At 51.5% G+C, this 115343-nt stretch carries 122 protein-coding genes and 1 tRNA gene (1 of these 123 running past the window's edge); 59 read left to right on the top strand and 64 right to left on the bottom strand.

Translation table 11 applies throughout. From position 1 onward, the window contains the following. From BT142_RS09390 to BT142_RS09370, 5 genes are all read left to right on the top strand, one after another. A protein-coding gene (locus BT142_RS09390; protein ID WP_072417937.1) for a TIGR03936 family radical SAM-associated protein crosses the window boundary here: on the top strand, positions 1-705 show its 3' portion. It extends 9 nt beyond the left edge of the window; the window shows 705 of its 714 coding nt (coding positions 10-714); the start codon falls outside the window, past its left edge; it ends in the stop codon at positions 703-705. A gap of 221 nt (positions 706-926) precedes the next feature. Beyond that, a complete protein-coding gene (gene rplS / locus BT142_RS09385; protein WP_072417936.1) occupies positions 927-1274 on the top strand; it encodes a 50S ribosomal protein L19 in 348 nt (115 codons plus the stop codon). A gap of 180 nt (positions 1275-1454) precedes the next feature. Next, entirely contained in the window at positions 1455-1973 is a 519-nt protein-coding gene (locus BT142_RS09380; RefSeq protein ID WP_072417935.1) for a GNAT family N-acetyltransferase, read from the top strand. 2 nt (positions 1974-1975) lie between these two features. Next, on the top strand, positions 1976-2371 hold the full coding sequence (locus BT142_RS09375; protein WP_072417934.1) for a cytidine deaminase family protein: 396 nt from the start codon (positions 1976-1978) through the stop codon (positions 2369-2371). A 39-nt stretch (positions 2372-2410) separates the two neighbouring features. Beyond that, the gene (locus BT142_RS09370; protein WP_072417933.1) at positions 2411-3076 is read left to right on the top strand and encodes a metallophosphoesterase; all 666 of its coding nucleotides are present in this window, start codon (positions 2411-2413) and stop codon (positions 3074-3076) included. Between the two features lie 74 nt (positions 3077-3150). Here BT142_RS09370 and BT142_RS09365 read toward each other — a convergent pair whose 3' ends face one another. From BT142_RS09365 to rplM, 8 genes are all read right to left on the bottom strand, one after another. After that, complete coding sequence (locus BT142_RS09365; RefSeq protein ID WP_072417932.1) at positions 3151-3753, bottom strand: hypothetical protein; 603 nt, start codon at positions 3751-3753, stop codon at positions 3151-3153. A 99-nt stretch (positions 3754-3852) separates the two neighbouring features. Further along, on the bottom strand, positions 3853-4152 hold the full coding sequence (locus BT142_RS09360; protein WP_072417931.1) for an AzlD domain-containing protein: 300 nt from the start codon (positions 4150-4152) through the stop codon (positions 3853-3855). Beyond that, a complete protein-coding gene (locus BT142_RS09355) occupies positions 4153-4845 on the bottom strand; it encodes an AzlC family ABC transporter permease (protein ID WP_072417930.1) in 693 nt (230 codons plus the stop codon). Between the two features lie 23 nt (positions 4846-4868). Continuing rightward, complete coding sequence (locus tag BT142_RS09350) at positions 4869-5648, bottom strand: TatD family hydrolase (protein WP_072417993.1); 780 nt, start codon at positions 5646-5648, stop codon at positions 4869-4871. 102 nt (positions 5649-5750) lie between these two features. Continuing rightward, the gene (locus tag BT142_RS09345) at positions 5751-6521 is read right to left on the bottom strand and encodes an ABC transporter ATP-binding protein (RefSeq protein WP_072417929.1); all 771 of its coding nucleotides are present in this window, start codon (positions 6519-6521) and stop codon (positions 5751-5753) included. A 12-nt stretch (positions 6522-6533) separates the two neighbouring features. Further along, positions 6534-8882: an ABC transporter permease gene (locus BT142_RS09340; protein ID WP_072417928.1), complete on the bottom strand. Its 2349-nt coding sequence runs from the start codon at positions 8880-8882 to the stop codon at positions 6534-6536. A gap of 399 nt (positions 8883-9281) precedes the next feature. Beyond that, positions 9282-9683 (bottom strand): 30S ribosomal protein S9, encoded by a 402-nt coding sequence (rpsI, locus tag BT142_RS09335; RefSeq protein WP_072417927.1) that lies wholly within the window; start codon positions 9681-9683, stop codon positions 9282-9284. A gap of 20 nt (positions 9684-9703) precedes the next feature. Beyond that, the gene (gene rplM, locus BT142_RS09330; protein WP_072417926.1) at positions 9704-10132 is read right to left on the bottom strand and encodes a 50S ribosomal protein L13; all 429 of its coding nucleotides are present in this window, start codon (positions 10130-10132) and stop codon (positions 9704-9706) included. 274 nt (positions 10133-10406) lie between these two features. Here rplM and BT142_RS09325 point away from each other — a divergent pair, with 274 nt between their 5' ends. The 32 genes from BT142_RS09325 (at position 10407) to BT142_RS09170 (ending at position 39709) form a co-directional block, all read left to right on the top strand. After that, a complete protein-coding gene (locus BT142_RS09325; RefSeq protein ID WP_072417925.1) occupies positions 10407-11549 on the top strand; it encodes a D-alanyl-D-alanine carboxypeptidase family protein in 1143 nt (380 codons plus the stop codon). Between the two features lie 143 nt (positions 11550-11692). Continuing rightward, positions 11693-13024 carry a glucose-6-phosphate isomerase gene (locus tag BT142_RS09320; protein WP_072417924.1) on the top strand — a complete coding sequence of 444 codons (1332 nt, stop codon included), beginning with the start codon at positions 11693-11695 and terminating at the stop codon, positions 13022-13024. 63 nt (positions 13025-13087) lie between these two features. Then, complete coding sequence (locus BT142_RS09315) at positions 13088-13492, top strand: hypothetical protein (RefSeq protein WP_072417923.1); 405 nt, start codon at positions 13088-13090, stop codon at positions 13490-13492. A gap of 150 nt (positions 13493-13642) precedes the next feature. After that, positions 13643-14116 carry a YceD family protein gene (locus BT142_RS09310; RefSeq protein WP_072417922.1) on the top strand — a complete coding sequence of 158 codons (474 nt, stop codon included), beginning with the start codon at positions 13643-13645 and terminating at the stop codon, positions 14114-14116. A gap of 23 nt (positions 14117-14139) precedes the next feature. Continuing rightward, entirely contained in the window at positions 14140-14322 is a 183-nt protein-coding gene (gene rpmF, locus BT142_RS09305; protein WP_072417921.1) for a 50S ribosomal protein L32, read from the top strand. 110 nt (positions 14323-14432) lie between these two features. Next, a complete protein-coding gene (locus BT142_RS09300; protein ID WP_072417920.1) occupies positions 14433-15737 on the top strand; it encodes a DUF512 domain-containing protein in 1305 nt (434 codons plus the stop codon). After that, entirely contained in the window at positions 15721-16191 is a 471-nt protein-coding gene (locus BT142_RS09295) for a hypothetical protein (protein ID WP_139182209.1), read from the top strand. Before BT142_RS09300 ends, BT142_RS09295 begins: the two co-directional genes overlap by 17 nt. Before the next feature lie 81 nt (positions 16192-16272). Continuing rightward, the gene (gene der, locus BT142_RS09290; protein ID WP_072417918.1) at positions 16273-17607 is read left to right on the top strand and encodes a ribosome biogenesis GTPase Der; all 1335 of its coding nucleotides are present in this window, start codon (positions 16273-16275) and stop codon (positions 17605-17607) included. Between the two features lie 61 nt (positions 17608-17668). Beyond that, positions 17669-18385 (top strand): glycerol-3-phosphate 1-O-acyltransferase PlsY, encoded by a 717-nt coding sequence (gene plsY, locus BT142_RS09285; protein WP_347497650.1) that lies wholly within the window; start codon positions 17669-17671, stop codon positions 18383-18385. Between the two features lie 12 nt (positions 18386-18397). Next, positions 18398-18850, top strand: coding sequence for a hypothetical protein (locus BT142_RS09280; RefSeq protein ID WP_139182210.1), 453 nt, complete (start codon positions 18398-18400; stop codon positions 18848-18850). Between the two features lie 391 nt (positions 18851-19241). Continuing rightward, entirely contained in the window at positions 19242-20246 is a 1005-nt protein-coding gene (locus BT142_RS09275; protein WP_072417915.1) for an NAD(P)H-dependent glycerol-3-phosphate dehydrogenase, read from the top strand. A 157-nt stretch (positions 20247-20403) separates the two neighbouring features. Then, positions 20404-21108: a UMP kinase gene (gene pyrH / locus BT142_RS09270; RefSeq protein WP_072417914.1), complete on the top strand. Its 705-nt coding sequence runs from the start codon at positions 20404-20406 to the stop codon at positions 21106-21108. Between the two features lie 40 nt (positions 21109-21148). Continuing rightward, positions 21149-21703: a ribosome recycling factor gene (frr, locus tag BT142_RS09265; protein ID WP_072417913.1), complete on the top strand. Its 555-nt coding sequence runs from the start codon at positions 21149-21151 to the stop codon at positions 21701-21703. A gap of 21 nt (positions 21704-21724) precedes the next feature. Continuing rightward, positions 21725-22474 carry an isoprenyl transferase gene (locus BT142_RS09260; RefSeq protein ID WP_072417912.1) on the top strand — a complete coding sequence of 250 codons (750 nt, stop codon included), beginning with the start codon at positions 21725-21727 and terminating at the stop codon, positions 22472-22474. 26 nt (positions 22475-22500) lie between these two features. Further along, complete coding sequence (locus BT142_RS09255) at positions 22501-23340, top strand: phosphatidate cytidylyltransferase (RefSeq protein WP_072417911.1); 840 nt, start codon at positions 22501-22503, stop codon at positions 23338-23340. 63 nt (positions 23341-23403) lie between these two features. Continuing rightward, the gene (locus BT142_RS09250; protein ID WP_072417910.1) at positions 23404-23718 is read left to right on the top strand and encodes a TfoX/Sxy family protein; all 315 of its coding nucleotides are present in this window, start codon (positions 23404-23406) and stop codon (positions 23716-23718) included. Positions 23719-23734: 16 nt separating this feature from the next. Further along, a complete protein-coding gene (locus BT142_RS09245) occupies positions 23735-24880 on the top strand; it encodes a 1-deoxy-D-xylulose-5-phosphate reductoisomerase (RefSeq protein ID WP_092983143.1) in 1146 nt (381 codons plus the stop codon). A gap of 26 nt (positions 24881-24906) precedes the next feature. Beyond that, positions 24907-25980: a M50 family metallopeptidase gene (locus BT142_RS09240; RefSeq protein WP_072417909.1), complete on the top strand. Its 1074-nt coding sequence runs from the start codon at positions 24907-24909 to the stop codon at positions 25978-25980. 32 nt (positions 25981-26012) lie between these two features. Beyond that, positions 26013-27059 (top strand): flavodoxin-dependent (E)-4-hydroxy-3-methylbut-2-enyl-diphosphate synthase, encoded by a 1047-nt coding sequence (gene ispG / locus BT142_RS09235; protein ID WP_072417991.1) that lies wholly within the window; start codon positions 26013-26015, stop codon positions 27057-27059. A 12-nt stretch (positions 27060-27071) separates the two neighbouring features. Then, entirely contained in the window at positions 27072-31550 is a 4479-nt protein-coding gene (locus tag BT142_RS09230; protein WP_072417908.1) for a PolC-type DNA polymerase III, read from the top strand. 9 nt (positions 31551-31559) lie between these two features. Beyond that, positions 31560-31976 carry a hypothetical protein gene (locus tag BT142_RS09225; RefSeq protein WP_072417907.1) on the top strand — a complete coding sequence of 139 codons (417 nt, stop codon included), beginning with the start codon at positions 31560-31562 and terminating at the stop codon, positions 31974-31976. A 207-nt stretch (positions 31977-32183) separates the two neighbouring features. Next, a complete protein-coding gene (gene hisZ / locus BT142_RS09220) occupies positions 32184-33380 on the top strand; it encodes an ATP phosphoribosyltransferase regulatory subunit (protein WP_072417906.1) in 1197 nt (398 codons plus the stop codon). An 11-nt stretch (positions 33381-33391) separates the two neighbouring features. Beyond that, the gene (hisG, locus tag BT142_RS09215; RefSeq protein WP_072417905.1) at positions 33392-34024 is read left to right on the top strand and encodes an ATP phosphoribosyltransferase; all 633 of its coding nucleotides are present in this window, start codon (positions 33392-33394) and stop codon (positions 34022-34024) included. A 20-nt stretch (positions 34025-34044) separates the two neighbouring features. Next, positions 34045-35343, top strand: a complete 1299-nt coding sequence (gene hisD, locus BT142_RS09210; RefSeq protein WP_175444921.1) for a histidinol dehydrogenase — start codon at positions 34045-34047, stop codon at positions 35341-35343. Positions 35344-35357: 14 nt separating this feature from the next. Continuing rightward, positions 35358-35936 carry an imidazoleglycerol-phosphate dehydratase HisB gene (gene hisB / locus BT142_RS09205; RefSeq protein ID WP_072417904.1) on the top strand — a complete coding sequence of 193 codons (579 nt, stop codon included), beginning with the start codon at positions 35358-35360 and terminating at the stop codon, positions 35934-35936. Beyond that, positions 35937-36551 (top strand): imidazole glycerol phosphate synthase subunit HisH, encoded by a 615-nt coding sequence (hisH, locus tag BT142_RS09200; protein WP_072417903.1) that lies wholly within the window; start codon positions 35937-35939, stop codon positions 36549-36551. Beyond that, entirely contained in the window at positions 36552-37307 is a 756-nt protein-coding gene (hisF, locus tag BT142_RS09195) for an imidazole glycerol phosphate synthase subunit HisF (protein ID WP_072417902.1), read from the top strand. It begins immediately after the preceding gene. A 3-nt stretch (positions 37308-37310) separates the two neighbouring features. After that, positions 37311-37715 carry a GNAT family N-acetyltransferase gene (locus BT142_RS09190; protein ID WP_072417901.1) on the top strand — a complete coding sequence of 135 codons (405 nt, stop codon included), beginning with the start codon at positions 37311-37313 and terminating at the stop codon, positions 37713-37715. Positions 37716-37780: 65 nt separating this feature from the next. Next, positions 37781-38092, top strand: a complete 312-nt coding sequence (locus BT142_RS19570) for a glycine zipper domain-containing protein (RefSeq protein ID WP_092983146.1) — start codon at positions 37781-37783, stop codon at positions 38090-38092. 2 nt (positions 38093-38094) lie between these two features. Further along, on the top strand, positions 38095-38448 hold the full coding sequence (gene hisI / locus BT142_RS09180; RefSeq protein WP_072417900.1) for a phosphoribosyl-AMP cyclohydrolase: 354 nt from the start codon (positions 38095-38097) through the stop codon (positions 38446-38448). 2 nt (positions 38449-38450) lie between these two features. Next, positions 38451-38789, top strand: coding sequence for a phosphoribosyl-ATP diphosphatase (hisE, locus tag BT142_RS09175; protein WP_072417899.1), 339 nt, complete (start codon positions 38451-38453; stop codon positions 38787-38789). Between the two features lie 122 nt (positions 38790-38911). Beyond that, positions 38912-39709 carry a hypothetical protein gene (locus tag BT142_RS09170; protein WP_175444922.1) on the top strand — a complete coding sequence of 266 codons (798 nt, stop codon included), beginning with the start codon at positions 38912-38914 and terminating at the stop codon, positions 39707-39709. Between the two features lie 49 nt (positions 39710-39758). On the opposite strand, the gene BT142_RS09165 is transcribed toward BT142_RS09170, so the two are convergent. The 4 genes from BT142_RS09165 to BT142_RS09145 all read right to left on the bottom strand — a co-directional run bounded on the left by BT142_RS09165 (position 39759) and on the right by BT142_RS09145 (position 45874). After that, entirely contained in the window at positions 39759-43463 is a 3705-nt protein-coding gene (locus BT142_RS09165) for a non-ribosomal peptide synthetase (RefSeq protein WP_072417897.1), read from the bottom strand. Between the two features lie 566 nt (positions 43464-44029). Beyond that, entirely contained in the window at positions 44030-44281 is a 252-nt protein-coding gene (locus BT142_RS09155; RefSeq protein ID WP_072417895.1) for a hypothetical protein, read from the bottom strand. Then, a complete protein-coding gene (locus tag BT142_RS09150; RefSeq protein ID WP_139182211.1) occupies positions 44278-44499 on the bottom strand; it encodes a hypothetical protein in 222 nt (73 codons plus the stop codon). The genes BT142_RS09155 and BT142_RS09150 overlap by 4 nt, the downstream gene beginning before the upstream one ends. 553 nt (positions 44500-45052) lie before the next feature. After that, complete coding sequence (locus tag BT142_RS09145) at positions 45053-45874, bottom strand: rolling circle replication-associated protein (protein ID WP_072417893.1); 822 nt, start codon at positions 45872-45874, stop codon at positions 45053-45055. 165 nt (positions 45875-46039) lie between these two features. On the opposite strand from BT142_RS09145, the gene BT142_RS09140 reads away from it, so the two are divergent. After that, a complete protein-coding gene (locus BT142_RS09140; protein WP_072417892.1) occupies positions 46040-46435 on the top strand; it encodes a helix-turn-helix domain-containing protein in 396 nt (131 codons plus the stop codon). A 1032-nt stretch (positions 46436-47467) separates the two neighbouring features. On the opposite strand, the gene BT142_RS09130 is transcribed toward BT142_RS09140, so the two are convergent. Both BT142_RS09130 and BT142_RS18445 read right to left on the bottom strand, forming a co-directional pair. Continuing rightward, the gene (locus BT142_RS09130) at positions 47468-49540 is read right to left on the bottom strand and encodes an EAL domain-containing protein (RefSeq protein WP_072417890.1); all 2073 of its coding nucleotides are present in this window, start codon (positions 49538-49540) and stop codon (positions 47468-47470) included. 36 nt (positions 49541-49576) lie between these two features. Then, positions 49577-53026, bottom strand: coding sequence for an EAL domain-containing protein (locus BT142_RS18445; protein ID WP_084659409.1), 3450 nt, complete (start codon positions 53024-53026; stop codon positions 49577-49579). A gap of 380 nt (positions 53027-53406) precedes the next feature. On the opposite strand from BT142_RS18445, the gene BT142_RS09115 reads away from it, so the two are divergent. From BT142_RS09115 to BT142_RS09105, 3 genes are all read left to right on the top strand, one after another. Continuing rightward, entirely contained in the window at positions 53407-54195 is a 789-nt protein-coding gene (locus BT142_RS09115; RefSeq protein ID WP_072417889.1) for an alpha/beta fold hydrolase, read from the top strand. Between the two features lie 86 nt (positions 54196-54281). After that, entirely contained in the window at positions 54282-54740 is a 459-nt protein-coding gene (locus BT142_RS09110) for a flavodoxin (protein ID WP_072417888.1), read from the top strand. A 12-nt stretch (positions 54741-54752) separates the two neighbouring features. Then, a complete protein-coding gene (locus BT142_RS09105; RefSeq protein WP_072417887.1) occupies positions 54753-55232 on the top strand; it encodes a flavodoxin in 480 nt (159 codons plus the stop codon). Here the strand turns inward: BT142_RS09105 and BT142_RS09100 are convergent. From BT142_RS09100 to BT142_RS08950, 31 genes are all read right to left on the bottom strand, one after another. Continuing rightward, positions 55224-55769 carry a site-2 protease family protein gene (locus tag BT142_RS09100; RefSeq protein WP_072417987.1) on the bottom strand — a complete coding sequence of 182 codons (546 nt, stop codon included), beginning with the start codon at positions 55767-55769 and terminating at the stop codon, positions 55224-55226. The two genes, BT142_RS09105 and BT142_RS09100, sit on opposite strands and share 9 nt — an antisense overlap. 215 nt (positions 55770-55984) lie before the next feature. Next, entirely contained in the window at positions 55985-56605 is a 621-nt protein-coding gene (locus BT142_RS09095; protein ID WP_084659407.1) for a thiamine diphosphokinase, read from the bottom strand. Positions 56606-56614: 9 nt separating this feature from the next. Next, on the bottom strand, positions 56615-57502 hold the full coding sequence (gene rsgA / locus BT142_RS09090; protein WP_072417885.1) for a ribosome small subunit-dependent GTPase A: 888 nt from the start codon (positions 57500-57502) through the stop codon (positions 56615-56617). Positions 57503-57505: 3 nt separating this feature from the next. Next, the gene (pknB, locus tag BT142_RS09085; protein WP_072417884.1) at positions 57506-59710 is read right to left on the bottom strand and encodes a Stk1 family PASTA domain-containing Ser/Thr kinase; all 2205 of its coding nucleotides are present in this window, start codon (positions 59708-59710) and stop codon (positions 57506-57508) included. A 45-nt stretch (positions 59711-59755) separates the two neighbouring features. Further along, positions 59756-60460: a Stp1/IreP family PP2C-type Ser/Thr phosphatase gene (locus tag BT142_RS09080; protein ID WP_242940027.1), complete on the bottom strand. Its 705-nt coding sequence runs from the start codon at positions 60458-60460 to the stop codon at positions 59756-59758. 31 nt (positions 60461-60491) lie between these two features. Continuing rightward, complete coding sequence (gene rlmN / locus BT142_RS09075; RefSeq protein WP_175444923.1) at positions 60492-61565, bottom strand: dual-specificity RNA methyltransferase RlmN; 1074 nt, start codon at positions 61563-61565, stop codon at positions 60492-60494. Between the two features lie 25 nt (positions 61566-61590). Continuing rightward, entirely contained in the window at positions 61591-62289 is a 699-nt protein-coding gene (locus BT142_RS09070; RefSeq protein ID WP_072417882.1) for a rhomboid family intramembrane serine protease, read from the bottom strand. 6 nt (positions 62290-62295) lie between these two features. Further along, complete coding sequence (rsmB, locus tag BT142_RS09065) at positions 62296-63621, bottom strand: 16S rRNA (cytosine(967)-C(5))-methyltransferase RsmB (RefSeq protein WP_072417881.1); 1326 nt, start codon at positions 63619-63621, stop codon at positions 62296-62298. A gap of 134 nt (positions 63622-63755) precedes the next feature. Next, the gene (gene fmt, locus BT142_RS09060) at positions 63756-64703 is read right to left on the bottom strand and encodes a methionyl-tRNA formyltransferase (protein WP_175444924.1); all 948 of its coding nucleotides are present in this window, start codon (positions 64701-64703) and stop codon (positions 63756-63758) included. Then, positions 64703-65188 carry a peptide deformylase gene (def, locus tag BT142_RS09055; protein ID WP_072417880.1) on the bottom strand — a complete coding sequence of 162 codons (486 nt, stop codon included), beginning with the start codon at positions 65186-65188 and terminating at the stop codon, positions 64703-64705. The genes fmt and def overlap by 1 nt, the downstream gene beginning before the upstream one ends. Positions 65189-65205: 17 nt before the next feature. Next, complete coding sequence (priA, locus tag BT142_RS09050; protein WP_242871959.1) at positions 65206-67677, bottom strand: replication restart helicase PriA; 2472 nt, start codon at positions 67675-67677, stop codon at positions 65206-65208. Positions 67678-67688: 11 nt separating this feature from the next. Next, positions 67689-67895 (bottom strand): DNA-directed RNA polymerase subunit omega, encoded by a 207-nt coding sequence (locus BT142_RS09045; protein WP_072417878.1) that lies wholly within the window; start codon positions 67893-67895, stop codon positions 67689-67691. Beyond that, positions 67888-68529: a guanylate kinase gene (gmk, locus tag BT142_RS09040; RefSeq protein ID WP_072417877.1), complete on the bottom strand. Its 642-nt coding sequence runs from the start codon at positions 68527-68529 to the stop codon at positions 67888-67890. The genes BT142_RS09045 and gmk overlap by 8 nt, the downstream gene beginning before the upstream one ends. Next, positions 68519-68788: a DUF370 domain-containing protein gene (locus BT142_RS09035; protein WP_072417876.1), complete on the bottom strand. Its 270-nt coding sequence runs from the start codon at positions 68786-68788 to the stop codon at positions 68519-68521. The genes gmk and BT142_RS09035 overlap by 11 nt, the downstream gene beginning before the upstream one ends. A 12-nt stretch (positions 68789-68800) precedes the next feature. Then, positions 68801-69679, bottom strand: a complete 879-nt coding sequence (locus tag BT142_RS09030) for a YicC/YloC family endoribonuclease (protein ID WP_072417875.1) — start codon at positions 69677-69679, stop codon at positions 68801-68803. Between the two features lie 94 nt (positions 69680-69773). Next, complete coding sequence (locus tag BT142_RS09025) at positions 69774-70430, bottom strand: HAD family hydrolase (protein WP_072417874.1); 657 nt, start codon at positions 70428-70430, stop codon at positions 69774-69776. A gap of 141 nt (positions 70431-70571) precedes the next feature. Next, positions 70572-70787 (bottom strand): hypothetical protein, encoded by a 216-nt coding sequence (locus BT142_RS09020; RefSeq protein WP_072417873.1) that lies wholly within the window; start codon positions 70785-70787, stop codon positions 70572-70574. 76 nt (positions 70788-70863) lie between these two features. Beyond that, positions 70864-71907 (bottom strand): hypothetical protein, encoded by a 1044-nt coding sequence (locus BT142_RS09015; protein ID WP_072417872.1) that lies wholly within the window; start codon positions 71905-71907, stop codon positions 70864-70866. After that, positions 71904-72680 (bottom strand): SigB/SigF/SigG family RNA polymerase sigma factor, encoded by a 777-nt coding sequence (locus BT142_RS09010; protein WP_072417871.1) that lies wholly within the window; start codon positions 72678-72680, stop codon positions 71904-71906. The genes BT142_RS09015 and BT142_RS09010 overlap by 4 nt, the downstream gene beginning before the upstream one ends. A 212-nt stretch (positions 72681-72892) precedes the next feature. Continuing rightward, positions 72893-74284, bottom strand: coding sequence for a S1C family serine protease (locus BT142_RS09005; protein WP_072417870.1), 1392 nt, complete (start codon positions 74282-74284; stop codon positions 72893-72895). A 239-nt stretch (positions 74285-74523) separates the two neighbouring features. Further along, positions 74524-75519 (bottom strand): tyrosine-type recombinase/integrase, encoded by a 996-nt coding sequence (locus BT142_RS09000; RefSeq protein WP_072417869.1) that lies wholly within the window; start codon positions 75517-75519, stop codon positions 74524-74526. Between the two features lie 48 nt (positions 75520-75567). Continuing rightward, positions 75568-76818, bottom strand: a complete 1251-nt coding sequence (locus tag BT142_RS08995; RefSeq protein ID WP_072417868.1) for a peptidase U32 family protein — start codon at positions 76816-76818, stop codon at positions 75568-75570. Further along, positions 76818-78257 carry an endolytic transglycosylase MltG gene (gene mltG, locus BT142_RS08990; RefSeq protein ID WP_072417867.1) on the bottom strand — a complete coding sequence of 480 codons (1440 nt, stop codon included), beginning with the start codon at positions 78255-78257 and terminating at the stop codon, positions 76818-76820. The genes BT142_RS08995 and mltG overlap by 1 nt, the downstream gene beginning before the upstream one ends. Positions 78258-78273: 16 nt before the next feature. After that, entirely contained in the window at positions 78274-78852 is a 579-nt protein-coding gene (locus BT142_RS08985; protein WP_072417866.1) for a 5-formyltetrahydrofolate cyclo-ligase, read from the bottom strand. 10 nt (positions 78853-78862) lie between these two features. Then, positions 78863-79405 (bottom strand): DJ-1 family glyoxalase III, encoded by a 543-nt coding sequence (locus tag BT142_RS08980; protein ID WP_072417865.1) that lies wholly within the window; start codon positions 79403-79405, stop codon positions 78863-78865. 15 nt (positions 79406-79420) lie between these two features. Further along, on the bottom strand, positions 79421-80191 hold the full coding sequence (gene thyX, locus BT142_RS08975) for an FAD-dependent thymidylate synthase (RefSeq protein ID WP_072417864.1): 771 nt from the start codon (positions 80189-80191) through the stop codon (positions 79421-79423). A gap of 208 nt (positions 80192-80399) precedes the next feature. After that, positions 80400-81818, bottom strand: coding sequence for an ABC transporter substrate-binding protein (locus BT142_RS08970; protein WP_072417863.1), 1419 nt, complete (start codon positions 81816-81818; stop codon positions 80400-80402). 410 nt (positions 81819-82228) lie between these two features. After that, the gene (locus tag BT142_RS08965; RefSeq protein WP_072417862.1) at positions 82229-83239 is read right to left on the bottom strand and encodes a LacI family DNA-binding transcriptional regulator; all 1011 of its coding nucleotides are present in this window, start codon (positions 83237-83239) and stop codon (positions 82229-82231) included. Between the two features lie 152 nt (positions 83240-83391). Next, complete coding sequence (locus tag BT142_RS08960) at positions 83392-83832, bottom strand: hypothetical protein (RefSeq protein WP_072417861.1); 441 nt, start codon at positions 83830-83832, stop codon at positions 83392-83394. 53 nt (positions 83833-83885) lie between these two features. Further along, entirely contained in the window at positions 83886-84353 is a 468-nt protein-coding gene (gene ispF / locus BT142_RS08955; protein WP_072417860.1) for a 2-C-methyl-D-erythritol 2,4-cyclodiphosphate synthase, read from the bottom strand. Continuing rightward, entirely contained in the window at positions 84353-85468 is a 1116-nt protein-coding gene (locus BT142_RS08950) for a bifunctional chorismate mutase/prephenate dehydratase (protein ID WP_072417859.1), read from the bottom strand. Before BT142_RS08950 ends, ispF begins: the two co-directional genes overlap by 1 nt. A 185-nt stretch (positions 85469-85653) precedes the next feature. On the opposite strand from BT142_RS08950, the gene ruvX reads away from it, so the two are divergent. After that, positions 85654-86106, top strand: coding sequence for a Holliday junction resolvase RuvX (ruvX, locus tag BT142_RS08945; protein WP_072417858.1), 453 nt, complete (start codon positions 85654-85656; stop codon positions 86104-86106). Here the strand turns inward: ruvX and BT142_RS08940 are convergent. From BT142_RS08940 to ylxM, 7 genes are all read right to left on the bottom strand, one after another. Continuing rightward, a complete protein-coding gene (locus BT142_RS08940) occupies positions 86030-86446 on the bottom strand; it encodes a sulfite exporter TauE/SafE family protein (RefSeq protein WP_072417857.1) in 417 nt (138 codons plus the stop codon). The two genes, ruvX and BT142_RS08940, sit on opposite strands and share 77 nt — an antisense overlap. A gap of 14 nt (positions 86447-86460) precedes the next feature. Beyond that, on the bottom strand, positions 86461-86820 hold the full coding sequence (locus BT142_RS08935) for a sulfite exporter TauE/SafE family protein (protein WP_072417856.1): 360 nt from the start codon (positions 86818-86820) through the stop codon (positions 86461-86463). Between the two features lie 59 nt (positions 86821-86879). Further along, positions 86880-87113, bottom strand: coding sequence for a KH domain-containing protein (locus BT142_RS08930; protein WP_072417855.1), 234 nt, complete (start codon positions 87111-87113; stop codon positions 86880-86882). Between the two features lie 62 nt (positions 87114-87175). Beyond that, positions 87176-87418, bottom strand: coding sequence for a 30S ribosomal protein S16 (gene rpsP, locus BT142_RS08925; RefSeq protein ID WP_072417854.1), 243 nt, complete (start codon positions 87416-87418; stop codon positions 87176-87178). Between the two features lie 52 nt (positions 87419-87470). Continuing rightward, on the bottom strand, positions 87471-87656 hold the full coding sequence (locus BT142_RS08920) for an Imm17 family immunity protein (protein ID WP_072417853.1): 186 nt from the start codon (positions 87654-87656) through the stop codon (positions 87471-87473). A gap of 6 nt (positions 87657-87662) precedes the next feature. Further along, a complete protein-coding gene (gene ffh / locus BT142_RS08915) occupies positions 87663-89066 on the bottom strand; it encodes a signal recognition particle protein (RefSeq protein WP_072417852.1) in 1404 nt (467 codons plus the stop codon). 18 nt (positions 89067-89084) lie between these two features. Further along, positions 89085-89483: a YlxM family DNA-binding protein gene (ylxM, locus tag BT142_RS08910; RefSeq protein ID WP_072417851.1), complete on the bottom strand. Its 399-nt coding sequence runs from the start codon at positions 89481-89483 to the stop codon at positions 89085-89087. Positions 89484-89694: 211 nt separating this feature from the next. On the opposite strand from ylxM, the gene BT142_RS08905 reads away from it, so the two are divergent. After that, the gene (locus BT142_RS08905) at positions 89695-90663 is read left to right on the top strand and encodes an aldo/keto reductase (protein WP_072417850.1); all 969 of its coding nucleotides are present in this window, start codon (positions 89695-89697) and stop codon (positions 90661-90663) included. A gap of 14 nt (positions 90664-90677) precedes the next feature. Next, positions 90678-91310, top strand: coding sequence for a GyrI-like domain-containing protein (locus BT142_RS08900; protein ID WP_072417849.1), 633 nt, complete (start codon positions 90678-90680; stop codon positions 91308-91310). 41 nt (positions 91311-91351) lie between these two features. Here BT142_RS08900 and BT142_RS08895 read toward each other — a convergent pair whose 3' ends face one another. The 7 genes from BT142_RS08895 to BT142_RS08865 all read right to left on the bottom strand — a co-directional run bounded on the left by BT142_RS08895 (position 91352) and on the right by BT142_RS08865 (position 98547). Then, positions 91352-92200 carry a M15 family metallopeptidase gene (locus BT142_RS08895; protein WP_072417848.1) on the bottom strand — a complete coding sequence of 283 codons (849 nt, stop codon included), beginning with the start codon at positions 92198-92200 and terminating at the stop codon, positions 91352-91354. Positions 92201-92231: 31 nt separating this feature from the next. Beyond that, on the bottom strand, positions 92232-94841 hold the full coding sequence (locus BT142_RS08890) for a sensor histidine kinase (protein WP_072417847.1): 2610 nt from the start codon (positions 94839-94841) through the stop codon (positions 92232-92234). A gap of 25 nt (positions 94842-94866) precedes the next feature. Further along, the gene (locus BT142_RS08885; RefSeq protein ID WP_072417846.1) at positions 94867-95571 is read right to left on the bottom strand and encodes a response regulator transcription factor; all 705 of its coding nucleotides are present in this window, start codon (positions 95569-95571) and stop codon (positions 94867-94869) included. Positions 95572-95641: 70 nt separating this feature from the next. Continuing rightward, positions 95642-96712: an FkbM family methyltransferase gene (locus tag BT142_RS08880; protein ID WP_072417845.1), complete on the bottom strand. Its 1071-nt coding sequence runs from the start codon at positions 96710-96712 to the stop codon at positions 95642-95644. Between the two features lie 83 nt (positions 96713-96795). Beyond that, positions 96796-97197, bottom strand: coding sequence for a PH domain-containing protein (locus tag BT142_RS08875; RefSeq protein WP_072417844.1), 402 nt, complete (start codon positions 97195-97197; stop codon positions 96796-96798). Between the two features lie 76 nt (positions 97198-97273). Then, the gene (locus tag BT142_RS08870) at positions 97274-98146 is read right to left on the bottom strand and encodes a DMT family transporter (protein ID WP_072417843.1); all 873 of its coding nucleotides are present in this window, start codon (positions 98144-98146) and stop codon (positions 97274-97276) included. Then, positions 98143-98547, bottom strand: coding sequence for a DUF3783 domain-containing protein (locus tag BT142_RS08865; RefSeq protein ID WP_072417842.1), 405 nt, complete (start codon positions 98545-98547; stop codon positions 98143-98145). Before BT142_RS08865 ends, BT142_RS08870 begins: the two co-directional genes overlap by 4 nt. Positions 98548-98781: 234 nt before the next feature. Here BT142_RS08865 and BT142_RS08860 point away from each other — a divergent pair, with 234 nt between their 5' ends. Further along, positions 98782-99162, top strand: coding sequence for a response regulator (locus tag BT142_RS08860; protein ID WP_072417841.1), 381 nt, complete (start codon positions 98782-98784; stop codon positions 99160-99162). Between the two features lie 2 nt (positions 99163-99164). Next, a complete protein-coding gene (locus BT142_RS08855) occupies positions 99165-100046 on the top strand; it encodes a cyclic di-GMP-binding domain-containing protein, MshE-related (protein ID WP_072417840.1) in 882 nt (293 codons plus the stop codon). Positions 100047-100103: 57 nt separating this feature from the next. On the opposite strand, the gene BT142_RS08850 is transcribed toward BT142_RS08855, so the two are convergent. Beyond that, positions 100104-101234: a zinc dependent phospholipase C family protein gene (locus BT142_RS08850; protein ID WP_072417839.1), complete on the bottom strand. Its 1131-nt coding sequence runs from the start codon at positions 101232-101234 to the stop codon at positions 100104-100106. 161 nt (positions 101235-101395) lie between these two features. Here BT142_RS08850 and BT142_RS08845 point away from each other — a divergent pair, with 161 nt between their 5' ends. The 4 genes from BT142_RS08845 (at position 101396) to nagA (ending at position 104500) form a co-directional block, all read left to right on the top strand. After that, a complete protein-coding gene (locus BT142_RS08845; RefSeq protein WP_072417838.1) occupies positions 101396-102589 on the top strand; it encodes an ATP-binding protein in 1194 nt (397 codons plus the stop codon). Between the two features lie 7 nt (positions 102590-102596). After that, positions 102597-103115, top strand: coding sequence for a GNAT family N-acetyltransferase (locus tag BT142_RS08840; RefSeq protein ID WP_072417837.1), 519 nt, complete (start codon positions 102597-102599; stop codon positions 103113-103115). 112 nt (positions 103116-103227) lie between these two features. Continuing rightward, positions 103228-103303, top strand: a tRNA-Lys gene (locus BT142_RS08835). 69 nt (positions 103304-103372) lie between these two features. Further along, positions 103373-104500, top strand: a complete 1128-nt coding sequence (nagA, locus tag BT142_RS08830; RefSeq protein ID WP_072417836.1) for an N-acetylglucosamine-6-phosphate deacetylase — start codon at positions 103373-103375, stop codon at positions 104498-104500. A 36-nt stretch (positions 104501-104536) separates the two neighbouring features. Here nagA and BT142_RS08825 read toward each other — a convergent pair whose 3' ends face one another. Continuing rightward, complete coding sequence (locus BT142_RS08825; RefSeq protein ID WP_072417835.1) at positions 104537-105742, bottom strand: RtcB family protein; 1206 nt, start codon at positions 105740-105742, stop codon at positions 104537-104539. 201 nt (positions 105743-105943) lie between these two features. Further along, positions 105944-106999, bottom strand: coding sequence for a hypothetical protein (locus BT142_RS08820; protein ID WP_072417834.1), 1056 nt, complete (start codon positions 106997-106999; stop codon positions 105944-105946). Between the two features lie 257 nt (positions 107000-107256). Between BT142_RS08820 and queD the strand changes: the two genes are divergently transcribed. Genes queD through queF form a run of 5 tightly spaced genes read left to right on the top strand, consistent with a single transcriptional unit; the run spans position 107257 to position 110092 of the window. After that, positions 107257-107676 (top strand): 6-carboxytetrahydropterin synthase QueD, encoded by a 420-nt coding sequence (gene queD / locus BT142_RS08815; RefSeq protein WP_072417833.1) that lies wholly within the window; start codon positions 107257-107259, stop codon positions 107674-107676. 1 nt (position 107677) lies between these two features. After that, entirely contained in the window at positions 107678-108343 is a 666-nt protein-coding gene (gene queE / locus BT142_RS08810) for a putative 7-carboxy-7-deazaguanine synthase QueE (protein WP_072417832.1), read from the top strand. A 1-nt stretch (position 108344) separates the two neighbouring features. Further along, positions 108345-108914: a GTP cyclohydrolase I gene (gene folE, locus BT142_RS08805; RefSeq protein ID WP_207645643.1), complete on the top strand. Its 570-nt coding sequence runs from the start codon at positions 108345-108347 to the stop codon at positions 108912-108914. Further along, positions 108911-109588 carry a 7-cyano-7-deazaguanine synthase QueC gene (queC, locus tag BT142_RS08800; protein WP_072417830.1) on the top strand — a complete coding sequence of 226 codons (678 nt, stop codon included), beginning with the start codon at positions 108911-108913 and terminating at the stop codon, positions 109586-109588. Before folE ends, queC begins: the two co-directional genes overlap by 4 nt. Positions 109589-109597: 9 nt before the next feature. Next, positions 109598-110092: a preQ(1) synthase gene (gene queF / locus BT142_RS08795; RefSeq protein ID WP_072417829.1), complete on the top strand. Its 495-nt coding sequence runs from the start codon at positions 109598-109600 to the stop codon at positions 110090-110092. 62 nt (positions 110093-110154) lie between these two features. On the opposite strand, the gene BT142_RS08790 is transcribed toward queF, so the two are convergent. Next, on the bottom strand, positions 110155-111303 hold the full coding sequence (locus tag BT142_RS08790; RefSeq protein ID WP_072417828.1) for an alanyl-tRNA editing protein: 1149 nt from the start codon (positions 111301-111303) through the stop codon (positions 110155-110157). Between the two features lie 337 nt (positions 111304-111640). Between BT142_RS08790 and BT142_RS08785 the strand changes: the two genes are divergently transcribed. From BT142_RS08785 to BT142_RS08770, 4 genes are read left to right on the top strand one after another with little or no spacing between them, the layout of a single operon-like run. Next, complete coding sequence (locus BT142_RS08785; protein ID WP_072417827.1) at positions 111641-112780, top strand: ribose-phosphate pyrophosphokinase; 1140 nt, start codon at positions 111641-111643, stop codon at positions 112778-112780. A gap of 49 nt (positions 112781-112829) precedes the next feature. Beyond that, the gene (locus BT142_RS08780; RefSeq protein WP_072417826.1) at positions 112830-113558 is read left to right on the top strand and encodes an IspD/TarI family cytidylyltransferase; all 729 of its coding nucleotides are present in this window, start codon (positions 112830-112832) and stop codon (positions 113556-113558) included. Next, entirely contained in the window at positions 113534-114169 is a 636-nt protein-coding gene (locus BT142_RS08775) for a polysaccharide deacetylase family protein (protein ID WP_072417825.1), read from the top strand. The genes BT142_RS08780 and BT142_RS08775 overlap by 25 nt, the downstream gene beginning before the upstream one ends. 10 nt (positions 114170-114179) lie before the next feature. After that, positions 114180-115022, top strand: coding sequence for a DUF3737 family protein (locus BT142_RS08770; protein WP_072417824.1), 843 nt, complete (start codon positions 114180-114182; stop codon positions 115020-115022). Between the two features lie 149 nt (positions 115023-115171). On the opposite strand, the gene BT142_RS08765 is transcribed toward BT142_RS08770, so the two are convergent. Beyond that, positions 115172-115343: transposase (locus BT142_RS08765; RefSeq protein ID WP_175444925.1), on the bottom strand; the 172-nt coding region annotated here is incomplete at its 5' end.

The raw sequence follows: 115343 nt of genomic DNA, 5'->3' as shown, positions 1-115343 counted from the left end.
CCAAAAAATCAGAATCTAATAGTCGAGCGGTGGGATTACCGCCTGACCTTCGCTAAAGAGGGCAGAGCGCGGTATATTTCGCACCTCGATCTCATGCGCACGATGCAGCGTGCCATCAAGCGAGCGAAAGTGCCGATATGGTATACGCAGGGCTTCAATCCCCACGCGTACCTTATGTTTCCGCTCGCGCTGCCCCTCGGCACAGACAGCAGGATCGAAATACTCGACGTAGCGCTGACCGAGGACATCCCATTCGACAAGGTCGTGGAGATGCTGAATTCCTCGATGCCCGAGGGTCTGTACTTTGTTAACGCGGCACGTCCGGTGATGAAGCATACCGAGATAGCCGCCGCCGAGTATGATATTGCAGCGGAGCTGTCTTCTTCTGCCGATGAAATGCTTGCGAAGTGGGAGGGTTTCATCTCGCAGGATGAGATACTCATCGAGAAGCGCACCAAGCCGAAAAAGGGCAGAAAACAGCCCGGTGTGAAGCTTATCGACATAAAGCCGCATATCACCGTTGTTTCCGCCGAAGCTGACGGGAATATTCTGCATCTGAAACTGCGTCTTCCCGCGGGCGGGGAGTTCAACCTCAACACTTCGGTAGTTACTGACGCGTTTTTTGCTTACGCGGAATGTGAGCCCGAACAGATATATACAACACGCACAAAAATTCTTGCGGTTAATGGCGCTGATTTTGTATAAGTGCCTATTGAAATGCGCTGGATAATATGGTATAATAGTTAAGCATTTGAAGTGCCGTGAAAACGGCATCCGTCTGTACTTTCTCAGACGGGAGTTAATGCCAAGCTGCGGCAAAAGGTGCGCAGCACGACATTAAAGCGGACAGTCCTCTGACCTTGCTCGTTCGGGTGAATGAGCCGTAAGGCGTATGAATGTCTGAAAATCATCAGGAGGTTTTAGTAATGGACGCATTAAAGCTCATCGCACAGGACAGCTTAAAGAAGGAGCTGCCCGTACTCAACGTCGGCGACCTTGTTAAGGTACACGTAAGGATCAAGGAGGGCGACAAGCCCAGCCGTATCCAGATCTTCGAGGGTACTATCATCGCAAAGAAGCACGGCGGCATCAGCGAGACCTTTACAGTAAGAAGAGTAGCACACGGCTGCGGTATCGAGAGAGTTTTCCCTGTACATTCTCCGTCTGTTGAGAAGGTAGAGATCGTAAGACCCGGTAAGGTACGCCGCGCTAAGCTGTACTACCTGCGTGACAGAGTGGGTAAGGCTGCTAAGGTAAAGGAAGCTATCAAGTAATTCCAGCTTGATGATGTGAGCCGATGCTTTTTTAGGCATCGGCTCATTTTTTTTGTTATTGAATCGTACTTGCGGGGTGTATTGATAATTACAGAACAGATGTGTGCTGTTTTGAGAAGGAATCTGAAAAAATATTTGCTGATCTCCGCACAACAGCCGCGCATCGGAACAGGAGACATTATGAAATTAACATTGGAAACAGAACGTCTGCTGCTGAGACCCTTCGAGACTTCGGATGCGCAGGCGGTATATGACAACTGGGCAAGCGACCCCGAGGTCTCAAAGTACCTGACATGGGACACCCACACGAGCGTTGATGTGTCAGCATCGATCGTGGATATGTGGGTGAAGGAATACGAAAAGCCCGAACGTCTGAATTTTGCTGTTGAGCTGAAAAGCGAACATAAGCTGATCGGCGGCATAGACGTGGTCGGGTATCTCGATGGCGAACCTGTTATCGGTTACGCTCTTTCAAGGGCATACTGGGGCAGGGGCATCATGACCGAAGCCTGCAAAAAGGTGGTCGGGTATCTTTTTGAGCAGGGATACGAGCGGATACATATCGACGCGGTTCGTGAGAATATCGGTTCAAACCGTGTTATCGAAAAATGCGGCGGTGAACTTGTCCGCACCGATGAGGAGCTTTTTCCGCTGAAAAACACAACATTCACAGTAAACAGATATATCATAAGGAGATAATGATGGATAAGATCTGGAATGAGATGTACGAAGCCGCTGCCGCAGTCAAGGGCTTCAGACAGATCTCGGACTACGTTTCGGGCGGCGAGGTATCGGCGGCTGTGCTGTCGAAGTCGGGGAAGATATACACGGGTGTCTGCATAGACACCGCTTCAACACTCGGCATTTGTGCCGAAAGAAACGCCATTTTCAACATGATAACGAACGGTGAGTATGAGATCGACAAGGTGCTCGCTATTCTTCCCGACGGCAGTTCGGGAGCCCCCTGCGGCGCCTGCCGAGAGCTGATGGTCCAGCTGATGCCGGGAAGATATCAGGATATCGAGATCATGATGGATATGGAAACAGGCAGGATAATGACCCTCGGCGAGCTTACTCCCGAGTGGTGGATAAAATAATATTCGATTTAAAATTTTTCAGAAGGAGGTCGATCATTTATGATCTACGTAACAGGAGATACCCACGGCTATTATGACGAAATGCTTTACAGGCTTCGTGACATCAAGATCGGTGAGGGCGACACCCTCATTATCTGCGGAGACTTCGGATTCGTATGGGATGATGTCAGCAGCAGGATAAGGCTCAAGCACTTGCAGGACGAAAAATTCACCATCGCGTTTGTTGACGGAAATCATGAAAACTTCGACCTGCTCGGACAGTATCCTGTCATCGACTGGAACGGCGGCAAAGCCCATCAGGTCGGCAGAAACATCTTCCACATGATGAGAGGGGAGTGCTTCACTATCGAGGGCAGGAGCTTCTTCGCCTTCGGAGGAGCTTACTCTGTTGATAAGCCTATGCGCACCGAGCATTTCAGCTGGTGGAAGGAGGAAAAGCCGTCGAAGGAAGACTACGACAACGCCTCAAAGACCCTTGAGCGCATCGGTAAGAAGGTCGATTATGTGCTGACCCACAACATCCCCGAAAGCACCATCATCCGTCTCGGCAAAGTGCCCGACGTCCACGATGCGGAGCTCACTGGGTACTTTGAGTGGCTTCTCCGCGAGCTGGATTTCAAGCGCTGGTATGCAGGCCATTTCCACGTTGACAAGGACATCGACAAGGTGAGCGTTCTCTATGACAGAGTCCTTCCTATCGAATAACGGAATAAAGGAAAGCAAAATGAAGATCGGTATCGCCTGTTCGGGCAATACCGATCATTTTGCTTATATGCGTTTCAGCTTGTCCGTGAAATGAACATCTCGTACATTGACTTTCCCTGATCCGCAGGGTCGAAATCTACGTCCTTAGCGCGGCTTTTCCACCTGTGACCGTCGGGAAGCATCTCATAGGCGAGGTTGTGCTGCACCCATTCGTCAGCCATGTCCTCGGCAGTCCTGTAGCTTTTGAAGTCGTTGCCGTGGATGGGCTGTATGTCGATGAGCGCCTGACATATCACCACCATGTCGTTTCTGTTGGTGATGAGGTACGAATCGACTATCTGCCAGTTGTCGGGCTGACAGTTCGCCGTGAAGCTTATGCCGCCGTACTCAAACGAGTAGCAGCTGCCGTCACCGCTGATGTCAGAAAGCGCGATGTCGTCTGCGGAAGACAGCAGACCTGTCTGAACAGCGCTCGTTTCTGTCTCTTCCGCAGCCGATGAAACGGGTTCGGTCAGTTCGGTAGTAGTCTCGGTGACCGTTTCCGTTTCGATGACAGTGGTCACTGACGCGGCAGAAGCAGGTGCCGTTTCGGTCTGAACGGGCTCGGAGCTGTCCGAAGCACACCCCGAAAGCATCAAAAAAGCTATCGCCGTAATAATCTCCGTTTTCTTTCTCATACGCCGCTCCTTCTTACCGTTATTATACCTGTTTCAAGTCGAAATGCTATTGGCGGAGGTTCTCCCTAAAGAAAAACCACAGAAAGCACAAACAAAGCGTTATAGAAAAAGCCCCGTAACGAAAGCCGTTCCCGACGCCGCGACTGCGACGGCTATCAGCGGAAGATCGAGGAATGCGAGTATCAGCGCGGCTGCCGTGCCGACTGCCGAGGAAACTGTGTTGCCCGTAGCGTAGAATATCGCAGGAAAGGTCATGGCGCTGAGCACGGCGTATGGCACGTAGTAAAGAAAACTGCGCAGGAATCTCGATTCTATCTTCTTCGTGAAGAAGGTGAAGGGCAGCATCCTTATCAGGTAAGTCACCCCTGCCATCACGAGAATGTATATGGCAATGCTCATTTACGCGTCCTCCTCTCTCGGAAAGAGCAGCGCTCCGAATACCGAAGCCGCCGCCGCACAGATGATGATGGAGAATCCGCTGGTCAGCATCGGCAGAAGATACTTGCACAGTACGCTGAGCAGAGCCGCGAGTATCACGACTGCCAGCACGCTGCGCTGCTTTTTCGCAGGCGGTATTATGATCGCGATGAACATTCCGTACAGCATCAGCCCGAGGGCGGCTGTAACCGATGCGGGCAGTATTTCGCCGAGGAGCGCCCCGAGAAATGTTCCGAGCACCCATCCGACAGTCGCCACCGAGATAACGCCGTACATATACTTCGGCGTGACGGGTTCTTCCTGTCCGACACAGACTGCGAAAATCTCATCGGTGATGCCGTAGGAAGCTATCAGCCGATGCAGAAATCCGAAGCTGTTGTCGAGTTTCTGAGAAAGCGACAGCGCCATCAGCGCGTATCTCAGGTTTATCAGCAGCTGGACGAGTGCCATTTCGGCAAGTGTGCCCTGCGCTGCGATGATGTCAATGCCTGCCGCCTGTCCTGCCGAGGTCAGGTTTGTCAGGGAAATGATGGACGCATCCGCGACCGAGATGCCGCATCTGACAGCCTGTATCCCGAATCCGAATGATACCGACAGATACCCCACGCCTATCGGAAGTCCGTGTAGCAGACCCTTTTTAAAAGTCAAACTCATTTTTTCTCACTCCGCCGTCATGCTTATCCGATACCGAACACACGCTCGGTATTGCGCTTTGCAGCCGCTTCGAGCTCGTCGGTGTCCACGCCCATGTGCTTTGCCAGCTCCTGTGCTACGTAAACGATATTCTGCGGAACGTTCGTGCGGTCGAGCCCTTTGATGTTGCGCGGCGTGAGGTAAGGCGCATCTGTTTCGAGCAGAACGCGGTCGAGAGGCAGGCTCTTTACCGCTTCGCGAAGGTCGCCTGCACGTCTGTCATCGCATATCCAGCCCGTGATGCCGATATGGAATCCCATCTCAAGGTATTTTTCTATCGTCTCGCGTCTGCCCGTAAAACAATGAACCACCGACCTTGAGCATATCTCGGGGAACGGCTCGAAACAGTCGATAAGGTCGTCGGCAGCGTCACGTTCGTGCAGGAACATCGGCTTGCCTGTCTCGGCTGATATCTCGATGTGACGTCTGAGGCACGCTATTTGATTCTCGCGTGTCGAGAACATCCTGTCGTAATCGAGCCCGCATTCGCCCACAGCCACGATGCGCTCATTCTCCGTGACGTATTTTCTGATAGCCGTAAAATCGCTCTCATCGGCATGGTCGGCGTTGTGGGGGTGAATGCCTGCCGTACCGTACAGGCCGTGTCCGCCGACGTAACCTGCCACAAGGCGGTTCTCATCGGTATCGCTGCCCGTGAGGATGCACTTTACCCCTGCTTTTTCGGCGGCTGCGATTATGCCGTCAGGGTCTTTGAACTGTCGGCAGAACAGGTTCAGCCCTATATCATAATATTTTATATTCATGTTTTTCTCCCGTAACATTAAAGTGACTCTCCGTGTTATCGAAGAGCCACTTTATATTATAGCATATACTATAAACTTTGTCTATAGCTAATTGTTAAAAAATTACCAACCCTGTTCCATCAGCCAGTTGTTGAGCTCTCTTTCCCTGTCGCGGAGCTCCTTGTCGCCGCCCTCGAAGTGTCCCAGCTCTTTCTCCCCGACGATGCCGCCGTCAACGAGATAGAGCACTCTGCTGCACTTTGCCGCGACCTTCGGGTCATGGGTCACGCACATGACGGTCGTTCCCTCGCGGTTGAGGGAGAGCAGTTCGTTCATGACCTCATCTGAGCTGGAGCGGTTGAGAGCGCCTGTAGGTTCATCCGCGAATATCATCTTCGGGTCGTTTATCATGCTTCGGCAGATGCAGGCACGCTGTAGCTGACCGCCCGAGACCTCGTTGATGTCATTCTCGCCGATGTCGTCGATACCGAGCTTTCGCATCAGTGCGCGTCCGCGTTCGGCAGTTTCCCTGCGGCTCTCGGTATTCTTCTTTGAACGGACAGCAGGAAGGATGATGTTGTCAAGCACGCTCAGATTCTTCATCATGTACATCTGCTGAAAGATGAAGCCCATCTCGTCGAGCCTGAGTTCGGCAAGTTCCTTGTCCTTGAGTTTTGAAGTGTCCCTGCCGTTGAAGATGACCTCACCCGCGGTAACTCTGTCCATTCCCGACACGCAGTAGAGCAGTGTGGATTTGCCCGAACCCGAAGGTCCCATGACAGCCACCATTTCGCCTTCAGAAATGGTAAGGTCGATATTTTTCAGAACGTTGTTCTGGTGCTTGTTCACTATATAAGTCTTGCAGAGACCCTTGGTCTGTAGTACAGTATTCACGGTGTTACCTCCTTATTCGATGCTTGCGGTGTCGCTCGGCTTGACGGTGTTGGTGTAAAGCGCTGTCAGGAAAGTGCCCGCGGCAGTTATACCGATGAGAAGAAGCGGAGCGCAAACGAATACTTCCAAAATGTTATAGTCGCACTTTATGCCCGAAACGTCGCCGATCAGCAGACAGATCTTATTCAGTCCGAAATTGCTCAGAGGTATCAGCACGATCGAATCTATGATGCAGGCAGCGACAGCCGCGATCGTGAATCTTAGGGTATGCTGACATATTATGCTGAAACTGTCGATGCCGATCGCCTTCATCAGTGCGATCTCGCTCTTTTCCTTCGAGATGAAGGAACGCTCCATCAGGATAACGATGAGTAACGTTACGATAACAGTTATTATTATCATCATGTGCTTGAAGGTGTTGAGCGTATCGCTGATCCCTGTGAATTTCTTTATAAACTCGGCAGATGTGTACACCTTGTTGGTGTCGCAGAGCTCCTTTACCTTTTCGATGTTCTTGTTTATCGTTTCGGTATCGGGGTCGCCCTCAAAGTGTATCTGCAATCCCATACAGCCGTTTGACGGTATATTCCTGAGATCGAAATCCCTGTACAGGAAGGCTGAATTTGAAGAGAATGAGGAGTATCTTCCCGTGATGATGAAATCATACTTTTTGTCGTTGATCTCTGCGGTTATTGTGTCGCCTATCTCGGCATCAAGGCTTTTCAGAGCGCTCACCGTCATGGCTATCTCGTCGGGCTTTTGCGGAGCACTTCCTTCGTCCACTCGAAGAACGTCGTCTGTATGCCCCTTCGTTATCGAGAAGGTGATGGATCCCGATCTGTCGCCCTTGGTCACTTTATACGAGCTTGAGCAGGTTATCGTACACTTTGCGGGTATTCCGTTATCCGCAAGCTTTTTTTCGGTCTCGTTTATTATCTTTTCGCAGTTGACCTGATCTAATAACGTATCGACAAGGTAATCCGAATCGAGGATATGCGCTTCGCTGGTCGGTACATCGAACAGCCAGAGTATATTTTCGCTCTTTAGCGTCAGAGCGAAATTGGATAGCAAGGTTATCATAAGCAGGCAGAGGGAGAATATCACCGTGATGATGGCAAACTGTTTCGGCGAGCTGAAAATGTCGTTGAGCGCAAGGAAGCCTGTCGATGGCAGCTTCGAGCGGCCGAGATGCAGTACGCTCTTTTTCCCGAAGCGTTCGCCTGTCTGGCCGTTTCTTACCGCATCTATCGGCGAGAGATCCTTGACATTGCGCGTGCAGAGGTAGCAGAACATCAGTATGATAATAACTACCGCAACGGTTCCGATAAGGCCGATCATAGTGTTGGTATTGCTGCTGAGCACCATATTGGCGGTAACGTTTTTCAGCATCATGTCCGCTAAAGGCAGCGAACAGAAGAACCCGATGGCGGCTCCGACCACCGCTATCGCAAAGTACTTTGTGATATACAGGCTGCGGATGCTTTTGTTGTTGATGCCCACCGCCTTCATAACGCCTATCTCGCGGAATTCCTCGGTGATCGTGAACCCGATGGCAAATCTGAGCACTGCGAACGCTGTTACCATAAGCACAATGCTTATAGCCATCATGATGTAAGCTGCGAACAGATCGTACAGATAGACAAGTTTATAGCTATCTCTTGTATAAAGACTTACGCCCTCATATTCATCCGCTATCTTCTTTACTGCTTCTTCGTCGGTAGAATTCAGATAGATCTTTCTGAAATTCTGAAAGTGAACGATCTCTTCTTCACTTAGTTTATTGAAATCTTCGGGATTGAACAGCAGGACAGGATTTGCGGTCGGCAGTGCGCTGAAGATTGCGCCTTTGAAACGTCCTGCGTAGGTCATTTTCATTTTGGTATCGCATACATCGATCTCGATCTCGTCACCCTCTTTTATATCTGTGTTGTGGGTGAAAGGGGCGGTAGCGTAGAAAGTGCCTTTTTCGACTTCCTTGATGATGTTGTTGTCTTTATCGAAATAGTTTATCGCCATTTCATCCGCGCTGATGATATTCGAGATACCGATGAAGCTGTCGAGTTTCTTGCCTTTATACCTGAAATTGCTTGAGGACGTAATAAAGAGGAGATGCTCGACCCTGAGATCACTCACGCAGTCGAGTTCTGCAATTTTTTCATACGCATCGTTTTCGCCTAAATAATTTATGATATAATCAGGAACATTGGCTTCATCGAAATAAAGCGCAATTCCACCCGTGACCGCCGCTATGTTGCTTGCGCTTGCAGAAGCGAACATTGAAGACAGGATAATGAACAGCAGGAGCACAATATTCATTGTTTTTTTGCGTTTCAGATCTTTTTTCAGTATTCTGAAAAACATGACAGCTGCCTCTTTTCTTGCACAGCAGAGTTGTGCTGTTTTCTCTCCTTCTATTATATCATATTAATTCTTAAGAAGTCTTTAATTTAATAGAAAAGTCACATGATAAGGTGCTGAGTGAAGGTGGGGCTTTGATAGACAGTAAGCATCAAATCTTCCGCACACCCTAAAAAGTCCAGACCCTGCTCGAATAAATTTCAGAACTTTATCAACATAGCACTCACCAAAAATGCACTCCAAAAAGTGAGTGCTATGGGAGTGCTATGTGAGTGCTACAGTCGAATTTTCACCGATTCTCACCAATTCACTGTATATAACAAAAGCCCCGAAACTTCGAGCTTCGGGGCGATTTTGCGTATGTTTCCCAAAGGGGAATTTTTATCTCTTGGATAAGAAATGTTAGCGCTTCGAGAACTGAGGAGCACGTCTTGCAGCCTTCAGACCGTACTTCTTTCTTTCCTTCATTCTGGGGTCTCTGGTGAGGAAGCCTTCCTTCTTGAGGGTAGGACGAAGCTCAGGATCGAACTGGAGCAGAGCACGGGAAAGACCGTGTCTGATAGCGCCTGCCTGACCGGTAACGCCGCCGCCGGAAACGGTAGCAACGATGTCGAACTTCTCGTTGGTGTTGGTTACGGCGAAGGGCTGACGAACGATGAGCTTGAGGGTCTCAAGACCGAAGTAATCGTCAATGTCTCTGCCGTTGATGGTGATCTTGCCGGTGCCTTCGAATACACGAACTCTTGCAACCGAGTGCTTTCTTCTGCCTGTGCCGTAGTAATACGGATTCTTGGATTCGTACATTTTAAATTACTCCTTTCCGATCAAAACTCATAAGGTACGGGCTTCTGTGCTGCATTGTCGTGCTCAGCACCCTTGTAAACTCTGAGTCTGGTAGCAGCCTTTCTGCCGAGAGTGGTGTTGGGGAGCATACCTGTAACAGCGATAGTCATAGCTCTGTCGGACTGCTCAGCCATCAGCTTGGAATACTGGATCTCCTTGAGACCGCCGATCCAACCGGTGTGCCACTTGTAGGTCTTAGCGTTCAGCTTGTTGCCGGTGAGGACTGCCTTGTCGCTGTTGATGATGATAACGTGATCACCGCAATCAGCGTGGGGAGCATAGGTAGGCTTGTGCTTGCCTCTGAGAATGTGTGCAGCCTTTGCAGCTACACGTCCGAGGGACTGCCCCTCAGCGTCGATAATATACCACTTGCGCTCGATGTCGCTTGCCTTGGGCATATAAGTTGACATAGTTTTTCCTCCTTTTTCCTATTGCACTTAGTGTGCATAAAACGTCTGTGTTAAACAACAATATATATTATAGCACATTTTTTGGATTTGTCAAGAGGTTTTTGAAAATATTTCAATATATATCCCTCATACTCTTTAAATCTCTCCTATTTTCTTCGATTCTCTCACTTTCTCGGTTTTCATTTCACTTTTGCAAAAGTGCTAAAACCGCACACTGCCGCATATTTTTATTATGAAAAACGGACAAACCATACTATATATAGGAGAGTGACTTATGCTTATTAAACGACTTCTTTCCGCTGCGGCAGCGGCAGTGATGTTTGTTCAGCCGATAGGAGAGCCTTCCGAACCCTTCCCCGAGAGCGATGCAGAGTGTGCGATAGTTGTTGAAATGCAGACCATGACCGTGCTCTATGAAAAGTCAGCCGACGAGCAGCGTCCGATGGGTCACATGGCAAAGCTGATGACCGTTCTCGCAGCTGCCGAGTGCCTTGAGAACGGCAGTATCTCGCTTGATGACGTGGCGATAACCTCCGCGAATGCCAACTCCGAGCAGGGTACTCAGATATGGCTTGAAGTCGGCGACAAGATAACCGTGGAAGAACTGCTGAAATCTATCATAATCGGCAACGCTAACGATGCCTGCGTCTGCCTTGCAGAGCACATCTCGGGAAGTGAGGAAAAGCATATCGAGCTGCTGAATTCGATGGCTTCACGTCTCGGGATGACCTCGACACACTTTGCAGACTGCACCGGAATGGACGAAAACACCACTTCGACAGCGAGAGACATCGCTGCTTTATGCTCGAATCTTGTAAAGTATAAAAACCTTACAGACTATTTTATAACGTGGATGGAAAATTTATCATGTAAAGATGTACAACTTGTCAATAATAACAGACTTGTGAGGTCTCACAAAGGGCTGACAGGCTTTAAAGTCTGTGCTTCGGAAAAGAATGGAGTGGGTGCTGCAATAGCGGCAAGTAAAGGAAATATGAGCATCTGCACAATCCTGCTCGGCTGCAAAGATATCGAAAGCTCAATATCTTACGCAAGCAAAATACTTGACAGTACCTTTGCAAATTTTTGCATTTTCAGACCCGAAATTAAGAAGGAAATCCCGAAGAAAATCAAGGTCATAAACGGCAGAAAACCCAAAGTCGGGATCAGACCCGACGACAGCAGGGGAGTCGTGACCGCTTCGGGTTTTGCAGCCGGCTCGGAGCCCATCGTCGAGCTCCCCGAAGATATACCTGCTCCTGTGAGAAAGGGACAAAAGCTCGGCACTCTGACCTACAAAAGCGGTGATACGACTCTTCTGACGATCGAATTGATCGCAGCCGAGACCGTAGAACGCACCGATCTTGCCTTCGCAGTCAGGCGTTCGTTGTTAAATTTGCTTAGTTTTGGAAGATAATATTGTTAAGAATCACCAAATGTTCAACCTTGCCCCGAAAACCCTTGAAATATCAAAAAAAATATTGTATAATTAAACTACAGGTAAAATAAATATAGGTTTATCTGTATATCAAAAAGGATCGCTGAAAGGAAAGATATTTCATGGCTGTTAAACTTAATTCGGAATACTTAAAGCCGTTTATCGCTGACTATGAGCTTGACCGCATCAAGCCTCTTGTTACTGCTGCACATGACCTTCTCGAATCGAGAAGCGGTGCAGGCTCTGATTTTCTCGGCTGGGTCGATCTCCCCGTAAACTATGACAAAGAGGAGTTCGCACGCATAAATGCTGCCGCAGAGCGCATCAAGAAGTCCTGCGATGTTTTCATCGTTATCGGTATCGGCGGCTCGTATCTCGGCGCAAGAGCTGTTATCGAGGCTCTCCGCTCGTCGATGTACAATAATCTGAAAAAAGATACCCCCGACATCTACTATGTCGGAAACAGCATCAACCCTGCTTATCTCAACGATATCCTCTCCATCTGTGAGGGTAAGGATATTTGCGTGAACGTTATCTCCAAGTCCGGTACCACTACCGAGCCTGCACTTGCGTTCCGTATCTTCAAGAAGCTCGTTGAGGATAAGTACGGCAAGGAAGAAGCTAAGAACCGCATCTTCGCTACCACTGACAAGGCTAAGGGCACTTTGAAGTCCCTGTCCGATACTGAGGGCTATGAGACATTCGTAGTTCCGGATGACGTTGGCGGACGTTTATCCGTACTCACCGCTGTTGGTCTGCTGCCGATCGCTGTTGCAGGCATCGACATCGACAAGCTGATGGCAGGCGCTGCAAACGCAAGAGCAGCATACGCTAAGAACGACGATAATGACTGCTACAAGTATGCAGCTCTCCGCAACATTCTTTATAATAAGGGCAAGAGCGTTGAGATGCTCATCAGCTACGATCCTTCGTTCGCTATGATGAACGAGTGGTTCAAGCAGCTGTACGGCGAGAGCGAGGGCAAGGATCAGAAGGGTATTTTCCCTGCATCCGCAGTATTCTCCACCGACCTCCACTCGCTGGGTCAGTTCATCCAGGACGGCAGCCGCATCATGTTCGAGACTGTTCTCAACATCAAGTCTCAGAGAAGCGACCTGTTCCTCCAGCCCGACGCTGAGAACCTCGACGGTCTGAACTTCCTGACCAACCAGAACATGAGCGTCGTTAATGAGAAGGCTTATCAGGGCACTATCCTCGCACATACCGAGGGCGGCGTTCCCAACCTCGTTCTCGAGCTTGACGCTGTTGACGAGGAGACCATCGGATGGCTCATCTACTTCTTCGAGAAGGCTTGCGCTATCTCCGGCTATATGCTCGGCGTAAATCCGTTCGATCAGCCCGGCGTTGAGAGCTACAAGAAGAATATGTTCGCTCTGCTCGGCAAGCCCGGATATGAGTCCATGAAGGCTGAGCTTGAGGCAAAGTTAAAGTAAAAGGCTTTAAGAGCGTTCGCGCTCTGAAAATATATGTCTATATGACAGATAGGAGTTTCAATTATGATCAATTTGATTCCCGGAAAAAAGGGCACAGGCAAGACCAAGATCCTTGTTGACGCTATAGTTAAGGCTTCCGAAGAGGCTACCGGTTACGTAGTATGCATCGAGAGAGGCATGAAGCTGACCTACGATATCCCCTCCAAGGTAAGACTCGTTGATGCTGAGGAGTTCGGTATCACCAGCTATGACGCTTTCTATGGTTTTGTTGCAGGTCTGCTCGCAGGCAACTACGATATCCAGCAGATCTATGTTGACGGCATCCTCCGCATCGGCGGCAGAGATTACGATGCTCTCGGCGCTATGCTTGAGAAGGTTTCTGTACTCGCTAAGGACGTTAAGCTCGTATTCACCGTATCGGCTGACACCGAAGAGCTGCCCGATAAGGTAAAGGCTTTCATCCACTGATCAGGCGGTTTTTAAAGAAATTGCAAAATTTCCGAAAAAATCACCAAAAAGGGCTTGACAAATCAGCCCTATTAGTTTATAATGTAATTTGTGATGTTTACGGGTGAACCTCCGTAGGCTTACATTTGGCGAAAGGAACGGGATCGGTTTATGATCTTACAGCTTAAACAGATCTTTGAGGGTCAGAAACAGCTCCTCGATTTCGATGCGGAAATATCCCTCGAAACTCTTGCGGAGCTTGAGCCTTACGATTCCTTTGCCGCGCCTGTTGCCGCAAAAGGCAGCGTTAAAGTCCGCGCAGGGGTCGTGACCCTTGATATGACTGTTACAGCGTCGCTTGAACAAATCTGCGACAGGTGCACCAAAGCGTTTGTAAGGGAATACAGATTCGAGGTATCGCATACTCTCGTGACCGCTCTCGATAACGAGGACGACGAGGGCTATGAGTACGATGACTATGTTGTCTGCCCCGATAAGACGCTTGATGTGAGCGAGCTTGCTCTGACAGATATGAAGCTCGGGCTGCCGACGAAGATCCTCTGCAAAGAGGACTGCAAAGGCTTGTGTCCCGTATGCGGAAAGGATCTAAATGAAGGAGCCTGCGAGCATAGTGAGAGTTTATGATATGACGGTAAGGAGGTGCCAAAATGGCAGTACCTAAGAGAAAGACTTCTAAGGCAAGACGTGACAAGAGACGTTCTAACGTCTGGAAGCTCGAAGCACCCGCCCTCAGCAGATGCACAAACTGCGGCGAGCTCACCTCGCCCCACAGAGTTTGCAAGAACTGCGGTTATTACAAGGGCGTAGAGGTCATCAGCAAGGAAAACTGATGATGCTCACCTCCGCTGACAGCGGAGCTTTTAGAAGCATTTAAGGTGTTTTCTACGGGCAGAGGAGGGTTTTCCTTCTCTGCCTTTCATTTTGCAAAAAGGAGCAGATCATGGCGGTCCAGATCACAGGCATCGACCCGAAAAGCCACGCAGAACGCGCGGGTCTGAAATCGGGAGATACACTCATTTCAATAAACGGGCACGAGATCGAGGATGTGCTCGATTATATGTTTTATGCCGCCGAAAACAGTACGGTCATTGTCTACGAACGTGAGGGCGAGCAGCATAAGACCCGTATCCGCAAGTCGGAATACGATGACTTAGGTATGCAGTTTGAGTCCTTTTTGATGGACAGAAAGCGCTCCTGCTCCAATAACTGCATCTTCTGTTTCATCGACCAGATGCCGCCGGGAATGCGTGAGACCCTCTATTTCAAGGACGATGACGCACGTCTGTCGTTTTTGCAGGGAAACTACGTGACCCTTACGAACCTCACCGATCGTGACGTTCAGCGCATAATCGACATGAGACTCAACATCAACGTTTCGGTCCACACGACCAATCCCGAACTGCGCTGCAAGATGATGCACAACCGATTTGCGGGCGACAAACTGCGGTACATCAAGATGATCGCTGACAGCGGACTTATGCTCAATTGCCAGATCGTCTGCTGCCCCGGTTACAACGACGGCGATGAACTTCGCCGCACGCTGAACGACCTCTATTCGCTGATGCCGCATATCCAGTCGGTGGCGATCGTTCCTGTCGGTGTGACAAAGTTCCGCGAGGGACTGCCGCATCTCGACATCTTCGATTCAAAGGGCGCGGGCGAGGTCATCGACATCATCGGCGAGGTGCAGGAAAAATGCTTAGCCGAGTTCGGCACAAAGATGGCTTTTGCCGCCGATGAATTTTACCTGACGGCAGGCAGACCGCTACCCGAGGGCGAGTTTTACGAGGATTACCCCCAGTACGAAAACGGCGTCGGACTGTGCCGTTCACTGATCGACGAGGTTCATTCGGCTATCGAAATGGCCGAGTATGACGGCGGAAAACGCAAGGTCACGATCGCCTGCGGAACTGCTGTCGCCCCCGTTCAGCGCTCGCTTGCCGAGGACATCATGGCGGCATTCCCGGATGTGACCGTGCAGGTCGTACCGATCCTAAACCGCTTTTTCGGCGAGACAATAACCGTCACAGGTCTGATTACGGCAGGCGACCTGATCGATCAGCTGAAGCCCCTCGATCTCGGCGACGAACTTCTGATCTCGAAGGCGATGCTCAAGGCTGACGAGCCGATCTTCCTCGACGACAAGCATATCGACGACGTGATATCCGCGCTGAATGTCAAGGTGACTCCCGTCGCGAACGACGGCTTTGAGTACCTCGACGCGGTGCTTGGAATCGAATGGTGAGGTGACGCTGATGCCCGACGAACTGGTGATCTACGGTTTTATGGCGCTTATGGCGGCGGTCGGCATATTCTTTCTGATGCTCAGCCGCTTCTACGCGGGCGGCTACAAGCGGAAGTACCCCCTCGAAGCACAGGCAAAGGTCGTGAAGATACTCGGTTCGAGCCGACATTCGCCGACCATTTACCTCGAAGCGTTCCTCGACGGAAAGCAGGAAACTCTCATTATCGAATGTGTTTCGGGAAAGCCGGGATATGTTCCGAATGTCGGTGATACGGTGACTGTTTATGTCCATGCCGACCCCGAAAAGCGCAGGAACGTACTCGGAAACGAGTCCACACGTCCCTGCGTCTGCGCCGAGACGTCACGTTCGAGTGCCTTGTTCGACGGGATATTCGGAGCCTGTTTCCTCGGCGGAGCTATCCTCGGCGCGGTGATGTACACCTTTGGTGACTGAAGATAATTTATCGATCTCGGCGATATGATATTTCAAGACATTTTTCTTATAAGTACAAAAAACGGATAGGAGATGATACCTATGGCTATGCCTTTGGTTGCGGTAGTCGGCAGACCTAACGTGGGAAAGTCCACGCTTTTCAATAAGCTCATCGGTCAGCGTCTCTCGATAGTCGAGGACACGCCCGGCGTTACCCGTGACAGAATATATTCAAAGTGCGAGTGGCTCGGACATGAGTTCATGCTCGTAGATACGGGCGGTATCGAGCCCGATTCTCAGGATGTTATCCTCTCTCAGATGCGCCGTCAGGCTGAGCTTGCGATAACCCGTGCTGACGTAATAATCCTCGTGACCGACCTCACCTGCGGCGTGACTGCCACAGACGAGGAAGTTGCGGCTATGCTCAGACGTTCCAACAAGCCGATAATTCTTTGCGTGAACAAGTGCGATTCTATCGGCGAACCCCCTGCCGAGTTCTACGAATTCTACAACCTCGGATGCGGCGACCCGATAGCGGTGTCCTCTGTACACGGACACGGCACAGGCGACCTGCTTGACGAAGTTCTGAAAAACCTCCCCGAGGGCGAGGAAGAGGACTACGGCGAGGACGTCGTAAAGGTCGCGGTTATAGGCAAGCCTAACGTGGGCAAGTCCTCGATAATCAACCGTCTTTGCGGCGAGGAGCGCGTTATCGTCTCCGACATCGCAGGCACTACCCGCGACGCTACCGATACCTACGTCGAGAACGAGCAGGGCAAGTTCGTGTTCATCGACACGGCAGGCATCCGCAAGAAGTCGAAAGTCCTCGAAAGCATCGAGCGTTACAGCGTTCTGAGGTCGTATATGGCAGTCGACCGCGCCGATGTTGCGGTCATCGTCATCGACGCATCTGTCGGATTTACCGAGCAGGACTCGAAGGTGGCAGGTTACGCCCACGAGAAGGGCAAGGCTTGCGTTGTAGCCGTCAACAAGTGGGACGCTATCGAGAAGGATACCAACACGATGAACGAGTTCAAAAAGAAGCTCGAAGTTGATTTCAGCTTCATGAGCTATGTTCCGTTCGTGTTTGTGTCGGCCAAAAACGGCACCCGCATGGATAAACTTCTTGAGCAGATAAACTACACCGCTCATCAGAACGCAGTCCGCATCCCGACGGGCAGACTCAACGACGTGCTCGCCTACGCGACGGCGCGTGTTCAGCCGCCTTCTGACAAGGGCAGACGTCTGAAGATATACTACATGACGCAGGCATCGACCAAGCCGCCTACGTTCGTAGCGTTCGTCAACCGTGCGGAACTGTTCCATTTTTCGTACAGAAGATACATTGAGAACCAGATACGCGAGACCTTCGGGCTCGACGGCACGCCCATTGTGCTGATGGTGCGCGAGCGTGACCGCGACGATGTAAAGGCATGATGATATGAAAGAAGCTGAGGATTTTTATCCCGATGTCTGAGCACCGCGCTCGGAAACAGCAATGAAAAGCAATTATTGGAGGATTGAAGTTGACATGAAGTATGCTCTGTGTTTGATAATAACAGCATTACTTTCGTATTTATGTGGCAGTCTGAACTCGGCGATAATCGCGGTTCGGGTGTTGAAAGGTGAAGACATCCGCGAAAAGGGAAGCGGAAACGCAGGTCTGACCAATGTTATCCGCGTCTACGGCAAGGGTCTCGGCATCGTGACGCTGCTGGGCGACCTGTTCAAGGGCGTTCTTGCAGTCGTTGCGGCAAGGCTTATCGTTACGAATCTTGTGGGCGTGACCTTTTTCGGCGGTGACCAGATATTCATCGGCTATATCGCGGGTCTGTTCACGATAATCGGGCATATGTTCCCGCTGTACTACGGTTTCCACGGCGGCAAGGGAGTGCTGCTTGCGGCGACAACGCTTATCGCAATGGATCCTCTGACCTGCGCCGTTTCGCTTGCGGTATTTTTCCTGCTGATCGGCATCACAAAATACGTTTCTGTCGGTTCGATCTGTGCGGCGATAACATACCCCGTGTTCACGCTTATCTATCAGAGCATCAACGCGGATAAGTTCCCTGGGCACATCGCGAATTTCCTTGTAGCGGCGGTAATAGGCTTCATGATCGTGTATATGCACAAACCGAACATCGAGCGCCTTCGTGCAGGCACCGAAAATAAGATCGGACAGAAAAAGAAAGCCGAACAGTCTGAGGAAAACTGAATGAGGTACGTTATGGTTTACAAAAGGATCATTAGTATTGTTCTGGCTCTTGTGATCGGAGCTGTTATGTGCGGCTGTTCGGAAGAGACACTTCGTGCAAGATCGGTCGATGAGATCAAGGATTATCTTGTACAGAATGATTATTATAACGAAAAGACTTTCGCCGTCAATTCGACGCAGGATTTCAGCTCTTTCGGCGGAGTGATGAATAATGACTGGACTATCTTTTTCTTTGATTACGGTGAGGATCAGGAAGCTGCCGATAAGATGATCGAGCTGATGCTGTCGGGCATAACGCTGACGAACGAAGAGCACAAGGCAAACTATGTCATCTACGAATACGACTCAGACCCTAATTACACTTTGTTTGTCCGTATCAATAATACTTTTCTTCAGGTCTACGGCCCTAAAGAATCGAAAAAACAGATCAGAGAACTGGCCGAAAACCTTGGCTACTATAAGTAATGATATTCGGGGTTTGTGTTCTGGGCTGAGGTTTAACCGGGGGAAACCTTTCTGAAGAAAGGTTCTCCCCTTGCCGTGCGTAGCTAAGGCGGCCCCCATTCCAAAGACTTTTAATATGTCGTCAGATAGATGTGTTCGGTAAGATAGACTCTCGCCGCTTTTTGCACTCATGAACGTCTTTTTGGCAAGGGGCAAGCTATATAGCAGAAGAATCATAATCTTTCTGACCTGCACAAATTAATGAAGAAATACCCACAAGCCAAAAAGTATCAAAAGTTTTAGTGAGGGGGTTTGGGGGAAGACCCGCACTAAACCCCCGCAAATTCTGATTTAGTGCAGGAACACTTTCTGTAAAAAAGAGAAATATAACACGAACGGAGGAGTATCAATTATGGCAAAGATCATCATTTTAGGTTCGGGCGGCTTCGGACTGTCTATCGCGATCATGTGTGCGAATGCAGGGCATGATGTTACTGTGTGGTCGAAATTCCGTGACGAGATCGAAGCGATCGAGCGTACAGGAGAACTCAAGGCAAAGCTCCCCGGGTGCAAAGTGCCTAAGTCTGTAAAGCTCACCACCGACATCTCCGATGCAAAGGGCAAGGAGCTCGTTATCCTTGGCATCCCTACTGCTTTCTGCCGCAGTGTGTGCGAGGAAGCTGTTCAGTTCATCGATCCCGAATCGGTCGTTGTGAACACCGCAAAGGGTCTGGAGAACGGCACCCTAAAAACCATGAGCGTGGTCACCAAGGAGAGTATGCCGAACAACCGCGTGGCTATCCTGACAGGACCTTCCCACGCTGAGGAGCTTGCAAGAGGTATCCCGACGACCGTCACCGTTGCTTCCGATGACATCGAGGTGTCGAGGTATGTTCAGCAGACGCTCACCAGCGCGAATTTCCGCATCTATTCCAACACCGACGTGCTTGGCTGTGAGCTGGGCGGTTCGCTCAAGAATGTTATCGCCCTTGCGGCAGGTGTATGCGACGGTCTCGGACTCGGCGACAACACCAAGGCTGCGCTTATGACCAGAGGCATCCGCGAGATAGCCGCTGTCGGCGAAGCTATGGGCGCTGACCCCGCAACTTTTGCGGGACTCAGCGGTATCGGCGACCTTATCGTTACCTGCTGCTCGATGCACAGCCGCAACAGACGCGCAGGCATACTCATCGGTCAGGGCGTTTCCCCCGACGAAGCAGTTGAGCGCGTAGGCACTGTTGAGGGCTACGGCTGTACCAGAAATGCTTACGAGCTTTCGAGAAAGCTCGGCGTCGAGATGCCTATCACCGAACAGCTCTATTCCATCCTGTTCGAGGGAAGAGCTGCCTCTGATTCCATCAGGGCACTCATGGGCAGACCGTCGAAAAACGAGACCGAAAAGGAATTCCTCGGATGATTATCGGCAGACCTGTTATGCAGGTCTGCTTTTTTCATGAAATTTTCGGGAAAATTCTGAAAAGCCCTTTACAATCGAGGGAAAATATTGTATAATTTATAAGAAGATGTTTTATGAAACTTGTGTAATGTTAAATGTTAAGGAGTGTGTTTGATTTATGGAACCCAAATACAAGAGAATACTTCTGAAGCTCAGCGGTGAAGCCCTCGCAGGTGAGAAAAAGACCGGTCTTGACTACGACATCATCAATGTGCTCGCACAGTCTGTCAAGAAGTGCGTAGATGCAGGCGTTCAGGTCGGCATCGTCGTAGGCGGAGGAAACTTCTGGAGAGGCAGATCCAGCGGCGCTATGGACAGAACAAGAGCCGACCATATCGGTATGCTCGCTACCGCGATGAATGCACTTGCCGTTGCTGACGGTATGGAGCACTGCGGCATCGAAGTAAGAGTTCAGACCGCTATCTCCATGCCCCAGGTCGCTGAGCCGTATATCCGCAATAAGGCTGAGCGCCACTTTGAAAAGGGCAGAGTAGTCATCTTCGGCTGCGGAACAGGCAACCCCTTCTTCTCGACCGATACTGCCGCCGCACTCAGAGCAGCCGAGATCGAAGCCGACATCATTTTCAAGGCTACGATGGTAGACGGCGTTTACGACAAGGATCCTCACAAGTTCGACGACGCTGTGAAGTACGACGAACTCACTTTTGCAGACGTTCTCGCAAAGGACCTCAAGGTCATGGATTCCACTGCTGCTGCTATGTGCAAGGATAACAATCTGCCGATCCTTGTATTTGATATCGCACGTCCCGACAATATCTTTGATGCCTGCATGGGCGAGAATGTCGGAACTATCGTAAAATAAACACTGCCCGAATAATATATCAGAAAGAAGGATAAACTATATGAATACCATTATCGATACCGCCAAGACTAAAATGAAGAAGTCCATCAACCATCTGCTCGACGATTTCGCAGCTATCAGAGCAGGCAGAGCTAACCCTGCCGTTCTCGACAAGGTCAAGATCGACTACTACGGTGCTCCCACTCCGATCTCGCAGGTTGCTGCTGTTTCCGTAAGCGAGGCGAGAATACTCGTTATCACTCCCTGGGATAAGTCCACCCTCAAGATGATCGAGAAGGCTATTCAGGCTTCCGACGTGGGCATCAACCCCCAGAACGACGGTCAGGTGCTCCGCCTTATCTTCCCGCAGCTCACCGAGGACAGACGTAAGGAGATCGTTAAGGAGATCAAGAAGATGGGCGAGGACTGCAAGGTCTCCGTTCGTTCCATCAGACGTGACGCTATCGATAAGATCAAGGCTATGAAGAAAAACGGCGATATCACCGAGGACGATCAGAAGCAGGGCGAGGAGAAGATCCAGAAGATCACCGACAAGAGCGTTAAGGAGATCGACGATTACGTTGCAGAAAAGGAGAAGGAGATCCTCTCCATCTGACCGAAAGGAATCACGTAAATAATGGCTTTTAAAGATAATAAGCCTCTTCTGCCCGAGGGAACGAACGTTCCTGTCCATATCGGCGTAATCATGGACGGCAACGGCAGATGGGCGAAAAAGCGCGGACTGCCGAGAAAGCTCGGTCACAGAGAAGGCGCTCAGACTTTCCGTACCATAACAAGGCACGCGAAAAAACTCGGCGTGAAATACTTCACTGTGTATGCGTTCTCGACGGAGAACTGGCGCAGACCTGCCGACGAGGTCGAAGCTCTGATGGATCTTTTCGAGAAGTACCTCGATGAGGTGCGCGACTTTATCGAAGAGAATATCCGCATCTGCTTCATCGGCGACCGTTCGATGCTCAGACCCGTGTTGCAGCAGAAGATGAAGAGCGTTGAGGAGGATTCGAGAGATTTCTCCGCCATGACTCTTCTTATTGCGATAAACTACGGCGGCAGGGACGAGATCGTTCACGCGGCACGCAGGCTCGCAGAGGATGTCAGGGCAGGAAAGATCTCGCCCGAGGATATCGACGAGCAGGCGATAAACAACAGGCTCTATACAGCTGAGATGGACGGCGACATCGCTCCCGATGTTGACCTTATAATCCGTCCCAGCGGCGAACAGAGACTCTCCAATTTCATGATCTGGCAGGCGGCGTATGCCGAGTATTACTTCACCAATATACTCTGGCCTGATTTCAAACCTGCTGACCTTGAAAAAGCGGTCATCGCATACAGCGACAGAAACCGCAGGTTCGGTTCTGTTTAAGAGCTTTAAAAGGAATGATTAGTTAGATGAAAACAAGGATAATATCGGCTCTCGTAGCTCTTGTTATCGCGATAGTCGTATTGATACTTGCGAATACGCCTGTGCTTGACTTAGTTCTCGCTGGGCTTTCGGTAGGTGCGCTTTATGAGCTGTTCAAGGCTATGGGGCTGGTAAAGTATATGCCCGAATGCTGTGTGTGCTTCGGTTATTCGGCTCTTGACATCATGATTGGCATGGTACACAGACAGGGCGTGCTCGATTGTCTCAATACGGGGCTGTTCGGGTTCTTCGCAGTGATGGCGCTTCTGCTGCTGTACCTCAAGAATCATGACAACTATAATTACTCGATACCATTCACATTTCTGGGACTGACGCTGGGCGTGACATATTCGTTCGCCTGCTTGCAGCGTATGCCGATGGATTTCCCGAAGTTCGGCGTGTTCGCTATCGTGCTGACGCTTGCAGGCGCATGGCTGGCGGATTCGGGCGCGTACTTCGCAGGTACGTTCTTCGGCAAGCACAAGCTGTGTCCCGTCATCAGCCCGAAAAAGACCGTTGAGGGTCTCATAGGCGGAACGGTCTGCAACGGCGTGTTCCTGCTGGCTATCGCAGGTGTCTACGGGGCTCTCATCAACAAGGATGTCCATGTGAACCTTATCGCGGTGTTTATCGCAGGAATGCTTTGCTCGCTGATAGGACTTGTGGGCGACCTGGGCGCATCGGTGATAAAGCGTCAGGCAGGGATAAAGGATTACGGCAGGATAATGCCAGGTCACGGCGGTATCATGGACAGATTTGACAGCGTTCTGACGGTAACTCCGTTCATGTACTGGATGTTCAGCTGTGGTCTGCTCGTGACAAAATAAACAACAAAAGGCTTTATGTACGCATGAAGCCTTTTTAGTGCTTTATATAGGAGGTCATTTCAGATGGCATCAAGCAGTGAATACCTCGGGTTTGTACTCGAACAGCTGTCCGAAGCAGGCGAAATTTCCCATCGTGCTATGATGGGCGAATATATCATCTACTGCCGAGGAAAGGTAATCGGCGGGATCTACGACAACAGATTCCTGATAAAACCCACTCCGTCGGCAAAACGGCTGATGCCCGATGCAAAATCTGAGCTTCCATATGAGGGTGCGAAGGAGATGCTCCTTGTGAAGGAGATGGACGACAGGGCTTTTCTCAGCGAGCTTGTGAATGCCGTTGCCGATGAAGTGCCCGAACGCAAAAAAAGAAAATGACATACAGGAGATAATCATGCAGACAATTACGATACTCGGCTCAACGGGTTCGATAGGAACTCAGGCATTAGAGGTTGCCGAGAAGCATAACATAAAAATAAAGGCGCTCGCGGCTCACTCAAATGTCGGACTGCTTGCCGAACAGGTGAAGAAAACAGGCGCGGAGTATGCCTGCATCTACGATGAGACAAAACTGCCGCAGCTCGAAAAGGAGCTTGAAGGCTGCAAGGTCACTCTGCTGACAGGCGGCGAGGGTCTGAAGACCATCGCGCGTCTTGACGGCGTGGATAAGATGCTCAACTCGGTGGTGGGCATGGTTGGTCTTGAACCGACTCTGGCGGCTATCGAAGCAGGCACGGACATAGCTCTTGCGAATAAGGAAACGCTCGTTGCAGGCGGCGACCTCGTCATGAAACGGGCTGCCGAAAAGGGCGTGAAGATTTATCCCGTTGACAGCGAGCATTCGGCGATCTTCCAGTGCTTGCAGGGCAACAAGCGCGAACAGCTCGACAAGATCATACTTACGGCTTCGGGCGGCCCTTTCTACGGGAAAAAGCGCTCGGAGCTTGCCGATGTCACGGTCGCACAGGCTCTCAATCACCCGAACTGGAGCATGGGAAGCAAGATCACCATCGACTCGGCGACGCTCATGAACAAGGGTCTGGAATTCATCGAGGCGATGCACCTGTTCGCGCTCACCCCCGACCAGATCGAAGTGGTCGTTCACCGTCAGAGCGTCGTGCATTCGGCAGTGCAGTATAAGGATTTCTCGGTGATCGCGCAGATGGGCGTTCCCGACATGAAAATACCGATACAGTACGCGCTGCTCTATCCCGACCGTTTCGATTGCCCGACAAAGCCGCTCAGTCTGACCGATTACGGTATGCTGACCTTTGAAAAGCCCGACTACGAGACATTCGACTGCCTGACAGCCTGCATAAGCGCGATAACCGAGGGCGGAATCATGCCCGCTGTCGCAAATGCGGCAAACGAAGTCGCGGTCAGGGCGTTCCTTGACGGAAAGATCGGTTTCCTGAGGATAGGCGAGCTTGTGAAGCACGCTATCTCGACGGTCGGGAACCGCCCCTGCGACAGCCTTGAAGCTGTTCTTGAAGCTGACAGCGAAGCCCGCGCACTGACCTGTGAACTGATAGGCGGGTAACTGACCAAAGGAGACTATACGATTTTATGACAACGATCCTAAGTATAATATTTGCACTCATCATTTTCGAGGGAATCATCGTCATCCATGAGCTCGGACATTTCATGGTAGCAAAAAAGTGCGGCGTTAAGGTCAATCAGTTCGCCATAGGCATGGGACCTGCCATCTTCAAGAAGCAGAAGGGCGAGACGCTCTACGCGCTGAGGGTTTTCCCGATCGGCGGTTTCTGCGCTATGGAAGGCGAGGACGGCGAAAGCAGCGACAGCCGCGCCTTCGGCAAGAAAAAACCTCTGCCGAAGATAGCTATCGTCAGCGCGGGTATCGTCATGAACCTGATCCTCGGGTTCATACTTATGGCGGCAGTCACCTGCATGAGCGACGCCATAACCTCGACGACCATCTCAAAGTTTTATGATAACGCACGTTCTCACGAGACAGGTCTTGAAGAGGGCGACAAGATACTCAGCGTGAACGGTATGCGCATCTTCACTTCGATGGATATCGTTTACCAGTTCCAGAACGACAGCGACGGCGTTTTCGACATGACCGTCAGACGAGACGGAAAGAAAATGAATCTTGAAAACGTCACCTTCGACATGAACAAGGACGAGAACGGCAGCGACAAAAAGCATCTTGTCATCGACTTTATGGTGAAGCCGATCAAGCTGAATCCTATTACCGTCACATCGGAAGCGTTCCGCTCGGAGCTGACCTACGGCAGACTTATCTATATCTCGCTGTTCGATATGGTGAGGGGCAAATATTCCCTCAACGACCTGTCGGGTCCAGTGGGCATCGTACAGCAGATAGACGAAGTTATAGATTCCCAGACCAACGAAAAAACAGGTATCGACTGGCGCGGTCTCAGCTACAATATGCTGACACTCGGCGGTTTTATCTCCATTAACATCGGACTTTTCAATCTTCTTCCGCTGCCTGCACTTGACGGCGGCAGACTGATTTTCCTGCTCATCGAGCTTGTAAGGCGCAAGCCTGTAGACCCGAAGTATGAGAGTGCCGTACATCTTGTCGGCATGGCTCTGCTTCTGCTGCTGATGCTTGTGGTGACCGTCAGCGACATCACAAAGCTGTTCCACTAAGGCTTTTGCATAGAAAGGGAGAGATCATGACCATGAATACAAACAGGAACGTCAGACCCGTAAAAGTCGGCGGTCTGACGCTTGACGGCAAAAAAATATATATCCAGTCGATGCTCAATGTCGAAGCGCATGACATCGAAGGAAGCGTAAAACAGGCAAAGGAACTTGAAGCCGCAGGCTGCGAGATAATCAGGGCAGCTGTCCCCGATATGAATGCGGTGCCGCTGGTCGGTGCGCTCAAAAAGGCTGTGGATGTGCCTATCGTTGCGGACATCCATTTTGACTACAGGATAGCGCTTGCCTGTGCGGATGCAGGTATCGACAAGATACGCATCAATCCGGGAAACATCGGAAGCGAGGACAAGGTGAAGGCGGTCGTCGAAGCCTGTCAGAAGCGAAATATCCCGATACGCATCGGCGTGAACGGCGGTTCGCTTGAAAAAGACCTGCTGGCGAAGTATGGTTCTCCGACTCCCGAAGCGCTTGTCGAGAGTGCGTCGCGTCACGTTGAGATACTTGAAAAATGCGGATTTGAGGACATCGTCATCTCCATCAAATCCTCGAACGTCAAGACTATGGTGGACGCTTACCGCATACTGGCAGGGAAGTATGACTACCCTCTGCATCTCGGCGTGACCGAAGCGGGTACGGAGCGCATGGGACTGATAAAGTCCTCGATGGGCATCGGTTCTCTGCTTCTTGACGGCATCGGCGAGACTATCCGCGTTTCGCTGACGGCTGACCCTGTCCGCGAGATATATGCCGCAAAGGACATCCTTAAAGCGGCAGGCAGGGGGAGCGGCGTGAAGATAGTGTCATGCCCCACCTGCGGAAGAACTAAGATAGACCTTATCGCACTTGCGAACAAGGTGGAAAATGCACTTAAAGACTGCAATAAAGACATCACCGTAGCGGTGATGGGATGCGTTGTCAACGGTATCGGTGAAGCGGGAGAAGCGGATATCGGTATCGCGGGCGGCGACGGATGCGCCGTGCTTTTCGCTCACGGCAAACAGCTTTACAAGGTGAGCGAGGAGGAAGCGCTCGAAAAAATGCTCGCAGAGATAGACAAGCTCTGACGGAGGGATCAGATGAGAGAATGTACACTAAAGGAATTTTTGGAAGGCTTTGGTCAGGCTGTTTCTGATGAGCTTGCCGAATCGCAGCTGCTGAAGCTGTTATATGATGAGGATATGCGTGTGCTTGAGCTCACTGTCAGGTGTCCGAAGCTGGTTCCTTACGGCGCAGTCTCGGCTTTCGAGCGCGAGATGCGCAAGAATATCGGGCTGAACGACTGCGTCCTGAAGCTCAGATACACGCCCGATATGCTCTGTGCGGAGTATTTCGGCGACCTGACCTGCTTCCTCAGAAAGACTTTCCCCGTTGTCAACGGCTTTTTCGATGACGCGGATGTTACTTTTTCGGGGACAGAGTTCAATGTCGGGCTGAAACACGGCGGCGGCGATGTGCTCAAAAAAGCAGGTATCGCAAACGCTTTCCCCGCAGTTGTCAGGGAACTGTTCTCGGTAAACGTCAGCATCAAGCTCGACGGCGTGCTGAACCTTGACCCTCAGGCGTTTGAGAGCGAGCAGGAGAAGTTCTTAAAGACACTGCCGATAAACAACCCCATGCCCGTACAGAACAAGCCTGCTCCTCAGGCTAAGGGCGGCGCGGCAGCTGCCGAACCGCTGCAATTCAGAAATATCAGCGTGAACTTCGGTGACCTGCCTATCGACGCGGAGAATGCTACCGTACTGCTCGGCGGCCCGATAATGCCCGATAGCAGGATCTCTCCGATGGAAGAGCTTTCTTCCGAGACTCAGGGAAGAGTTGTCGTATGGGGCGAGGTTTTCGCGGTAGATTCGCGGGAGACCAAGAACGGAATGCTCATCGCGACACTGTTCTTTACCGACTTCACTTCTTCCTTTGCGATAAAAATGCTCGGCTTTGCGAAGAAGGGCAGGAATTCCCTGCAAAAGGCTCAGCTTGAGCAGATACTCGGCGAGCTGAAAAAGGGAGCTGTCATCATGGCAGCGGGCAAGATAGAAGAGGATAATTACGACCACAATTTCTACTTCATCCCCGACAGCATCATGAAGGTCAAGAAGAACGAGCGCAAGGATACCTACGAGGGCGAAAAGCGCGTCGAGCTCCACTGCCATACCAATATGTCTGCGATGGATGCGCTTGCAGCTCCGAGCGCACTGGTAAAGAGGGCGTTCAAGTGGGGTCACAAGGCTCTCGCCATTACCGATCATGGCGTTGTTCAGGGATTCCCCGACGCTGTTGGTGCCGCAAAGGGCATCAAGAAAGAGGGCGGCGATTTCAAGCTGCTGCTCGGTATCGAGGCTTACGAGGTCAATAACGACATTAAGATATACAAGGGCTGGGAACACACCCGTCTTACCGATGAGGTGATAGTTTTCGACCTTGAAACTACGGGCACAAATCCCGTAAACGACCGCATCATCGAGATAGGAGCGGTCAAGGTGAAAGGCTTGCAGGTGATCGACAGATTCTCGATGTTCGTCGATCCGAAGCGTGAGCTTTCGGAGTTCATCACCGAGCTTACCCATATCACCGACGATATGCTGAAAGGTGCTGCCGAGGAGGCGGAAGCTCTTGCGAAGTTCAAGGAATTCTGCGGAGACAAGCCGCTGCTCATCGCACATAACGCCAACTTCGACTGCGGTTTCATCAGGGAGACCTCGAAGAGAACAGGCATAGAGTTCCCGTTCTCGCAGGTCGATACCGTGCTCTGGTCGCAGAAGCAGCTGCCCGAGCTGCCGCACCACAAGCTCAACAACGTTGCCGAGCATTTCGGGCTGGGCGATTTCAACCATCACCGCGCCTGCGACGATGCCGAGGTGCTTTCGGGCATCTACGTCAAGCTGGCCGAGATGGTCATGGAGCAGTATCCGTATATGGTCATCACTGCCGATATGCTCAACTCTCTGTTTGCCGACACCGAAAACGTGCAGACGGCGAAAACATATCACCAGATCATACTTGTCAAGAACAACACGGGTCTGAAAAACCTTTACAGGCTCATTTCCGACTCGAACCTGAAATACTACAAACGCCGTCCGCGTATCCCGAAGTCGGAGCTGGTCAAGAACCGCGAGGGTCTGATCGTAGCGTCTGCCTGCGAAGCGGGTGAGCTGATACAGGCATATCTCCGCGGCGAGAATATCGAGGACATCAGGCAGATAGCCTCCTTCTACGACTACCTTGAGATACAGCCCGAGGACAACAACCGTTTCATGCTGCTTTCCGAAAAGGAGCCGTATGACCGTATTAACACCGAAGAGGATCTTCGCAATATCAACCGCTTTATCGTGCGTCTCGGCGACGAGATGGGTCTGCCTGTATGTGCTACGGGAGACGTTCACGTTATGGAACCCGGTGACCTGCAATACCGTGCGATAATAATGGCTTCAAAGGGCTTCGAGGATGCGGACAAGCAGTGCCCCCTCTACTTCAAGCCCACCGATCAGATGCTCAGGGAACTGAGCTATCTCGGCGAGGAAAAGGCTTACGAGGTCGTCGTGAAGAATACGAACGCTATCGCAGACCTTGTGGAGCCTGGACTCAAAGCCTTCCCCGACGGCACATACACGCCTTTCATCCCCGGTGCGGTGCGTGAGCTTCAGGATATCTGCTGGAGAAAGTGCTGTTCGGTCTACGGCGACTGTGAACCCGATGAGATCACCGTTCCCGAGGGGGACGACGTTCACGTTGCCGACTACTACAAAGAACACATCCCAGAGATCGTGTACAAGCGTCTCGACCGTGAGCTCGAATCCATCATAAAGCACGGTTTCGCGGTTCTGTACATGATCGCCCAGAAGCTGGTATACAACTCGGTACAGCACGGCTATCAGGTAGGTTCGCGAGGTTCGGTTGGTTCGTCCTTCGTTGCTTCGATGTCGGGCATCTCCGAAGTTAATCCTCTGATGCCGCACTATGTCTGCCCGAAATGCCGCCACAGTGAGTTCATCGAGGACGGTTCGGTAGGTTCGGGATTCGACCTGCCGCCGAAGAACTGCCCCGAATGCGGCACGGATATGCTGCGTGACGGTCACGACATCCCCTTCGAGACGTTCCTCGGATTCCACGGCGATAAAGCGCCTGATATCGACCTGAACTTCTCGGGCGACTTCCAGTCGCAGTCCCACCGCTACACAGAAGAACTCTTCGGTAAGGACCACGTTTTCAAGGCGGGAACTATCTCGGGTGTTCAGGAAAAGACCGCCTTCGGCTACGTGAAAAAGTATCTGGAAGAGCGCGGCAGGTCGGCGTCTCAGCCCGAGATGCAGCGCCTTGCGAACGGCTGTGTAGATGTCAAGCGCACGACGGGTCAGCACCCCGGAGGAATGGTAGTTATCCCGGGCGATTACGAGGTCTATGACTTCACGCCTGTTCAGCATCCTGCCGAAAAGGACGATGCGGACGTTATAACCACTCACTTTGATTTCCATTCGCTGCACGACACGATACTCAAGCTCGACGAGCTGGGTCACGATGTGCCGACGATATACAAGTACCTTGAAGAATTCTCGGGACTGCTCATCACCGAGATCCCCATGTCCGACCCTGCGGTATACAGCCTGTTCACTTCTCCCGAAGCGCTGGGCGTCACCGAGGAAGACCTGATGTGGAAAACGGGAACTCTCGGCATCCCCGAGATGGGTACGAACTTCGTCTGCGGAATGCTTCTCGAAGCGAAACCGAAGAATTTCTCCGACCTTTTGCAGATATCGGGACTTTCTCACGGTACCGACGTATGGCTCGGAAACGCGCAGGAACTCATCAAAAACGGCACCTGCACGATATCCGAGGTTATCGGAACGCGTGACAGTATCATGACCTATCTGATATATCACGACCTCGATCCATCGCTGTCATTCAAGATCATGGAGATCACCCGAAAGGGTAACGCTCCGAAGCTGCTGACTGAGGAAATGAAGCAGGATATGCGCGACCACAACGTTCCCGAGTGGTACATCGAGAGCTGTCTGAAGATCAAGTATATGTTCCCGAAGGCTCACGCGGCGGCGTACGTAACGTCGGCGATAAAGCTGTGCTGGTTCAAGGTGCATCAGCCGCTGGTATTCTACGCTTCGATCTTTACGGTACGAGGTGAGGATTTCGATGCGGCGACCGCAGTCAAGGGCGTACACATGGTCAAGGATGAGATACTCCGTCTGAAAAATCTCCCGAAGGACGAGCGCACGGCAAAGACCGACGGCGTTATCGACACGCTGATGCTTGTGTTGGAGATGGAGCTCAGGGGACTGGAGTTCCTGCCCGTAAATATCTACAAATCACACGCATTCATCTATCAGATAGAGGACGGAAAGCTCAGACTGCCGTTCATCGCGATAAGCGGTGTCGGCGGTGCGGCGGCTCAGACCCTTTATGAAAAGGCGCAGGGCGGAGATTTTACCTCTATCGAGGATTTCCAGCAGCAGAGCGGCGTCGGCAAATCAGTCATCGAAGTGCTGAAAAACAACGGCGCGTTCGGAGACCTGCCCGATTCGGATCAGGTCTCGCTGTTTGATTTCTGAGTACGAGACATGAGTGCTGCAATAGTGCTGCTGATCGTGATCGCGCTATGTGGCTTCGGCGTGTATTTTTATGACAGGACGATCAGCAGCTTCAAAAAGAACGGTTATCGCACAAAAGCCGTCGTTACGTCGAAAAGCGTTTATAAAGAAAAGCTCTCAGAGAGAAGTCCGACGGTCACAAGATATGTTTTCCTTGTCGATTTTACCGACAGGGATAACGTTCTGAGGTCTGTGGCGCTTTCGAGCGACAGGCGGTCTTCGCGGTGCATCAACGAGAACGACGAAGTTGAAATCGTGGTCATCGGCGATTCTGACGTCCGCCTGAAAGAGGATATGCCGACACGGGCAGGGAAGTACTTCCTTGTTCTGGTGATGGCAGTGTGCATAGTGCTGCTGATTGCGGTAATCGCGAGCGAACTTGTCTGATGCGCCGACCGTGTTATTTGTGCGTATCGTACTAAATTTGATACCTTGATTTGTCTAAATTCTCACAGGGCATTCATGCTAAATTTACTGTGAGGTTATAGAAAATTCATGGTTCAACTTGACAAGTATGCTGTACTATGTTAAAATATAATATATCATTTGCTACCATGCTAATACTTTACTATAATGAAGTGGAAGGGAAATACAATGAGAAGATATGATCTTATCACCCCCGAGGGTACGAGAGACCTGCTGTTTGAAGAGTGCCTTGCAAGACGCACGGTCGAGAATAAGCTGACTGCACTGTTCAGGAGCTTTGGCTACAGCGAGGTAGTTACCCCGGGAATGGAATTCTATGAGCTGTTCCACGGAACATCGAGAACGTTCAGACAGGAGAGCCTTTTTAAGCTGACTGATGCCAAAAACAGGCTCGTGATACTCAGACCCGACAACACCGTGCCGATAGCAAGACTTGCATCGACCCGTCTGAAGGACGAGGATCTTCCGCTGAGACTTTACTACGATCAGCTGGTGTTCGAGAACCATGCACTGCTCAAAGGCAGAAGCAACGAGATCATGCAGGCGGGCATCGAGCTTATCGGCGGCGAAAACACAAAACGCGCCGATTACGAAGCGCTCTGCATCGCGGTTGACGCACTCTCCTGCTGGGGCAAGGATTTCCGTCTGGAGATAGGTCATATCGGCTACTTCAAGGAGCTTGTCCGTAAGCTGAACATCGACAGCCGCACTGAGGAAGAGATAAGACTTCTCATCAACGCGAAGAACTATCCCGCGCTCAACGACCTGCTGGACGGTATCGCCGATAACGAGATCACCGATACCCTCAAAAAGCTGCCGGGTCTTTTCGGCGGCGAGGACGTGTTTGAAAAGGCTGCGGCACTTTACACCGATGAGAAGATCAAGTCCATCCTCGACAATGTAAAGGTAGTCTATGAGAGACTTGCGTCCCTCGGTTACAAGGACAAGATAATAGTTGACCTCGGCATCGTTCGTCATACCGATTACTACACGGGCATCGTGTTCAAGGGTTATCTCACAGGTATCGGCGACAGTATTCTCAAGGGCGGACGTTACGACGGACTGCTCAGCGAGTTCGGCAGAGAGTGCCCTGCGGTCGGTTTCGGTGTGAACTGCGACGCTATCGCGACTTACATCTGCAAGCTCGGCGAAGCACCTACTCCCAAAACTCCCGACTGCATGATCTACGGCGAAAAGGGTCACGTTGTTGAGGCGCTGGCTTACGCGCAGACCCTTGTCCGTGAGGGAATGACCGTTGAGAACAGCCTGTTCTCGAACCTTGAGGACACCAAGAAAAATGCCGCGGATAAGGGCATACATAAGATCTTTATCGTAGGCGACGAGATCACGCACATTGAAGTATGAGGTAAATGAACATGAATAAACCGTTAAGGATAGCCCTCACAAAGGGCAGACTCGAAAAGGATACCGTGGGACTTTTCGAGAAGATAGGCTACGACTGCACAGCAGTCCGCGAGAAGGGCAGAAAGCTGATACTGCCGATACCCGACGGAAATATCGAGGTGGTGCTCGCAAAGGCGAACGACGTTATCACATATGTTGAACACGGCGTCTGCGACATCGGCGTTGTGGGCAAGGACACCATCATGGAGATGCAGGGCAAGTTCTTCGAGATGGTAGACCTGGGCTTCGGACGCTGCAAATTCGCGCTGGCGACCAAGAAGGGCTCGAAGTTCTACGGCGGCTACAACGTAAAGACCATCGCCACTAAGTACCCGAACATCGCACGCAGCTTCTTCGAGAGCAAGAAGGGCATGGACGTTGAGATCGTCAAGATCGAGGGTTCGGTTGAGCTTGCTCCGCTGCTGGAGCTGTCGGACGGTATCGTGGATATCGTTGAGACTGGAACTACCCTGAAAGAGAACGGACTCGAAGTCATTGAGGACATCTGCCCCATCTCGGCACGTCTTATCGTAAACATGGTAAGCATGAAGCTGAGACAGCAGGAGATAGAGGAGTTCGTGGCTAAGGTTCAGGCGAACCTGTAATTTACGAAAGGAATAGTACAATGGATATTATCAGAAAGATATATGCAGACGGCACTGCTGAGGAGGAGTTCTTCAAGCAGGTCGAGAAGAGAAGCGGCGAGACCGATAAGAAGGTCACAGCAGTCGTTTCCGAGATAATCGAGAACGTTAAGCAGAACGGCGACAGCGCTGTAAAGGCTTACACCGAGAAGTTCGACGGCAAGCTGCCGCAGTACTACGAGGTGCCGAGAGACGTCATCAACGACGCGCTGACCGAAGCGGATCAGACTTTCGTTGAGGCTCTGCTCAATTCCATCGAGAATATCAGAGATTTCCACGAGAGACAGAAGTCCCAGAGCTTCGTTAACCCGAAGCCGAACGGCGTTGTTCTCGGTCAGAGAGTACGCGGTCTCGAAAGAGTGGGTCTGTACGTTCCGGGCGGCACGGCGGCTTATCCGTCCAGCGTGCTGATGAACGCAGTTCCCGCAAAGATCGCAGGCGTAAAGGAGATCATCATGGTGACTCCGCCGCTCAAAGACGGCACTCCGAACAAGGATATACTCGTTGCGGCAGCGCTCTGCGGCGTTGACAGAGTGTTCCTCTCGGGCGGTGCGCAGGCTATCGCGGCACTCGCTTACGGTACCGAGGAGATCCCGAAGGTGGACAAGATCGTCGGCCCCGGAAACATTTTCGTTGCGACCGCAAAGAAGCTGCTTTACGGCACTGTTGACATCGACATGATCGCAGGTCCGAGCGAGATACTGATCGTTGCGGACGACAGCGCAGACCCGAAGTTCGTGGCTGCCGACCTTATGAGCCAGGCAGAGCACGACAGACTTGCTTCTGCGATACTCGTCACCACAAGCGAAAGAGTCGCAGACGAGACCGTGAAGGAGCTTGAACGTCAGATGGCGACTCTTGAGCGTAACGAAATAATCGCAGAGTCCCTTGCAAATTACGGCGCTATGATAATCTGCGGCAGCCGCGAGCGTGCCTGCGAGATTGCTAACCGTCTCGCTCCCGAGCACCTTGAAGTGCTGTTCGAGAACCCGATGGAGTACATCGGCGCACTCGACAATGTGGGTTCGCTGTTCCTCGGAAGCTATGCTCCCGAGCCCCTCGGCGACTACTATGCAGGTCCGAACCACGTTCTTCCGACCAGCGGTACGGCAAGATTCTTCTCGCCCCTCGGCGTGAACAGCTTCGAGAAGCGCTCCAGTTTCATCTACTACACCGAGGACGCTCTGCGCGAAGCTAAGGACGACATCGTTCTCGTTGCGGAGAAGGAAGGTCTGACCGCTCACGCGAACGCTATCAAGGTTCGTTTTGAGGATAAGTAAATCGGAGGTGTTTTATGAGAACAGCCGAAATCAAACGTAAGACCAAAGAGACTGATATAGAAGTATTTATGAGGCTTGACGGCGAGGGCAGAGTGTCGGTAGACACGGGCATCGGGTTCTTTGACCATATGCTGACGGCGCTCGGCGTTCACAGCGGCATGGACCTCGAAGTTAGATGCACGGGCGACCTGAATGTTGACGGTCACCACACCGTTGAGGATGTGGGCATCTGCATCGGTAAGGCAATCGCCGAAGCGCTCGGCGACAAGGCGGGCATCGCACGCTACGGAAGCGCTTTCGTGCCGATGGATGAGGCTCTGTGCTTCTGCTCCCTCGACATCAGCGGCAGACCGTTTCTTGCGTTCAATGCGCAGTTCACCGATTTCAGATGCGGTGAGTACGATACCTGTCTGACCGAGGAATTCTTCCGCGCACTCGCGGTGAACAGCGGTATTACCCTGCATCTGCGCGAGGAATACGGTAAAAACGATCACCACATCATCGAAGCGATGTTCAAGGCTTTTGCTCACGCACTGAAAGACGCAATGTCAAAGACAGGCGGCGGAGTGCTTTCTACCAAAGGAGTTTTATAAATGATCGCAATAATCGACTATGGCGCAGGAAACATATTTTCGGTGAAAAATGCGCTCGACCATCTCGGCGTTGACAGCCGCCTGACTGCGGACGCTGAGGTGCTCAAATCGGCAGATGGGCTTATCCTGCCCGGTGTCGGCGCTTTCCCGTCGGCGGCCCGCAAGCTCAGTCAGAGCGGACTCACCGATGTTATCAAGGAGCAGGCTAAGCGCAAGCCGTTTCTTGGAATCTGCCTCGGAATGCAGCTGCTTTTCGAGAAGAGCTATGAATTTGAACTTTGTGAGGGTCTCGGACTGGTAAAGGGCTTCGTTGACCGCATCCCCGAAGATGACCTCATCATCCCTCACATGGGCTGGAACAAGCTGGAGTACACCCGGAGCTGCCCGCTTTTCGAGGGGCTCGGCGATAATGAGTACGTCTATTTCGTACATTCCTATAAGGCGTTCTGCCCCGATGATGTGCTGTACGCTTACTCCGAGTACGGTTCGAGAGTCCCTGCGGTCGTCGGCGACGGAAAGCACGTTTTCGGCTGCCAGTTCCACCCCGAGAAGAGCGGACAGACAGGTCTGAAAATACTCAACAATTTCGTGAAGATGTGCTGGGAGGTGCGGTAAATGCTTGCAAAAAGAATAATCCCGTGTCTTGACGTTCGTGACGGAAAGGTCGTCAAGGGCGTGAATTTCCAGGGCATCAAGGAAGTCGGCGACCCCGTTGAATGCGCGGCCGAGTACGACAAGCAGGGCGCTGACGAGATAGTTTTCTACGATATTACTGCATCCCACGAGGGCAGGGGAGTCATCCTCGACGTCGTGCGTGAGACCGCAAAACGCGTGTTCGTGCCGCTGACGGTCGGCGGCGGTATCCGTACTGCTGATGACATCCGCAGGATACTCCGCGCAGGTGCGGACAAGGTCAGCGTGAACTCTCAGGCTGTCCAGAATCCGCAGCTGATAAAGGACGGCGCTGATATTTTCGGCAGCCAGTGCATATGTGTCGGCATCGACGCAAAGGCTATCGGTCCTGATAAATGGACAGTTTACATCAACGGCGGACGCATCGACATGAAGCTCGACCTTATCGAATGGGTCAAGCAGATAGAACAGTTGGGCGCAGGCGAGATCTGCCTGAACTCCATCGACACGGATGGTGTGCGCGGCGGTTTCGACCTGAAGATGCTCAAGGCTGTCGTTGATTCGGTTAACATCCCTGTTATCGCTTCGGGCGGTGCGGGTAAGCTCGGAGATTTTGCCGAGGCGTTCCTCAAGACCGACTGCTCGGCGGCTCTGGCTGCGAGCCTGTTCCATTTCCGCGAGCTGACGGTAGGTCAGGTCAAGGACGACTGCCGCAGCAAAGGCATCATCGTGAGATAAGACATGGCGATAGAATTCAGAATGACACATGATTTCACCGCAGAACAGCTCGAAAGGCTGTTCCTGTCGGTGGAGTGGTCGTCGGGGCATTTTCCCGATAAGCTCGTGAAGGCTATGCAGGGCTTTGACACTGTCATCTCGGCGTGGGACGGCGAAAAGCTTGTAGGAATGATATGCGCACTCGACGACGGCATCATGACGGCGTACATTCACTATCTGCTGGTCGATCCCGAATATCACGGGCAGACGGTCGGCAGAACACTCGTCGATATGGCGAAAGAAAAATACAGGGATTATCTTCGCATTGTGCTTGTGGCTTACAAGGACGAGACGCATTTTTATGAGAAGTGCGGTTTCAGTATTGAGGACAGGTCGCTGCCGATGTGCATTACGAGTCTGTGGACATAGTGAACAAAGACGGATATAAAGATCATTCTGATGATTTTATTGTGTTCGGGATAGAGTGAGAAGAAATGGCTGAGAATGACAACGAAAAGCTTAAAGAACAAACTGAAAATGAAGAGATAAAAGATAATAACGCTAAGAACGATCCCGAAGAGAACGATGAAGGAAACTCTAACAATGTCGGGCTGGGTCTTTGTTTAGGTGCTGCGCTCGGTGTTTCTTTCGGATTGGTGCTTGATAATCTTGCGCTTGGACTGGCGATAGGTATGGGTCTTGGTCTTTGCTTTGGCTCGGTAAATGTCTTTTCGGCTAAGAGCAAGAAAAAGTCCTCGGATGATGTGAAAAACAGCGAGGACGAAAATAATGACAATAAGGAGTAATCATGAGCAAAGTTAAGATCGACATTAACGACCTCGATAAGTATTTTGTCAAGAGCGAGCTTATCCCTGCGATATGCTTCGAGGTCAACACCAAGACGGTGCTGATGCTCGCGTACATGAACAAGGAGAGTCTTCGCAAGACGCTGGAGACAGGCTACACCTGGTTCTGGAGCAGGTCGAGACAGGAATACTGGAACAAGGGCGCAACGAGCGGTCATGTGCAGAAGGTCGTAAGCATCTACGGCGACTGCGATGACGACACGCTGCTGATAAATGTTGAGCAGACAGGCGCGGCTTGTCATACAGGCAGTTACAGCTGCTTTTTCAATGAAATGTATAATGAGGAGGAAGAATAAAAATGACAGTCTATCAGGAGATTTTTGAGGTTCTGAAGCAGAGAAAGGCTGATTTCGACGCGGGCAACGCTCCCGAGAAGTCCTACACCTGCTACCTCTACGAGAAAGGTGTGGACAAGATCTGCAAGAAGGTGGGCGAGGAGGCTTCCGAGACCATCATCGCCGCTAAGAACAGCGACAACGTTGAGCTTGCAAACGAGATCAACGATCTGATCTATCACCTTATGGTGCTGGCTGTTGACCGCGGCCTTGACTGGGCTGACGTCGAGAAGATCCTCGAAGAGCGCAACGAAAAGATCGGCAACTTAAAGCAGTTCCATACCACTGATAAGAATACCTGATATCACTGCCGCAGAAAGTTCTGCGGCTTTTTTTCTGCACATTTTTCCTCGGGCGTGAATAGAATATAACAAGGACGTTTACCGCTTAACGCACAAAACATATTCAGTCAGGAGGAATGATGATGGATAATAATTTCAACGTCAACCGTCCGTTCAAGGAGGCGGTCTGCATAGACGCTATGCGCGTGTTCGATTCGTGCAGCGCTCAGGACTGCCTTGAGGATCTTGAGTTCGCCTTTGACGAAGCCGACCAGCAGACTATCAATGAGGCCGCGTACATCAAGGCGAAGTCGATAGGCGTGCCGAGCGTGGGGTTCGTGGTGGACGGCGTGCCTTTCAACAAGGGCTTCTATACGGTGGATGTGAACTACAATTTCCGCGCCGAGATCGAGGTCTATCCCGAAGGCGGCGGAACACCTTCGATCGTTTACGGCACTTCGAGCTTCTCGAAGAAGGTCATACTTTACGGTTCGGACGGCGGCACTCAGCGTTTCGTCTCGGGCGAATCACCCGAGCAGCAGGCGGTCAACCCCGTCAGCGGCTGTGCCTGCTGTTCCTGCGATGTCTGCACTCTGCCCGTGGCTTCGGTCAGCATCGCTCCGCCGATGTGCCTTGATGCGAACCTCAATCCACCCGTCGCGCCCGAGACCGACTCGACCCTCACCATCACGATCGGCATTTTCGCGATCATACAGCTCTCGCGTCCCGTGCCGATCATGATACCCGCATACGACTACTGTATGCCTGGTAAGGAGTGCGCGACCAACACCGACAGCCCCTGCGAACTGTTCGACAAGATCGCGTTCCCCGCCAGCGAGTTCTTTCCGCAGGCGCTTGACACGGGCTGCTGTTGCAACAACAATTCCGCATCGAACCCCGAACAGAATGAACAGCAGGGAAGTCAGCAGCGCAGGAGCTGACTTTGCCGAAAAAACAGCTTCACTATCAGTTTAGTGGAGCTGTTTTTGTTCAGCGGCTTTTGAATGCGAGATACCGCCTGATCTTTTCGGTGATCTCGGTGACGGTCATACCCTTCGGTTCGATGGGCTTGCCAAAAAAGATACGCAGCGTGAACCGCCCCATCTCCGACTTGTCGAACAGCATCGGGTACCTGCGGCTGACGGGATAGATCTGCCGAGCACCGCATATCCTGACGGGAACGATCTTTACCCCCGTCTTTTTCGCGATGAGCGCGGCGCCGTTTTTGAGCTCGCCGAGCCTGCCCGTGCGCGTCCGTGTGCCCTCGGGATGGATCAGCAGAAGGCGCTTTTGCTGCATCAGGACTTTTTCGGCGCGGCGGACTGCGGGGGCGAAATCCCCTCTGCGGTCGATAGGTATTCCGCCCGAGACCCGAAAAATGAACCTTTTCAGCCTGTCATCAAGGTGTTCCTCGGCGATAAGTGCGCAGGTCTCGCAGAGATGGAACTTCCTGCTGAGCGCCGCCCATACCCACATACAGTCGAGGTCGCTTTCGTGGTTCGGGCAGATTATGTATTTTTCCTTCGTGTCAAGGTTCCCGAGCCCTTCGACCTGAAAGCGGTAGAGCGCTTTCGTCATAGCCGTGAATGTGTCGAAGAACATCAGGTCGCCGACTGTTCGGCGCTGAGGATAGCCTCGGTATTTTTCCTCAAGCATTTTTTCGGTGTCGGAAAGACTCTGACCGCCGCCGAGCGGACCGCACAGCTGTCTGACCGTTCGCAGCTCGTAAACGCTCCGCACAGTGAGGTCTATGCCTTCGGCTGCGGCAGCTGATGCGAACTCCATAGCCGAGAAACTGTCGCCGCCCAGCTCGAAGAAATCATCTTCGGGAGAGACCTGCGGCAGTTTTAGGATCTGCGCCATTATACCGCAAAGTCTGCGTTCGGTCTCGTTTTTCGGGGACGAGATTTTTTTGCGCACACTGACAGCCGCATCAGCATTCGGGAGCGATCTTCGGTCGATCTTTCCGCTCTGCGTCATCGGCATCTTTTCGAGCCGATTGAAGCGGTTCGGCACCATGTGGGAGGGGAGTTTCCTTTGCAGAAAACGGCGCAGTCTGCTTTCGTCGAGCGGTTTTTCCGACGTGTAGAAGCCGATCAGCCGCTCGTTTCGGCAGACTACCGCTGCAAGCATCACACCTTCAAAACCGCATATCGCGCTTTCGATGTCGCCAAGCTCTATCCTGAGTCCGCGCAGCTTGATCTGATCGTCGCGCCTGCCGCAGAACTCGATACAGCCGTCGTCGCGCATCAGCCCCATGTCACCTGTCCGATACATCACACCGCCGTGAAACGGGTCGTGAACGAACTTCTCAGCTGTCAGCCCCGGGTCGTTGAGGTAGCCTCGGCTGACACCGTCCCCCGCGATACATATCTCGCCTGTGATCCCGACAGGCTGAAGCTGACGATCGGCGTCAAGGATGTAGATGCGGGTGTTGGCGATGGGTCTGCCGATGGTGATATCGCGCTCATCCGCCGCGGTCAGCGCTGACCACACGGTCGTTTCGGCAGGACCGTAGATGTTGAAGATCTCGGCATCAGTATGGTTTTTCAGCTCGCCGACAAGCGCAGGAGGGAGCTTTTCGCCGCCAAGAATTATCTTGCGGAAGGAGCGCAGATATGAAAGATCAGTCTTATCGAGCATAAATCCTCGCATTTTCGTCGGTGTGGTCTGCAAAATATCCGCACCTGTCTCGGTGACAAGACGGCTCAGCGCGTGCTGTGAGACCGTCTGCTCTTCGTCGGCAAGAACGATGGTGATGCCCCTAAGCAGCGCGAGAATGCTCTCGGTCACGAAAATGTCGAACACAATATCCGTCACCGAAAGTATGCGCTTTTCGCCGTTGATGATGCCGCCGCACACGTTGAACCTGTTCTGCGCACAGTAGTTCATGACGTTCCGATGGGTGACGGATATCGCTTTCGGTCTGCCAGTGGAGCCCGACGTGAAAATGACATAACAGCTGTCCTCGGGACGGATCTCGGGCAGATTCACTGCTGTGTTTTCCGAATAGTCGAAGGTCTCAAGCGCCACCGAACCCGCATACTCACAGCCGCAGGTCAGCACGGTCTTTACGTTGGCGGCTCCGAGCATCTGAGTGATCCTGTCGGCAGGGTAGTCGGGCGAGATCGGCATATAAGCCGCGCCCGTTTTCATCACGGCGAGCATGGCGATTATTACATACGGGCTTCTGCGGGCGATGATAGGGATGTGTGAACCCTTGGCAGCACCTTTCACGGCAAGATACGCGGCGAGAGAATCCGACATTTTGTCGATGCGGCTGTATGTGAACTTTTGCTTATGAAAGATCAGTGCGGTATCATTTGGACGAACGGCGGCGATCTCTTTGAAAGCCTGATGGACGCACTTGTTTTTTTCATATCCGACTGACGTATCGTTGAAGGTCTTAGTCAGAAGTTCAAACTCATTATGAGGTATGACCGATATCGCCGAGACCGTTTTTTCTCTGCTGATGATCTGTGTAATGATGTGCTTTATCCGCTCTGCAAGCAGGTGTATCTCTCTGCTGTCCCGAAAAACCTCGGTTTGATAATCGAAGGTGAGCGTGCAGTCGTTTCTGCTGTCTCTGTCATCAATATGGACCGCGAGAGGAAGTTCGCAATACCCGTTGGAGAACCATTCTGTCTTTGCAGGCACATTGGTGCGTGAGTTCTGAAAACTCACTAAAACGTTGAAAAAACGCCCCGAAACGCTTGCCGCATATTTGATCTCGGCAAACGGCAGATCTCTGTGACGGTATATCTCTTTGTGAGCGGCAAAGACTTTACGGCAAAGCCCGATAGTGCTATCACTGTCATTAATAGTGACAGTGAGCGGGATGGTCGAGACGAACATTCCTGCGGTGTTTTTCTCGGAAACGGATTTTCGGCCGAGTACGGGAACGCCGATCGTGATGGTTTTTGCAGCGTTTATCCGTGCGATATAAAGTGTCATGGCGCACTCGAAAAGTGCCGCGAGAGATATGTGGTTTTGTCTGCAAAAAAAGTCAGCACGCGAGTAAATATGCGGCGAAAGCGTAGTAACAAAACGTTTTGCTGAGACTTTATCGGAAAATTTAGTGCAATTCCTGACGGCTGTTTCACCGATGTCCGAGCTGTACTTATCAGCCCAGAAGTTCATATCTTTGATGTGCTTATCCGACTGCAAATACGCCTCATATCTCGGGATGCTGTCGGTATATCTGAGGACAGTATCGTCAACTGTCTCTTTATTCAGGAGACTTGAATAGATCGACCAGGCGTCGTGTGCAAGCACGCTGTAGCTCCATGCGTCCGCAATAAGATGGGAACAACACAGCATTATCCCGGTCTTATCCGGCAGGTCAAGGATCGTGAGGCGGTACATTATCCCGCCGTCCGTTCCGAAGCGCACAGCCGCCTGTGTACTACAGAAACTGCGCATTTCTTCGACTGAGTGAAATTTCTCGAAGCCTATCTCGGCGGACTCGTCCGAAACGTATTGCACCGTTATGCCGTTCTCGCTGCGAAATCTCAGACGCAGAGATTCGTGCCGTCTGACAAGTATCCTGAGCGCCTCATTGAGTGGTTCTGCGTTTAGCTTTTGGTCGAAAATAATCGCGCCGCACAAAGTAGAAATGCTGCTGTCACTGTAAAACGCCTGAAGCTCTGAGATGTTTTTCTGTGCCGAAGTAAGTTGGTAGATCGTATCTTTCATTATTGCGGTCTCCTGAATGCTGTTGATGGTTTTTATGTTATTATATCATATGGAACGATGTTTGTAAAGAATTTGTTGTGTGTTTTTTTGGAATGTGATTTGAGGTGGTTATTGGTTTGTTTACTTCTCTCTATTGCGCTAAACTTTTATTTAGTGCAATCGGCTGTCAATTATATCCAATCTTAAAAAGCAACACTCAAAGAAGAAAATCAAGGTCGTAAGGAAAATTAAGGTCAATACATTTAACAGAACAATAAAAAGAAACACCCTCATCATCACTACAAGCATTGCAACAGTCAGGACAATTAGGATAACAATAACAAGAAGTAATATCATCCGTTTGTTTATTGCGATATTTACAATCAGAAAAATTGCAGTGATTGCAGTCAGGTACAAAATATTGACAATTAAGCAAAAAAATCACCTCCCTTTATTTCCTCTCTTGACATAATCAAAATTTCGTGTTATAATCAAGGGGAACTCAGGCGGAGGAATCCCCTTGTGTTAGTTCGTATGTAGTCGGTGATTGATTTAGCGGTCAGCACCGACTATTTTGTTTTTAAAAGTCAATCTCCCTTTGAGCTTGCGCAAGTATCCTCAGAATTATCGAACCTTATCACGGAATCGACCAGACGGACGTTATCGCATACGGCTAAACTGTAATGGCTCATGAGGTACTTTGTGGCAAGCATGACAGCAGATACTTCATCCCGAGCATTGACCGATACCGAAATGATATGTTCGTTACCGAAAGCCGTGAGCCACAGGAAGTTGACCACATACGTATCGCATAACATGAACGTTTCTATAATGCTCATAAGTCCACCTCTTCCAAATCTATATTACCCTCACAATCAGATATGACCTTGTATGTGAAACCGTTGCCGATATGCTTAAAGCAAAGATCAGCCAGTTCAAGAATCTTCTCATGAACATCATCGGGAACGCTTGAATTCTCCCAAGGTTCAAGAGCGATAGTCAGAGCGTGAAGAGTTGACCTGTAATATTTCTGTTCCATGTAATCAAATCCTTTCAAAATGTGTCATCAACAATGTTAAGACGGCGAAGCACACCGCCGAGACGTTTGGACAGCTTCAACAACTTGTCATACTCACCGATGTATACTTGTTTGTCGGTCAGTAATATGTACGTGCCGTAATGGCTCGGTAACGGCTCTGTGACGCGCTTGAACTTAAAGCGATGTGTTTTCATGTAGTGCTTGAAGTAGTCGCATCTGAGGCGAGGCATTTTGCGTTTACGGTCGTGGCAGTGCTGACAATGCTTGTATAGGCTGTGACTGTACGGACAGTCAGACTGTGAACAGGCTGTGCAGATGCAGTAATAACATTCACCGTACAGCATAGGACGTTCTTTCGTGCGTACCACCTCACTTTCCAAACGTTTGGAAATTTTCAAATTTCAATCAATACGGGCTAAATACTGCCCTGTCGCTTCAACGGCGTGGGCTGTAAGCCTGCGTGATGTAAATTTGTGCATATAATCAAGTAGCCCCAAGTGCCTGCAAACCCCGATAAATGCAGGCTGTTTCGGCGTTGAGCGCGGGCGCGGAAAATCCGCGCCACCGCGCATCAATCGCACGACAACAAGCCAAGCGTTTTTAACTCGGCGTAGTTGTCAGGGTCAGAACTGTCAAGATACTTGAACGAGCATCTCAAAGGCTCGCAGTAAGACTGTTTCTCAGTCTTTACAAGATGCGGAGTAGCAACGTCGGCAAAGGTCGTCGGAACGTCTCGGACAAGCTCCCGACCGCCTGCAAAATAGAAGTTGCCGAAAATCTTAGTGCAATCCTTAGTAACATACTTCGTGACATACTTAGCAACGTTCTGAGTATCACCGACAAGACGAACCGCTGTAGAATAACCGTATATCCATGCAGGTATATTATAGACGGTCTGTTGCTTATCTGCTGGTACTCCGTAACGTCTCGCAGTATCGAGCTTGACAGGCTTAGAGCGTTCAGGAATAATGACCGTTCCGCTGTAAATGTATTCAATATCGCCTTTCAGAAAACCATGAAAATGAATCGCTTTACCGTCCTTGTGATATTCAGGTATCAAAAGATAAGTCATGTTGTCACGCTGAACATGGTTAGAACAGAAACAGCGCAGAATCCCTCGAACTATCTTTGAATTATCTCTGTGATATTTCGGGTCAATAGTGAGTGTGACAAAGTGTGTGAATCCGTTCATAGCAACAATGTCAAATACTTTGCTTTTGGCACGAATAACGCTGTCATAGCGTGAGCAGGAATCCATGTTCTTGGGCTTGCAGACAGTCTCACAGGGCATTTCATCGGCTCCCCTGCTCTCATCGTTGAACAGCTTGACCGAGCAGATAGTTACTTTTTCGTGACCGTCGGGATAGGTCTTGATTTTGGTGTTATGTTTCATATCTGAACATTCCTCCTTTAATTACTTATTGGCACAACGATGTACCTATATGCAATTATAGCACTAACAAGTACAAATGTCAATACCTAAAAGGACAAAATATTGAAAATAGGTAGACAAATGAACTAATATGTGTTATAGTATTCTAAACGGAGGTATACTAATATGTACAAGAACAATCTTTATAATATCAGAGTATCAAAGGGCTTAACTCAGAAAGACTTTGCCGAAGAGCTCGGAATGAATCCGAGTTTATATTCTCGCTATGAGCGAGGGGAAACGAACATGAGCCTTGAGGTAGCCAAGAGCATAGCCGACTACTGCGATATTTCTTTGGACTATCTCGCAGGACGTGAAGAGCCAGACTTCGATAAAATTGGCGAAGGGCTTGAAACAATCAGAAACAGAGAGGAAATGAGGAACGGTTCTTCTAATCAGCCAAGCATGAAAGAGATTATTGAAGATTGGATGGACAATAAGTTAGAGCCTATCACCGAACGGCTTGAATCCATCGAAAAGAAGCTCGGCAGCACTCAGACCGACAGCCAGAGCGAGGAATGATTTTCCCTTTTGGGCTATGGCATTATATCGAAAAAACAAACTCCTATCAAGGGGCATCTAAAAATACTTTGTGAATTTTTGCAGGAGTATTTCGAGCAAAGCGCGACGGAGTACGAGTGCAAAATTTCACAAACTATTTTCAGACACTCCCCTTGACAGGAGTTTGTTTTCTCGATGTGTGGCAACTAAGCCCAAAAAGGAAAAAAAGTGCTTGCTGCTGCGTGTCGGTTCATGTGACCTTTTCATGCTGCCGAGGTGCAGCAAGGGAGACTTTCTTCAATGGTAATAATCTACCAGTTCGGCGGTCTTAACTTTTATTTAGTGCAATGGATTGTCAATAATATCCAATCTTAATTAAAAAAATCAAGATCAATATCTTTAACAGAGCAATAGAAAGAAACACCCTCATCATCACTACAAGCATTGCAACAGTCAGGGCAATTAGGATAACAATAACAAGCAGTAATATCATCCGTTTGTTTGTTGCGATATTTACAATCAGAAAAATTGCAGTGATTGCAATCAGGTACAAAATATTGACAATTAAGCAAAATAATCACCTCCCTTTATTTCCGATTTAAGCTATTCCCCAGTCAGACATAGACTTGACAGTCTGAGCACCAGTATAGGGACGTATGTAACCGCCGAGCTTACGTTTGTAGACAAGCATATTGTCATAACTGCCCATCATAACGCCTCGGGAGTGATAAAGCACGAAAGTTCCGAGACGATCTCGACGAGGAACACGCCGAAACTTGAAACGCCGAATCTTCATTCTATGCTCGAAGAAGTCACAATCGAGCCGAGGACGGTTAAGCAAAATAATCACCTCCCTTTATTTCCTCTCTTGACATAATCAAAATTTCGTGTTATAATCAAGGGGAACTCAGGCGGAGGAATCCCCTTGTGTTTTGTGTATGTAGTCGGTGTTTGGTTTAGCAGTCAGCACCGACTATTTTGTTATCCGAGAACACCGTAAAAAAGCCACCTATATTCATTACGAATAAAGGTGGCTTTTGAATATTTTTACATTTATATGATCAGCTTATCGCTCTCCCAGCTGCCAAAATGTACACGGCATCTGCCGCCCGAAACGCGGACATCTCTTTCATCCGCTACCGCGCAGACGCGCATTTCCGTGGACATCTCGGCTGAGAAATCCACATCCGTGAGAAACACTTTTGTGTTGCCATTTGCACTGCCGAATACCATCGCTTTTGAACCGTCGCCCTTGATCTTAACACCCGAGCGTGCGATGGTTATTTCCGAACCGTTTATCAGAGAACCCATCGCAGTCAGCGCGTCCGCACTTCCGACCAGATTGATGTTCACGCTTTCGGCATGGATCTTCGACATCTCACCGTGCAGAGATCCTATCCCCACCGAGAGCTGGCTTTCGGTATGGCATTTGATGCTGGAGTATATCATGTGTATCTCCGCGTTTCCGCTGACCGAACCCATCGCGATACTGTACGCGCCTGTCGCAACAACGTCAAGATCACAGCCGAGAATACTGATGTTTGCGGGGCCTTCCGAGGCACCGATGCCGATGCTCATCGCACCCATCGACCTTATCACATAGCGTCCCCTGCGGATGTTGATGTTTCCGCCGAGGCCTGAACCTATGCACACGCCCGAATGGCTCTCCGCACTGATGATGATGCTTCCGTCCTGGTCGAATGTGATGTCGCCGTGGGCACTCTTGAGGTCGTTTCCGATACCGTAATAGTCCGAACTGCCGAGGTCAATGGTCAGACTTCCCTTTCCTTCAAAGGTCAGTTTGGACGAGGGTGGCACTCTTATGCCCGAATTCGCCAGCTTGTTGTCCCCTATGAGCATCAGAGTCACATCGCAGTTATCGCCGATGTCTATGCTCGGACGCTCGACCTGATTTGAAAGGTGTGCATTTTCCAGAGTGATAATGCCTTTGAAGCCCTCCGCGACCTCGATATGTACGCCCGTGTACAGCTGCGGTTCGCCGATAACGGTCGCAGTGCCTTCCGACGACTCGGTGCCGATCAGTATCTTGCTGTAATCGGATCTCTGAAGCCTTCCGAGTGAGATTATCTCGCCGTTGGGTGACTGGTACACCCTCATTCTCTGACCGTCTTTTCTCTCCAGCTGATGCGCCTTTATCTCCGACTTTATCTCGTAAGGCAGCGACCTCATCACCTCGGACGAAGGTCTTGCCGTATAGAATCCCTGTATAAGGTCGATTCCCATGAGTATCAGCGTTCTGAGTTCGTCGGAGTTTTCGACGCCCTCTGCAAGCGCCATGATGCTGTTTCCGTGGCAGAAGTCGATTATCTCACGGACAAGATGCCGCTTGTTCGGGTTGTCCTGGATGCCGCTTATGAGCGAACGGTCGATCTTGACATAGTCAGGTCTGTATCTCAGCAGGTTTGAAATGTTAGAGTAGCCTGTCCCGAAGTCGTCGATGGCTATCGGTATACCAATGTCGTGGAACCGTTCCTTGATCTTTTCGAGCTTGTCGTCAACGAACTCGGAGTTCTCGATCATTTCCACCACGATATGATCCGCGTGTTTTTCAAGCTGTTTGTATATGAGGGGGATCTTCTCGGGATCGACCTTGACGTTCGGCATCGAATTGATGAACACCTTTCGCCCCTCGAACAGATCGGGATGTTCGTCGATATACCTCGTCACGTTCATGAAGGTATACTGTTCGACATCGCCAAGTCTGTGGGACAGCTCGGCGTATTTCAGGATGTGGAAAGGCGTTATTCCTGGCATCCCCTCGGCGCGCATGAGCGCTTCGTATGAGTATATCTCGCCGTTGTCCGTGCGGACGATGGGCTGGAAATGGTAGGTGAACATATTGTAATCGAGAAGCCGCTGCACGAGGGCTCTCTCGTTCTTCTCGGTCTCGGAAAGCTCGATGAGCATCGACTTCTCTTCTGCCGCCTGCTTTTCTCTCGCGGAGATAAGCTCATAGGCGACCGAGACCGCGGCATTTCTCAGCCTGATAGATTCAGGGGTGTTCTCGGCGTCGGCTGACAGCTTTTCTTCCGCTTCTTTCAGATCATTTAACGTGTGAAGCGTCAGAACTTTTTCTAAAAATTCAGCTATGATATTTTCGTTCATAGGTCGGTACCTCCGTTCGGGTGGATCGTTGACGAGTTATTTGTGCTCTTCGATCATTGTGAACAGCTGGTCATCGGGGATGGGCTTTGCGTAGTAGTAGCCCTGAAAACTGTGTACGCTGTAATTCTGCAAGATATCTCTCATGCCTGCTGTTTCGATGCCTTCGATGCAGACCTTCGCCCCGAAGGTCGAAGCCACACCTGCAAAGGACTTGATAAGCTCGCGCTCCTTCTCGTCCTCTTCTATCCTGTTGACAAAACTGCGGTCTATCTTGATTATATCGAACGGCAGGTTCTTCACGATGCCGACGGATGAGAAGCCCGTGCCGAAGTCGTCAAGCGCGATGAGCACTCCCCTGCCCCGCAGGTTCGTCACCGCATTTTTGAGCAGTTCCATGTTCAGCAGACGGCAGCGTTCGGTTATCTCAAGGCAGAGATGTTCGTTCGGGAAATCCGTTTCTTTAAGTATATCAAGCACCATATCGACAAAATTGTGCTTTTCGAGCTGTGTATAGGACAGATTCACGTTCATTATGAATTCGGGGTCCTTCTCCAGAATTTTTTTCGCGGTCATGAGCGCCGTGCGCAATATCCACTCGCCAAGTTCGGGGAAGAGCGGGTCTTTTTCGAGCAGAGGGATAAAATGGTCGGGAGCGACTGTTCCGTATTCATCGCTGCGCCATCTGAGGAGCGCTTCCGCACCGATGACCTTTTCGGTTTTTGCATCGACAACGGGCTGATACAGCAGATAGAACCCCTCATACCCCTGAGTTATCGAGGCTCTGATGGCGTGGAGCTTTTCTATCCTGTGCTTGTTCTCGTCGTTCAGGTCGTTGTAGAACTCAACGAGGTCACCGTGTCTGCGCGTTTTTGACTCGCCGAAAGCGAAATTCAGGCAGGCGTAGACGGTCTGATGGTCCACCGCGAAGTTATCGACGCTGAGCATTCCTGCATTCAGTTCGAGCATGACGTGCTTGCCGTTGATGTCGATACCCTCGCGGTAATGTGCGCGGAGCTGTTCATAGCGTGTGGCTATCTCCTCTTTCGACAGAGTCGTTATTACGGCAAATCTTGTGCCGTCGAGACGGTATACGCTGCCCGTGTTGTTCACATGGTCGAACAGGTATCTGCCGAACTTCTGCAATACAAGGTTTCCGAACTGGTAGCCGAACACCTCATTTATCTCGGAGAATTTTCCGATGCCCGTAAGCACCAGCTTCATCTCGATATTTCTGATAAGGTTGCTGCGGATATCATCGAAGAAGCCGTACTGGTTCCTGAGCCCTGTGAGGGTGTCGGTATATCCCTGAATACCGTGGTTTCTGATGATGCCGCCGAAGTAGTCGGGTTCACCGTTGTGGTCGTAGAGGACTATTCCCCTGCAAGTGCACACGACATACTTCCCGTTTGCCTTCATCGCACGGTACTGCATATCGTGCCCCTTCGACTTGCCCGAAAAGAGGTCTGCTATGCTCGCCCTGTAAGATTCCTTGTCCTCGGGGTGGATGTGTTTCTCCCAGATATCACCCGCACCGAACATATAGTTCGAGGGCAGACCGAAGGTGTCCACCGCGGACTTTGACCATCGGGAATAGTCGTACTTCATATCGCAGAAGTAGATATACGTGCCCTCCGCGATTATCGAGAATGCCTGATACAGCGCGTCGAGCTGGTGTTTTCTCTGCTGGGGGATATAAATTTCCTTGCTGTCGGCGGAATACGACTCGGAAAGGGTCTGTTTTTCCTTGAGCCGTACTTTGTTCTCGTACATCTTTGCGTCGGCGCGTTCAAATACATCGGATATCTTCGTGTCCGTATCGGGATCGAACTCTGATATGCCTGCCGCAACTATCGGTCCCTGCTTCTTCCGTATATTCTCCCCGACCTGAGCGCTCAGATCGGTCATAAGGTCTTCCCTGAGCGAATAATCTTTTCCACGCAGGAATACAACGAACTCGTCTCCGCCTATCCTGTAAACAGGACTGTGAGAGAAAATATCGCATATCATCTTGCAGGCCGAGCAGATGTATTCGTCACCCTTTTTGTGTCCGAGGGTGTCGTTTATATGTTTCAGACCGTTGATGTCGCAGACTGCCACCGCGAAGGGGTCACAGCCGTTTTTGCTCGATATGCTGTTCTGAACGGTCTTTTCAAGCTCTCTGTAGGCGTTCTTGTTCTTCGTTCCCGTCAGTTCGTCGCGCAGAGCGAGCTGTGAAGCGTGGTCGAGGGCTTCCTGCTGTGCCATCTTCTTGCGAACCTCAGCGTCGATATTCTCAACGCCGATGATAAAGTGCGCACTGTCGCCCGACCACATGATGGTCATGCGAGTGTACTGTGTCGAACCGTCAACTATCAGCCTGTAGTCCAGACTGAACTGCTTTTTGTCTTCAAGTGCGGAAATGAGATAATCACGGCTGAGGACGGACAGCACGCTGTTCAGGTCGTCGGGGTGTACAAGCGACCTCGCATATCTGTGAGACTCATAGAAGAAATCCTTGCCGTCCTCCTGAAACTCGAACGAACCGTAGATGGATTTTGCCGTGAACTCCTGATAGTTCCTTGTCTTCATATCCACGTAGTAGATAACGTCGTAGTGGGAGGCAAGGCTCTGTGCTATCTGACCGTAAGTTATGCTTTTTCTGCGGCTCTCGTTCAGCTCCTCGATCGCCGAGATCTCGGAGTTGATGTTCTCGATACATATGATAAGATGCTTTTTATCGTTGGTGAGAATGTGTGAACAGCGTATGTGCATGACTTCCCCGTCAACGAGCAGGCGGTATGAGTCGGTAAACAGCCTGTTGACCGACAAATTCTGCAATATGGTTTCTTTCTTGTATATCTCAAGCACCTTCTCAAGGTCGTCGGGATATACGCATCTGCGCAGATTTTTTTCGCTTTCTGTAAAAAAGTCATCTCCCGTGACGGGGATATTCAGCTTCTTGTAAGTGTCGGTGGATGAGTATTCAAAGTAGCTGTTCGTTTCGAGGTCAACATAATAGAGCGTATCGTAATGTTCCGCAAGGCTTCCTGCTATCTGGTCGAAGATCTCGCGCTCGTTCTGCAAGCGCTCTGCTTCGAGCTTTTCGCGGTATTCGGTGTCGATGTTGATGACGCCGAATATGAAGTAGTCGCTTTCATCGGACATCCCGCGGATAAGGCGGAGCGTATGGTAAACGGGCTTTCCGTCGATCATCAGACGATAGATGATGTTATGCATATCGCCCTTGCCGATCTTTTCGAGAAGTTTGTCTTTCTGTATATCATGCTGAAAGATGTGCTTGTCGTCCTCGTAGATGACCTTTTCGGAATCGGTGATGAGATCCTTGAAAAAGTCACTGCCATGCTGTTCGAGATGCAGCGAGTGGAACTCGGGATCGGCAGAATACCACTGATATTCATTAGTGACAGCATTGACATAGTAAACGCTCGTATAATCAACAAGCAATGCCTCAGCTATTTTTTTGAATATAATATCGTTTTCTAACATATTTATTCCTCCGACGAGTAAAAATGCTGTCTCTAAGTAAAAATCTATACATACTCTATTATAACATTTTTAGCAAGTATTTGTCAATCACTAACGGCATCCAACAATTACTTTTGTGCATATTGACGTTAACGTTGAGAAAATTTCAGTAACAAATACATATTTGATTATTCAAAATTATTCAATATTTTAAGTTTATACACAAAAATTCATATTTATTTATTGATGAAATTGTGAAAAAATGTTGACTACGCGAGAGAAAAATGGTATAATATATACAGACCTGTTGTCGGGTCACTATTCTATAGAATTTTCGGCGCATCTGCCCGATGCTGATTGTATATCGCTCGGCGCGCCTTATCATAAACAGGAGGATAATTATGAAATTTAATACCTATGGAAACAAACGTCACCCTATCGTCATCATGCTCACCAGTTCTTTCTGTTCGGCTGAGTCACTTGAATATCTTTACAGCGATCTTGCACAAGACTATTTCGTTATCGTGCCTGAATACAACGGACACTATGAGGGCAGCAAGGACTTCACCAACAGAAAGAGAGAGTCTGCTGAGATAGTGCAGTACCTTGACGAGAACCGCATCAGCGACATCTGCCTTATCTATGGTCAGTCGATGGGCGCTGAGATAGGTATGGAGCTCATCTATCAGCTGCTCAAGCACAGGATAGAGGTCGAGAGCGCTTTCTTTGACGGCGGTACTTTCTTAAAGCAGCCGAAGCTCTATAAGGCTGTCATGAACTTCAAGCAGAAGTCCATGATAAACAAGATGCGCAATCAGAGCGTTGATGAGGTAGTCAACTGGAAGTCGGTAGATCAGTTCTCGAAGGGTGATACCGAGACTATGCGTCCAATCATCGAATCGATGGTAAAGACTGCGCCGATAATCTCGGAGAACAGCATCAAGAACGAGACAGAGGCTCGCTATACCTTCAACTTCCCGCCCCTGCCCGAACAGGTCCAGGAGAATATCTTCTTCGTTTATTCCGACGAGGAAAAGACCTTCAAATCCTGCTTCCGCCATCTTATCGAGGCATACCCTGCCGCGAATTTCAAGACTATTTCGGGCTACGGTCACCTGACATATTCTGTTGAAAAGACAGACGATTATCTCAGGGTAATCAGAGCCATCTGCACAAGAAATCAGGACTAACATGGCAAAAGCTGTCTGCGTTTTCTGCGGACAGCTTTTGTAGAATAGGTACATTTTTATGTCAATTGCGAAACGGAGGTAGCTATATGAAAACACTGGTTGCGTATTTTTCGGCAAGCGGCAACACGGCAAGGCTTGCTAAAACACTCGCGGATGCGGCAGGTGCGGACATCTGCGAGATACGTCCCGCAGTCCCCTACACTGCCGAGGACCTTAACTGGCAGAACAAGGAGTCGAGGTCGAGTATCGAGATGAGAGACCGCAGCTCGCGTCCCGAGATACAGAAGATAGACGTCGAACTTGCAGACTATGATACCGTCTTCCTCGGGTTCCCGATATGGTGGTATGTTGCGCCGACTATCATCAACACTTTCCTTGAAAGCGGAGATTTTTCGGGTAAGCGCATAATACTGTTCGCGACTTCGGGCAGCAGCGGTTTCGGAAAGGCTGCCGAGAGTTTACAGCCAAGCGCACCCGATGCTGAGATAATCGAGGGCAGAGTCAATCCGACCGTCAACGATATCAAGGTCATAGCCGCTATGTAAGGAGGGAGCGTTATGGGAAAAGCAATAGTTGCGTATTTTTCGGCTGAGGGCACGACTGCCAAGGTCGCGAAAAACCTCGCGAGACAGGCAGGGCTTGAGACCTTTGAGATAGTCCCTGCCGAGCCGTATTCGGCAGCCGATATCAATTGGAAAAATCCGCTCGCACGCTGCAACAAGGAGAAGATAGGCAAGAAGGATGTTCCCGTGAGAGATACTCTTGAGGGTTTTGACGGGTACGATACCGTCTTTCTGGGCTTCCCTATCTGGTATTACGGTGCTCCGAACATTATCTCGACTTTTGTGAAGCAGTACGACTGGACGGGCAAACGGGTCGCGCTGTTTGCGACTTCGGGCGGCAGTGACATCGGTAAGACCGAGGAAAAGCTCTCGCCGAGTTTCAACGGCAAGGGCAGTATCGTTGCCGCAAAGCTGTTCACGGGTTCGGTCACGAAGGATGACCTGAAACAGTGGGCTGAGGGGATATTAGAGTAACAGTTCTGCTGCGGCTGCGAAAGCTATCACCGCCGCGGAAGCAGGCGTTAATCCGAATGAGAATACAGCCGCCGTAAGCAGGATAACTGTTGCGGCGGCTGCCGTTTTTCTTGGACGGGTGCCGAACAGGGCGAGTATCCGTCCGCCGTCGAGGGATGAGAACGGCAGCAGATTCACGGCGGCGAGGGAAAGGTTCGTCAGGGCGAGGTCTTTTGCACCGACGGACGCGGATATTGCCGCAAGCAGAAGGTTCACCGCACAGCCCGCCGAGAGTATCACTATCTCCGCCGTGCGGCTGCACAGCTTGTCGAAGGAGGGGGTCAGCCTGAAACCGCCTGCGTAGAGGGTAAGCCGTTCGGGGGGACAGCCGAAGGCGAACATTGCGGCCAGATGGCCTATTTCGTGAAGGAGGCAGCACAGGATCGCTGCCGACAGACCGAGGGAATCTTTTCCCGAGGTGTAAAAGTATAGCATGACAGCGGCAAAGAACCCGAAGCAGACGCGTATCCTTATGCCGAAAAGATCAAATTGAAGCATAGTATCACCGATATATTCTATGCGGCAGGGCATGAAAAAAGGACGGCAGTTACGCCGTCCTTATGTATTATTCCTGCGGTTCTTTTTTTATCCTGAATATCAGCCGCAAAACGGGTGCTATCAGTTTCGGGCTTTTAACAACAACTACTTTCATATGAAAGACCTCCTGTCTGATTAAGGCTGTATTTCATAATATGCGAAAGTATCGGCAGTTGTCACAGTCTGCTCTGAACGATGAGCAGCCAGCCCTCGTCGAAGGAGATCTCGGCATAGTCGTCGAGTATCTCGTTTGAAATGCCTATGGGGAAAATCTCGGCTATCGTGCCGTCTTCGAGGGGATATTTCACGCCCTTGATGGTCAGTCCGTGGACTTCGCTACTGTAGGCAAACAGCGAGAGTGAGAACCGCTCTCGCTTCGGGATGCGGAAGGTGCCTGCTGTTACGAGCATGATGTTCTCGTAGTTAGTCACTATCCTGCCCCATGCGCCGACACTGCGGATAAAGGCGAGCGTCTGAATGTTTGCGAATGTGTGGTCGAACCTGCCGCCCATCGCACCTGTGATGGTGATGTCGGTGTATCCTCTTGCAAGGGCTTCGCGCACCGCGAGCATGAGGTCGGTGTCGTCCTTCTCCTTCGGGAAAGTGAGCTGTTCGCAGTCCTTCGGGACGTATTTTAGGGAGTCGAAATCACCGATGGCGAGGTCGGGCATGATGCCGAGCTTGCGGCAGTTTTTGTACCCTCTGTCGGCGGCGATGATAAATGCGCCCTCGGTCTCAAGTCCGTCGGGTATCTTTGGTTCGGGCTTTCCGCCCGTAAAGATTATACAGGGTTTCATGATGTGCTCCTATTGCTTGTTGCGGTATTCCCATTCTTTGAGCTGCTTTGCCTGTTCGTACATTTCGAGGTAGCTGCGGTGTCTCGACTCGGCTATCCTGCCTGCCTTTACCGCCTCGATTACTGCACAGCCCTTTTCGGAAGTGTGGCTGCAATCGGGGAATCGGCATTCATCGGAAAACTCTGCGAACTCTCTGAAACAGTCCGCAAGGTCGTCCTTGAAAATGATGTCATAGCGGTTGGTGTCGAAGCTGGAAAAGCCGGGTGTATCGGCGATATAGCCCCCAGACGGCATCCTGAACAGTTCGACGTGACGGGTGGTGTGTTTACCTCTGCCGAGCTTGCGGCTTATCTCGTTGGTCGAAAGGCACAGTTCGGGGAACATATTGTTCATGAGCGAGGATTTTCCCACGCCCGTATTGCCTGTGAAAGCGCACAGCTTGCCTGCGATATGCTCCCTGACCTCCGCGCTGCCCTCGCCTGTGGTATTGTCGGCGGTAAACACTGTGATTCCCGCGCCCTTGTAGATCTTCTCGATATCCTCACTGCTGCCCTTGTCGGTCTTTGTGATGACAACGGCAGGTTCGATGTGCTTGTACTCGCATATGGCGATGAACTTGTCTATCAGCGTGAGGTTCGGCGACGGTTCTGCGACAGAAGTCACGAACAGCAGCATATCAAGGTTAGCGAGGGGCGGACGTATCAGCTCATTTTTGCGTTCACCGATATTGTCGATAACGCAGGAGCCGTCCTTCTCGCGTGAAAATTCGGCGTTGTCGCCGCAGACGGGCGATATCCCTCTTTTGCGGAAAATGCCCCTTGCTTTACATTCATATATGCCATCGGAGGCTTCTACGGTGTAGAGGCCTCCGATAGCTTTGATTATCAGTCCGTTCATCTGTCAGAATCCGCCGTAGTCGGTGCTGTCAGTCGATTCAGTACCGGGCTGGCTCTCAGTGGGAGCCGATGTGGTAGGCTCACTGCTCGAATCGGGGATAGTGGGATCGGGCAGCGACTGTTCTGTAGCCGAAGTATCGGCAGGAGTCGAAGCGGGAGTGATCTTCAGCAGGTCGGACTCGTTGAGAGTGCCGTTGAGCTTGATCTCTTCCTTATCGTAGTCGATGTCGTAGGTCGCGTAGCGGATATAGTTCTCAGCGCCAAGATCGTTCGACTTGATATAGACAACGAGGGTCTCGGTCTTCTTGCCCTGGATCTCGATAGCTACGGTACCGCCTGCAACAGCTTCACCGTTGTTGATGGTCTTGGTATAAGCAACGCTGCCGTCGCGGTAAACGTCGATGGTGTACGAACCTCTGATTCCCTGAGGCATCGGGATCTTCATAGTCAGCGGGATAGGATCGGTCTCACCTGTGGAGATGTAGATGATAACTGTAGTACCCTTATCCTGGTAGGTGTCAGCCTTGATGGACTGTTCAACGACCTTGCCCTTATCGCCGTCGTGCTTGATCTCTTCGATCTCGTAGCCGAGCTTGGACTCCTTGAGGGTCGCGATAGCCTTAGCCTGAGTAAGTCCGATAACGTTCGGTACCTTTACCTGAGTCTCAAGAGGACCCTGAGAAACGAAGTACTGAACTTCCTTGCCCTCGGGGTATTCCGTACCTGCGGACGGTTCGGTCTTAACGACAGTACCCTTAGCGATGTTGTCGTCATAAACTTCACGGGCAAGAGGGATGAAGCCTGCGCTTGCGAGCTCGCTTCGTGCGATCTCGGCGTCCTTATTCACCATGTTGGGGATGGTGATGAGCCTCTGACCCTTTGAAACGGTGACCTTCAGCTTGTAGCCTTCCTTAACGGTCTTACCTGTCTGTTCCTGACTGAGGATTATGCCCTCTTCGTACTCGTTGTTGTATTCCTCGGTCTTAACGAATGTGAGCTTATCCTTATACTGCTGTTCGACCTGAACGATGTTCTTGCCGACGAAGTTCGGGATCTCGATGCTTCCCGAGTGGGTAGCTCCGGGGCCGAAGTTTGCGATAGCGTAGTAAGCGATGACCAGCGATGCGATAACAACGACCGCTACAGTAACGGCAAACATGATCGGCAGAACGTAGCTTCTTTTCGGGACTGCCTCTTCGTAATACTCGTCGTCGTAGTACTCCTCGTCATTCTCGCCGTAGTCGTTGTATTCCTCGGGGTACTGTTCGTCGTAATTCTCTTCGGGGTAATCATCCTGCGAATTGTCTGCGAGAGGATTGTAGAAACGGGTATCGCCGTCAGACTCGGGCTCGAAATTCGGGTCGGTGTAGCCGAACACAACAGTCGGGTCGAGCTTGAAGGTGTCGATATCGTTGATCATCTGAGCTGCGCTCTGATATCTTCTTGCGGGGTCTTTCTCCATCGCGTGGTGGATGATCTCTTCGAGTGCCTCGGGGATGGTAGACATTATCTCGCGGGGCGGAACGCAGGTATCGTTCATATGCTTGAGGGCGATAGCCACGGGCGTGTCAGCGTCGTAGGGCTTCTTGCCTGTCACCATCTCGTAGAGCATGATGCCCACCGAGTAGATGTCGCTGCGTTCGTCGGTTATCTCTCCCCTTGCCTGCTCGGGCGAAATGTAGTGTACCGAGCCGACGGTCTTATCCGAGAGGGTCTTGCCGTCGGTGCGCGAGAATCTTGCGATACCGAAGTCCATGACCTTTATCGTGCCGTCTTCAAGCATCATGATGTTCTGCGGCTTGATGTCGCGGTGAACGATGCCCTTGTCGTGCGCACTCTGCAAAGCCCTGAGTATCTGCGTCATGAAGAACAGTGCGTCCTTCCAGCGCAGCACGCCCTGCTGTTCGATAAAGTCTTTGAGAGTGATGCCGTCGATGTATTCCATGACGATGAACTTGATGTCATCTTCAAGACCTACATCGAAGATCTTAACGATATTCGGGTGATTGAGCACCGCGATAGCTTTGCTCTCATTTCTGAACCTTCTGAGGAAATCGGCGTTCTCAGAGAACTCATCCTTAAGGATCTTGACTGCAACGATACGGTCACTTTCCAGATCGTTGGCTTTGTAGACATCTGCCATGCCTCCCGAGCCGATCTGTTCGGTGATCTCATACCGATCGTCAAGTCTTGTGCCGATATAATCCATAATGCACTTCAACTCCTGTTAATTAGAATGTTTTGGTTGTCTCACTCAGTTTGCTATGACCGCAGCGGAGATATTATCCTTGCCGCCGCAGGCATTGCTGTAATCTATCAGGTCAGATACGCCCTTGTCAAGATTTTTATTGAACATACTTTCGTAAATGACCTGTGGGTGACAATAGTTATATAAACCGTCCGTACAGAGGAAGACCGCGAAATTTCCCGTTTCCTCAAGTTCAAAATAATCGGGTTCAACGGTGCTGTCAACACCTATCGCCCTTGTGATTATATTTTTCATACGGTGGTTTATCATTTCCTCGTAGGTGATCTCGCCGTGCTTGTAAAGTACCTGAACGTAGGTGTGATCCTCGGTTATCTGAGTTACTCCCTGATCGTTCATGAGGTAAGCGCGGCTGTCGCCTATGTTGATGATATGAGCGCGTTTCCCGACAACGAGAGCGGCGACACAGGTAGTACCCATACCGTTTTTCTCGATATCCTCACGGCTCTTGTTATAAACAATAGTGTTTGCCGCTGACACAGCGGTCTTGAGAAGGTTCTCGATGCTCGACGGTTTCATGTTCTCATTGAACCCTTCGGTGACGCGGCGGTATATCTCGGAAGCGGCAAGTTCGCTCGCCACTGAGCCCGAAGCTGCTCCGCCCATTCCGTCGCATACGACTGCGAGAGCCGCGTTCTCGGTTATGAACCCCGCACAGATCTTATCCTGATTTTCGTGCCTTTCCTTGCCCATATCCGAATTGTATGACAGATACATTTACCGATCACCGTCCCGTCTCTTCATCTGATACCTGTGATGCCTCCGCTTCCCTTCTCAGCTGTCCGCAGGCAGCTTCGATATCGGCACCGAGCGTTCGTCTGACGGTAGCGTTTATGCCGAACCCGTCGAGATATTCTCGGAATCTCTGCGCCGACTTTCTGTCGGAGGTGTACCCCCGTTCTTTGATCTTGTTCACGGGGATTATATTGACATGGCATATCTGACCCGAAAGCAGATCCGCAAGTTTCTTTGCGTCTTCCTTTGAATCATTATGGCCGTTTATCAATGCGTATTCAAAGCTGATGCGTCTGCCCGTCTTTGCGAAGTAGCTTCGGCAGGCTTCCATCAGTTCGTTGATATCGTACCGATCGTTTATCGGCATGACAGCGCTCCTGCTCTCATTATCGGGTGCGTGCAGCGAGATCGACAGTGTGATGCCGAGCCCGAGCTCTGCAAGCTCGTATATCCTCGGCACGATACCGCAGGTCGAGACCGAAACGTGTCTCAGCGACATCCCGAACCCTTCGGGGTCGGAGAGCAGCCGCAGGAACTGTATCACGTTATCGTAGTTGTCGAGCGGTTCACCGATACCCATCAGCACGACTCCCGAGATCTTGCGTCCGCTGTCGCGCTGGGCGGTGTAGATCTGTGAGAGTATCTCACTCGGGGCGAGGTCGCGTTTGTAGCCCGCGATGGTGGAAGCGCAGAACCTGCATCCCATCTTGCAGCCCACCTGAGTGGACACGCAGATGGTGTTGCCGTAGCTGTATTCCATCACGACCGACTCGACGTGTTCCCCGTCTGAGAGCCTATATAAATATTTTACAGTATTATCTACCTTAGATTCAAGCCTTTTTTCTATAAATAGTGATTTTAAACAAAATATTTTTTCGAGCTTATCACGCAGTTGTGCAGATAGATTGGTCATTTCCGAAAAAGAAGCAGCCTGTTTGGCGTGCAGCCAGTCGTATATCTGATTCGCCCTGAACTTCTTTTCACCGAGGGCGAGAAGCTGCTCGGTAAGTTCGGGCTTGGTCAGGCTCAGGATGTCAATTTTTCCGTTGTCCGATATAACCAAATCGCTGCACCTCCCTGCACTTGTGTTATTTGTCGATGTGTTTTGAAATGTCTATGTTTTTTGCACGCTTCTGCGGTTTTTTGCGGCGGCGTTTCTTCCTTTTGAAAAAGTCGGCCGCATACAGATACATATCCCTGCCGAAAAACAGCAGAAGGTTCGCAAAACTCAATACTATCATGATCCTTGTGCCGAATGAACCGAAGATCAGCATAAGTATCAGAAATGCCGCGTCTGCCAAAGCTATCCACTTCATCTTGATGGGGATGAAAAAGAACAGCAGTATCCTATAGTCGGGGCAGACCATCGCAAAGGCTATCAGAAGGCTCATGTTCAGGAAACTGTTGGATGCCGTGCCTGTAATAAGTCCGCCGATGATGGCGCCGACAGTGCCGATCAGATAGTACACGTTGAATCTGAAACTTCCCCATCGGTTTTCGAGCGTAGTGCCGAAAAGCCAGCAGAAATAAAGCTCGAACGCAACAAATATCGGACTGACGTCAGGCGGGATGAAAATGAAGGTTATCAGCCTCCAGACCTGACCGTGCAGGATCAGTGACCTGTCGAAATTCAGGAAGCTCAGTATCGAGCCCTTGATATTCATGAGGACGGTCACGATCTGCGCCATATACAGCAGGAGCATCGTTCCGACTATGTACAGCATCAGACCTTTGACGGCGTATTTACCGTACTTTTTCTCAAGTCGGCGAAGCGTTGTGTCGAGCATGAAAACTTATCTCACCTTTCTGAATCTTGCGATAAAGAACCCGTCGGAATCGAAATACGCGGGCAGAACGGTGAGCATTTTCTCGCCGTCGAATTTTCCGAGGTCGTTCCAAAGCGGAGCAGGTTCAAAATCGGAATGTTCGCGCAGAAAACGCTGTACATTATCGCGGTTTTCCGCGTTCGAGACGGTGCAGGTCGAATAGACGAGGATACCGTCCTTCTTTACATATTTTGCCGAGGTAGAGAGTATCTCATACTGAACATCCGGCAATCCGTCAAAATCCGACAGATCTTTGTATTTTATCTCGGGCTTGCGCCTTATGACGCCGAGACCCGAACAGGGAACGTCGCAGAGAACTCTGTCTGCCTGTGGCATCTCCTCACTGAATATCTTGGCGTTGTTTGCCTTTGCCTCAACGATGTCGAGACCCTTCATCAGCGCACCCTCACGGATGAGTCTGACGCGGTTCTCGTGCAGGTCGCAGGCGATAAGCCTGCCGCTGTTCGCCATATCCTCTGCCAGCGTGAAAGTCTTGCCGCCGGGAGCCGCGCAGAGATCGAGCACGGTCATACCGGGTCGGGCATCGACAGCCTTGCAGCAGAGCCTGCTCGAAATATCCTGAACGTGGAAAAGCCCCTGTTTGTAGGCTTTTGTGTTCTCGGGCGAACCGCCGAACAGATCGAGACAGTCGCCGCAGACCTTGTTCACGGCGGCTCCGCAGCCCTCGCTTTCGAGCTGTTTTATCAGCTCTTCGGGGGTGATCCTGACGGTGTTGACCTTGATCGTGACAGGCGGTCTGCCGACCGACGACGCGAGCAAAGATTCGGTGTTCTTCTCGCCGAGTTCCGCTATCCATTTCTTTACAAGGGGCAGCGGACAGGAGTAGAGCATCGACATTTTCTCGGCAAATCCCTCGGGTTCGGGGATGCGTTTCCCGTCGCGGATGAACGCTCTGAGCAGACCGTTCACGTAGCCCTTGACGGCAGGATTCTTCCCGCCCGACGCAAGTTTCACCGCTTCGTTGACGGCCGCCGACTCGGGCACGCTGTCCATGAACAGCAGCTGATAAAGCGCCGTTCTGAGGATGCAGCGGACTTCAAGGCTGAGCTTGTCAGCGGGCTTTGACGAGTTCACTGCGATGAGCGAATCGAGGGTGAGCTTTCTTTCGAGCGTTCCGTAGAACAGCGCGGTGCAGAATTTCTTATCCTGCAAGTCCATTTTGCTGCGCTTGAAATGCTCGTCAAGCAAAATATTTGAATAAGCAGAGCCGCTTTCAATGCGGCACAACAGCTTCACAGCTGTTCTTCTTGGGTTTTCTTTATTGACGGGCATTTTTGCTCCTTGAATTACATACTTGACAGATGAAAATGTGGCGTCAAGCTGGCTGCTTGACATAATCGATTATAAAACCTTGCGCTATCACAAGAAAATATCGGCTGTGTAAATCACGATTACTTGATAGAAAATCATCCGAGTAAAGTTCCTGACTTTACAGGTTTTCCGTTCAGATATGCCTGAGAAGCCATCCTTTTTCCGCCTTCGGGCTGTATTTCCACAAAGCGGATCACGCCGTCCGAGCAGGCAACGTCGAACTTCTTCCCTCCGACAAATTCTCCCGGCTGTGCGTTTGGCTTTTCGGTGGATACTATCTCCGAGTGATAGACCTTGAGACGCTTTCCATCGAGGAAACAGAACGCCGCAGGCGATTCCGAGAGCGCGCATATCTGCTTGTGTACCTCAAAAACCGTCTTTGTGAAATCAATGGGACACATATCCTTGGTTATCATTGCGGCGTAGGTGGAAAGACTGTCGTCCTGCTTTTCGGGGGTCAGCTCTCCTTTTTCCGCTTTCTTCAGCACTTCCATTATCATATCGGCGCCGAGTGCCGCAAGCTGCTCGAACAGTTCCGAGGAAGTCTCGTTCTCGCCGATCTGCACGCTTTCTTTCAGCAGCATATCGCCTGTATCGAGCCCTTCACCCATCTGCATGACAGTCACGCCCGTTTCGGTCTTGCCGTCGTAGATTGCGCGTTGGATAGGCGCAGCACCTCTGTACTCGGGCAGCAGCGACGCATGGATATTGATGCAGCCGTATTTCGGCAGTTCGAGAACTTCCTTCGGCAGTATCTTACCGTAAGCCGCCACGACGATAACGTCGGGAGCAAGCTCACGAAGCGCGTTGACGTATTCCTCGGCTTCCTTTTTCAGGCTCTGAGGCTGATATACGGGTGTTCCGTGCTGCTCCGCAAGCACCTTCACAGGCGGCGGGATGAGTTTGTATCCCCTGCCCTTCGGCTTGTCAGGCTGCGTGAAGACCGCCTGAACTTCGATGTCGATGCCGTATGGTTCGGGATAGTAGAGGTTTCTCAGGGCTGCCACCGCGAAATCGGGAGTGCCCATGAAAACTACTTTCATTATTTATCCTCCTCGGATGATTCGGGTTCGAGCCATTCTTCGACAATGTCAACGAACAGCTTGCCCTCAAGGTGTTCGAGCTCGTGGCAGACTGCCTGCGCCAGCAGACCTTCGACATTATTGACTTCGTACCATTTGCCATGTCTGTCCTGCGCCTTGAAGCTGACCTTGAGCGGTCTCGTGGTCATGCCCCAGCGGTTCGGACAGGAAAGGCATCCCTCCTGCACGTACTGTGTCTCTTCGGAGCGGTAGGTTATCTCGGGATTGATGAGCTCGTAGATGCCGTGCTCGTCACCCACGTCGATGACAACTACCCTGCGCAGGAAGCTGACCTGCGGGCCCGCAAGACCTACACCGTCGGCTGCGTGCATTGTCTCAGCCATATCATCGAGCACCGTCCAGAGTCTCTCGTTGAATTCCGTTACGGGACGGCAGACCTTGCGAAGAATAGGGTCGCCCTCTTTAGTTATAGTTCTGATCGCCATAAGTTCCGATCCTTTCCTTATAATCCGATGTCACCGTTTATATCGCACACTACCCTTACTTCCGAGTACTTTGCCGACTTTCGGAAAGTTTCGGTGCAGTATCTTATCATGTCGCGCAGTTTTTTAGACACGCGGCATTTGATTATCAGGCGGTAGCGATAACGGTTATTTATTCGTCCGAGAGTACACGGAGTCGGACCGAGCACTCTCAGCGGTATGTCAAGTCGGTTTTCTGCGATGTAATTCCGCATGATGCCGACAAATTCTTTCGAGCCTTCTATCACGCGGCTTTCCATGACAGATGAAAAATTCACCGCGCAGATATCGCAGAACGGCGGATAAAGCAGCGCGTGACGCAGCTCCGATTCCTGTTCGTAGAACTCATCGTAGTTCTGTTCTGCGGCCAGATTTATGACGTAGTGGTCGGGGACGAATGTCTGTATGAACGCTCTTCCCGGCTTGTCGCCGCGGCCCGAGCGTCCTGCGACCTGAGTTATCAGCGAAAAAGTGCGCTCATAGCTGCGAAAATCCCCCGTGAACAGCGCTTTGTCGATGGACACGATCCCGACGAGAGTCACGTTCGGGAAGTTCAGTCCCTTTGCGATCATCTGCGTTCCGAGCATGATGTCATACTCGCCGCGTTCAAACGCCGAGAAGCTCTCCTCATATGCGTAGCGCGAAAATGTCGTATCTGCGTCCATCCTCAGAAGCCTTGCCTTAGGGAAAAGCCTGCCGAGTTCGTCCTCTATTTTCTGTGTGCCTGCGCCGCTTTGTCTCAGCTTTTCGCTGTGACAGGACGGGCATTCGTGCGGTATCGCGATGCTGTAGCCGCAGTAGTGGCACATCAGTCTATTGTTTTTTATGTGGTATGTCAGCGGAAGGTCACAGCTCGGGCATTTGAGGGGCTGGCGGCATTCTGCGCAGGAGATGTGCGTTGTGTATCCGCGCCGATTCAGCAGTAGAATGACCTGCTCGCCCTTTTCGAGAGTCTCGCCGACTGCGTCAGCGAGCTTTCGGCTGAAAAGACTGCCGTTGCCTGCGGCTGCCTCCGTCTGCATATCGATTATCTCTACCTCTGGCAGAGTTGCGTTTGCGTATCTCTGGTGCATCTCGAACAGGTGGAACCTGCCCTGCTTCGCGTAGTAGAAGCTCTCTACCGAGGGGGTCGCCGACGCGAGCACCATCACGCATTTATGGTAGCCGCACCGCTGTATCGCCGCTTCTCTTGCGTGATACCTGGGTGAGCTGTCTGACTTGTATGTGCGCTCGCCCTCTTCATCGAGTATGATGATACCGATGTTGCTGAGCGGAGCGAAAACCGCACTTCGCGTGCCGATGACAATCTTTGCCTCGCCGCGCTTGATACGCTTGAACTCGTCTGCCCTCTGACCGAGAGACAGCGATGAATGCAACAGGGCGATGTCATCCCCGAAGTACAGTTTGAATTTCTTCACCATCTGCGGCGTGAGCGATATCTCGGGCACCAGCAGCATGGCTGTTTTCCCGAGCGCCAGCACTGACGCTATCAGCTTGAAGAACACCGACGTTTTGCCGCTGCCCGTCACGCCGTACAGCAGTGCCCCCGACGGCTTACCTGCGGTCACGAGCTGCATGATGCCGTCGTACGCGGCTGTCTGCTCATCGTTCAGGTGTATGTCCTCGGTACTCAGACGTTCGTCCGCGTCGGCTGTCGCCTTGCGCATGACCTCAACCGAGTAGCTCATGACGATGCCTTTTCCCTCAAGCCGCTTGATAACGGCGTTGGTACAGCCTGCCATATAGCATATCTCGGACGCCGAAGCAGAGGTATTTTCGGTAAGCAGATCGACTACCGCCTTCTGTTTTGCGCTGAGTTTTTCCTCGATATTTCCCGAGATATACGCTTCGGTCAGTCTGTAGTTCTTCTCGGAAGCGTCGCCCACAAGCCGTTTGAAAACATCTATCTCTTCGAGCGCACCCTTATCGCACATGGACGTGATAAGCTCTCTCAGATGTTTTTTCTCGGCGGCATTGGCACATTTTTCGGTATCGAGTATCGAATCTGTCTCGCGCTGATCTGCGGCGGTCTTCAGCCGCATCAGGAGCTTGGTCTCCTCATCGGTAAGACCGCATTCGGTCTCATCGACGGCAGACGGCTTGTAATGAACTGCCGCCTTGACGCTGAACCCGTTCGGCACCATTGAGCGGAACGCATCGAAATAGGTGCAGAAAGTAGTCTCTTTGAGCCATTCTGCCATAGCGAGCATTTCCTCGCCGAGCAGTGGTTCGTCGTCTATCACCTCGGACAAGGCCTTTATCCTGCTGTCTGCCGTTTCGACTTCGCCGACAGAAAGTATGAGCGCTATGACCTTCCTGTTCCCTCTTCCAAAGGGCACGAAAGCTCTTGCGCCTGCACAAACCTTATTGGCGAGCCTGTCGGGAACGGTGTAGGTATAACGTCTGTCAAAACTCTGCGAGGCGGTGCTTACCGCCGCCTCAACAACAAGTATTCCCAGTTTTATCAGCCTCTTACAGCGGGATTCTCGATGAGTTTGTACTCACCTGCCGCGAACTCGTCAACAGCCTTCTTTACAGGTCTCTCGTCGAGTACGGTGTGATTCTTGAAGGAATCGTCGGTGATCTCTCTTGCTCTCTTTGCTACTGCTACTACGAGCGAATAGTAGCTTTCATTGTTCTTTAAGATCTGGATAGCTGCGGGTCTAAGCATTTTTAAGCACCTCGTCAATAGTCTCTTTCATATTATCGGCTTTGAAGGCTTCAAGGCCTTCGCCGCCGTCCTTTGCCTTTTTGAATATAGTCACGAGATCCTCAACAGCCTTGTCGAGGTCTGCGTTTACCATCACGTAATCGTAGTCGTAAGCGGTCTTTACATCGGGAACGACGGTAGTCAGACGTTTCTGTATCTGCTCCTCAGTCTCGCCCGATTCGACTGCTCTTCTTCGGAGCCTGCGTTCGATAGACGCAACGCTCGGCGGAAGTATGAACAGCATTATCGCGTCGGGTCTCTTCTTCTTTACTTGAAAAGCGCCCTGCGGCTCGATCTCAAGAAGCACGTCCCTGCCTTCCGCGAGGTTTTCCTCAACGGGGGCTTTCGGAGTTCCGTAGCAGTTGCCGCTGAACTCGGCGTGTTCGAGAAAAGCGTCCTCTGCGATCATCTGTTCAAACTGCTCTCTTGTTTTAAAGAAATAGGTCACGCCCTCTTTGTCGATCTCGCGGGGCTTTCTCGTTGTACAGGAGATTGAATTGTAAATATCGAATCTCTTGTTCAGCTCAGCGATGAGCGTGCCTTTACCGCATCCCGAAGGTGCGGATATGATAAACAGTTTTGCGTTATTCTTCATCTGTATCCTCCATATCTTTCTCTGGCGCGACACCTGCGCGGAGAGCTATGGTATCAGTAGAAAGTGCGGAGAGCACCACATGGTCGCTGTCCATTATAAGCACCGATTTGGTCTTTCTTCCGCACGAAGCGTCGATAAGCGTTCCTCTGTCCCTTGCCTCCTGCATAAGCCTTTTTACAGGCGCGGAGTCGGGAGCTACCACTGATATCACCCTTTCGGATGATACTAAATTTCCAAAACCGATATTCAGAAGACGCATATCAGACACCCCTTATTCAATATTCTGGATCTGTTCTCTTATTTTTTCTATCTCGCTCTTCATCTCAACGACTATCTTTGTTATGTCGAGATCGGAGCATTTTGAACCTGTAGTATTTACCTCACGGTTCATTTCCTGAACAAGAAAATCGAGCTTTCTCCCCACAGGCTCATTTGAGCCTATAAGCTCGCGGAACTGAGCGATATGGCTGTGAAGCCTTACCGTTTCCTCGTCAACGGCAGTCTTTTCCGAGAAGATGGCCGCTTCGGTGATTATCCTTGCATCGTCGATGTTTCTGTCTCCGACGACTTCTTTTATCTTAGCGTAGAGCTTTTCTCTGTATGCATCGGTGACCTTCGGCGATCTGTCCTCGACGAATCTCACCGACTTTTCGATCATGTCGAGTCTTGAAGAAATGTCGTCGAACATCTTTACGCCTTCGGTCTCGCGCATCTCGATGAAACGAGAGAGTGCGGTCTCGGCGGCTGCCTTGACCTGTTCCCAGACCTGTTCCTCGTCCTCCTGAGTCTTGACTACGGTAAACAGATCGGGCAGGCGCATGATATCCGAAAGTTTGAGGTCATCCTCGACACCGAGTTCCTCCGACGCGCCTCTGAGTGCGTCGATATATCCGTGTGCGATCTCGCGGTTGACGGTGATGTTTGCGTTCACGCCCTCTTTGTTGTATATGAATACCGCAACTTCGACCTTGCCTCTTGCGATCTTTCCGCCGAGCAGCGATTTCAGCTTTTCGTCAAGGTAGCCGTAAGCCCTCGGTGTGCGTGCTGAAAACTCATAGAAGCGGTGATTGACCGAGCGGATCTCGACAAGCACTTCCCTTTCAGCGTATTCGGCGCGTTCTCTGCCGAATCCGGTCATAGATCTTAGCATGAGTTTCCTCCTTTAAGTTCATTTGTTCATCTTATTATTATACCATTTTTTGCAGTGTATTTCAATAGTTGTTCATACATTATTGACTATGTTTTTACGTTTCATCAACAAAGGAAAGGATGTCCGTAAGCCGTTCGGCGATGACGACATTCGGCAGCTTTTCAAACTCGCCGCGCACTGTCGAACCCGTGAGAACTGCGCCGAAATCGACATCCGCATTCTGTGCGGTCTGAGCGTCGATGATGTTGTCTCCGACGTAGAGTATCTCGCTCTTGTCAAGTCCGAGCTGTGATATGCACTCAAACAGACTTCCGGGGTCTGGCTTGGGTTTTGCCGTATCGCCGAGCCCGATCAGGACATCGACAGGCAGACAGCCTGCCTTTTCTTCAAAGCTCTCCACTATGCGGTAGCGCATCTTTGAAGAGCAGATACCGACCTTCACGCCGTGTTCCCTGAGCCTTTTCAGCCCCTCGATAACGCCGTCGTAGAAGAAAGTGTACTTTACCATCACATCATCAGCCTTGCGGATGTAGACCTTTCGCATGGCTTCTTTGTTCGGGTTGTCGGGTATGCCCGAGAGAAGGTCGAAAGCGTTGGTCAGCGGCATCCCGATGGTGTTGTATATGGTGCGGTCGTCGGGTACGGGATAGCCGAACTGTTCGAGGGTATGCCTGAAACAGATGAGTATCCCCTTTGACGAATCCGCGAGTGTAAGGTCGAAATCGAATATGCAAGCCTTATATTTTTTCATAGTCTCTCCATCAGTCAATATATTGTTATTATAACACATCACAGCCACTAAATCAAGTGATTGCGCCGTTTTGTAAACATACTGTAATCACATATACAAATAAACCGACCCCTGCGGCTTTTAACCGCAAGGGTCATTTTATCAGATAATATCGTCTTCCTGCTGAGGTATCTCAAGCTGCTTCTTGGGAATGCGCTTGATGGGGTCATAAATCCACTTCTTGCAGGAGTAATCAGCCTCTACAAGTCCCTGCTTTTCGCAGAGTACCTTGTTGCCCTCTCTCGAGCGATTTCCGTAAAGGCAGTATGAACATGACGGTGATATACTGTTTCCAAAATAATTCTTCTTCTTAGCCATTCTAATACATCTCCTTGAGCATAATGCCAATGACTCTGACATGAGCCTTTTATTTCGCCTTTATATTATATCATATTTAATCGGAAAATGCTACCCTTTTTCTCAAAACTGTCAAAAAAATCATCATTATCAAGCAAACCGAGGGTATAAAATTGTTGAAATTGACCATAATAGACAAACCCGTTGACGCGGCTGCGGTTTTCGTGCCAAATAAATGCCAGAGCAGCCGCATCATACCCGCCGATACGCACGTTCCTGCTGTCCTTGCGGTCAGAAACGGCTTCAGCGAGAAGCGTCCGCCGACGATGACATACACCTGCATCAGCACGCACACACCGCCGAAAGCCCCTGCGGCGGCGATAAGCGGAAGCATCCGATAGGGTGTGCCCGTCAGCGACGTGAGCGACGATATCTCGATGAATGCCAGCATAGTCCTACGTGTGTTGTCGGTCACGGGAATGTGTTCCGTGAGTGGCGAGACAAGCGTCATTATCATCTGAAAGAAAAGAATCATCGAGCAGATGCCGAACAGTCCCCTGCCTGCCGCCGAGACGCTTTCGGGGAGCATCTCGGCGGAGAAAGTCCTGTTCACGGTCTGTTCGGTACGTCTGATGGGAAAAATCCTGAAAACGACTGCCGAGACGATGATGTTCGCGGCGGCGCATGACAGAAAAATGAGCATTCCCGTCCGCTGAGAACCGAACACCGTCACCCCGACTGCCGAACAGAAAAATGCGGGGCCTGCTCCGTAACAGGTACACAGCAGTCGTTCCGCATCACGCTTATCGAGGGTCTTTCTGTCGTACATACGGCATATCATCGACGCGCCCACGGGATAGCCCGCGATGTTCGATATCAGAAACAGCGCTCCGTATTCTTTCGGCAAGCCCGCGAGCCATGACAGCGGCCGCAGAGGTGCCGACAGGGGTATGTACCCTCCGCTCCTCACCATGAGGTCGGAGACCGCCATGAATGCGAACAGCGATGGTATGATTATGTTCATGCACCGCATGACAGCCTGCCGCATATCATCGGCAAGCTGTGCGGAAAACGCGGTCAGCAGGACTGCCGTTACGGACAGAACTGCTGATACGGCGATGTTTTTTCGTGATGGGGTCATGCTTGTATCTGTCTCCTTATGCTTTCGACCGCGTTTTTTTCAAGGCGTGAGACCTGTGCCTGAGAAATGCCGATCTCGTGTGCGACCTCGACCTGAGTCTTGCCGCGGATATACCGCAGATCGAGTATCAGACGCTCACGTTCGGGCAGGTTTTTTGCGGCATCACGGACAAGAAGCTCGTTCAGCGCGGTCTGCGAGTCGGAAGGGTCGCTCACCTGATCCAGCAGATAGAGCGTGTCCCCCGAGTCGGAATACACGGGCTCGTAGAGCGACACGGGGTCAGCCGCCGATTCGAGTGCGGCGACCACCTCGCTCCGTTCGACGCCCAGCTCCTCGGCTATTTCGCCGATGGTGGGTTCGCGGCTGTTCTCGGCTGTGAACCGTTCCTTAACCTGCATGGCTCTGTAGGAAAGGTCTCGGAGCGAACGGCTGACGCGGACGGGGCGATAATCGCGCAAATGGCGTTTGATCTCGCCGAGTATCAGCGGAACGGCGTAGGTCGAGAGCCGCACGTTCAGATCGGTGTTGAAGTTGTCGATCGCCTTTATCAGCCCGATAACACCCACCTGAAACAGGTCGTCGGATGACTCGCCGCGCCCGATGAAGCGCTGTAAAACGCTCAGCACGAGTCTGAGATTGCCGTTTATCAGCCGCTCTCTTGCGGTCTTGTCGCCCTGCGAGGCGAGGGTAAGCAGGTGTTTGGTCTCTTCATCGCTCAGCAGTTCGAGCTGAGAGGTATTTATTCCGCTTATTTCGACTTTGTTGTATTGCATTTCTATCCTCCGTCGGGTTTCGTTCTCAATAAGATTATTGACGGAGCGGCGGGCATTATGCCGACGAATACTCTGGGTAAATTTTACCTGTCATATCATATGCTGACAGACGGTGCGATATGCAAAGAAAAAGCACGCAGAGCTTTCTTCTGCGAAAAACTCTGCGTGCAGCAAACTATATGAAGGATGTGTGTGGAACGCTTGATCTTATATCAGTATCCGAACATACTGCCGAAGTCACCGAAATCCTGGAAAGGATCGCTGCCTCCGAAGCCGCCCTGACCGTAGCCCTGCTGACCGCCGCCGTACTGCTGATCCTGCTGGTCCTGCTGACCCTGCTGACCCTGCTGTGCGGACTGCTGGTTATTGTCGGATGTTTCGGAAGCTTCCTGCTTCTTCTCCTCGACGGTCACGGTGACGTTCTTGTACTCGCCCTGAGAGTAGACCTTGAGTTCAAGAGTGTCGCCTGCCGCGCACTTCTTTACGATGGCGATGAGGTCGGAGCTGTTGGTGATCTCCTTGCCGTTAGCCTCGGTGATGATGTCGTTGATCTTGATGCCTGCCTTGTCAGCGGGAGCACCGTCGGTGACCTTCATTACAGCCGCGCCCTTGGGCAGACCGTAGCCCGAAGCTTCGTCGCTGACATCGCCGACACCGAGTCCGATGTAGGGCTTGACAGCGTAGCCGTTCTCGATGATGCTTGTCACGATCTCCTTTACAGTGTCGATCGGGATCGCGAAACCGATGTTATCTATCTCAGCCTCATTCGAGCTGCTGGAAGAATACTTTGCGTTGGTGATGCCGACTACCTCGCCGTACATATTGAACAGTGCGCCGCCCGAGTTGCCCGAGTTGATCGCGCAGTCTGTCTGGATAAGGTTCATGGTCGCGAGAGAGGTGGTGACCTGTCTGTCAAGAGCGCTTACAACGCCCGATGTGAGCGAGAAGGTCAGCTCTCCGAGGGGGTTGCCGATAGCGACTACCTGATCGCCGACTGCCAGACTGTCCGAGCTGCCGAGCACTACAGGGGTAAGGCCTGTTGCGTCGATCTTGATTACCGCGATATCGTTGCTGTCGTCGCTGCCTACAAGCTCAGCTTCGTAGGTCTTGCCGTCGTATGCAGTAACGGTGATGGACTCAGCGCCTTCGATAACGTGGTAGTTGGTGATGATATAGCCGTCATCGCTTATGATGAAACCCGAACCCGAAGCCGCCGCGGTGGTCTTGTATCCGAAGTAGTTGGTGGTCGAGATGGAAGTTGTGATACCGACAGTGGAGTTTACGTTATTCGCGTAGACCTCGGAAGCGGTCATCACCTTGCCCGAAGCGGCGGAAGTCTCGGTAACAACGGTGTTGTTTCTTGAAGATGTTACGAGGTTCGTGGTCTTGGTGCTCTTGGTCTGGGACTGTGAGGTGGTGATGGTGTCCTGTCCGAGGTATCTCATTCCTGCGTAAAGTCCGCCTGCGCCGACCGCACCGCCGAATATCGAGCAGCAGATAGCTGTTGCGATGATTTTCTTTCCTGTATTGCTCTTCTTAGCTTTTACTTTTACGGGTCTTATGTTCTCGGGCTGATAGTTTGCGTTGTAATTGAAATCGTTCATAATGATACTTCCTTTCTTAGCAGGTCTTTGGTTTGTCCTGCTCTTTACTATGATTTAATTATATTTCCCGTAACTTAAAGATACTTTAAATCTGAATGAAAACGCATAGATATTTTCATACACATTGCTGTCACACTGTGATAGAATGTGATGGATATGTAAGGATTTTTAACAATTATTACATATATCCTCACGCTTTCAGCAAAAAGACCGCCGAAAGGACGGCGGCCGCTGGAAGATCATTTCTTTTTCTTGTCATGCTGTACGTTTGCGAGGGGGGATGATTCGGCAGCTTTTCGCAGGTTATCATCCACAAGGTGGGTGTAGATCTCGGTGGTGGCGATGCTTTTGTGGCCGAGCACGTCACGCAGCACCAGCGTATCGACGCCGCCGTGCTGATACATCAGCGTTGCAGCCGTATGACGCAGCTTGTGGGTCGTGATGCCGAGGTTTGACAGTCCTGCTCTTTTCAGCATTTCCTCGACTATCTGCTGAACTCTGCGCCTTGTTATCCGCGTGCCCCTTGCCGACAGGAACATTGCACGTTCCTCGGTGGTCACGGATTTTCTTATCACAAGGTATTCGTTCAGAGCGTCGATGCAGGCGTTGTTGAGGTAGACGATGCGTTCCTTGCTGCCCTTTCCAAACAGTCTGAGTGTGCGGTTCTCCTCGCTGTAATCTATGATGTTCAGCCCGACAAGCTCAGACAGACGCATCCCGCAGTTAAGGAACAGGCAGATGATGCAGTAGTCGCGCTCGCGGTTCTTCGAGTCGATACTTGCGAGCATTTGCAGCGACTGTTCCAGCGTGAGGAAACGAGGCTGTTTGTTCTTCACCCTCGGAAGGTCGAGATTTTCGACAGGGTTTTCTGACAGTCGGAACTGCGGCTCGGCTTTCAGGTGGAGATAGTTGAAAAAACGTTTGAGCGCCGACGCTTTTCTTGCTCTTGTGGCTGTGGAGTTCTGACGGTCGTTTCTGAGATAGTAGAGGTACTGGTGAGCCTCGTTCAGGGTGAATCGCTTTATCAGCTCGAACGGAACATCTGCGATACTGATGTCGCCCCATTCCACCGCTGGGTCGCAGAGACGGTTTTTGATCTTCAGGTAGCGCAGAAAAGTCCGCAGGTCGATGTAGTAGGCTTCCTCGGTGCGGTCTGCCCTGTCCTGTATCACCTTCATATAGGTCAGAAAATCTTCGAGATACTGCGGACAGTCGTCTCTGTATTTCTGCTTCATTCATTTCACCTCTTTGAGAAAAGCCCTGCCGTGGGGCAAGGCTTTTTATTACTTTTCTATCCTGATTATCGAGTGCTTTGCGTACTCGGTATCGCTTCGGATGAAGAACTTCATCGCGGCGTGGTTGGTGCTTTCTATCGGTTCGAGGTTCTCGTCAAAGATCTCGTCTGCCGTGATGGTAACAGGCATTCCGTCGGGTTCGAGCAGTTCGAGGGTATCGCCTTTGAGGAACTTGTTCCGCTGAACGCATTCGATAAGTCCGCGTTCCTTGTCGTAGCCCGTGACTATCGCAGCCACGTCCCAGTCGCGGATGTATCCGCTGCTTTCGTAGTACTGGCACTGCTTCGGGTGACCGAAGAAAAATCCCGTGCAGTAAGCGCGGTGGCTGACCTTGAACACCTCGTCATGCACCCATTTCGGCAGCGTGAAGCTGTCGGGGTTTTTGAGGAACTCGTCCATAGCGCGGCGGTAAGCGTTTGTCACCACCGAAACGTAGTACGAAGACTTTGCCCTGCCCTCGATCTTGAAGCTGTCAACGCCTGCTTCTGCGAGCTTGTCGATGTGGTCGATCATGCAGAGGTCTTTTGCGTTGAGGATGTAAGTCCCCGCTTCGTCCTCGAACACGGGATAGAACTCGTTCGGGCGCTTTTCCTCCATGAGATGGTAGCCCCATCTGCACGGCTGAGCGCACTCTCCCCTGTTCGCATCGCGGTCGATCATGTACTGGGAGATCAGGCATCTGCCTGAAAAGCTCACGCACATCGCACCGTGAACGAACACTTCTATTTCAAGCTCCTTCGGTGTCTTGGCGCGTATCTCGGCGATCTCTTCGAGCGAAAGCTCACGGGCGAGGACTACGCGTTTTGCACCCATATTGTAGAACTCGTTCGCCGCCGCGTAATTCACGATGCCCGTCTGTGTGGACATATGGATCTCCATATCGGGGGCGTAGCGCTTTATCATGAAGAACACACCGATGTCGTTTGCGATGAGCGCATCGACTTTTGCATCCTGTGCTTCGCGGACGAACTGTTCAAAGTGGGGTATCTCGTCATTTCTCGGAAGAGTGTTGCAGGTGAGGTACACTCTCCTGCCCAGTGCATGAGCCTTTGCACAGGCTTCTGCGAGCTGTTCGGAGGTGAAATTCGGCGAGGCTGCCCTCATGCCGAACTTTTTTCCGCCGAGGTAAACAGCGTCGGCGCCGAATTCGAGAGCCGCTTCGAGACGTTCCATGTCGCCAGCGGGCGACAGCACCTCGAGCGGACGGCTGTAGTTATAGGTATTTCCGAAAACTCCCATCAGGCGAGCCCTGCCTTTTTCAGGTTTTCCTCGTGCTCTTCGAGGGTCTTCGCAACAAACAGTTCACCTGTCTTCAGGTCGTTACAGAAGTAGTAGTAGTCGGTCTTTTCTGCGTACAGAACTGCCTTGATCGCGTCAAGTCCGGGATTGCCGATAGGACCTGCGGGCAGACCCTGACAGATGTAGGTGTTGTAGTTGTTGGTGTAGTATTCGATCATCTGGTCAGTTGTTTCGACCTTCTTGATGACCTTGTCGATGTAATTTCCTGTAGCATCCGACTGGAGGCTGGGGAAGGTCGCCGAATCATTGAGACGGTTCAGGAAGATAGAAGCAACTAAGGGCATATCCTCAGCAGAACCTGCCTCAGCCTGAACGATGGAAGCGAGAGTTATCACCTCATAGAGATCCATGTTCATCTCTTTCATGCGCTCGTACATATCATCGGTGATCTTGCTCTCAAAGTTCTCACGGATTATCTTTGTAACATTATAAGCAGAGTCATCAACATAGAATTCATAAGTATCGGGGAAGAAGAATCCTTCCATCGAATAGAACGCGAGCACGTTTCGGTTAACTCTTTTGTCAAGCTCAAAATCCTGCTTGGCGTTAAAGGCTGCAAGAAAATCATCCTTACTGCATACGCCGTTCTTTTCGAGCTTCTTAGCTACCGCTAAAAGGTTCGTGCCTTCCTTGAATGTAAGCTCGACGGTCTTATAGGATTCGCGCATATAGGACAGTTCCTCAACGATATCGGGATAGCTTCTGCTCGGGCTGAGAGAAATATCACCAGGGTAAAGGGTGGGTCCGTGCTTGATCTTTAATGCTAGCTTGAACAGGTATCTGTTTTTGATGATGCCGTTTTCGATGAGGATGTCGGCTATCTGTTCGTTGTTCGAGCCCGCGGGGATGTTGAAGGTGATCTCCTTGTCGGGCTTGTTGATGCCGAGATATTCCATTCCGAGGGTGATTGCGCCCGTCGAAAGCACGATAGACAGCGACACGATAACGATGGTGATGGTAAGCCCCGTGATTATCGAGGTGTTGAGTATGCGCTCACGCTTCTTCTTGCGGCGTGCAGGCGGTCTCTTGCCGTTGGGAGCGGTTCTCTGTCTCGGCGGACGTGACTGTACGGGTGCAGGTCGCTTTTTCGGTGCGGCACTGCTGTGTACGGCCTCTTCCTCCTCCATCGCATCCTCGGGCACGGCAGAGCTTTTGCGCTTTATGTCAGCAAACGGGTCGCCGAGTTCATCGAGCGGAGAAGCGGTTTTCTTTTTGGGCTTCTGCTTCTGGATGACGGGCTCGTCCGAATACTCGTTCTCAAACTCATGAAGAGCGAGATCGAGAGAATGTCTGTGCTCCGAAATTCGCTCTTCGGCGGCTTCGGAGACATCCTTATTAAGCTCGGTGCTGTCACCGAACAGATTCTCATTCTTTTCCATGTTCTGTATCCTTTCCTTATCCGATAGGCTCATATGAACCTGTGAAAAACGTCTGTGTCTCGGAAACGACCACCATAACAGGCACGTCGTCGGGCTCTACAGGCAGGTCATCGCGGATATTCTCGTCGAAGATGAGTCCGCAGGTGACGCCGTCGAAACCTTTGAGAAAACGGTCATAGTAGCCTTTCCCGAAGCCGAGTCTGTGACCGTCGGTATTGTAGGCAAGCCCCGGGACGATGCAGAGCGCGCGGCTGAAAGACTCAGCCTTCTCGCAGTGCTGCACGGGCTCCAAAAGGCTGTAAGCCGCAGGCTCAAGGTCATCACGGCTGTTGATGTAGTAAAAATCCATCTGATTGGAATCGGTACGGCATCTCGGCGCTGCGACCTTCTTGCCGTCGGCAAACGCCCGCGTCAGGATAGGCGATGTATCGACCTCGATGCGTGTCGAGACGAAGCACAGTATCGTTTCACTTTTTTTATAATCGTCGAGACCGAACAGCTGCTCTGCGATACTCTGCGACCGTGAGCGCAGCAGCTCGATGGATAATGCGCGGCGTGCGTGCATTATGCTTCGGCGAAGTTCCTTCTTTTCCATGTCAGCCGCCTTATTTGAACTGGAGCGAAGCAGCCAGAGCCGCCGCCTTACCCTCCGAGCAGAGCACCGCAACGAGTTTCAGCGCGAATCTCATTGCGGCTCCCGCTCCCTTGGCGGTTATGATATTACCGTCGCATACAACGGGCTCGCCTGTGTGCTTTGCGCCGTCGAGCTCCTTCTCGAAGCCCGGGAAACAGGTGCAGTACTTTCCGCGGAGCAGACCCTTATGACCGAGTATCTGCGGTGCGGCGCAGATGGCGGCGATGTATCTGCCGTTATCGCTGCAATAGTCGATAGCCGCCTGAACGTCGGGCGAATTCTCAAGGTTCAGAGCACCCGGCATACCGCCCGGGAGAACTATCATCTCAAGGCCGTCGCCGAGCTTGATCTGATCGTCTGTGATGTCGGTGACGAACTTCACGCCGTGTGCGGCGGTGATATTGTTCGAGCCGATACCCACGGTCACAGTCTCCACGCCTGCACGTCTCAGAACGTCGATAGGTGCAAGTGCTTCAAGCTCCTCAAATCCGTTTGCGAGAAATACGTATACCATAACTGCTTCCCTCCGTCAATCATTATTATTCAGACCTGCGAAAAACTCACGCATCTCGGCGGCTTTTCCGCAGCTCATTTTTCCTTCGGTGCAAGTGCCGTTCACGCAGGACGGTCCTGCGTTCTTGAACAGCAGCGGTGCGGCTTCTCTTGCCTGTCTGAGCATTTCCACAGCGACCGCTCTTATCTCCCACTGTGCTCTGTTGCAGCAGCGCAGTTTGAAGAAGTGCATGAGCGTTCTTGCGTTCATCGTCACGACGATCTTTGTCTCGCAGGCATTCGGTAGCACGAAGCGTGCGTCCTCGATCGCTTTTTTCTTTGCTTTCTGACGAGCCTGCTTTTCATCGCAGCCCTCTGCGAGAAATGTCCTGAAGTGTCTTTCCTCCAGCGTGTCCGAGAGCTTTTTGTAGCTGTCGGCAGCCTGTTTCATCTGCTCCTCGTAAAGAGCAAGTGCTTCGGGGTCTGCCGCTATCTCGGGCGGAGTCACATATTCGAACTGTTCCATGCTGACATATCGCTGGCTCTGCTGCGAGTAGGATGCGATGCGGTGTCTGACAAGCTGGTGCGAGCAGGCTCTCGAAATTCCCTCCACCGCGAATGTGAACGAAACGTGCTCGATAGGGCTTTCGTGACCGATAGACGCCAGCATCTGAACGAAGCTGTTTACCTTATCCTCGGTAAGACCTTCGATAAGCGTATCGACATCGGCGTTCGCATAGCAGAGTTTTGCCGCCGCCGCGATATATTTTTCGGGCTCGGGGGTATATGTCAGGAGCTTGACTTTCATAAAATTGCACCTCTTGATCCATTATAGCATTATACTGCCGCGTTCGTCAACAAGCTAAATTAAGGAAACGGCATATCTTTTTTTATTATAGCACTTATATACGCGATTTGCAAGTATTTTTGAAAAATAAAACCAAAAAATACATTTTTTATTTACAAAAAATAAAAAGACCGCCGCAGCCCGAAAGCCGCAGCGGTCGCATCTTATCTTACGAATTGATGAAATTGTGGTACTCCTGATTGAAGGTCTTGAGTTCGGATTCGATAGTGCCCTTATACATCTCACGGAGCTGGGTCCATGTGTACTGAGCGCCGCCGTCGTCGGTCTTCATTACAGAAGTGTACATATAGGAAATGATAGCTTCCTTGGTTGCGTTGGTAGCCGCGTTGTCGTTCGAGAGAACAAGCGAGATACCGTAGCCCGGGTCGATTATCCTCGTCCAGTTGTCGGAAGCGTACTCCTGATAGCCTACGTTGTACATATCCTCAGACCAGTAGGGGTTCTTGACGAAGAACTTCTCCTTGGACTGTTCCTTGTAGGTCGGGTCGCTGTAAGCGCTCTTTGCGCATTCCTGCCAGCACTTCATAGCCTCGTTCTTCTTGGAGCCCTTGATCCACATATAAGCGTCGATCTCGACGGTTATGTACTGCTTGTCGGCGTTGGGATCCTTCGGCATCGGAACGCTGCCCCAGTTGTTGCCTTCCTTTGGGGTGTGGATGTCGGACGAAGCCCAGGGACCCATTGCGTAGAACAGGATGTTCTGCTTGAAGCAGTCGGAAGCCTGACCGATCCATTCGTTGTAGGAGAGGCCGTTCTTCTTGATGTTATAGAGAAGGTCGGTAGCTCTGTCGAAGTTCGGGTCGTCAACGTTGGAGACGAACATATCCGAATCGGCATCGTACTCAATGAGGGTGTGGCCTGTGGAGTAGAAGATGAAGTTTGCGAACCAGCCGTTGACGCCGTAACGTTCCTCATCGCCCTCAGCGCCCTTGACGTATTCGTCCATCATGTTGTACCAGGTATCCCAGTTCCACTCGCCGTTGAGGTAGAGATCATACGGGTCGTCGAGTGCTGCCGCTTCGATCATGTCCTTGTCGTAGGTCAGTACAGAGTTCGCAACGTACTTGAAGGGTGCGACGTAGTGCTCACCCTTGAGGGTGAACTTGTCGGCGGTCTCCTTCACATCAGCCCAGAGCGGATCCTCGAAGTTGATGATCGGGTCAACAGGCTGGAACATCTGCTTGATGCAGCAGGTCGGATAGCAGTAGGACTCGAACCAGAACATATCGGGCACGTCGTTTGCCAGCAGACGCTCTGCAAGGGTATCGAACTTTGTCAGCGAGGTGGTCGGGTTGTAGTGGATGGAACCGCCCTTCTTCTCGAACAGGTCGAGCTCAACGCTCTTTTCCTTTGCGCCCTTGCCCGGGTTGAGGTCGAAGTAGGAGAGCCATTCAAGAGTGTTCTCGGCGCCCTCGGGGATAGCCTCGATCTCTTCGGTGTCTTCAACGACTACCTGATCCACATATGAGCTGCTGTCGCTGCTGCCGCCCTTTGAGCCGCAGCCGCAGGAGAGTGCCGCAAATGTCAGTGCGAACGCTCCCGCAAGTATTCTTTTAGTTCTTTTCATAATAATAACCTCCGTAAAATTCGCTTTTTTATCGCTATGTAGTACGGTCATTTTCACCTTATCTTACAAAATAATCATATCATATCCACCGAAAATTGTCAATGAGTAACAAACTATTGATATTATTTCTTAATCATTTTTGTGATAACATATCAAAAATATGAACGTACTTTGGTGATTCCATACAATATATAAGATAATATTCTTATATCCCGTTTAGTATTTTTTGCTGTCGGTCAGAATATTCCGACTGCCTGAATGCCCTTGACGCGGCCGTGAAAAATAAAAAATCTGCCTGTAGGACAGTACCTGAGCAGGCAGACTTTGCTAATATTTTTTAAATAATGCACTTTCGCAATAATCGGTAAGAAACAGGCTTCAATCCGTATGTGAAAATTCTGAAACCTATTTCATTTCTTTATATTGCCCGTGGAATCGCGGAGTATTACCCTGTGAGGAACGGTGTAATAGCCGTTGTCCTTGGCGCCCGAGGGCGCTCCGATGTTCGAGATAAGTTTTCTGACCACCATCTCGCCGAGCTTTTCGCAGGGCTGTTCGACGGTCGAAACTGTCGGGAGCATCATCTCGCACATTGAGATATTGTCGAAGCCCATGACCGAGATCTCCTCGCCTATCTTCATACCAAGGTCGTGCGCCTTATGTATCACGGAGATGGCAAGCAGGTCAGACACGCAGAACACCGCGGTCGGCGGGTCGGAAAGGTTCCTGAAATATTCGAGCGCTTTCTGACCGCACTCGTATTCAAAGGACTCGGTGTAGATATACTCCTCGCGCACCTCGCCGAGAAATTCCTTCATGGCGCGGACGTAACCCGAATGTCTGTTCTTGCTGGACGCGGAGCTGTCATTTGCGCCCACAAAGCCGATCTTCCTGTGGCCGAGCCTTATGAGCTCCTTTATAGCGTCGTAAGCCGCCTGTTCGTCGTCAACGACTACGGTCAGCAGCTCGGCGCCCTCTACGCCCTCGCAGCAGAGCGCGATATTATAGTTTTTCGAGAGCTTGTTGAGGGTATCGGCATCGTAGGAAGTGCCCAGCAGGATAACGCCGTCAACGGTGCGGTTGAACAGCATATTCATCTGTCTGACCTCGATCTCGCTGGTGGAGTTCGAGGATGCGCAGATAATATCGTAGCCTCTCGGCTGTGCGTACTTCTGGATGCCTGCAACTATCTTCATGTAGAACGAATGTTCAGAGGTCGGCATCAGCACGAGGATAACGTTTGTCTCGCGCTTGCGGAGATTACGCCCGAGGAAGTTCGGCGAATAGCCGAGTTTCTCGATTGCCATATTTACCTTTTCGGCAGCCTCATCCGAAACGTTGGCGCTGTTGTTCAGCACTCTTGAAACTGTCGCCACCGACAGCCCCGCTTCGTTTGCAACGTCCTTTATCGTAGCGCTCATGTTGTTTTTTCCTTTCGGGATATAATTACTTGTAACATTATATCATATTTTTTAATATTTTGAAATGCACATTTGTACCAAATGTAAACGATTCCCATTGTAAACTTTCCACAAATGCAGACCGTCTGCAAGAAACAGACGGTCTGTTCTCATCAAAGGTACGCCCTTACATCCTCGCAGAGTTTTTCCTCGCTCCTGATTACGCGCCTTGTGAGCGCCGAAACGAGCGGCGATGCGTTCCCGTACTCGTTCAGGTACTTGTTGAGATTCTTTATCCCCATGTTGCAGCCATCGGTTATCAGCCCTGCGGCGGTACTGTCATTCGGGTCGGCTGCGAGCATGACATTGGTCTTGACCGAGCTCATCACCTTTGCGACGGGATGGGGTTCCTTGGTGTCGCTCCCGTAGAAGTGCAGCAGTCTGTGAGCTTCGTTCCCGAGCTTTTCATGCTCGGTCTTTGCGCGGCTCATAAGGTCGCGGAGCTCCTGATTTTGGATGCTGCCGATGATGTCCTCAAGGCTTGAAACGCCCATCTGTATGCCTGCGTTCGTCTCACGCAGAAGTCTTATGGAATCGGTCTTGTTATCCTTCATAAAAAACAACTCCTTTCGCACCTATTGTTCCACGAAAGGAGCTGAGATATACATTATAAAAGCAGGCAGACCGCCGAAGCCGACATACCCTCGCCCGAGCCCGTGAAGCCGAGCTTTTCTTCCGTTGTCGCCTTGACCGAGATCTGTGAAACGTCGGTACCGCAGGCGGCGGCGATGTTTTCGCGCATGGTCAGGATGTGGGGTGCGAGCTTCGGGCGCTGTGCTATAACGGTAGCGTCGATATTACCTATCTCGTAGCCGTTTTTGCGGATAACAGCGCAGACCTCCCGCAGGAGTTTCAGGCTGTCCGCTCCGCTGTAGGCAGGGTCGTTGTCGGGAAAAAGATGCCCGATATCGCCGAGTGCCGCCGCACCCAGCAGCGCGTCCATTATCGCGTGGGTCAGCACATCCGCGTCGGAATGTCCGAGCAGACCTTTCTCATACTCTATTTCTACTCCGCCGAGGATGAGCTTTCTGCCCTCGACGAGTCTGTGAACATCATAGCCCTGTCCGATACGCATCACAATACCTCCCTGTAGTTTCCGAGGAACTTGAAGTATTTAAGCTCTGTTTTCAGCTCTCTGATAAGCTGGAGCACAACAGGCGTGGTGACCGATCCCTCGAAATCGAGGTAGAACATCACGTCAAAATCGGTGTTCGCAACGGGACGGGATTCTATCTTCGTGAGGTTCAGACCCGCAACGGAGAATTTCGTCAGCAGTCTGTACAGCGCCGAAGTCTGGTGAGGCAGGCGCAGGCATACCGAAATCATGTTGGCGTCGGGGTCAAGATGCAGTTTCTTGCTCATCATGATGAACCTTGTGAAATTGGTATCGGCATTGTTGATATTTCTGGAGACTATTTTCAGTCCGAAGTGCTTTGCGCATATCTCCGAGCAGATAGCGGCGATAGGCTCATCCGATTCCTTGACGCGGGATGCGGCAAGGGATGTGTTGACATACGGGCGTGCCGAATAGCCGTGTGCCGCGAGGAATTCCGAACACTGCATCAGCGCCTGTTCGTGGGAGTAAACGCGGTGTACGTCCTCGATATTCGTCTCGGGTCTGATGCAGAGGCTGTGGTTGACCGAGACTTTTGTAGCGGCGCAGATCGTCAGGTCGTACTTGCTCATAAGCTCGTATGTAGCGTTCACGGTGCCTGCGGTGGAGTTGTTTATGGGGACAACGCCGAACTCGGTGGTGCCGCTCTCAACTGCTGCGAAAACCTCCGCGAAGGACTCGAAGAACTGCGGCTCGGAATCGGGGAGCAGTTTGTTTGCGGCGGCGTGAGTGTACGAGCCGATCGTTCCCGGAACGGCTACCGACTGCTTGCCTGTCCTTTCAAGGGGTACACTTTCGAGCTGCGGCTCGTTGGCAAACAGCATCTGGAACTGTCTGCATTTTGAAATATCCATCAGGTTCGTAAACAGTGTCACAGCGGATTCTCCGAGGACTTCGGGAACGCTTTCGCGCACCTGTTCTATCACCTGCTGTTCGCGTTCGGGGTGGAATATTGGCAGATCATTCTCGATCTTGTATTCAGCGACCTGACAGCAGATGTCCATGCGCTTCTGAAACAAATCGAGTATCTGTGCGTCGATCTCGTTGATCTGACCTCTAAGCTCTTTCAGCTCCATGCGATATGCTCCTTTAATGTGTTAAATTCATACACCTTATTTTAACATATAGTGGGATGGATTGCAACCGATTTTACAAAATGGTCATTAATCTTTAAGGTTTCACTGCGAACTGTCCTACTGCATTTGACAACTTCCCTGCTCTGTGTTATAATTAGATTATCTCAGGAAAGGAAGATTTCAGTATGAAAATAATGTCAGTAGATTACGGTGACGCAAGGACAGGGCTTGCGGTTTGCGACAGGACAGAATTCCTCGCATCGCCGATAGGCACTATAGAGGAGCGCAACGCTCAGATACTCGCGATGAAGGTCGCTCACATGGCGGAACAGTACGAGGTCGGAGAGATCGTCATCGGGCTCCCCATGAACATGAACGGTTCCGAGGGTCCCCGTGCGCAGAAGTGCCGCGCTTTTGCGGAAATGGTCGAGTGTGTGACCGAACTGCCCGTCGTTATGTGGGACGAGCGTTCCACCACTGTGACCGCTCATCAGATACTCAACGAGACGAACGTCCGCGGCGGTAAGCGCAAGAAGGTCGTTGATACGGTCGCTGCCGTCATCATTCTTGAGGGTTATCTCGACTACAGGCGCAAGAAAAAGGCATCTGCCGAGTCAGACGAGACTGACAGGACGTAAGCGAACGCATTCCCATTATCAGCAGGAACGCGCCGAACGCTCTGCGCAGGACTTCGCTGACGATAAGACCGCTCAGTGATGCGCCTATGACGGCGCCGACCGTTCCCGACACGAGTGCGGGCGCGAGCTGCTGTATCTCGATCATACCGCTTCGTCGGTAGAAAAACATCGCGGTCAGAGCGCATGGGATGAAGAATACGAGGTTGATGCCCTGTGCCTGCTGCTGGGGCAGACTTTCGGCGAGGGTAAGCCAGAGTATCAGTACGGTTCCGCCGCCCAGCCCCATCGAAGCGCACAGTCCCGAAGCGAAGGATACCGCATACATAAGGATCATTTCCATCGGGCACTCCCCTTTCAGTTCATCAGGGTCTTCAGACCGAAGTAGATCATCAGGCAGGAGAAGAGCCGCTGCAGTGTCAGCGGTCTTATCCGCTTCATGGCAAGGCATCCGACCGCCGCTCCGAGGGCTCCGAAGGGCAGATAACCGAGGGTCTGTGCGGGTTCAAGGCTCCCTCGTGCCGTGTAGACGATGATGCTCACCATGCTGAAAGTCAGCATCATGCAGACGGATGTGATGTGCGCCTTTTTCGGGTCACAGCCGTTTTGTTCAAGCATCGGTACTGCGAGCATCCCGCCGCCCGCGCCGAACAGACCGTTCACCAATCCGCTCGCAAAGCCGACTGCGGCGAGCTTTTGTTTTGAAATATCTGACATAATAAACACCCCGATGAGATTATTCCCATCGGGGCGTATTTTAATCAGTACCGTCTATATCAGTCGATCTCGACCATTATCTTCTGATCGAGTCTTGCAGCGCCGGCTCTCATTACAACTCTGATAGCCTTTGCGATCCTGCCCTGCTTGCCGATAACTCTGCCCATGTCAGCCTCAGCAACGTGGAGGTGATATACGATAACGCCTTCCTCGTTTTCGGGGTCAACACTTACGGTAACGGCGTCCTTATCTTCAACAAGCTCGGTAGCGATAGTCTTTAATAATTCTTCCATTTGTGTGTCCTCCTAATAAAAAAGCGGTAATATCGCAAATGCGATAAACCGCTTTGCCTTTATCAGATAGTTCCGTTCTTCTTGAGAAGAGCCTTAACTCTGTCGGTAGGCTGTGCGCCGTTAGCGATCCAAGCCTTAGCCTTCTCATCGTCAACCTTCAGAACTACAGGCTCCTTGGTAGGATCGTAGAAACCGATCTCCTCGATGAATCTGCCGTCTCTGGGGTATCTCGAATCTGCAACAACTATACGATAGAAAGGAGCCTTCTTAGCACCCATTCTTCTCAGTCTGATCTTTACTGCCATTTTACTTTCACCTCCGTTAAATTTCCTGATTGTATTTAAAGCTCGAAGAGCCTCAAACCTTGATAAAAATGCCGCACAGAACAAACATGATGCCGATAATGATATAGAACACTCTCGCGCCGTTTCTTCCGAGCAGCTTCACGAGCGGTCTCGCCTTGTAATTATTCATAAACCAGTCGTAATCTTTGTAAGCGCAGAATATACAGAACACTCCGCAAAGGATTATCGCTATATTCATGAAATCTTACTTTTTCTTCTTGCCGCCGGGCATCGACATATCGGCAGGGAGCGCACCCATAGCTCTGAGCATATTAGCGCGGCTCATACGCTGCTTTTTTCCGTGCAGCTTACCGTTTCCGATACCGAACTGCTTCATCAGCTTCTGCATATCCTCGAACTGTCTGAGCAGCTTGTTCACGTCGGAGACGTTAACGCCTGCACCGGCAGCTATTCTTCTCTTGCGCTTAGGATCTATGATCGAGGGCTTAACGCGCTCGGCCTTAGTCATTGACTGGATCATAGCCCTTGTATATTTGAGCTGAACTTCGCCCTGTGCGATCTGTGATTCGCTCACGTCAGCGGCACCCGGGAGCATCTTGATGATGGAAGCTACAGAGCCCATCTTGCTGATCTGCTCCATATTTTCGAGCAGGTCGTTCATATCGAAGCCCTTTTCCTGTACCTTCTTTGCCATACGCTCGGCGTCAGCCTCGTCGATGGTCATAGTCGCCTTCTCGATAAGGGAGAGCATATCGCCCATGCCGAGGATACGCGATGCCATTCTGTCGGGGTGGAACATCTCGAACTCGTCGAGCTTTTCGCCCATGCCGACGAACTTGATAGGCTTACCTGTTACGGACAGAACGGACAGAGCCGCACCGCCTCTTGTATCGGAATCGAGCTTTGTGAGCAGCACGCTGTCGATACCGAGTGCCTGATCGAATGCCTCAGCGACCTTTACGGAGTCCTGACCGATCATAGCGTCGATAACGAGCATGATCTCGTTCGGCTCGGCGATCTTCTTGATATCAACGAGCTCTTTCATAAGCTCCTCGTCGATATGCAGACGGCCTGCCGTATCAATGATAACGAGGTCGTTACCGTGATCCTTTGCGTGCTTGAGACCTTCCTTAACGATCTTTCTCGGATCGATCTGACCCATCTCAAACACGGGGACTTCCGCCTTAGAGCCTACGACCTTGAGCTGTTCGATAGCCGCAGGTCTGTAAACGTCGGCCGCGATGAGCAGCGGACGCATCTCTCTCGTGCGCTTGAAATATTTAGCGAGCTTAGCGGCGTGGGTAGTTTTGCCTGCGCCCTGAAGTCCGCACATCATGATAACACAGGGCGGCTTGTTCGGGAAATTCACCTTTGCGCTGCCGTCGCCCATGAGTGCGATAAGCTCATCGTTAACTATCTTAATAACCTGCTGAGCGGGAGTAAGGCTCGAAAGCACCTCTTCACCGATACTGCGCTCGGTGACCTTGCTAACGAAATCCTTAACAACCTTGTAGCTTACGTCAGCCTCGAGGAGTGCCATCTTGACCTCTCTCATTGCTTCCTTAACGTCAGCTTCTGTCAGCTTACCTCTGTTTTTCAGCCTTTTGAATACTCCGCCGAGCTTCTCGGATAAGCTCTCGAATGCCATAGCCTTTCCCCCTTTATATTACATCGGATTTTCAAACTCTTCGAGCTTCGAGTCAAGGTCTTCGAGCAGTGCTATCACCTTGTCGGCGATATTCTTGCCGAAGCTGACCTTCCTGCACTCATCGAGAGCCGCCAGTGCAAGTCCCTTGAATTCAAGGAGCTGTGCTTTCTGGGTCTCCTGCTGAGCCGCGAGCCCGAGCTTGCTTTCAAGTTCTTCGAGGGTCTCCTCACCGCGCTTTATCGCGTCGTGAACGCCCTGCCTTGAAATACCGTATTGTTCCGCAACTTCGGAGAGTGAGAGGTCGTCATGGAAATACATCTCCATCATATCGCGCTGTCTTTCGGTGAGCAGAGCTCCGTACAGGTCGAGCAGTACGCCGATATACAGATTCTTTTCTATCTCCGCAGGCAGTGCCATGTCTCTCTCAGCCCCTTTCGTAAAGTACAATGTCTTTACATCGCTATTTAATTATATATCAAGTAAATCGGCTTGTCAAGGCTTTTGCAGAACTCTTTAAAAAAGTTTACAATTTGCATTAAAACAAGCTATAAATATATGGTATGATTATTCATAATGTTTAATAAGATGTATATAGTGATAATTTGAAAGTGAACGGAGAGGATAATTAATGTTTAGCTTTGACCTGAAAAACGACAGATATTCGCTTTCTTTGCCTGCACTTACTTTCGGCACGGCAAGTTTTGAGCGCAGTGATTCGGATGATATTTATTTCGAGCTTCTCGATACCTACTATAAAGACGGCGGACGCTGTATCGACACCGCGAGAGTCTACTGTGAATGGCTCGAAGAGGGCGCCGATACTTCGGAGGGCGTTGTCGGCAGATGGCTCAAAGCAAGGGGCTGCCGCGATGAGATGATTGTTTCGACCAAGGGCGGTCATCCGCCTTTCGACAATATGGAACAGTCACGACTCACGAGAGAAGACCTTGAGTACGACCTGAATCGTTCCCTCGAAGTGCTTGGGCTCGACTATGTAGACATCTACTTCCTGCACCGCGACGACGAGCTTATCCCCGTCAGCGAGATAATGCCGATACTCAATGACTTCTATCAGAGCGGCAAGGTGCATTTCCTCGGCGCTTCCAACTGGACTGCCGCACGTATCGAGGAAGCGAACAAGTTTGCGGAAGAGAACGGCATGGAGCCTTTCCGTGTCAGCCAGATAAACTACAGCCTTGCACATTCGAGCACCGATACCTTCGGCGACCCGACCGTTGTCTGCATGAACCTTCGCGAATTCAAGTGGTATCAGCGCAACAACTTCCCTGTAATGGCATATTGTCCGCAGGCAAAGGGCTTCTTTGCGAAGCTCGCCAAGGGCGACCCCGCGAAGAACCTTCCCGAGGGCAGCTTCACTTCGACCGCGAACCTCGCACGTCTTGCAAGGGTAAAGCAGTTCAGTGAAAAGGAGGGCATCCCTGCGGCAGTCATCCCGCTGGGCTACCTTAACTCGCAGCCGTTCTTTGTAAGCTCGGTATTTGCGGCTTCAAAGCCCTGGCAGATAGATGAGGACATGGCGGCGCAGGATCTGCGTTTCGACCACAAGACCATCGCTTTCCTCGAAAACATTATCTGACGGGAGTGGGACAGATGCCTTTCGACTTCAAGAAAGAGTATAAGGAATTCTATATGCCGCCGAAAAAGCCTGCTATCGTCACGGTTCCGCCTATGAATTTCATCGCAGTACGCGGTGAGGGCGACCCGAATGCCGAAGGCGGCGAGTACAAGCAGGCGATAGAGCTTCTTTATGGTATCGCTTACACCATCAAGATGAGCAAGAAAGGCAGCAGGCAGATCGATGGGTACTTCGATTACGTCGTGCCGCCGCTGGAGGGCTTCTGGTGGCAGGAGGGCGTATCGGGTATCGACTACAGCCGCAAGCAGGACTTTCGATGGATCTCGCTCATTCGTCTGCCCGATTTCGTGACGAAGGAAGATCTCGACTGGGCGCTGGATGAAGCGCAGAGGAAGAAAAAGACCGACTTCTCAAAGGTCGGGTTCCTTACCTATGACGAGGGGCTGTGCGTGCAGTGTATGCACGTCGGCAGCTACGACAATGAACCTGCGACGGTCGAAATGATGCACGCTTTCATGGAGCGTGAGGGTTACACGCTCGACATCACGGATGAGCGTTTCCACCATGAGATATATCTTTCCGACGCAAGACGGGTCGAGGCGGACAAGCTGAAGACTGTCATTCGTCACCCTATAAAAAAGGCATAAATACAGGGACGTTTCGGTAGCTCTCCGAAACGTCCCGTTTTTTATTTGTGTGCTGTTATGAAGTATCCGCCGCAGTTGTCGGGGGAGATCACGCAGTCTGTGAAATTTATGGGAAGGTAAAGCTCGCTGCCCGTCTGATGGGAGATGAGGTATCCCGAGTAGGAGTACCACTCCCCGTCATCGTAGATGCCGCTGTATTCTTCGAGGGTCAGACCGTTCTCGGTGATTATCTTCGAGTGCGGCAGTCCCACGTAGCGCAGATGCCAGGGCTCGTAGGAAATGCCCGTTTTGTTCTTGCCGCCGAGGGGGTAGCGGATTATTATGCCGAAGCGTGAGCAGTTTTCGTTCATGTATCTTCCTGCGGGGCTCTTTATCAGCGCTTCGCCTGCAAAACCGTTGACGTAGACATCGGCGGCGAGCCCTGTGTTATGTTCGCTCGCACCCGGCAGCTGGGCGGTGTCGGCACCCTCTTCGTTGTAAATCTGCTGCTGTTCGGTAAGACTGCGGTAGCCCGACGAGAAGTACAGACCCTCGCCGCAGTTGTTTTTCACGTCCTCGTTCAGCTCGGCGAAGGCGTCGGCAAATTCGCGCCTGAGGTAGATGCCCGTATCCTTGTAATCGGTGAGCGAGGGGGTGTATTCGCTGTCCAGCATATGTTCGGAATTCACGAGCATCAGCTGTTCGCTGAAGGTCACATCCTCGCGGCTGTTCAGTTCTTCGAGGGAGTGCTTTTCCGTGCTGATGACCGTTTTTTCGGGAAGTGTGCCGCTTCTGACCGTGTTTTCGGCGGCTGTGGTCATGACAAATCTCCAGTCGGGGCGCATCGCGAGAGCGGTGCCCCCTGCCGCCAATACGATGGCGGCGGTGAATAATGCAGCTAATTTTTTCATTTTGTTGTCCTCTTCTTTTATTTTTGTCTCTTTATTCTCCGCCGAGCATCAGAACAGGCTCGGACATGGGTTCGGGTTCGTTTTTGGGGAATAATACCGATGCTTTGAATAGGTCGCCGTCTATCTCTATGGCGAATCTGCCGCCGCAGGCTTCAGTGAACGATTTTGCTATCGACAGTCCGAGACCGCTTCCGCCGTCGCTGCGGCTCTTGTCTCCGCGGGCAAAGCGTTCGAGTATCTCGTCAGCGGTAAAGTCTATCTCTCTTTCGCTGACATTCTTCACCGTCAGCTCAAAGCCCTCGGAAGTCTCGGTAAGGTCGATGAATATCCTTGTAAAAGGCATCGAATATTTCAGCGCGTTGTCGAGAAGGTTCTGTATCACGCGGTAGAGCTTCACGCCGTCAGCGATTATCGGGGCGTTTTCGGGAACGATGTTTACTCTGAGGTCGCGTCCCGAGACTTCGGTCTTGTCTGAGTTGTCCGCCAGAACCTGCCGCGTGAGTATCGCCATGTCAAGCTCGTCCAGCTCCACCTCGACGCCGCTCACCGCCTTTGCGAGGGTGAACACATCGCTGACGATGTCGCGGAGCTTGTCCGCCTTGCGGGAGATGATGCTGACGTAGTCGCGGGCTTCGTCCGAGAGCTCGCTCTTTTCCAGCAGGTCAATGTAGCTGATAATAGAGGTTAGGGGCGTTTTCAGGTCGTGGCTGACGTTTGTCACCAGCTCGACCTTCATGCGCTCACTCTGTACCTGCTGTTCGACCGCCTGCTCGGCGCGAGCCGACACGTCCTCAAGGCGTCGGCTGAGAGGTTTGAGGGGCGAGGTCTCGCCGATGGGTCTGAAACGAACCTGCTCGGATTCGGGTTTGAGCATATTGTCCGCCTGCTTTTCGAGCTTGCTGAATCCGCACACGAGCCTGAACGATACGACAGCAATCCTTATCGCAAACAGCATAAATATTCCTGCGACTAAATACGCCTCATCAGACGGCAGGTAATTGTAAACGTTCAGCGCTATCAGACCCGAAATGATTATCTCTGCTGTCATTAATGCATAGCGCGTTAACACCGACAGCCCTCTGTGCCATCTGATGAAGGAGATGCCTGCCGCTTTTCTGCGGATGCCTTCCGACCTTTTCCAGATGTGCTTTGCCATGAGGTCGGGGTGTCTGAGACCGCTGACCTTTATCCAGCGGACAATTCCCTCCACCGAGAGCACCAGCAGGAAATGAGCCGCCGCGATGACCAGTCCCCAGCACGCGAAATGCTTTATCCTCGGGCTCAGCGGCGTGTCGAAGGTATACCAGTAGTGATGTCGGTCGTCGATACCGAAAGCGATCAGGATCATCGAGAAAAACACCATCACCGCCGAAAAGTCGGGCTTGAATACTGCCGTTCTCCGGCCGCTGTCTTCGCGGTAGTACTCGGCTCGGCGCGTTATGGTGAGGATGACCGCCGCCGCAGTGAAGCTCAGCCACGCGATGGTCAGCGCTTCGAGAAGGGTGTTGTAGAAGTCGTATTCCTGCTTTTTCGCTTCTGTGTAGGTCTGGATAGCCGCGGGGATGTCGGTCTTGGGAGCCATGAATACGGTCAGCTTTTCGGTGTCGAGGGTCTCGAAGTCGTAGTCGGGGAAGTTTTTCAGCTCCACCCAGTTAGTGCCCTCTGCCGCACCGCCGAACTGATTGAGCAGCTCGTAATAACGTTCGGTGCCTTGTTCACAGCGCTCTCCATCATGCACCTCACTGTCGTTGATGTACTCGCGATACAGGCCGTCTGTGTCTACATAGCCTATCATGCCTTCTACAAGGGTCACGCTGCCGTCTGTGTTCAGATGCAGCACGCCTTCGGGCTTTTCACTGCTGCTGTAGGTCGAGATGCATTTGTCGCCGTTGTTGTCGAAGCAGAAGATGTAGTTGCCGTAATTGTCCGTGCCGCAGGTGCCGAACATCACTCTGTCCGAGTCGATGTATTCGCTGGTGAGCTTGACTCCGCCGTGTTTGTCGGAAACGGTGTAGTATGTCTCGGTCTTGCCTCTGCCGCCCTCGTTGTACTTGGTCACGAAGTTCAGCAGATTGCTGCTTCTGAGGTAGAACCAGTCGCTGTAGTCCTCTTTGAGCATATCAGGGACGCTGCCTATCTCGTCGGGCTTTACCGTTTTGTACTTGCCGATGTTCGTGAGGAATTCATCGCCGTAGCTGACAAAGAACCAGTAGTAATCGCTGTCGATGTTGGTTATCCTGTACTGCGACTGAGCTATCGACAGTCCGCGCAGTGCGCCGCCTTCGATGCCGAAGGGATTTTTGCCGTCGTCAAATCTGAACCACGAGAGCTTTCCTATCATGTTCTCGTACAGCTGGGACGTACCTGTGTACTTCCCTTTCTCGCAGTTTGACAGGTAGACCGTGCCGACGGTACACAGGTCGCTGTAAACCGCGTTGCGGCAGGTATTGTATATCGCTATGTTGTCTGTTGTGCTGTCTTCGGAAGGGATATCGTTATAGTATCCCTCGGATGCTACCGATACGCTTTTTGCGTTGTTGAACATCGGCTTGACAACGCAGACCGCAGCCGCACAAAGCGAAGCCGCGACGCACATGATATCCCTCAGAAGGGTCTTTCTTATCCGTTTTGCTGTCTCCATCTTTCGCACTTCCCTTTTTTGCGGGTCACTGTTTTTCTATCTTATATCCTATCCCCCATACGACCTTTAGGTATCTCGGCTCTCTGGGGTTTATCTCTATCTTTTCGCGGATATGTCTGATATGTACCATGACCGTGTTTTCTACCGCATAAGCGTCCTCATTCCAGACCCTCGAATATATCTCCTCTGCCGAGAACACCCTGCCTGCGTTCGTCATCAGCAGTTCGAGTATCTTCAGTTCGGTGGCGGTGAGCTTTACGGGCTCACCATCGACCGTGAGGGTCTTTGCGGAGATGTCAAGCGAGAGTCCGCCAACATCAACCGTATCCGTTTTGCGCACCGTGTCTATAGCACCTAAAGTCATGTACCTGCGCAGGCAGCTTTTAACGCGGGCGGCAAGCTCGCTGGGGTTGTAGGGCTTAGTCACGTAGTCGTCCGCTCCCATTGAAAGTCCGAGTATTTTGTCTGTGTCTTCGGACTTTGCCGACAGCACGATAACGGGGATGTTGCTTTTCTCGCGAAGCTTCATCAGGGCACTCAGTCCGTCAAGGCGCGGCATCATGACATCGATGATTATGAGCTGTATCTTGTTCTCTGCGAGCTTTTCGAGGGCGTCGAGACCGTCATAAGCCTTGATGACGCTGTAGCCTTCGAGTTCGAGCAGTTTCGCGATGGCGTTCACAATATCCCTGTCGTCGTCGGTGACGAGTATCGTTGCTGTTTCGTTCATGGTGGGCAGTCCTTTCTTTCTACGCTTATTATTCTAAAATACGATGCTTAAAATCGGGTCGATGTTTTTCTTAAAATTTTCTTAATGTGCAGAACAGTGTCGTGTCCCATGCGGGATAATAGGCAGGCTGACGCAGATACAGGCTGTATCCGCTATTGAGGGACAGCACCTGTTCGGGCAGGTCGATGAGGTCGTAGGGGCGGTGGTACGCGCTTATGACAAGTCGGGGCTCACATCTTCGGATGACTTCCGATGAGCCGCTGAGTGCGCGTTTTTCCGCACCCTCGACATCATATTTTATTACGGTGCAGGGCTTGTCCCCGACCACGCTGTCAAGCCGCCTTGCCGCTGTGAGCTGACCCTTGTCATCAACCATCGACTGACGTCCGCCCGCCTGAGAGAACCGTACAAAACCATCGCAGTCCCATGAGCAGGCGTTGACAAGGGTGACATTGTCAAGGGGTAGAAGGTTCTTTGTCAGCTTGCGGAAGGTGCGCTTGTCGGGCTCGAAGGCGTAGATGTGTCCGTGACCGCCCGAACAGGAAAGAAAGCGCTGTACGGTATCCCCCGTGTATGCGCCGAGGTCGGCAAAGGAATCGGTCGGCTTCGGGTCGATAAGCTCGGCAAAGTCGGCGGTCGGGTCGGAGAAAACGGGGTCGAGGAGCGTGATGTCGCCTGTCAGCTTAAAGGACAGCACAGCTTCCATGACACTGCGTGAGTGATTGTCGGCAAGTCTTTCGCAGACGGCGTTAGCCCTGTCGAGACGCGCCGACAGACCTTCGGCGGTGAACAGCTCATCCCCCGCGATGGGCAGGTCGGGCATGATGACCGTGTGCCTTTTTGTCAGTGAGCGCATAGCCGCCATGACTTCGGGCAGGTCGCTGCCGAAAGCGATGCAGGCTGTGAAATCGCCGAAACGTTCTTCGGCTTCCGATAGGCTGAGCACGGGAAATCCGCGGAACTCACGCTGCCGCACAAACCCGTCGCTTGCGAAGATGCCTGCGCACTTTATCTCTTTTTCTGCGAAAAAATCGAGTATCCGCTCGCAGGCGTTTCCCGTGCCGTAGACGCAAACGGGTTCACGTGACCTTTTCAGCCGCTCCCACGACGGTTCAAGACCTAAGATGCTGTTTATTTCCATGTACGCTCCAATCAAAAAATAAGGCGCACCTTCACCAATGCAAAGCAAAGGCAGTGCGCCCGTTGTTATCTATTCTGTATGTATCACATATCGGGATCGAAATCGTCGCCGTGATGATGCTCGGAACCGTAGAGATCTCTTCCGCGGATGTTGTACTTATCGCGGTTCATGTCGATCTGCTTGTCGAGTATCTCAAGGACTTCGCGGGGATGCTTTATGGACTTGATCTCCTTGACGGGGGTGTCCACATCGTTCTTGACATGCAGAACGATAGAACCGCAGCCCACCATGCGCTGACCAAGCGGAAGAACGAGCTTTTTGTCGGTGACTTTGTACAGCTCGAATTCGTCCTCCTGAACGCTCAGAAATCCCGTGCGTGTGATGAATTTGGTTTCGGTGATATAGTAGCGCGTAAACGACCACGGAAGGCCGAAGAGGGTACGCTTCTTATCTGTCCAGAGATACGAGAATGATGCTTTTGCCATTGTTATCATCCTTTCTTTATGAATATTTGGAAACGTATATTTTACCTGTTAATTATAACATTATAATGCGGTTTTGTCAAGTGCGTTTTTGATTATATTTGAATGATGCAAAGGCTGTCGATATAATTATCAGGTAGCCGATAATGCTGAGCGGATCGGGTTGGTCTCCGAAAATCAGAAAGCCTATAGCCGTGGTAAATATGAGCTGTGTGTAGTCGCAGACGGATATCTCACGCGCAGGAGCGTATGTATAGGCGGCTGTTATGGCGAACTGTCCGCCTGCCGCCGAAAGCCCTGCCATAAGCAGGCAGAGTACCTGTGCTGTCGTCATCGGCTGATAGGAGAAAATGAACATCGGCAGGAAAAACAGCGTCGAATAGGCTGAGAAAAACGCCACGATGAAAGGTCCCTGTTCGCCGTGATTTCCGCAGTAGCGCACAGCCGCATAAGCCGCGCCCGCGCAGATGCCGCCTATAAGCCCGATAAACGCAGGCATCGCGGACATATCGGTGAACGAGGGCTTGATGACGAACAGACTGCCGATGAATGCGGTCAGCACCGTCATGCCCTGAAAAAGCGTGAGCTTTTCACCGAGAAACAGGAACGAAAACAGCACCGCGAAAAACGGCGACATTTTGTTCAGCATGGACGCATCCGACAGCACAAGATGATCGACCGCGTAGAAATTGCAGAGAACGCCCAAAGCACCTATGACCGCCCTTATGAGGAGCGCGGGGATGTTGTGCTTGTCGTGGACTTTAAAGGGGATGTGCTTTTTTTTCAGCAGGAAGAGAGCAAAGAAAAGCGCAACGAGGTTCCTGAAAAAGGCTTTCTGTCCCGACGGCAGGTCGCCTGCGAGCCGCACAAAGGTGATCATCCACGCAAAGCAGAACGCGGACAGCACTAAGCAGACGATGCCCTTGGCGTGAGGAGTGCTGAGACGTTTCATGGCTGTCTGCCTTTCGTCATGTATTCGTGTTCACGGCGGAGTTCACCGATGAGGTGCGAGAGCTTCCACAGGCGGTTGTGAGGTGTATAGACCGCTTTCAACGGGATGCGTACCCCTGCCGCTTTGAGACGGTCGAGTGCGTCGTCGAGCTGTCGGCGGTCAAAGCCTGCGAACATCAGCATCTCTGTCTCGGGCGGCACGGCGGTCTCACCGTTCGGGTCGTCGGCATAAGCGTTCTCGCCGAAAAGCTCGGCAGGGCATTTATCCATGTCCTCAGCCGAAGCGGCGATGAGCGCCGCGCCGAGCTCTGCACATACCGTTCTTATCTGCTCTTCATTTTCGGAAGTGAGCCCGACTGCGAGCAGTTTTTTCACGGCAGTATTTTTTATTCTTGCTTTCATATATAATTTCCTTATATTCCCTTTCGTGTCGGAATTGTACTATATTTATAATTATACATTATCGGCAAATACAATTCAATAATCAATATAACAAAAACAATCAGCAATCTGCACAGCAATTTTGTAAAAAATTGTGTAAATCGACCATGATTATTGTTCAAAAAACACTTGCAAAAAAATTCATTTTATGTTAAAATAAATAGAGAGATCATTAACATTTTGGAGGTAACCACTATGAAGATAGAAGAGATGAAGGTACTTGTATGCGACGATTCCATGTTTGCACGCAAAAGCCTTGTTATGTTTATCAAATCTATGGGTATCGAGAACGTATTCGAGGCCGCTGACGGTCAGCAGGCTATCGAAGCGTACTCCGAGCACAGACCCGACCTTGTGTTCATGGACATCGTAATGCCTGTAGTTACAGGTATCGACGCCCTCGCAAAGATCCGCGAGATCGATGCTGACGCGAAGGTCATCATGGCTTCGTCCGTCGGCACTCAGAACCACCTCAAGGCTGCCATCAAGGCAGGTGCCACCGACTTCTTACAGAAGCCTATCTCTAACGATCAGGTCAAGCAGACCATCGAGAACGTTGCGAAGGGAGTGATCTGATAATGTTTTCACAGTTTTTCGGAGGATTTCTGCTCAATAACGGTCTTGTGACCAAAGAACAGCTCGCAAAGGCGCTCGACGAGAAGAAGAACACCCGTATGAGACTCGGTGTTCTGGCTATCAATGAGGGTCTTATGACATCCGAACAGGTCGAGATCGTAAATGTCACTCAGCAGACGGTGGACAAGCGTTTCGGCGATCTTGCGGTCGAGCTGGGATACATCGCTGCCGAGGACGTTGAAAAACTGCTGTCAAAGCAGCCTACCGACTATCTGCTGCTGGGTCAGACCCTCGTGAATATGGGCGTTCTGTCCAATGCGGATTTCGAGACCGCGATCAACACCTACAAGCAGGACCTTTCCATCGAAGACGAGGATCTCAATGCCGAGAGCAACGACAAGATGGGTATGCTGGTAAAGGAGTTCTTCCATTTCGGGACTGCGGCGAATGCGCGTCTTTATACCAGCTACGCTACGCTCCTTTTCAAGAGCCTTATCAGATTCATCGGCGATGACTTCACTCCGCTTGAGGCGGAGATAGTCAAGAGCGTCGAGGCAGAGCGCACTGTCCGTCAGGACATCACGGGCGCTTACTCGGGCGTGACCGTTATCGCTACGGGCGAGTATGAGTACAGGACTTTTGCAAAGCGTTTCGCGAAGGACGCTTACGTTGCCGACCCTGAATTCGATGACGCGAGCGTTGCCGAGTTCCTTAATGTCTGCAACGGTCTGTACGCCGTAAACGAATCGAACGAGAGCGGTACCGAGATCTCGCTCACTCCCCTTGCCTTCACAAAGGGCGACCCCTGCGAGATAGGACGCGAGACCTTCCTTATCCCCGTTCAGTTCACATTCGGTGAGGTCGCTTTCGCTATCTCTTTCTGAATACGGTAAACGAATAATTAAAGGGCACTGCGCATTCAACGCGGTGCCCTTGTTGTTTTACTTATTGATGATCCAGACCTGATTTTTGTCCTTGGGGTCGAGCTCGGTCAGCACGAGTCCGCCCGATTTGGTGCAGGCGAGCACTTTCTCGTAGCGTGTGACTTCGGGGCTGATGCGGAAACGGTTCTTGCCCAGTGCGGTGAAACGGAACTGTTCGCCCTGCGCTTCGCCGAGTACAGTGTCGAGGTTCTTCAGGTTGCCCGAAAGGAACTGACCGTCGGGTACGCGGATGGCGAAGGTGCCCGAATCAGCGAGGATGAGCGTCATTTTCTGGGGCTTTTCACGCTTAGGGTCGAGTTTGTCGAGGATCACGCCCTTTGTCTCCTGAGTGAGGATAAGTCCCGTGCCTTCGCATCTGATGTGGCAGCTCATGCCGTCGATGAGGTAGTTGGCGTTGTCCTTTGCGCAGTCGTCGCAGAAACGGTTGATAAGAGCAACGACGTTCTGAACGGCAACAGGCACCATATTCTTTACGGCTTCCTCAAAGGCTTTCGGGTCGAGACCCGTGATAGAGGGAGCGAACTTGTTCGCGGTCTCGCTGAGCTTGTTTGCCGCATTCTCGAAGCTGTCGCCCGAGAAGGTCTTGATAAGACGCTTGTCGAACTGCTGTGCGGTGTAGCGCTTTGCGATGTTCACGGCGTGCTTTTCAAAAGCCTTGTGGGGATTGGTCGCCTTGTCCTCGAACTTCATCGAAGCGGTGTGAGCGGGGTTGCTCATATCCTCAAGGAAGTGGATGGCTCTGCCGAGATAATAGAGACCCTCGGCTTCCCTGCCGTTCTTGTAAAGGTTCACGGCGCAGGTGTAGTTGTCTTCGAGCATGGTGCGGGCGCTCTTCGCCACGTTGCCGAGACGGTTGGGATAGTATCCCTCGGTCTTGCCGAACGCCTTGCCTTTAGGGCTTGCGGATGAATAATAATGTGTACCGGGACCCTTGTCGATATCGCCCTCACGGTCGGGGTCGGTGCTGCCTTTGAGTATCTTATCTTTATACGGCTTGGTCAAAGCTATAAGCTTCTGCTTCTTTTCGCTTTCGATAAGTGCCAGTGCGTTTTCGGTAATGTCGAGATGTGTCTGCTTTGCCCATGCGTGAGCGCGTTCGGGACGAAGCAGAGCTAAGATGTTTTTCATGCTTGATTTTTCCTCCATACGATATTGCAGATCTGCGTCTGCAAAGACATTTCTATCATATCACATTATATTCGTTTTGTCAAGCACTTGCAATCATCGTATCGATGTGGTATAATATACATATAAGTCTTTACTGAAAGACATTAAGGAAGTGTATGAAAATGACAGACATCAAAACTATCGCCGAAGCGTGCAGAACGCCCGTTATTTTCAGGGGTCTGCTGGATGATCCCGTTATCGCAGGACTCATAAAAACGCTTGGTTACATCGAAGAAGGCGATACCGAAAAAGCTGTGACAGGCTACTGCTCTTTTGTGGAGGGGCTGTACAGCGAGACCGACGACCTTACGGAGTATGTCCTCGAAAGCGTGCTTGAGAGCGAGAATCTTTACATCGTGAAGCGTGCGGAGGGCAGACCTACGGGCGAACTGCTGGACGAATGCCTTGCGAATGAGCTTTATCTGCTCGAACAGCTTGCGACTATTCCCTGCGATGAACTGCTCGACAGGATAGACTACGACGGTTTCCTGCCGAGATACCGCACCTCGGCGTGCGATTTCTCAAAGACCTACGCCGACCGCATCCACGGTCTTGACCGTTTCGGATACGGTATCTTCGCGCAGTTCCATATGTTCGTCTCGAAGGACGGAGAGATAGTTCCCGTCAAGTATCCCGACAGCATCTCGCTCTCGGATTTCTCGGGCTACGAGCGTGAGCGCGGCGAGGTCATCAACAACACCCTCGCACTGCTTTCGGGCAAGCCTGCGAACAATGTTCTGCTTTACGGAGACTGCGGCACGGGCAAATCCTCTACAGTCAAGGCGATAGCCAACGACTTCGCCGACAGAGGGCTTCGTCTTATCGAGCTGAAAAAGAAACAGCTCCACGAACTCCCCGACATCGTCAAGCAGATCAGCCGTAATCCGCTGAAATTCATCATCTTCATCGACGACCTCAGCTTCACCGAGGACGACGACGATTTCGCGGCGCTCAAGGCAATACTCGAAGGAAGCGTTGCTTCGTCTGCGAACAACATCTGCATCTACGCGACCTCTAACCGCCGCCATCTTATCCGTGAGACCTTCTCCGCCCGCAAGGGGGACGAGATTCACTTCAAGGATACGATGCAGGAGCTCGTTTCGCTGTCCGACCGCTTCGGACTGACCGTTACCTTCGTCAAGCCCGACAAGCAGAACTATCTCAGCGTTGTCGATGACCTTGCGAAGAAGTACAGCGTAAAGATGCCTATCGAGGAGGTCCGCAAGCAGGCGGAGGCTTTCGCACTCGCACGCGCAGGACGTTCGCCCCGTGTGGCTAAACAGTTCATTGAATATCTGAAAGGTATGGAGGATTGATACGTGTATGCAGACACTTGAATACAAGAAGTGTACGACCGACGAGCATCTGCGCACCGTCGCCGTGCTCGCAGACCAGATATGGCACGAATGCTACAGAAAGATCCTGCCCGCTCAGCAGATCGATTATATGGTCAGGACTTTGCAGAGCTTTGAATCGCTGAAGGAACAGCTTGAAAACGGCACCGAGTATTACATGATCGAGATCGACGGTCTGCCCGTGGGTTACTACGCTTTTGAGAAGCGCAGCGATGATGTGCTTTACGGCAAGGACTATCTTTTCATCTCGAAGATGTATCTGCTGGCTGACATCCGTCATAAGGGTTTTGCGTCGCTGATACTCAAGCAGATACGCAAGTATGCCCGTGCGAACGGCTTTGAGCTGATAAAGCTGTACGTCAACCGCAAGAATGAACACGCTATATCCGTCTACAAGCACAAGGGTATGCGCCTTATCGACGAGCTTGACAGAGATATCGGCGAGGGTTTTGTTGCGGAAGACTACATTTTCGGTAAGATGATATGACAGTTTGATGCCCTGACGATGGTTGCGGCTTGTGCATATTGACGAAGTTTTCTGTTCGTGGTTGACAGAGGCGGTCTGATGTGCTATAATATTATAGCACAAATGAGTGCATGAGTTATTAGCTCAGTCGGCAGAGCATTTGACTTTTAATCAAAGGGTCCGGGGTTCGAATCCCCGATAGCTCACCAGAAAAAGCCTTGAAAACGCGCTTTGCGGTTTCAGGGCTTTTTTCATTATTTTCTGTGAGGCGGAATCGGATGGGTACTATATTAAAGGGCGGCACTGTCTTTGTTGACGGCGGCTTTCGGGAAGATGCGGATGTTGTTTCGGAGGGCGGTGTTATCACAAATGTCGGGAGCGGGCTCTCGTGCGTAGATGCGGACGTCATCGACTGTTCGGGGTGCTATGTTCTGCCGGGGCTTACGGATATACATCTTCACGGCGGTGCAGGACACGACTTCTGCGACGGTGACTTTGAAGCTCTCGACGCTATTTCGGTTTTTGAATACAGCCGGGGGGTGACTTCATTCTGCCCTGCCACCATGACCCTGCCCGAGGACAGGCTGACTTCTATCCTGAAAAATGCCGCTGAATACAGGAAGCGCCATTCCTCTGACGGAGGCTCCGAGCTTGTGGGCATACACCTTGAAGGACCGTTCATCTCAAAGGCAAAATGCGGCGCTCAGAAACCCGAATACATACAAAAGCCATCAGCCGAAAAGCTGATGGCCTGGCAGGTTGCCGCCGACGGTCTTATCTCGCTTGTGACGATAGCGCCCGAAACGGACGGTGCGCTCGGGCTTATCGCGGAGCTGTCGGGGAAGTTCCACTTTTCTGTGGGTCACACCGATTGCGGCTACGAGACCGCGGCAAAGGCTTTTGAAGCGGGTGCTGACCATGTGACTCACCTGTTCAACGCCATGCCGCCCTTTCATCACAGAGATACGGGCGTCATCGGGGCGGCTTTTGATGACGGGCGGTGCTTCGCCGAGCTTATCTGCGACGGTATTCACCTTTCGCAGACGGCGGTGAAAGCCGCGTTCAGGCTGTTCGGCGGCGACAGGATAGTGCTTATCAGCGACAGCATGGAAGCGGTCGGGATGCCCGACGGTGAGTACACCCTCGGCGGTCACCGCGTCATAAAGCACGGCAGAAAAGCAGTCCTCGGAGACGGAACTCTCGCAGGGAGCGCCAGCAGTCTGTACGACTGCCTGAAAAAGGCAGTGGAGTTCGGTATCCCCCTCGAAAGTGCGGTCAAAGCCGCAACGATAAATCCGTGCAGATCGATAGGTATCGACGGCAGTTACGGTAGCATCGAAGTCGGCAAGAAAGCCCGTTTTCTCCTGCTTGACAAGGGTGATCTTTCCATCCGCCGCGTTATCTGAGTTACGCATATCAGCCGATCACGACCGAAAGGCGGCTCATTCCTCGCCCGCCTTGAAGTTGTAGATCGGCTTTATAATTTCCGTGATCTCCACCGTTCCGCCGATGTTGCCGACGATGTCGTCGATGCTCTTGTATGCCATCGGGCATTCGTCGAGGGTGGATGAGCTTACCGACGTCGTGTAGATGCCCGACATCTGCTTTTTGAACTCGGACACGGTGAAGCTGTGCTTGGCTTCCGTTCGGGACATGAGCCTGCCTGCGCCGTGGGGAGCGGAACAGTTCCAGTCGGGGTCGCCCTTTCCGACACAGATGAGACTGCCGTCGCGCATATTGATCGGGATAAGCAGCTTTTCCCCTGCCTGCGCCGATACCGCGCCCTTTCGGAGTATCATATTTTCGGTGTCGATGTAGTTGTGGATGGTGGTGAAACGCTCCTCGACATGGAAACCCATGCCCTTGATGATCTCGTCCATCATCGCCCTGCGGTTGAGCATCGCGAACTGCTGAACTATCTTCATGTCGTGGATATACTGCTCGAACAGGTCGCCCTCGCAGTAGGCAAGCTCCTTCGGGACGCTTGTGCGCTTGGTGTTTTTGAGCTTTGTCAGCTCGGATTCTATCTGCTTCTGCCTGCCCGTGCTCTTCAGTTCCGCGATGAGAGCGTCGATGTCCTTCTGCGAACTGCCGTTGAGCCGCTTGTATGCCTGATCCTGATAGTATGATGCGGTCTCGACGCCGAGGTGTCTCGAACCCGAGTGGATGACAATGTAGATACTGCCGTCACTTCCCTTGTCGGCTTCGATGAAGTGGTTCCCGCCGCCGAGGGTGCCGAGACTGCGCTCCGCTCTGATGGGGTTTATATGGTCATAACAGTAAAGCGCGGTCAGGTCGATCTCGTCGAAAAATCGGTGGGTATTGCTTCTGATGTTGAAGCCCGAGGGTATTTTCTCGTAGATCAGCTTATCGAGCTTCATGGGTTCGATGTGCTTTTCTCTGAGCTTTACCGTCTCCATTCCGCAGCCGATGTCCACGCCCACAAGGTTCGGAACGACCTTGTCGGTTATGGTCATAGTCGTACCGATAGTGCAGCCTGCACCTGCGTGGACGTCGGGCATGATGCGTATGCTCTGCCCTTCTGCCATCGGCTGATTCAGCAGCGTGATTATCTGCGCGACTGCCTTTTCGTCGATCACGTCGGTGAAAACCTTGCACGTTGCGTACTTGCCTTGTAATTCCAGCATATTATCTCCTTCTTTCTGTAAAAAAAAGAACAGAATGTGCGAAAGGACGACCGCAGCAAGTTGTGCCGCAAAAGATCGTCTGTTATCGCGCATCTGTTCCGTTAGTTTGCCGAACTAAGTTTCAATAATTATACATTACCTGACCCGACTTGTCAAGCAGTTAATAGAATTCACGATAAATGTTTGCCACTAGTTCACAAATTACATCTTCTCTATCTCGCTGATAAGGCGTGATGTCAGAGTGTCTACCGCCGAAAAATCCATCGCGGAGATGTAGAAACTTTCGAGCACGTCGTGTACTGCCTTTGCTTCGCGGAGCAGGTGTGAGGCCTCTTCCGAGAGTTTTTCTGCGAAACGTTTGTTTATGGCTATGCGCTCGGACATTTCGGTGAGTTTGTCGGGGCGATAAAGCCGCGTCAGCTCAAGAGGTTCAGCTTTGAACGGCGGTTCAGTTCCCGTGTCGCTTAAAAACGCCGCCGAAAGCTCGGGGATGACAAGATGCTGATAAGTTCCGTCCACAAGCTGAGAGGGCGAAACGACCGCGTCGAAACCGAGTTTCACGCATAGATCCGCGAGCTTTTTCAGCAGGGCGTCGGATGCGGCGGACAGCTCGTCGCGGAGAAGGTACACGGTTTTGCAGTCGGCGGCCGTTTCGTAATGGGTGATGACTCCCGAACCCGTGAGTGCGGTCAGCCTGCGGAAAAACAGCCTGCCGCCGCTTCCCTTTTTGCTTTTGAACAGGTTGTCGGAAAGCTCTTCGGTGAGTTTTTCGGACTTTGCACGGTCAAGGCAGGCTTCGCCGATGCGGAGCGTATCGGTGAAGATGACCGACGCCGCTTCGTTGTAGCGCGAAGAGCTTGCAAGCAAAGCCTTGTTCGCATCGGCGGCTTCGGTCAGCTTCGCACGGTCACGGCTGAGGACGGCTCTGTCCCAGAATCTGCCGAGGTCGATGTACTGCTGACTCACTCCCGGGTAGACGGGCTCGAAAACGTGGGGAGCTGTTCCGTCGCAGATAGCCGCATGGTGTTCGGGGATGACAACAGCGTCGAGAGAATCGGGGTCGGACGAGCAGTACCAGCGCTGAACGCGGCAGTCGTGCTCGAAATGCTCGGCGACACGCTTCATCAGCGAGGACTTCCCTGTTCCCGCGCCCCCTTTGAGGATGTAAGTAAAGCAGTTTTCATCCGACAGCATCTGCGGGAATTCTGTCCTGAACTTTCCGCCGCAGACAGCTCCGAGAAAATATTTTTCAGACATAAGTATTACCTCCGTTTACTCAGATATTTCATATTATGCGCGGGGGCGGGTCATCTATCCGTATTCGCTGTAAAAAAAATGTGAATAATCATGTCTTTGCTTGACTTGGAAAAAACAGTGTGCTATAATTTCATTTGGCGGTTACCGCCCGACAGTTCGTTTGCGCCATCCTGTCGATAAACAAAACCAGGGCAGATATGAGGTCGATTTGTACACTTCTGTCTGCGAGAGCAGGCAGTTTTTTTATGGAGTGAAAAATGTATATACTTAAAACACAGGCTTCCTTCGACAGTGCGCATTTTCTTTCGGGATACAACGGAAAGTGCGCGAATATCCACGGTCATCACTGGATCGTTGAAGTGGAAGTGTCGCAGGAAAAACTTATCGAGGGCGGCGAAAAGCGCGGTATGGTGATAGATTTCGGCGACCTGAAAAAGGCTGTGCGCAGGCTTTGCGACAGCTACGACCACGCGCTTATCCACGAAGTGGGCACCCTCAGACCCGAGACTATCGCGGCTTTCGACAGTGAGGGTTTCAGACGGATCGAGATTTCCTGCCGTCCGACTGCGGAGAATTTTGCGAAGCTCTTTTACGAAGAGCTGACCCGTCAGGGACTTCCCGTCTCGCGGGTGACCGTTTACGAGACACCCGACAACTGCGCTTGCTACGAGGTGTGACATGGATAGTTTCAGACTTGCGGAAAGCTTTGTGAGCATAAACGGCGAGGGTCAGCACGCAGGTGAACTTGCGCTCTTTCTGCGTTTCACGGGGTGCAACCTCAGCTGTTCATGGTGCGATACGAAATGGGCGAATCCCCCCGACGCGCCTCACAGGGCAGTTACTCTTGATGAGTTATTGCAGACGGCGAAAAAAGCCTTTGACGATGGGATGAAGAACGTTACCCTCACTGGCGGCGAACCGCTTTTACAGAAGAACATCTGTGTACTCATCAAGGGGCTGTGCGCTCTGGGGATGAGGGTCGAGATCGAGACCAACGGTTCGGTAGCTTTTGGTGACGATGTGATGAAAAGCGGTGCGGAGTTCACTATGGACTACAAGCTGCCCTCAAGCGGCATGGAGAACAGGATGTGCCTTGACAACCTGCCGAAGCTGCGGGACTGCGACACGCTCAAATTCGTCTGCGGCTCGGCGGAAGACCTGGAACGGGCGGCAAAGGTCATTGAGGATTACCGCCCGAAAGGAAAGATATATCTCAGCCCCGTGTTCGGCATGATAGAGCCTGCCGATATGGTGGAGTTCATGAAAGAGCATAGGCTCGGTGAAGTAAGGCTGCAATTGCAGCTTCACAAGTTCATCTGGGACCCGAATGCGAGAGGAGTCTGACATGATAGATACAAAAGCGATAGAGGAACACATCAGGGGCATTCTTATCGCGCTGGGCGAGGACCCCGACAGAGAGGGTCTTGCGGAGACACCCGCACGCGTCGCGAGGATGTATAACGAGGTGTTCGAGGGAATAAACTACACGAATCACGAGATCGCCGAGATGTTCGGAAAGACCTTTGACGCGCCCTACAGTTCGGGACCCGTGACTGTGCGGGATATCGAGGTCTTCTCCTACTGCGAGCATCATCTGGCGCTTATGTACGATATGTCGGTGAACGTGTCCTACATACCCCGCGGCAGAGTCATCGGGCTCAGCAAGATAGCACGCATCTGCGAGATGGCGGCAAAGCGTCTGCAATTGCAGGAGAAGCTGGGCGCGGATATCGCGGAGATACTTATGGAGGCGGCAGGCACTCCCGATGTGGGCGTCGTCATCGCAGGCACACACAGCTGCATGACCGCACGCGGCATCAAAAACACTTCGGCAAGGACTATCTCGCAGACCTACTTCGGCGAGTTCCTTACCGACCGCGACCTGCAAAGACAGCTGATGGAGGGCGTAAAATGAAAGCACTTGTACTTTTCAGCGGAGGACTTGACAGCACTACCTGTCTTGCGATTGCTGTTGACAAATACGGCTCGGATGAGGTCATGGCTCTGTCGGTCTCATACGGTCAGAAGCACTCGAAGGAGATTGAAGCCGCAAGAGCCGTCGCCGCACATTACGGCGTCACACTAAGGACTCTCGACCTTGCGGCGATATTCGCGGATTCCGACTGCTCGCTTCTGAAAGGCAGCAGCGAAGAGATACCGAAGGAATCCTACGCCGAGCAGCTCGCCGTGACCGACGGCAAGCCTGTTTCGACCTACGTTCCGTTCAGGAACGGACTGTTCCTTTCGTCGGCGGCGAGCATCGCGCTCTCGAACGGCTGCGAGGTCATCTACTACGGTGCGCATTCGGACGACGCGGCAGGCAACGCCTATCCCGATTGCAGCGAACAGTTCAACGATGCGATAAACACCGCGATATATCTCGGAAGCGGCGAACAGCTGCGTGTTGAAGCGCCGTTCGTGACATGGAACAAAGCACAGGTGGTCGCTGAGGGCATCAGGCTCGGTGCTCCCTATCACCTGACATGGAGCTGCTACGAGGGCGGCGACAAGCCCTGCGGCGTATGCGGCACCTGCCGCGACCGTGCGGCAGCATTCGCGGCGAACGGCATCGCAGACCCTGCACTTTAAGGAGGAAATATGAGCGAAAGAAACAAGACCGACGAGGGCATCACCCAGCTCGGAAATCAGCATACGAACTACCCGACCGACTATGACCCGTCGGTACTGGAGACCTTTGAGAACAAGCATCCCGACCGCGACTACTTCGTGAAGTTCAACTGTCCCGAATTCACGAGCCTGTGCCCGATAACGGGTCAGCCCGACTTTGCGACCATATACATCAGCTACGTTCCGCGTGTGAAGATGGTGGAGAGCAAGTCGCTGAAGCTCTATCTGTTCAGCTTCCGCAACCACGGCGATTTCCATGAGGACTGCGTGAACATCATCATGAACGACCTTATAAAGCTGATGGAGCCTGCCTACATCGAGGTGTGGGGCAAATTCCTGCCGAGGGGCGGCATCTCCATCGACCCGTACTGCAACTACGGCAGACCGGGCACAAAGTGGGAGCAGGTCGCCTGGGAAAGGCTCACCCACCACGACCTCTATCCCGAACAGGTCAACAACAGATAATTCCGCAAAAACAAAGCGTCTCCGCAGACAGTCGATAGTCTGCGGAGACGCTGTTATTTTTTTCAGAGTTCCGAGAAGAATTTTTCGATAGTTTCTTTGTCGGCGGTGACGCTGCCCTGGATCATCTGATCCGAGCCGCCGCCCTTGCCGCCGAGTGCCGAGTTGATCTCTTTCGACTTCGCCCTGAGCGGAACGTTTGCGGACGCGATAATGTAGCTGAATCCCTGCTCTTCCTCGCCGAAAACGCCTGCGATACCGTCGGTCAGGAGCACTGCCTTGTTTGCGACCTCACGCAGAGCGTCGCGTCCGATACCCTTCGTGAATACGCAGAAGCTCTTTCTGCTGTCGTTTTTCAGGCTTGCGATGATCTCGGCGGCTTTCTCCTTTTCGGCTTCGGCTATCCTGCGTTTCAGCTCGTTGTTCTCGCCCAGCAGTTTTTCCACGAAACCGACTGCCTTTTCGGGCTTTGCGGAGAGCAGTCTGCAAATCTCGGCGACCGCTTCGAGACGCTGACCGAGCAGTTCAAAAGCGTCGAGACCGCAGAGGATATGCACTCTTGTGCCTCCCTTGTAGCTTTCGGACGAAAGCACCTTCACGATGCCGATCTTTCCTGTGGAGCTGACGTGAGGAGCACAGCAGGCGCAGACATCCACGCCCTCTATAGTGACTATCCTCACGTTCTCGGTCATTTCGAGCTTGCTTCTGTATTCCATCGAAGCGAGGGCGGAACTGTCGGGATAGGTGATGGTTATCGGCAGGTCGCGTGCTATGGCTTCGTTGGCTTTCAGCTCACATTCTTTCAGGTCTTCGTCGGTTATGGTGCCGTTGAGGTCGAGGGTGACTTCCGACGAACCGAGATGGAATCCCACGTTCTCATAGCCGAGTTTTGCGTGGATGAAGCCCATCAGCAGATGCTCGCCCGAATGGTTCTGCATCCTTCTGAGGCGAATATGCTCATCGACTGTGCCGTGTACGCTGCTGCCGACTTCGAGTGCGGACTTGCACTTGTGGATTATCTCTCCGTTTTTTTCATAGGTGTCGATGACCTCGGCTCCGTCGATTCTGCCGACGTCGCCCTGCTGTCCGCCGCCCTCGGGGAAGAAAGCAGTTCTGTCGAGAACGACCTCGAAGCCTTTCTTTATCTCTGTGCAGGAGACGACTTTTGCGTCGAACTCCATCAGTGAACCGTCATCGTATAATCTTTCTGTCATGTTTATACCTCCGTGTTTTCCACAGAGCTTATGCGCTCCGCGGCTGTTATTTTATATTATAGCACCTTTCGGCAGGATTTGCAAGTCCTGTCAGACGGAGAAGCTGCGGGGAGGTACTCGAAAAAACAGAGACAGTACAACAGCTCAAACCCCGTGAGTTACATAATGCTTACCACTCTTGAATAAAGTGACCTGTCTCTTTTGCTACTAATTTGTACAAATGAGAAAAAATAATGAAATTTTCTGAAAGCACTTGATAATTCGGCACAGATATTGTATAATATAGATATATTAGCGTCCAAATGGACGAAATGACTGAGAAAAGAGGATTTATCAGATGGGCAGTAACGAAAAAATGATCTTTGACACCAGTACAAGTGTGGCGCCTCTCGGCATAATCGCTATGCAGAGCGCATCGGAGATCGGTGCAAAGCTCGACGGCTATTTCCGCAAATGGTTCAATATCCCCGAAGATCACAAGGGTTTCCTTATCGAGGCTGAGTGCCCCCGTTTCCAATCGGGCGACGGCAAGGGTCTCATCAAATCTACGGTACGCGGCAAAGACCTTTTCATCATCTGCGATATGGCAAATTACAGCTGTACATACAAGATGTTCGGCAAGGAGAACGCTATGTCTCCCGACGATCATTTTCAGGATCTCAAGCGTATCATTCAGGCAGCGAGCGGCAAGGCTCACCGTATAAATGTTATCATGCCTATCCTTTACGGCGGCAGACAGCACCGCCGCACCTACCGTGAGTCTCTTGACTGTGCGGTGGCTTTGCAGGAACTTGCGAACATGGGCGTTCAGAACATCATCACCTTCGACGCTCATGACCCGAGAGTTCAGAATGCTATCCCCCTCACGGGATTTGACAACATCATGCCTTCCTATCAGGTGCTCAAGACCATGCTTCGCACCTTCCCCGAGCTCAAGTTCGATAAGGAGAACTTCATGATCGTATCTCCCGATGAAGGCGCTATCGGAAGAAATATGTACTATGCTTCCGTTCTCGGCGTTGACCTCGGTATGTTCTACAAGCGCCGCGACTATTCTACTGTTGTAAACGGCAGAAACCCCATCGTGGCTCACGAGTACATGGGCAACGACGTTGCGGGCAAGAGCGTATTCATCGCTGACGACCTTATCGCTTCGGGTGAGTCGATGCTCGACATCGCAGTTGAGCTGAAAAAGCGCAACGCTAAAAAGATCTTCTGCTATGCTACCTACGGTATGTTCACAAGCGGTCTCAAGAAGTTCGACGAGATGTATGCCGAGGGCACTATCGACGCTGTATTCGGTACTAACCTCACCTACCGCACTCCCGAACTTCAGGCGGCTCCCTGGTTCCACGAGGTAGACTGCACAAAGTATATCGCATACTACATCGCGACTCTCAACCACGATATGTCCATCTCGGACGTTATCGACCCGCATCAGAAGATCTCTGCTCTTCTCGATAAATACAAAAAGTAAAAATGTTAAAGGCGGCTGCGTGCCGCCTTTATTTATAGAAGGTGATATTATGATCTACGCTGCTATAGTCGCAGGCGGTACGGGTTCGAGGATGGGACTTGACATACCAAAGCAGTTCCTCATGCTGGGAGACAGACAGGTGCTTGTCCGCACCGCCGAAAGGTTTCTTGCCTGCGGTGAGATAGATATGGTCTACGTGGGCGTTCACGCGGAATGGGTGCAGAAGTTCGGCGAAATGTGCGCGGAGTACGGGCTTGACGGCTCGAAACTGAGGATAATCGAGGGCGGTAAAGACCGCACCGAGACAGTCTTCCGCATCGTCGAGAGGATCAGGCTTGATAACGGTATCACGGAGGAGGATATCATCCTTACCCATGACGGTGTCAGACCTTTTGTCAGCCGCCGCGAGATAATCGACAGCATCATCGCCATGAAGGAACAGGACGGCGTGACTGTCAGCATACCTTCGACAGACACCCTGCTTTTCTCGGAGGACGGGAGCAGGATAGACAGCGTTCCCGAACGCGCAAAGCTGTTTCGGGCGCAGACGCCGCAGACTTTCAGGCTCGCAAAGCTTGACATCGCTTACCGCTCGCTGACCGATGAACAGAAGAGCCGTCTTACCGATACCGCAAGCGTTTTCATTTCGGCAGGTCTGCCTGTTGGGCTTATCCGCGGCAGTGAGCGGAACATCAAGCTCACAACTCCTACCGACCTGACCATCGCCGAAATGCTTTTAGAAGAGGATCAATTATGGACAAGAAATACATCGCACTGACATTTGATGACGGACCCGACGCGGAGATCACTCCGCAGGTGCTCGATATTCTCGGGCAGTACGGCGTTAAAGGGTCGTTTTTTCTGATCGGTGAGAATATTACGGCGGATACCGCGGATATCGTTGTACGCGAGAAGAATGAGGGACATGAGATCAATTCCCACTCGCTGACCCACAGTGATATGACGAAGTTTTCGGATGAGGTGATACTCGCCGAGATGCGCGAGACCGACAGGCGGATAACCGAGCTGACGGGCGAACATCCGAAGTTTTTCCGTCCGCCGTATATCGCTTATGACGCGAGGATGTTTGAACTCATCGACCTGCCGTTTATCTGCGGCGAGGGGTGCAGAGACTGGGAACCAAGCGTTTCGGTCAAAGAACGTGTGGATGCTGTTCTCGGCGCCGCAAGGGACGGGCTGATCGTTCTGCTTCATGATCAGGAGCACAATCAGCAGACTGTCGATGCGCTGAAAACCATCGTTCCCGAGCTTATCGGTCAGGGGTATGAGCTTTGCACGATTAGCGAGCTGTTTGCGGCGCACGGTATCACGCCGAGAGCCGATCTGCCGATAATATACAGCGATGTCTTTAAGACCGAATTATACTGAGGAGGAGCAGATGACCGAATATCGCGATCAGCGGTTCAATGACGAACGCGCCTTGTTCCGCTCGGAAAATATCAGCGTTGTCGGATGCAGTTTTGATGTGGGAGAGTCGGCGCTCAAACATTCGCAGGGCGTGATCCTCTCGGGTTCGGAGTTTTTGTGGAAGTATCCGCTGTGGTACTGCCGCCGTCTGGAGATAGATGACTGCATTTTCAGCGAACACGCCCGTGCAGGGCTGTGGTATACCGACGATATCGTCATGCGCGGCAGTGTTTACGTCGGTCAGAAGGGGTTCAGAAGATGCAGGGGCGTTGACCTCAAAAATGTCAGCTTCCCGAAGGGCGCGGAAACGCTCTGGGAGTGCACAGACATCACCATGCGCAACGTCAGCGTGTGCGGCGATTATCTGTGCATGAACAGCTCGGATATCGACATAGACGGGCTGACCCTTGACGGCTGTTACAGTTTTGACGGGGTGAAGAACGTACATATCCGCAACTCGTCCATCACGGGGCGCGACGCATTCTGGAACAGTGAGGATGTGACCGCCGAAAACTGCACCATCTCGGGCGCGTACATCGGCTGGAACTCTAAACGGTTGACATTCATCAACTGCACCATCGAGAGCTTGCAGGGTTTCTGCTACATCGAGGATCTGAAGCTGGTGAATTGCAGGCTGCCGAATACGACCCTCGCGTTTGAGTTCTCGACAGTTGACGCGGACATTGTCGGGACGGTGGACAGCGTACTGAATCCGTCGGGCGGCGTCATAAGGGCTGACGGAATCGGTGAGCTGACCCTCGACAGTTCGGAAACAGACCCCGAACGCACCACGATAGAAATTAAGAGCAAATAAAAAGGAGCTGTTGCACCATCAGCACTCCCTCTCAATATCCGCACATCAAACCCGTCAAATACAATGCTTTGTAAAATAGGCATTTTCAGCGCGCACACCCCCAAGCCCTCTTCAAAAAGAGAACTCGGGGGTGTTTTGTTCTGTTGGTTTTATGCCGATTTTAGTTCAAAAAGAGATATTCCGAGTCGGTTTCCCGAGATCTTCGTAAAAAGTTTCTTTATGTTGTATGCCAGCCCGAGCAAAATGAACTCTGTTTTGATGTTGTTTTTGCCCCTGCAAAGGAATCTTCTGAAGCCGTGATCTTCTTTCAGCACTCCGAAC

The sequence above is a fragment of the Ruminococcus sp. YE71 genome, from assembly GCF_900119155.1.
Lineage (GTDB): Bacteria > Bacillota > Clostridia > Oscillospirales > Ruminococcaceae > YE71.
Note: the sequence above shows the minus strand (reverse complement) of the source record. Positions and strands in the feature narration are given on the sequence as shown.

Bases quoted from the DNA above. Each gene is read 5' to 3' on its own strand.
- rplS (WP_072417936.1), top strand. From the start codon at position 927: ATGGACGCATTAAAGCTCATCGCACAGGACAGCTTAAAGAAGGAGCTG.
- BT142_RS09380 (WP_072417935.1), top strand. From the start codon at position 1,455: ATGAAATTAACATTGGAAACAGAACGTCTGCTGCTGAGACCCTTCGAG.
- BT142_RS09375 (WP_072417934.1), top strand. From the start codon at position 1,976: ATGGATAAGATCTGGAATGAGATGTACGAAGCCGCTGCCGCAGTCAAG.
- BT142_RS09370 (WP_072417933.1), top strand. From the start codon at position 2,411: ATGATCTACGTAACAGGAGATACCCACGGCTATTATGACGAAATGCTT.
- BT142_RS09365 (WP_072417932.1), bottom strand. From the start codon at position 3,753: ATGAGAAAGAAAACGGAGATTATTACGGCGATAGCTTTTTTGATGCTT.
- BT142_RS09360 (WP_072417931.1), bottom strand. From the start codon at position 4,152: ATGAGCATTGCCATATACATTCTCGTGATGGCAGGGGTGACTTACCTG.
- BT142_RS09355 (WP_072417930.1), bottom strand. From the start codon at position 4,845: ATGAGTTTGACTTTTAAAAAGGGTCTGCTACACGGACTTCCGATAGGC.
- BT142_RS09350 (WP_072417993.1), bottom strand. From the start codon at position 5,648: ATGAATATAAAATATTATGATATAGGGCTGAACCTGTTCTGCCGACAG.
- BT142_RS09340 (WP_072417928.1), bottom strand. From the start codon at position 8,882: ATGTTTTTCAGAATACTGAAAAAAGATCTGAAACGCAAAAAAACAATG.
- rpsI (WP_072417927.1), bottom strand. From the start codon at position 9,683: ATGTACGAATCCAAGAATCCGTATTACTACGGCACAGGCAGAAGAAAG.
- rplM (WP_072417926.1), bottom strand. From the start codon at position 10,132: ATGTCAACTTATATGCCCAAGGCAAGCGACATCGAGCGCAAGTGGTAT.
- BT142_RS09325 (WP_072417925.1), top strand. From the start codon at position 10,407: ATGCTTATTAAACGACTTCTTTCCGCTGCGGCAGCGGCAGTGATGTTT.
- BT142_RS09320 (WP_072417924.1), top strand. From the start codon at position 11,693: ATGGCTGTTAAACTTAATTCGGAATACTTAAAGCCGTTTATCGCTGAC.
- BT142_RS09315 (WP_072417923.1), top strand. From the start codon at position 13,088: ATGATCAATTTGATTCCCGGAAAAAAGGGCACAGGCAAGACCAAGATC.
- BT142_RS09310 (WP_072417922.1), top strand. From the start codon at position 13,643: ATGATCTTACAGCTTAAACAGATCTTTGAGGGTCAGAAACAGCTCCTC.
- rpmF (WP_072417921.1), top strand. From the start codon at position 14,140: ATGGCAGTACCTAAGAGAAAGACTTCTAAGGCAAGACGTGACAAGAGA.
- BT142_RS09300 (WP_072417920.1), top strand. From the start codon at position 14,433: ATGGCGGTCCAGATCACAGGCATCGACCCGAAAAGCCACGCAGAACGC.
- der (WP_072417918.1), top strand. From the start codon at position 16,273: ATGGCTATGCCTTTGGTTGCGGTAGTCGGCAGACCTAACGTGGGAAAG.
- plsY (WP_347497650.1), top strand. From the start codon at position 17,669: ATGAAAAGCAATTATTGGAGGATTGAAGTTGACATGAAGTATGCTCTG.
- BT142_RS09280 (WP_139182210.1), top strand. From the start codon at position 18,398: ATGGTTTACAAAAGGATCATTAGTATTGTTCTGGCTCTTGTGATCGGA.
- BT142_RS09275 (WP_072417915.1), top strand. From the start codon at position 19,242: ATGGCAAAGATCATCATTTTAGGTTCGGGCGGCTTCGGACTGTCTATC.
- pyrH (WP_072417914.1), top strand. From the start codon at position 20,404: ATGGAACCCAAATACAAGAGAATACTTCTGAAGCTCAGCGGTGAAGCC.
- frr (WP_072417913.1), top strand. From the start codon at position 21,149: ATGAATACCATTATCGATACCGCCAAGACTAAAATGAAGAAGTCCATC.
- BT142_RS09260 (WP_072417912.1), top strand. From the start codon at position 21,725: ATGGCTTTTAAAGATAATAAGCCTCTTCTGCCCGAGGGAACGAACGTT.
- BT142_RS09255 (WP_072417911.1), top strand. From the start codon at position 22,501: ATGAAAACAAGGATAATATCGGCTCTCGTAGCTCTTGTTATCGCGATA.
- BT142_RS09250 (WP_072417910.1), top strand. From the start codon at position 23,404: ATGGCATCAAGCAGTGAATACCTCGGGTTTGTACTCGAACAGCTGTCC.
- BT142_RS09245 (WP_092983143.1), top strand. From the start codon at position 23,735: ATGCAGACAATTACGATACTCGGCTCAACGGGTTCGATAGGAACTCAG.
- BT142_RS09240 (WP_072417909.1), top strand. From the start codon at position 24,907: ATGACAACGATCCTAAGTATAATATTTGCACTCATCATTTTCGAGGGA.
- ispG (WP_072417991.1), top strand. From the start codon at position 26,013: ATGAATACAAACAGGAACGTCAGACCCGTAAAAGTCGGCGGTCTGACG.
- BT142_RS09230 (WP_072417908.1), top strand. From the start codon at position 27,072: ATGAGAGAATGTACACTAAAGGAATTTTTGGAAGGCTTTGGTCAGGCT.
- BT142_RS09225 (WP_072417907.1), top strand. From the start codon at position 31,560: ATGAGTGCTGCAATAGTGCTGCTGATCGTGATCGCGCTATGTGGCTTC.
- hisZ (WP_072417906.1), top strand. From the start codon at position 32,184: ATGAGAAGATATGATCTTATCACCCCCGAGGGTACGAGAGACCTGCTG.
- hisG (WP_072417905.1), top strand. From the start codon at position 33,392: ATGAATAAACCGTTAAGGATAGCCCTCACAAAGGGCAGACTCGAAAAG.
- hisD (WP_175444921.1), top strand. From the start codon at position 34,045: ATGGATATTATCAGAAAGATATATGCAGACGGCACTGCTGAGGAGGAG.
- hisB (WP_072417904.1), top strand. From the start codon at position 35,358: ATGAGAACAGCCGAAATCAAACGTAAGACCAAAGAGACTGATATAGAA.
- hisH (WP_072417903.1), top strand. From the start codon at position 35,937: ATGATCGCAATAATCGACTATGGCGCAGGAAACATATTTTCGGTGAAA.
- hisF (WP_072417902.1), top strand. From the start codon at position 36,552: ATGCTTGCAAAAAGAATAATCCCGTGTCTTGACGTTCGTGACGGAAAG.
- BT142_RS09190 (WP_072417901.1), top strand. From the start codon at position 37,311: ATGGCGATAGAATTCAGAATGACACATGATTTCACCGCAGAACAGCTC.
- BT142_RS19570 (WP_092983146.1), top strand. From the start codon at position 37,781: ATGGCTGAGAATGACAACGAAAAGCTTAAAGAACAAACTGAAAATGAA.
- hisI (WP_072417900.1), top strand. From the start codon at position 38,095: ATGAGCAAAGTTAAGATCGACATTAACGACCTCGATAAGTATTTTGTC.
- hisE (WP_072417899.1), top strand. From the start codon at position 38,451: ATGACAGTCTATCAGGAGATTTTTGAGGTTCTGAAGCAGAGAAAGGCT.
- BT142_RS09170 (WP_175444922.1), top strand. From the start codon at position 38,912: ATGGATAATAATTTCAACGTCAACCGTCCGTTCAAGGAGGCGGTCTGC.
- BT142_RS09165 (WP_072417897.1), bottom strand. From the start codon at position 43,463: ATGAAAGATACGATCTACCAACTTACTTCGGCACAGAAAAACATCTCA.
- BT142_RS09155 (WP_072417895.1), bottom strand. From the start codon at position 44,281: ATGAGCATTATAGAAACGTTCATGTTATGCGATACGTATGTGGTCAAC.
- BT142_RS09145 (WP_072417893.1), bottom strand. From the start codon at position 45,874: ATGAAACATAACACCAAAATCAAGACCTATCCCGACGGTCACGAAAAA.
- BT142_RS09140 (WP_072417892.1), top strand. From the start codon at position 46,040: ATGTACAAGAACAATCTTTATAATATCAGAGTATCAAAGGGCTTAACT.
- BT142_RS09130 (WP_072417890.1), bottom strand. From the start codon at position 49,540: ATGAACGAAAATATCATAGCTGAATTTTTAGAAAAAGTTCTGACGCTT.
- BT142_RS18445 (WP_084659409.1), bottom strand. From the start codon at position 53,026: ATGTTAGAAAACGATATTATATTCAAAAAAATAGCTGAGGCATTGCTT.
- BT142_RS09115 (WP_072417889.1), top strand. From the start codon at position 53,407: ATGAAATTTAATACCTATGGAAACAAACGTCACCCTATCGTCATCATG.
- BT142_RS09110 (WP_072417888.1), top strand. From the start codon at position 54,282: ATGAAAACACTGGTTGCGTATTTTTCGGCAAGCGGCAACACGGCAAGG.
- BT142_RS09105 (WP_072417887.1), top strand. From the start codon at position 54,753: ATGGGAAAAGCAATAGTTGCGTATTTTTCGGCTGAGGGCACGACTGCC.
- BT142_RS09100 (WP_072417987.1), bottom strand. From the start codon at position 55,769: ATGCTTCAATTTGATCTTTTCGGCATAAGGATACGCGTCTGCTTCGGG.
- BT142_RS09095 (WP_084659407.1), bottom strand. From the start codon at position 56,605: ATGAAACCCTGTATAATCTTTACGGGCGGAAAGCCCGAACCAAAGATA.
- rsgA (WP_072417885.1), bottom strand. From the start codon at position 57,502: ATGAACGGACTGATAATCAAAGCTATCGGAGGCCTCTACACCGTAGAA.
- pknB (WP_072417884.1), bottom strand. From the start codon at position 59,710: ATGGATTATATCGGCACAAGACTTGACGATCGGTATGAGATCACCGAA.
- BT142_RS09080 (WP_242940027.1), bottom strand. From the start codon at position 60,460: ATGGGCAAGGAAAGGCACGAAAATCAGGATAAGATCTGTGCGGGGTTC.
- BT142_RS09070 (WP_072417882.1), bottom strand. From the start codon at position 62,289: ATGCTCGACACAACGCTTCGCCGACTTGAGAAAAAGTACGGTAAATAC.
- rsmB (WP_072417881.1), bottom strand. From the start codon at position 63,621: ATGCCCGTCAATAAAGAAAACCCAAGAAGAACAGCTGTGAAGCTGTTG.
- fmt (WP_175444924.1), bottom strand. From the start codon at position 64,703: ATGAAAGTAGTTTTCATGGGCACTCCCGATTTCGCGGTGGCAGCCCTG.
- def (WP_072417880.1), bottom strand. From the start codon at position 65,188: ATGGCGATCAGAACTATAACTAAAGAGGGCGACCCTATTCTTCGCAAG.
- BT142_RS09045 (WP_072417878.1), bottom strand. From the start codon at position 67,895: ATGCTTAGACCCGCAGCTATCCAGATCTTAAAGAACAATGAAAGCTAC.
- gmk (WP_072417877.1), bottom strand. From the start codon at position 68,529: ATGAAGAATAACGCAAAACTGTTTATCATATCCGCACCTTCGGGATGC.
- BT142_RS09035 (WP_072417876.1), bottom strand. From the start codon at position 68,788: ATGCGTCTTCTGAATATCGGTTTTGGAAATTTAGTATCATCCGAAAGG.
- BT142_RS09030 (WP_072417875.1), bottom strand. From the start codon at position 69,679: ATGCTAAGATCTATGACCGGATTCGGCAGAGAACGCGCCGAATACGCT.
- BT142_RS09025 (WP_072417874.1), bottom strand. From the start codon at position 70,430: ATGAAAAAATATAAGGCTTGCATATTCGATTTCGACCTTACACTCGCG.
- BT142_RS09020 (WP_072417873.1), bottom strand. From the start codon at position 70,787: ATGGCTAAGAAGAAGAATTATTTTGGAAACAGTATATCACCGTCATGT.
- BT142_RS09015 (WP_072417872.1), bottom strand. From the start codon at position 71,907: ATGACCCCATCACGAAAAAACATCGCCGTATCAGCAGTTCTGTCCGTA.
- BT142_RS09010 (WP_072417871.1), bottom strand. From the start codon at position 72,680: ATGCAATACAACAAAGTCGAAATAAGCGGAATAAATACCTCTCAGCTC.
- BT142_RS09005 (WP_072417870.1), bottom strand. From the start codon at position 74,284: ATGAACGATTTCAATTACAACGCAAACTATCAGCCCGAGAACATAAGA.
- BT142_RS09000 (WP_072417869.1), bottom strand. From the start codon at position 75,519: ATGAAGCAGAAATACAGAGACGACTGTCCGCAGTATCTCGAAGATTTT.
- BT142_RS08995 (WP_072417868.1), bottom strand. From the start codon at position 76,818: ATGGGAGTTTTCGGAAATACCTATAACTACAGCCGTCCGCTCGAGGTG.
- mltG (WP_072417867.1), bottom strand. From the start codon at position 78,257: ATGGAAAAGAATGAGAATCTGTTCGGTGACAGCACCGAGCTTAATAAG.
- BT142_RS08985 (WP_072417866.1), bottom strand. From the start codon at position 78,852: ATGGAAAAGAAGGAACTTCGCCGAAGCATAATGCACGCACGCCGCGCA.
- BT142_RS08980 (WP_072417865.1), bottom strand. From the start codon at position 79,405: ATGGTATACGTATTTCTCGCAAACGGATTTGAGGAGCTTGAAGCACTT.
- thyX (WP_072417864.1), bottom strand. From the start codon at position 80,191: ATGAAAGTCAAGCTCCTGACATATACCCCCGAGCCCGAAAAATATATC.
- BT142_RS08970 (WP_072417863.1), bottom strand. From the start codon at position 81,818: ATGAAAAGAACTAAAAGAATACTTGCGGGAGCGTTCGCACTGACATTT.
- BT142_RS08965 (WP_072417862.1), bottom strand. From the start codon at position 83,239: ATGAGCGCTACGATAAAGGACGTTGCAAACGAAGCGGGGCTGTCGGTG.
- BT142_RS08960 (WP_072417861.1), bottom strand. From the start codon at position 83,832: ATGAAGGATAACAAGACCGATTCCATAAGACTTCTGCGTGAGACGAAC.
- ispF (WP_072417860.1), bottom strand. From the start codon at position 84,353: ATGCGTATCGGACAGGGCTATGATGTTCACAGACTCGTCGAGGGCAGA.
- BT142_RS08950 (WP_072417859.1), bottom strand. From the start codon at position 85,468: ATGGAGCTGAAAGAGCTTAGAGGTCAGATCAACGAGATCGACGCACAG.
- ruvX (WP_072417858.1), top strand. From the start codon at position 85,654: ATGAAAATAATGTCAGTAGATTACGGTGACGCAAGGACAGGGCTTGCG.
- BT142_RS08940 (WP_072417857.1), bottom strand. From the start codon at position 86,446: ATGGAAATGATCCTTATGTATGCGGTATCCTTCGCTTCGGGACTGTGC.
- BT142_RS08935 (WP_072417856.1), bottom strand. From the start codon at position 86,820: ATGTCAGATATTTCAAAACAAAAGCTCGCCGCAGTCGGCTTTGCGAGC.
- BT142_RS08930 (WP_072417855.1), bottom strand. From the start codon at position 87,113: ATGGAAGAATTATTAAAGACTATCGCTACCGAGCTTGTTGAAGATAAG.
- rpsP (WP_072417854.1), bottom strand. From the start codon at position 87,418: ATGGCAGTAAAGATCAGACTGAGAAGAATGGGTGCTAAGAAGGCTCCT.
- BT142_RS08920 (WP_072417853.1), bottom strand. From the start codon at position 87,656: ATGAATATAGCGATAATCCTTTGCGGAGTGTTCTGTATATTCTGCGCT.
- ffh (WP_072417852.1), bottom strand. From the start codon at position 89,066: ATGGCATTCGAGAGCTTATCCGAGAAGCTCGGCGGAGTATTCAAAAGG.
- ylxM (WP_072417851.1), bottom strand. From the start codon at position 89,483: ATGGCACTGCCTGCGGAGATAGAAAAGAATCTGTATATCGGCGTACTG.
- BT142_RS08905 (WP_072417850.1), top strand. From the start codon at position 89,695: ATGTTTAGCTTTGACCTGAAAAACGACAGATATTCGCTTTCTTTGCCT.
- BT142_RS08900 (WP_072417849.1), top strand. From the start codon at position 90,678: ATGCCTTTCGACTTCAAGAAAGAGTATAAGGAATTCTATATGCCGCCG.
- BT142_RS08895 (WP_072417848.1), bottom strand. From the start codon at position 92,200: ATGAAAAAATTAGCTGCATTATTCACCGCCGCCATCGTATTGGCGGCA.
- BT142_RS08890 (WP_072417847.1), bottom strand. From the start codon at position 94,841: ATGGAGACAGCAAAACGGATAAGAAAGACCCTTCTGAGGGATATCATG.
- BT142_RS08885 (WP_072417846.1), bottom strand. From the start codon at position 95,571: ATGAACGAAACAGCAACGATACTCGTCACCGACGACGACAGGGATATT.
- BT142_RS08880 (WP_072417845.1), bottom strand. From the start codon at position 96,712: ATGGAAATAAACAGCATCTTAGGTCTTGAACCGTCGTGGGAGCGGCTG.
- BT142_RS08875 (WP_072417844.1), bottom strand. From the start codon at position 97,197: ATGGCAAAAGCATCATTCTCGTATCTCTGGACAGATAAGAAGCGTACC.
- BT142_RS08870 (WP_072417843.1), bottom strand. From the start codon at position 98,146: ATGAAACGTCTCAGCACTCCTCACGCCAAGGGCATCGTCTGCTTAGTG.
- BT142_RS08865 (WP_072417842.1), bottom strand. From the start codon at position 98,547: ATGAAAGCAAGAATAAAAAATACTGCCGTGAAAAAACTGCTCGCAGTC.
- BT142_RS08860 (WP_072417841.1), top strand. From the start codon at position 98,782: ATGAAGATAGAAGAGATGAAGGTACTTGTATGCGACGATTCCATGTTT.
- BT142_RS08855 (WP_072417840.1), top strand. From the start codon at position 99,165: ATGTTTTCACAGTTTTTCGGAGGATTTCTGCTCAATAACGGTCTTGTG.
- BT142_RS08850 (WP_072417839.1), bottom strand. From the start codon at position 101,234: ATGAAAAACATCTTAGCTCTGCTTCGTCCCGAACGCGCTCACGCATGG.
- BT142_RS08845 (WP_072417838.1), top strand. From the start codon at position 101,396: ATGACAGACATCAAAACTATCGCCGAAGCGTGCAGAACGCCCGTTATT.
- BT142_RS08840 (WP_072417837.1), top strand. From the start codon at position 102,597: ATGCAGACACTTGAATACAAGAAGTGTACGACCGACGAGCATCTGCGC.
- nagA (WP_072417836.1), top strand. From the start codon at position 103,373: ATGGGTACTATATTAAAGGGCGGCACTGTCTTTGTTGACGGCGGCTTT.
- BT142_RS08825 (WP_072417835.1), bottom strand. From the start codon at position 105,742: ATGCTGGAATTACAAGGCAAGTACGCAACGTGCAAGGTTTTCACCGAC.
- BT142_RS08820 (WP_072417834.1), bottom strand. From the start codon at position 106,999: ATGTCTGAAAAATATTTTCTCGGAGCTGTCTGCGGCGGAAAGTTCAGG.
- queD (WP_072417833.1), top strand. From the start codon at position 107,257: ATGTATATACTTAAAACACAGGCTTCCTTCGACAGTGCGCATTTTCTT.
- queE (WP_072417832.1), top strand. From the start codon at position 107,678: ATGGATAGTTTCAGACTTGCGGAAAGCTTTGTGAGCATAAACGGCGAG.
- folE (WP_207645643.1), top strand. From the start codon at position 108,345: ATGATAGATACAAAAGCGATAGAGGAACACATCAGGGGCATTCTTATC.
- queC (WP_072417830.1), top strand. From the start codon at position 108,911: ATGAAAGCACTTGTACTTTTCAGCGGAGGACTTGACAGCACTACCTGT.
- queF (WP_072417829.1), top strand. From the start codon at position 109,598: ATGAGCGAAAGAAACAAGACCGACGAGGGCATCACCCAGCTCGGAAAT.
- BT142_RS08790 (WP_072417828.1), bottom strand. From the start codon at position 111,303: ATGACAGAAAGATTATACGATGACGGTTCACTGATGGAGTTCGACGCA.
- BT142_RS08785 (WP_072417827.1), top strand. From the start codon at position 111,641: ATGGGCAGTAACGAAAAAATGATCTTTGACACCAGTACAAGTGTGGCG.
- BT142_RS08780 (WP_072417826.1), top strand. From the start codon at position 112,830: ATGATCTACGCTGCTATAGTCGCAGGCGGTACGGGTTCGAGGATGGGA.
- BT142_RS08775 (WP_072417825.1), top strand. From the start codon at position 113,534: ATGGACAAGAAATACATCGCACTGACATTTGATGACGGACCCGACGCG.
- BT142_RS08770 (WP_072417824.1), top strand. From the start codon at position 114,180: ATGACCGAATATCGCGATCAGCGGTTCAATGACGAACGCGCCTTGTTC.